Raw genomic sequence first — 114,582 nt, forward strand, 5'->3', positions numbered from 1 at the left:
CTGGGCGCCCTCGAACAGGACGCAGTCCGCGGCCTGGATGGCCGAGGACACGTCGCCGAGGTACGGCACCAGCCGCTCGGCCACGGGCATGACCTTGTCGAAGACGGCTTGGGCGTCCACGGGCTCGGCCCCGTACAGGTGCTGGAAAAGCACGTTCTTTTCTTCCAGGGCCTTGGCGATCTTGTCCTTGAGCAATTCCGGATCGGCGAAATCGCCGGCGCGGATGCCGCAGCGGTTCATCTTGTCCTCGTAGCACGGGCCGATGCCGCGCCCGGTGGTGCCGATCTTGCCGTCGGCGGACTTGGCGGACTCGCGGGCCGCGTCCATGAGACAGTGGTACGGCATGATCACGTGGGTTTTCTTGCTGATCATCACCCGGGAGGGGGCCACGTCCACGCCCTTGGCGGCGAGCTTGTCCAGCTCCTCGCAGAACACGAACGGGTCCAGGACCACGCCGTTGCCGATGAGGCACTGCTTTCCGGGGTGCAGGATGCCGGAGGGAATCAGGTGCAGGATGCACTGCTCGCCGTCGACCACCAGGGTATGCCCCGCGTTGTTGCCACCCTGGAAACGGACGATGGCGTCCGCCTTCTCGGCCAGCATATCGACGACCTTGCCTTTACCTTCGTCTCCCCACTGGGAACCGAAAACCACCATATTGGACATTGTTAGCTCCTTGAAATACCGGAATTGCGGCCCCCGGCCGGGGATGCGCGCACAAACGGTTATGTTCCGTAAATATAAACGGGTGCCTATGTCAACCGGCCGGTGCGGCGGCTACTTGCCGTTCTTGGGCGTCAGGGTGAGCAATTTGCCGCGGCGGTCTTTCTTGTCCGGCCCGGCCCCGTGATCCGCATCCCGGTCGGCGAGGTCTCCGTTCACCGGCCCGGAAGGCTTCTCCGGCGCGGTCAGGGCGGCCAGGTCGATCTCCACCGGCCCGTCGCCGGGCTGGCGGGACTGCGCCCAGTTGTAGTTGAAAAGCTGGTTCTTGAGGCGGGTGGACTGGATGAGATTGAACACCAGGACCGATTCCTCCCACCGTTTGGTGGGCTCGAAATGACGGACCTTTTCCGCGTATTTTTCCCAAAGGCTCATGAGCGAGGCCTCGTCGTAGGCATTGATCTGACGGGCGAGCTTCAAGAGCGCCTTTTCCATGTAGCTTTCTGACATCGGTGTTCCTTGATTGATGAAAAAACGCACGCCGGGATTCTTTGCATAGCAAATATTGAGCGCCCCCGCCAAGGCAAAATCGCGGTCCGTCCCGGACAAAAAAGGCCGCCCGGAAAACCGGGCGGCCGTATCGTTCGCCTGGGGCGTCGTTACCGTCAGAAGCGTTCGAAGTCGCCGTCGTCCATGTCGCCCATTTCCAGGTCCATCCCGCCGGACGGAGGCCCGGCCACCGGCTTGAGCGCGCCCCCGCCGATCGCCTTGGCCTTGGGCTTGGACACCTTGACCTTGTTGGCGGCCGGGACATAGGCCCTCCCGCCGAGCTTGAAGAAGCTGACGATCTTCTGCAACTGCACGGCCTGGGACGAGAGTTCCTCCGCCGTGGAGGCCACTTCCTCGGAAGCGGCCGCGTTCTGCTGGATGACCTTGTCCATGTCCTGGATGGCCGCGTTGACCTGGGAGCCGCCCGCGTTCTGCTCGTTGGTGGCGGCGGATATCTCCTGGACCAGCTCGGCCGTCTTCTGGATGTCCGGCACGATCTGGGCCAGCAGGGTCCCGGCCTCTTCGGCCACCTCGACGCTGGACGAAGACAATTCGCTGATCTCGGCCGCGGACGCGCCGCTGCGTTCGGCCAGCTTGCGGACCTCGGCGGCGACCACGGCAAAGCCCTTGCCGTGCTCGCCGGCGCGGGCCGCCTCGATGGCCGCGTTGAGCGCCAGCAGGTTGGTCTGGCGGGCGATCTCCTCAATGATCGAGATCTTCTCGGCTATCTGCTTCATGGCCCCCACGGTCTTGGTCACGGCCTTGCCGCCGGACTCGGTGTCGCGGGCCGCCTTGTTGGTCATGGTGTTGGTGGTCTGGGCGTTCTCCGCGTTCTGGCCGATGGACGAGGTCATCTCCTCCATGGCGGCCGAGACCTCCTCCACGGCCGAGGCCTGCTCGGTGGCGCCGTGGGACAGGTCGATGGCCGAGGAGGCCAGCTCCTCGCTGCCCGAGGTGACCTGTTCCGAGGCCAGGCTGACCTCGGAGACCACGTTGCGCAGGGCCTGCAGCATGTTGGACATGGCCTCGGTCAACTGGCCGACCTCGTCCCTGCTCCGGGACACGATGTCCACGGTCAGGTCGCCCTCGGCCATGGCGTTGGACACGGCCACGGCCTCGCGCAAAGGCCGGATGATGCCGCGCAGCACCCAGAAGACAATGAGGATCATGAGTCCCATGCCGACCACGGTGGGAATGAGAATCTGCCAGCGCAGGGAGGAGACCTGGGCTTGCACGTCATCCACGTAGATGCCCGAGCCCACGACCCAGCCCCAGGGCTTGTACAACTTGACGAAGGAGACCTTGGGCACGGGCTGGTCCGAGCCGGGCTTGGGCCACATGTAGTTGACGAATCCCTGGTCCTTGGTCTTGGCCACCTTGACCATTTCCTGGAATATATAGACGCCGTGGGGATCCTTCATGTCCGTCAGGTCCTTGCCGTTGAGTTCCGGCTTGACCCCGTGGACCACGATGACCTGGTGGAGGTCGTTGACCCAGAAATATTCCCCGCCCTTGTAGCGCAGGGTCGCGAGTTCCGCCTTGGCGGCCTCCTGCGCCGCCTCCGTGGTCATGCTCCCGGCTCCGGCCTTGGCGGCCCAGGACTCGATCACCCCGTAGGCCACCTCGACCACGCTCTGGGTGGCCACGCGCTTTTCCTGCATGAGGGAATTACCTACGACAGGCAGGAAGTATCCGAGCAGACCGGCCAGAATCAGGACAACGATGGCCAGGAAAAAACTGAGGATCTTGGTCTGCAGACCCCAGTCCTTGAAGTTGAATGCATGCATAATTCCTCCCGTACGCTGGAAATTTCAAATGCAACCGCAACAGCGGGCGGCGAACCCGATTCCTTCTGAGAGGTTCCACCTGATCCAACAATACGCCGGAATCGCGTTAGAACAATTATTATTCATCGGATATTTCAAACGAATGCTTGAATACCGGGCCGGGCCGGGCCCCAATCATTGCCCGCCTGTGGAAGGTGTGTTATGACCGCCACCTCACACGGCAACAACACGGAGTCCAAGCGATGAGCGATTTGAAGAAGATGTACCACACCTTGCAGCAGGACCCGTTCCCTGCGGACATGAAGCTGACCCTGGGCGACCAGGAACTGGTCTTCAGGAAACGGACCTGGGAGATCGACGGCGAGACCAAGGGGTTGCGCTACGGCGAGAACCCGGACCAGCCCGCCGCGCTCTACGAGCTGGCCGAGGGGCAGCTCGAAGTCGGCGGCGTGAAGTTCATCGGCGCGGGCCAGGGGCTCGTCTCCGCCCTGACCGAGGAGCATATGCTCCAGGCGGGCAAGCACCCCGGCAAGACCAACCTGACCGACGTGGACAACGCCCTGAACATCTTGCAGTACCTGTCCGCCAAACCGGCCGCGCTCATCCTCAAGCACAACAACCCCTGCGGGGCCGCCTGGACCGACAAAGGCGTGGCCGTGGCCCTGAAGCGGGCCTTCGAGGCCGACCGCATCGCCGCCTTCGGCGGGGCCGTGGTGGTCAACCGCAAGCTTGACCTGGCCACCGCCGAACTGATCAACTCCGTGTATTTCGAGGTCGTGGCCGCGCCGGAGTTCGATGCCGACGCCCTGGCCGTGCTGAAAAAGAAAAAGAACCTGCGCATCCTGGAGATTCCCGGCATCACCGAGCTGGAATCGCTGTCCCGGACGCCGTTCCTGGACATCAAGTCCCTATCCGACGGCGGCATGGTCGTGCAGTTTTCCTTCCGCAACGCCATCCTCTCCACCGAGGACTTCATCGCGGCCGAAGCCGAGAAGGACGGCAACGCCTTCGTGGCCCGCGCGCCCTCCAAGCAGGAGGCGGACGATTTGCTCTTCGCCTGGGCCGTCGAGGCCGGCGTGACCTCCAACTCCGTGATCTTTGCCCGCGACGGCGTGACCACCGCCATCGGCACCGGCGAACAGGACCGCGTGGGCTGCGTGCTCCTGGCCGTGACCAAGGCGTACATCAAGTACGCGGACCTGCTGTCCTCCAAGGAACTGGGCAAGTCCCTGTTCGAGCTCAAGCTGGCGGCCATCAAGGACCCGGAGATGAAGGAGAAGCTGGCCGACATCGAGAAGCGCACCGAAGCGGCGCGCGGCGGCCTGCCCGGCTCCGTGGTCGTCTCGGACGGCTTCTTCCCGTTCCGCGACGGCGTGGACCTGTGCATCGACCAGGGCGTGACCGCCATCGCCCAGCCCGGCGGCTCCATCCGCGATTTCGAGGTCATCCAGGCGGTCAACGAGGCCGAGCCGCAGGTGGCCATGGTCTTCACCGGCCAGCGCTCCTTCAAGCACTAGTCCGGGACGAACGAAGGAAAGTGGGCTTCGCCGGGCAGGAGTTCGGCGAGCCCTTTTATTTGGAACGGCGGCCGCTCCCCTTGCGGGGGGACTTGTCGTAGACGAGTTTCATGACCAGAATGGACGCGGCCAGGACCAGCGTGACGGCGTTGGCCAGGGTCACGGCCAGGGAACCGATACGGATGCCGTAGACCAGCCAGAGCACGACCCCCAGGGTGAACAGCAGGTACATGCGCAGGGACAGGTCCGCCACGGAGCGGGTCCGCCAGGTGTGCAGGACCTGCGGAAAAAACGCCGCCGTGGTGCAGCAACCGGCCGCAAGGCCGATGAGTTCCAGAAAATCCATCTGCATGCATCTCCCATACGCGCACGGACTTACACTGACAACCGTTTCATGCTAACCGAACCCTTAGCGCAACGAAAAAGAATCGACTGATACATGGCTAAAACAACCCCGCTCGGCCCCACGGTCCGCCCCGGAACGGTGGTGGAATTCATGCACGGCGACCAGCCGCAGCTCGCCTGGGTGCTTGAGGAATCGTCCGGCAAGCTCCGCCTGCTGACCATCAACAAGCGCGAGATGAAGCTGCCCGCCGCCCGGCTGCTGCCGTGGCACGGCCCGGTGCTGTCCGCCGACGCCTCGCGACAGGACATCCAGAACATCCTCAACGAACGCCAGGAAGCGCGCGGCGAAATCCAGGCCGGACTGGACGTCATGGAACTTTGGGAACTGTCCCAGGGCGAGGTGGAATCCGCGCCCCTGAACTGGTTCGCCGACCTGCTCTGGGAGGAGTGGGACGAGGACCGGCTGGCCGCGCTGGGCCGGGCCATGCTCCAGGCCAAGACCCACTTCAAGTTCCGCCCGCCGGTCTTCGAAATATGGCCGGCCGAAAAGGTCGAGCAAAAGCTCCGGCAACAGGCCGAGGAAAAGGAGCGGGAGGCCATCACCAGTGCCGGCCAGATCCTGCTCAAGGACCTCTGGGACGCCCACAATCAGGGACGCAAGCCGCGCCTGCCCGATCTGGACCCGGAACTGGCCGACGGGCTGGAGCGCATTCTCAAGGGCAAGGTCGGCGAGACCCTGGACGAAACCGACCGCAAGATATGGACGGCCATCTCCAAGGGGCTGCCCGACGTTCCGCACCTGGCCCTGCTCCTGGCCCAGGCCTGGGGGGTGTTGCCGGCCCACCACAACTACCGCCTGGATGAGGCCGAATACGCCTGGGACGACGCATGGTCCCAATCCTTTTCCAGTGAAATAAAAGAGATAGAAAAGGGCTTTTCCAATCAGGCTCAGACGCCGGAGATCGAGGATGCGGTTTCCATAGACGCCAGCACCACCCGGGACATCGACGACGCCTTCCGCATCGAAAAACACGGCACGGGGTATCGGCTCTCCATCGTCCTGGCCCGGCCCGAGGCCCACTGGACCTTCGGATCGGCCCTGGACAAGGCGGTCCTGCACCGGGCCACCAGCCTGTACCTGCCCGAGGGCACCAGCCACATGATGCCCGAGCGGCTCGGCACCGGGCTGTACTCCCTGCTTGCCGGGGAGGCGCGCCCGGCCCTGGTCACGGACTTTTTCCTGGCGGCCGACGGCGCCCTGGAGAAGGTCGAACCGCGCACGGCCTGGGTCCGGGTCAAGGCCAACACCACCTACGAGGACGCGGACCGGGCCATCCGGGAGCGGAGCGACGAATCCCTGATGCTGGCCCACGACCTGGCCACCCACCTCCTGGAACGGCGGCTGGCCTCGGGCGCCTGCGTCATCCGCAAGCCCGAGCCCGTCGTCACCCTCACCGGGAGCGGCGCGCAGACATCGGTCAACATAGATCTGAAGACGCCCAGCCCGCTCTCGGAGCTGATCATCAGCGAATTCATGATCCTGGCCAACTCGGGTCTGGCCCTGTGGGCGCGGGACAACGGCGTGCCCCTGCTCCACCGCACCCAGGACATCGCCCTGCCCCAGGAGGCCGCCGGCATTTTCACCGAGCCTGCCGAGATCCTGCGCTCGGTCAAATTGCTCCTGCCCCCGACCCTGGAGACCGCGCCCAAGCGGCACGCGGCCCTGGGCGTTTCGGCCTACGCGCCCATCACCTCGCCGCTTCGGCGCTACACCGATTTCATCAACATGGCCCAGGTCTGCGCCTTCCTGGCATCGGGCGAGCCGAGGCTCGACCGCGATGAGCTGGACCAGCTCATCACCCACCTGAACATGCGCATCCAGGCGGTCGGTGCGGTGCAGCGGTTCCGGCCCCGGTACTGGAAGCTGGTCTATCTCGCCAAGCGGCGGCGCGAGTTCCAGCCCGCCGTGCTGGTGGACGAGGCCGGGCCCATGGCCACCCTGGCCATGCCCCACCTCCAGGTCAACGTGCGCGCCCCCAAAAAAATGCTCGGCGACAAGCTCTATCCGGGCCAGCGCTTCCAGATCAACTTCTCGCGTATCGACCCGCTGACCAACGAAATACGCCTCGGCGAAGCCCTGGAAGAATAAGCGTACTTTTCAACATGCCGCAAAATCTGTAGTATCACGCAGCAATCGCGATTTATCAGGAGAAATCACAATGAGTTTCATTTTCTGGGCCCTGCTCGCCTATGTCCTCGGCTCCATCCCCTTCGGGCTGGTCATCGCCAAATCCGCATGCGGCATCGACCCGAGGAAGGACGGCAGCAGGAACACCGGCGCCACCAACGTGGCCCGGCTGTGCGGCATGAAGTACGGCATCGCCACCCTGGTCTGCGACGTGCTCAAAGGCCTGCTGCCCGTGATCTTCGCCGCCTCCTGGCTCGAATCCCCTTTCGCCCTGTCCCTGGTCGCCCTGGCGGCCATCCTGGGCCACGTCTTTTCCTGCTTCATGGGCTTCAAGGGCGGCAAGGCCGTGGCCACCACCGTGGGCGCGTTCCTGGGGCTGGCCTTCTGGCCCGCGCTGATCTGCATCATCCTGTGCCTGCTCATGGTCTGGCTCACCGGGCACGTGTCCATGGGCTCCCTGACCTTCGCCCTGTCCCTGCCGGTGCTCATGCTCCTGTCCGGCAACTTCGCCTTCATCCCCGTGGCCGTCGTGGTCATGCTCGTCCTGTTCTGGCGGCACAAGGAGAACATCCGTCGCCTGGCACGCGGCGAGGAAAACCCCTGGCTCAAAAAGGACTAGTCCCGTGCAGAAGGCCTCCCCCAAGCGCTACGCCGTCTACTCCATCGGGGCGTCCATCCTGACCCTGGTGCTGAAGTTCGGCGCCTGGGGGATGACCGGCTCGGTCGGCCTGCTCTCCGACGCCACCGAATCCCTGGTCAACCTGACCGCGGGCGTGCTCGCCCTGACCGCCATCACCATCGCCCTGCGCCCGGCCGACGCGGACCATGCGTACGGCCACGGCAAGGCCGAATACTTTTCGAGCGGTATCGAGGGCGTACTGATCATCGTAGCCGCCTTCGGCATCGGCTACGCGGCCATCGACCGCTTCCTCTCGCCCCAGGAACTGCATCACCTCGGCCCCGGCCTGCTCCTGGCGCTGGTCTCCTCGGTGATCAACTTCCTGGTCGCCCGGATCATGCTCCGTGCGGCCGACCGGTTCGACTCCATCACGCTCGAGGCCGACGCCAAACACCTGCTTACCGACGTCTGGACCTCGGTGGGACTGGTGGCCGGGCTGGCCGTGATCATCGTCATGCCCCAGTGGAAGCTCCTGGACCCGATCATCGCCGTGATCATGGCCGTGAACATCGTCTTCACCGGGGTCGGGCTGCTCAAGCGGTCCGTGGGCGGGCTCATGGATGACTCCCTGCCCGAAGACGAACTGCAACTCATCGCCAACGCCATTCACAGCTACACGGGCACGGAATCGTCCTTCCACGGCCTGCGCACTCGCAAGTCCGGGCCCAAGCGATTCATCGACTTTCATCTGGTGGTGCCCGGTTCCATGACCGTGCACGATTCCCATGAGCTCTGTGAACTCATCGAAGAACTCATCCACTCCAAGTTGCCACGCGCCGAGGTGACCATCCACGTGGAGCCGCTGGAAAGCGACACTTCCTATGACGGGAAGCATGTGGGCGGAGCCTGCGCGGCCAGTCTTGGCGGAGAATGTCCCATGATATCGCCTCCTCCGACGGACAAATCGGGCGAGTAGACCCTGCTCCCCCACCTCTTTCGAGGTCCATGGGCCCAGGCCCATTCTTTTGTCACGTCCTTAACCGGCCCTGCGCCGGACATGAGGTTACACATGGATATTCTGCTTCAGATATGGGGCGGGTCTTCGTACCTGCTCAACAAGATATGCTTTTCCCGGGCCGAGCGCAGCGCCACCCCGGAATCCAACAAAGCCTGGCGGCTGTGGTCATGGGGCATCTTCCTGGCCGGGCTGCCCGCCTGGGTCGCCGTCTTCATCATGGAACACAACTGGATCGCGGCCGCCGTGGAGGCGGGCGGCGCCCCGGCCATGCTCATCGGCTTCATCATCGCCCTGCACGGCCACGGCCGGGAGCCGAGATGGCTCGACTGCCTGGCCCGTTTCTCGGTGGTCTTCGGCCTGGCCGCAAGCCTCTATGATTTCGGCGGGATAACGACCCTGACCCAGGTCTTCGAACTGTGCGTGGCCGCGGGTTTCCTGATCGGCACCTACCTGTCGGCCAAGAACGACGTGCGGGGCTACTTCGGGTTCATGCTCGGCAACCTGAGCTGCGCGGCCCTGATGGGTAATCAGGGATATTACATCCTCATGGCCCAGCAGTTGGTCTCGCTAATCTTTGTGGCCGACGCCTATCGCGCCCGCCGCAGGGCGGGCCGAAAGTAATGGGCCGGGAAGGCGTCAGGCGCCCTGCTTCTCCCAGGGGAGGTTGCCGAGGATGGCCTCGACCACCGGCTCCAGGGAGGCCCGGTCCACGGCCACGGCCGGGATGCCTTCGGGGAAGACGCGGGCCATGGCTTCGCGCCCTTCCTCGTCGAGCCTGTCCCACTTGTTCAGGACCAGGATGGACGGAATCTCGTTCAGTTCCATTTCTTCGAGGATGGCGCGGACTGCCTCCACCTGCTCCTCCACCTCCGGGTGGGAGGCATCGCAGACGAGCACCAGCAGGTCGGCGGAGTCCAGCTCCTCCAGGGTGGCCCGGAAGGCCTCCTTGAGGTCCGGCGGCAACCGGCGGATGAAGCCGACCGTGTCGGTCAGGACCACCTCGCGCTCCTCGGGGAAGCGGATGCGGCGGCTGGTCGGGTCCAGGGTGGCGAAGAGCTTGTCCTCGGCCAGGACCTTGGAGCTGGTCAGGGTGTTCAACAGCGTGGACTTGCCCGCGTTGGTGTAGCCGACCAGCGAGACGATGGGCAACCCTGCCTTGGCGCGGCGCTCGCGGGTCTGGGTGCGATGCCTGCGGACCTGCTTGAGTTCGGCCTTGAGCCGGGTCAGCCGGTCGTTGGCGCGGCGGCGGTCGATCTCGAGCTTGGTCTCGCCGGGCCCGCGCCCGCCGATGCCGCCCATGAGCCGGGACATGGCCCGGTTCTTCCCCACCAACCGGGGCAGGGTGTACTTGAGCTGGGCCATCTCCACCTGGAGCTTGCCCGACTTGCTGGTGGCGTGCTGGGCGAAGATGTCCAGGATGAGCTGGGTGCGGTCCAGAATCTTGCGCTCGGTGACCTCGGCCAGGTTGCGCATCTGGGTGGGCGAAAGTTCCTGATCGAAGATGATGATCGAGGCGTTGGCCTGGAGCGCCCGGACCTCGAGGTCGGCCAACTTGCCCTTGCCCATGATGAACTTGGGGTTGCGTTTGCGCACCCGCTGAATCATGGTCCCGGCCGCAACCAGCCCGGCGGTGTCGGCCAGTTCGGCCAGCTCCTCCAGGGAAAGCTCCTGCACCGGGCGCGGGGTCTCGTCCACGCTGACCAAAAGCGCCCGGTCCTCGTCCGAGCCCAGTCCCTGGCCGTCGGCCTGACGGCCGAACTCGTCCTCGACGGCCGTGGTGACGGCTCCCAGGTCGTGCTCGAACCGGTCCCAGCGCACGGGCGGGAACAACTCGTAGCTCTTCTCGTCCGGATTGGGCGGCAGCAGGTGGGCGGCCTCCACGGCCACCGGGAACCCCTCGCGCACGGTCAGGGCGGCCACGGAATCGAGCCGCAGGAAGACCATGTCCATAAGGTCCTCCTGGCTCAGGCTCTCCTCGGCCAGGTGGGTGTGCAACAGCCGCAGGCCGCGAAGACGGCCCGAGCTCATGCGCGCCCGCGGCAGCTCCGGGATGTAGATGGACCGGTTGTCGCCGACCAGGACCATGGCCACCTTGCCCTGGCGGTCGATGAGCAGGCCGAGCTGACGGCCGGTGTCCTCTGAGAGTTCGGCCAACTCGCGGGCCTGCTCGTTGGTGTAGGCCCCGTCGGTAGGGAACTGACGCTGGTACAGGCGGGATAACCGCTTGATCTGGCTGGGCTTCAACCCTTGCAGGTTGCCCTTGGGCTTCTGGGCGATGATGACGCTCCTGGATAAGAGATGCCTGCGGCGGCCCCGAGGCCGATCACCGCAGCCGGTAAGATTCGGAAATTCCATTGTCGATCGGGGAGTTGGGACCAGTGGCCCCAACTCCCCGATCGGAGTGATTCGACTATGCACCCTCTTGCGCCGCGCGGCAATCCCCCCGGACGCCGCGCGGCGAACCCCTGCCTCCGAGGACTGAGCGAAGTCGAAAGAATGTGCAGACGGCCCGCCATCGCAGGCCGCCGTGTGTGCTAGACGTCGTTTTCGCTGAGGTATTTCGTGATCATCGCGTCGTATTCACTGGTCAGCCTGAAGGTCAGGGTGGCCATCTCCTTGCGGAATTCCAGGGTCAGACCGCCGTGCTCCTCGATCTCCTTTTGCACGGTCTCGTAGTACTTCGGATCGGGGACCACGCAGATGGAGTGGAAGTTCTTGGCCGTGGCCCGCAGCATGGTCGGGCCGCCGATGTCGATCTGCTCCACCGCCGCCTTGAGGTCCAACCCCTTGGCCACCGCGTCGGCGAAATTATACAGATTGACGCAGACCAGGTCGAAGGGTTCGATGCCGAAATCGCGCAGGGTCTCCATGTGCGCCTCGTCATCCTTGTCGGCCAGGATGCCGCCATGGATGTGCGGGTGCAGGGTCTTGACCCGGCCGCCCAGGATTTCGGGAAAATCGGTGACGTCGGACACCGAGGTGACGGGCAGCCCCGCTTCCTTCAGCATCTTCTTGGTCCCACCGGTGGACACCAGCTCGCACCCCTGATCAACCAGGAATTTGCCGAACTCGGCCAAGCCGGTTTTGTCGGTAACGGATAGTATGGCTCTCTTAACAGGCAACAGATTCATCGCAACCTCACTTGATGTTTTGAGTGCCTGTGCCAGATTTGAGGCGCAAACGCAAGGCGCGGAAGACCACGGTTTCCGGCGAAAAGAGGGCCGATTGCCCCTACTTTTTCCACAGTTGTGCATAACGCCGGCAAAGCCGGAATCAAAAACCTCCGAAAAACCGGGAACTAGTCGGACCGCCCGCCGGGCGGGGAAACGCGACGCGGCGCCCGGCCCTCGCTGCGGGGGGCTTTGGAAAACCTGCGGGGAAAACCGATTGGAGAGTGGGGAAGTAACGGACCCGACCGGGACGCGGGGAGCCCGGCACGGAAAAACGGCAAGACCGCGCAGCCTGCCGCGCGAGGGGATGGTCACGTTCGCGGCGGCCGCTCCGCCGGGCGGTCTCAAGGCTGATTTCCCGCCCCACCGCCGCAAGGGCCGCGGGACGGGAAATCAACGGGGAGGGGAGACCGTTGTCAGGACCGGAACTGGTCGAGCATTTCCTTGGCCGGGCCGTTCTCGGGATCCTTTTCCAGGATCGTCTCGAGTTCCTTGACGGCCGCGTCCTTCTGCCCGACGCAGGCGAGGCAACCGGCCAGAGAGTAGCGCACTTCGTGCTTGGCCGGATCGATTTCGAGATAATTCTCGAGGTGCGGAATGATTTCGCCGATGCGTTCCAGTTCATGACCGAGCCTGATCAGGCTGAACAGGGCGACCATGTTTTCGGGATTCATCTCGATGGCCTCGACGAACAGGGAAAAAGCGTGGTCCCTGTCGCCGTTCTCCATGCGGATGAGCGCAATCCCGGAAAGACTCTTGTCCGAAGGCTCGATCTTGTGGGCCTTCCGGTACATCAGTTCGGCGTCTTCCAGATCGCCGCGCTGGACGGCGACCGTGGCCAGCCCGAGGTACGGGTCCGGATGGACGCCGTTGGAGCTGACAGCCTTCTTGTAGTACTCCTCGGCCTTGTCCAGCTCACCCATGAACAGGTAGCATTCGCCGAGTTCCTTGTTGATTTCGTAATCCAGATGACCACTCATAGTTCCCCTCCATTTCTCCTTTGCCCGAGGGCCGGGCTGAAAAGATCTCCATGGCCGATTCGGCCGCTACCGATCTAGCAATCAATGTGCCAAGGGGTGGAATGCCCGCTTTCAGCGTCCGGCCGACAGACTTCCAACATATTGGTAAAACAACCAATTCATGCCCAGCAACCGATGGACGGCAGCCCGTGCCGCCGGGCTCCGAACCGCTTCGGGTGGAAGAAACTACCCTGTTTTTTGGCCTGGTTCGACCCGCCCCGTAGCGGGGTGACTGGCCGGGAGTCTGACGCCCGAAGGGTTGCTTTTCATGAATTCTCTTCGATTTCAAGTAGTTATTTATTTGGAACGGGAGTTGCTAAGTTTCCTGCGGACCCGGCGGAAAATCATGCCCCGCCGGCCCCCCAACCGCCACGCGAACGAAGGAGGAGCAAGGAATGCGAGGACTTTTCGAGCATCACCTCAACATAACGGAAAAGGTCATGGACCTTCGCCTGCAACGTCAAAATATCGTCACGGGCAACATCGCCAACGTGAATACGCCCGGCTTCAAGGCCCGGCGCCTGGAATTCGAAAACCAGCTCCAGGCGGCCCTGAACCAGGACTCCCTGGGCAAGCTCACCCGCACCAAGCAGGACCACCTGCCCGCCACTTTCGACGTCGACGGGTTCAAGGGCCAGGGACTGCAAGAGTTCCGCGGCCGCGAGATCTACGGCCAGGACGAGGTCAATCTGGACAAGGAAATGGCCACCAACGCCAAGAACACCATGATGTACAACGCCCTGGCCTCGGTCATCAAAAAGAGCTTCGACGGCATGACCAAGGTGATTCAGGAAGGGAGCAAGTAAATGGATCTCATGACCGCACTCGACATCGGCGCGTCCGGGCTCACGGCCCAGCGGGCGCAGTTGAACGTCATTTCCATGAACATGGCCAACATCCGGACCACCAAGACCGAGACGGGCGGCCCGTACCAGCGCAAGTCGGTCTCCTTCGAGGCCACCCCGGTCTATTCGCCCTTCGACCAGGCCATGCAGGACCAGCTCAACCGCAACCTGGAGGGGGTCAAGGTGCTGGGCGTCACCCAGGACCAGCGCCCGTTCAAACAGGTCTACGAGCCCAACCATCCGGACGCCAACGACCAGGGATACGTGTTCTACCCGGACATCAACGTGGTCGAGGAGATGGCCAACATGATGCAGACCATGCGCGGCTACGAGGCCAACGTCCAGACCATCGAGAGCGTCAAGCGGATGTTCCAGAAGGCCCTGATCATCGGTCAATAGGAAAAGGAGAAGAGTAAATGGTCGTCAAAAGCGTCGCCTTCAATGCCTATCAAAACGCCATGGACCTCCGCCGCCGCACGGTGGACTCCACGGTCGCCGAGAGCCTTAAGAAACCCCAGGCGCCCGTCACGAGCTTCCAGGACACCCTCAAGTCCTCCCTGGTCAAGGTCAACGACCTCCAGGAGACCAAGGAGACGATGATCGAGGAGTTCGCCTCCGGCAAGACCCAGAACGTGCACGAATTGATGATCTCGATGCAGAAGGCGGGCATGGCCATGCAGATGACCGGCGCCGTCCGCTCCAAGATCATGTCCGCGTACAAGGAAATCATGCAGATGCCCTTCTAGGCGTCATTGCATACGGAACACACCGCCAACGCAAGCTGGAGAAATAGAAGATGCCGCCGTTCGTCGCCGAATACTGGTCCAAAATGCAAGGGCTCTGGGCCGACCGCACCGTGTCCCAGCGTATCCTCATCGGGGGGCTGGCCGCCGCCGTGATCATCTCCTTCGCGCTGATGATCTACTGGATGAACAAGCCGGACTACCGGGTCCTGATGACCAACCTCTATCCCGAGGACGCGTCCAGGGTCGTGGCCATGCTCCAGGGCCAGAAAGAGGACTACAAGCTCGAAAACAACGGCACGACCATCCTGGTCCCGGCCGACCGCGTCTACGAGCTGCGCCTCAAGGTGGCGGGCGAAGGCAACCTGCACGGCCAGGGCATCGGCTTCGAGATTTTCGACGAGGTCCAGATCGGCCAGACCGACTTTGTCCAGCACATCAACTACCAGCGGGCGCTCCAGGGCGAACTGGCCCGCACCATCACGGAATTTCCCATCGTGGACAAGGCCAGGGTGCATCTGGTCATCCCGCAGAAGTCTCTGTTCATCGAGGACCAGATCGCGCCGTCCGCGTCCATCGTCCTCCAGCTCAAGGGCGACGGCAAGCTTGAGCCCGACGAGGTCAAGGGCATCGTCAACCTGGTGTCCATGGCCGTGGAGGGGCTCGAACCCAAGAACATCACGGTCACGGACATGAAGGGGCATCCCCTGTACACCCCGGAGGACGCGTCCACCGGCCTGGCCATGTCCAACGCCCAGCTTGAGCACAAGGCGGACGTGGAGAACAAGCTGCAACGCCGCATCCTCGAACTGCTCGGCCCGGCCGTGGGCCCGGAGAAGGTCATCGCCCGCGTCAACGCGGACCTCGATTTCAGCCAGCGCACCGTGCGCAAGGAGACCTACGATCCCAACAGCGCGGTCGTCCGCTCCGAAACCCGCAACGAGGAAACCACCAACGGCGCGGCCAATCTGGGCGCCAGCAACTCGCCCGATACCAACTTCCGCGGCGACGGCTTCACCGGCACCCAGACCACCCAGGACTCCACCCGCAACTCCCGGACCACCAACTTCGAGATCGACAAACAGGAAGAAAATATCGTAGCCCCCGTCGGGGAATTGAAACGTCTGACCGTTGCGGTTATCGTGGATGGGACGTGGCAGACGGACGCCAACGGCCAACAGGTGTACGTGCCCCGCACCACCCAGGAGATCGACCGCATCCGCACCCTGATCGAGAACGCGGTCGGCTTCGACGCGGCGCGCGGCGACACCATCGAGGTCAGCAACATCTCGTTCGGCGAACCGCAGTTGGCCAGCGGCGATTCCCTGATGCGGACCATGCTGGAATACGCCCAGCGGCTGGGCAAGCCGTTCCTGAACGGGCTGCTGATCTTCCTCTTCCTGATCCTGGTCGTCCGCCCGGTGGTCATGGCCCTGATCCGGCCGCGTGTCGCGGAGCAGGAGATCGAGGAGATGGCCGGACTGCCCGGTTCCGAGCGGCTGGCGCTGGAGGAGGAAGACATGGACGAGGAGGCCCTGGACGCATCCCGGCGGCTCGAGAACGCCAAGAACCACGCCATCCAGCTGTCCGACGAGAACCTCGACCAGGCGGTCCACCTGCTCAAAACCTGGCTTACCCAGGAGGCGTAAGACATGGCAGACTTCACCGGCCCCCAGAAAACGGCCATCGTGCTCCTCGCCCTGGGCGAGAAGTTCACGGCGGAGGTGTTCAAGCGCATGGAGCGCAACGAGATCGCCGCCGTGTCCAAGGCCATGCTCGAAACCGACTCCGTGCCCAAGGAGGAAGTCCTGGAAGTGCTCAAGGAGTACAACGAGGCCCTGGCCTACGGTGCGGAACTCCTGGTGGGCGGACCGGAACAGGTCAAGCGGCTGCTGACCCAGTCCCTGGACGCGGAGACCGCCAAGTACATCATGGATTCCCTGGACCTGGACACCGGCCCCACGCCGTTCCAGGAATTGGAGAACGTCAGCCCGCGCATCCTGGCCCAGATCCTGCGCAACGAGCACCCCCAGACCCTGGCCCTCATCCTGGGCCACCTGCACCCGGACCAGGCCGCGGAGCTCATCCAGAACCTGCCCGCGGGCGTGCGCGCCGAGGTGCTCATGCGCCTGGCCAAGCTCGAAGCCGTGGCCGAGGAGATGCTCATGGAAGTGGACAAGGTCCTGCAGAGCCAGCTCATCGCCATGGGCGGCAAGGAAGGCAAGAAGGTCGGCGGCGTCAATTCCGTGGCCGAAATCCTCAACGCCGTGGACCGCAACACCGAGGAAGAGGTCCTGTCCGAGATCGAGGAGGAGTCCACCCAGATGGCCGAGGACATCCGCAACCTCATGTTCGTGTTCGAGGACGTCAAGGGCATCGACGACATCGCCATCCGCGAACTGCTCAAGGAGGTCTCCAACGAGGACCTCACCGTGGCCCTCAAGGGCGCCAGCGAGGACCTGCGCGAAAAATTCTTCAAGAACCTGTCCGAGCGCGCCTCGGCCATGATCAAGGAAGACCTGGAAATCATGCCGCCCAAGAAACTCTCCGAGGTGGAGGCCGCCCAGCAGTCCATCGTCAAGACCGTCCGCCGCCTGGAGGACGAGGGCAAGATCGTCATCAGCCGAGGTGGCAGCGATGTCTTTATCTAAGTCCATGGGCCGCCGCCCGCGCATGACGGGCAAGGTCGTGGTCGGCATGGATACGCCAGGCCCGGACGAAATGACCATCCAGGAGCTGGAGGGCAAGCGCCAGCTCATCTGGGACGACTCGACCAACGAGGAGTACCTGGCCCGCGTGCGCGAAAAGGCCCGCGAGGCGGCCAAGGAGATCAAGATGCTGGCCGAGCTTGAGGCCGAGGCGTTGCGCGCCACGGCCCGGCACGAGGGATTCGCCCAGGGCATGGCCGAGGCCCAGGAGTTCGTGGACCAGCAGATCAAGGACGTCTCGACAAAGGCCGAGGCCCTGTTCGCCCAAATCGGGGCCCAGGGCAAAGACATTTACGAGACCAGGCGGGAGGACGTGGTCCGGCTTATCCGCCTGGCCCTGAAAAAGACCCTCAAGGTGGAGCTGGACGAGAAGCGCGGCGAAGCCCTGAAGGTCCTCATGACCGAGGCTCTGGAACGCATCGAGTCCCAACGGCGGATCGAGATCCGCTGCCACCCCGAGGAGGCCGCCGAACTGGACGAGTTCGTCAAGATCATCCAGGACCGCAACCCGACCCTCAAGTACTGGACCGTCAAGGGCGACGCCTCCATAGAAATGGGCGGCGTGGTCATCGAGGCCGAGGGCGGCAAGGTGGACAACACCATCGACACCCGCTGGAAGCTGGTGGAGCCCATCTTCGATCAACTGGCGGAACAGGTCACTACCGGGGACGAGGAGTAGGCATGGACCCGAAGCTCGGACTGCTGGAAGAGCTCGATCCCTGCCAGACCTTCGGCAAGGTCACCAAGGTGGTCGGCCTGATCGCCGAGGGCCACGGCATCAAGGCACCGCTCGGCTCGGTCTGCTATCTCCTGCCCACGGGGCACGACCCCATCCCCGCCGAGGTGGTCGGCTTCCGCGACGGGGCGTGCCTGTTCATGCCCTACTCGGACATGCGCGGCATCGGCCCCGGCTCGCTCATCCAAAACGCGGCCACTCCGCCGCACGTCCCGGTGGGCAACGCCCTGCTCGGCCGGGCCGTGGACGCATTCGGCGCCCCGCTCGACGGCAAGGGCGCCATCCACGCCGAGACCTTCGCCCCGCTGCACCGCGAGCCGCCCAACCCGCTCGAACGGCCGCGCATCAACGAACCGCTCGACGTCGGCATCCGCTCGGTCAACGCACTTTTGACGCTCGGCAAGGGCCAGCGCGTCGGCATCATGGCCGGTTCCGGCGTGGGCAAGTCCACCACGCTGGGCATGATGGCCCGCTACACCAAGGCGGACATCAACGTCATCGCCCTGGTCGGGGAGCGCGGCAGGGAGGTGGTCGAATTCATGGAGCGCGACCTCGGCCCCGAAGGCTTGGCCCGCAGCGTGCTGGTGGTGGCCACCTCGGACAAGAGCCCGCTCATCCGCATGCGCGCGGCTTACGCGGCCACGGCCATCGCAGAATATTTCCGGGACCGGGGCAAGGACGTATTGCTGATGATGGACTCGGTCACCCGGTTCGCCATGGCGGGCCGCGAAGTCGGCCTGGCCGCGGGCGAACCGCCCACCCGCGGCGGCTACACCCCGTCCGTCTTCGCCCACCTGCCTCAACTGCTCGAACGCGCGGGCAAGAACCGCAAGGGATCCATCACCGGCATCTACACGGTCCTGGTGGACGGCGACGACTTCACCGAGCCCATCGCGGACTCCACCCGCTCCATCCTGGACGGGCACATCGTCCTGACCCGCGACCTGGCCGACATGGGCCATTATCCGGCCATCGACGTGCTCAAGTCCATCAGCCGCCTGCGCAGCGACATCACCACCAAGCAGGCCCAGGCGGATGGCCGCGCCCTGCTGCGGCACATGGCCACCTTCAAGCGCGTGGAGGACATGGTCAACATCGGGGCGTACCAGAAGGGCGCCAACGCCGAGGTGGACCGGGCCATCGCCATGGTCGGGCCGATCAACCGCTTCCTGCGGCAACTGGTCGAGGAAAATGAATCCTTGGAAGGGGCCTTCCAGGCCATGCACGAACTGGTGGGCGAGGACGCCGCACCGGTCGCGCCCCAACAGCCCGCCCCGCAGGCCAAGTCGAGACAGCAGCTCAAGAAGGTGCCCCGCAAGAACGGCCCGCCCCCGGCCAACATCAAGATGAAGGCCCGCTAGAATATTCCGAGGAACTTCTTCCGCCCGGGCCCGGCGGACTCCGTCCCGCCCTCCCCGGACGACCTCTCCAGGGCCGAGCCCACGCCTTTGACCACGCTCTTCACCCCGCCGAGCACCGTGCCCACGGTATCGACCACCACGCCGCCCAGCGCCTTGACGTACTCCCGGACCGAGACCCAGTAGTGGGGCTTGTCGAGGGTCCCGGTCACATGGATGGGGACCATGACACCGATGAGGTCCTTGGACGCCTTGCCGCCCTGCCCCACGCCGGTGGGCACCAGCTTGGCCCGGACCATGTAGTCGATCTGGCGGTTGACCAGGGAGACCACGCCGTGGCCTTCGGCGCGCAGCCCCGGCGCCTTGACCTCCAAATCCTTGTTGGTCACCACGCCGTCCCGGATGGTCCCGGTGCCCTCGATGGAGCCGAACCGGGTGGAGCCGGTCCCGGCACCCTCCACCGTGCCCTGCCTGTCCCTGGCCGAGTGGGTTGACCGGGCCAGGCCGATCAGGTCCACGCCGGGAAACACGCCGTCGGACAATTTGAAGGAGAACTCGCCGCCCAGTGTGCCCAGGAGATCGCGCAGGCGCTCGCCCCGCGCTTGCAAAGAGGAATTGCAGTCCGCAATCCCGGCATATTCGGACTTGCCGGTCACGTCCCTGGCCAGCCCGGCCACGTCCAGGTGGACCGCCTCGGTGCGCACCGCGGCCACGGGCAGGCCCTGCCGGGCGTCCACCGTGCCGGTCAGCCTGAGGGTGCCGCCGTAGGCCTCGGCCGCAAGGGAATCGACGGTCACCAACCCGTCCGCACCCTTGGCCGACACGGCCACGTTGCTGAAATGCGCCCCGCCGAACGTCAGCCCGGCAACCTTCGCGTCCAGGCCGAAATCGAGCCGCCGGAGTACCCTGCCGGGCAGAACCGTGTCGTCCAGCATGCCGGACTTGGCCTGTACTCCGGACCCGCTCCCGTTTGCCGCGTGCTCCGGGGGCAGGTACCGGTCCATGTCCAGGTCGCCCACGTCCAGGTGCGCCGAGAACCGTGGCCACGCGCCGCCGCGTTCCACCGCCCCCCGGCCCACGATGCGCGTCCCGTCCACGGACAGCTCCACATCCTCCACGGACAACCGGCCGGGCTTGAAACGCACCCTGGCCGTGCCGCCCACTCCGGTCAGCGCCTTGGCGTCGCCGGTCTCCGGGACCACGGCCCCCAGGGCGCCGAGCACCGCGCGCAGGTCGGCCTGTTGCAGGGTCACGTCGGCCGAGGCCGCTTCGAGCCCGTCGGTCAGGCCCCGGATGGTGCCGTCCGCGAGCAGTGTGGCCCCGTAGGCCGAGCACTCGAACCCCGTGACCTGTGCCGTCTCCTTGTTGAAATCCAGGGCCAGGGATTGAAAGGACAGGGTCCCGTCCAGCTTGCCGCCGGGAACGGACGCGCCCTCGGCCCGGATGGCGGCACGCATGTTCATGTGGCCGTACTGGCGTTCCGTCAGGTCCAGGGAGGACTGCCCCTCCATGGTCACCGTGCCCCGGACGTCCGGGTGGCGGCAGTCGAAATGCATGGACAACCTGACTGGAAAAAGCCCGCCCTTGCTGATCGCGCCCGTGGTCACGTCCAGGCTGCCCACAACGAAGCGGACATCCGCCTTGCGGTCATCCCAGGTCAGCTCGCCGCCGGTCACGGCCACGCCGGCCACGTCCAGGTCGAAGGACGTGCCGCCGCCCGCCTTGTCCGGCTCGCCCGATTTGCCGCCCACCAGGTCGTCCCAGTTGGCCCGGCCCTGTGCGTCGCGGCCCAGGTTCAGGACCGGCCCGTCCAGCTCCAGTTGCCCGAACCGGACCTTGCCCATAAGCAACGGCAAAAGGCGCACGGAAACCCGGGCCGAACGCACCGAAACCATGGGTTCGGGCCCGAACCCGTCCGCATTGCTCAGGGAGAGCCCGCCCAGCGTCACGGCCAGGCCCGGGAAAAACGACACCCCGATGTCGCCGTCGAAGGTCAGGGTCCTGCCCGTCTCGTCGCGCACGGCCCGGCTGATCCGTTCCTTGTAGTCGTTGGGATCGAAAACGGCCATGAAGACCACGGCCGCGACCACGAACAGGACCAGGCAGACGCCCAGGCCGATCAGCCCGAATTTCAGGAAGTTGCCCATGGTCCGCCCCTTTGCGGATGGTCCCGCTATCGTCTCAGGAGGTTTCGGATGGCCAGCAGCTCGTCATGCACCTCGGACAGGATGTCGCTGTGCTCGCGGCTGCGCAGTTTTTTCTTGGCCCCGTCGATGGTCAGCCCCTCGTCATACAGGAGCCGCTTTATCTCGCGGATGATTTCCAGGTGTTCTTCGGTGTACAGCCGCTGGCCGCTCTCCGTGCGGATGGGGTCGATCTCGTCGAACTCGCCCTCCCAAAAGCGGAGCACGTAGGTCTTGACCCCGATGGCCTTGGCCGCCTGCCCGATCTTGTACCGCTTGAATTCCTGTAAATCTTCCATCCCCTACGTCTATCAAATACCCCCGCCGCCTTCAACAACGTTTGGGGGAAAGATGCCTCCGGCGGCCGGGAAGGGAAAGGGAACCCTTGAAAAGGGCTTCCCTTTCCCCTTCCCCCGGACTCTCATCCCCTATCCCTCCTGAAGCTTTTATTACCGCTTCGCGGATGGGCATGGCCCGAGAAAGCTCCCTCTTGAACTCCCGTACCAAAACGCCGCGAGACCGGCTCTACGAGTTCGGCGCCCACCATCCACATTCCCAGCAATATAGGCCCACATCCCGCCACCCACGCCCCTGCCGAAGGCACACAAAAAGTTTGGGAGGGTCCAGGGCAGCGCCCCGGCCGCCGGAGACATCTGCGCACGCAAAAAGGCCCCGTTCCTTTCGGAGCGGGGCCTTGGCATTGTCGTATTCGCGACTAGAAACGGATGGGCAGGTTCTTTTCCAGTCCGTCCAGGATCTTTTTGTGTTCCTTGTCCACCTGCTTGTCCTTGAGGGTCTTGGTCGGCGAGCGGTAGGTCAGGCGGAAGGACAGGTTGCGTTCCTCCTCCTGGCCTTCGGGCACGAACTCGGCCACCAGTTCCACGGACTCCAGGATATCCACGCCCGCGGACAGGATGGTCTCGCGGATGGCGTCGGCATGCAGGGTGACGGGGCCGATGACGGTCACGTCGCGGCGGCTGGGCGGGAAGACCGGCAGGGGCCGGAAGTCGATCTTGTGTGCGTCGACCATGTCGCGCAGGCCATCCAGGTTGAAATCGCCGAGCCAGACGTCCTTGCGGGCGTGGTAGTAGTCGGCCATTTCCTCACGGATCCGGCCGATGACGCCCACGGCCTCGCCGGACACGCTCACCTGCACGCAGGGCGTGAGGTAGGGATGCTCGCCTTCGGCCACGGTAAAGACCGGTTCTTCGAGCTTGAGGGTGTCGGTCAGCAGGTGCTCCACGTGGCCCTTGATATCCAGGTAGTCCACGTCGCCGTGGGCCCAGGGCCATTCCTCGGCGTGGCGCGGACCGTAGAGCAGGAGGCCCAGGCGGGTCTGTTCGCGGGTCTCGGTCTCGGAAGTCTCGTCGAAGACGAACTGCTTGGCCACCTCGAACAGGCGGATGTGGTTGTTGCCCTTGGCCAGATTATTCTTGAGCGTGTTGAGCAGGCCGGGGGCCAGCTCGGTGCGCATGACGTTCTGCTCTTCGGACAGGGGGTTGGCGATGAACACGCGGCCCGCTTCGGGCAGGTTGAGACGGTCGAGGTCGTCGGACCCGGTGAAGCTGTAGTTGATCGCCTCGTTCAGGCCCACGCCGCGGCCCCACAGCTTGATCCGCTTGTTGAAATCATAAACCGGGGTTCCGGCCACGCCTTCCAGGGACTTGGCCACCTTGGGCAGCACCGCCGGGATGCGGTCCAGGCCGTAGACGCGGCCCACTTCCTCATAGAGGTCCACCTCACGCTCGAGGTCGAGGCGGTGGGACGGGGTGTCCACGGTCCAGTTGTCCGGATTGGAATCGTCCACGGTGCAGCCTTCGAGCTCGAAGACCTTCTTGGCGAAGGCCGGTTCCAGGTCCAGGCCGAGCAGGGACATGCAGCGTTTATGGCGGTAGCCGTGGGTGCGGTCCTGCCAGGGCCGGGGCTCGTTGGAGACCACGCCCTTCAGGACGGTGCCGCCGGAGGTCTCGGCCATGAGCTGGGCGGCGCGGTCGATGCAGAAGCGGTTGAGCTGCTGGTCCACGCCGCGCTCGAAGCGGTAGGACGCCTCGGACGGCAGGGCCAGGCGGCGGGCCGTCTTGCGGATGGTGCCGGGCCGGAACACGGCGGCCTCCAGGAGGACGTTGGTGGAACCGGCGTGCATTTCGGTATTGGAACCGCCCATGACGCCGGCCAGGCCCACGGCGCGCTTGCCGTCGCGGATGAGCAGGTCGTTGGCCGTGAGCGTGCGTTCCACGTCGTCCAGGGTGGTGAACTTCATGCCCTCTTCGGCCAGGGCCACGCGCAGGGTGGCGTCCTCGACCAGGTCGAGGTCGTAGGAGTGCATGGGCTGGCCCAGTTCGAACATGATGTAGTTGGTCACGTCCACGATGTTGGAGATGGGGCGCTGGCCCAAGGCGAGCAGCTTGAAGCGCATCCAGTCCGGGGCCTTGCGGGTCTCCACGCCCTTGATGACGCGGCCGTTGAAAAGCGGGCAGTACTCGGGGTCGTCGATCAGGATCGTGATCTCGTCGGCAGCGTTTCCGCCGCCTTCGACCAGGTTCAGTTCGGGCATGGTCAGGGGCAGGTCGAAGGCCAGAGCGGTCTCACGGGCGAAACCGAGGATGGAAAGACAGTCGGCGCGGTTGGGGGTGATGTCGAAGTCGAAGACCACCCGCTCCAGATTCAGGGCGTCGACCAGCTTGTCGCCGACCTTGAGCGAATCGTCGAGAACCCAGATGCCCTCGTGGTCCTCGGAAAAGCCCAACTCGCGCTCGGAGCAGATCATGCCCATGGACTTGACGCCCCTGAGCTTGGCCTTCTTGATCTTCATGCCATCGGGCATGGTCGTGCCGACCATGGCCACGGGCACTTTCTGGCCCTTGTCCACGTTGGGCGCGCCGCACACGATGGTCAGGGTCTCGGGACCGCCCACGTCCACAGTGCAGACCGACAGGTGGTCCGACTCGGGATGCGGCTCGCGCTCGGCCACAAAACCGACCACGATATCCTTGACGGCCTCGAAGGGATCGGTGATGCCGTCCAGCTCGAGGCCGAGCATGGTCAACTTGTCCCCCAGGACCTGGATGTCCCCCTCATAGGGGACGAATTCACGCAACCAATTCAAGCTAACTAACATGAGTGCCTCCGGCGGCCGGGGAGGGAGAGGGAACCCTTGCAAAGGGCTTCCCTCTCCTTCCCCGGACCTCATCCCTTCTCCCTCCTGAACTTTTTGGTGCGCTTCGCGCAAGTCGGAAGGGAGTGGAAAAGTTGTCTTCGTAAGGGGTGAACTCGGTGGAGTTCAGTATGTCAACGGGGCACGCGGGAAGGCTCGCGCCCTCCCGTGGCGCCACAAAATCTAGGCGAACTGTTCCAGGAAACGGACGTCGTTCTCGAAGAACATGCGCAAGTCGTCGATGCCGTACTTGAGCATGGCCATGCGCTCGACGCCGAGCCCGAAGGCAAAGCCCGTGTAGACCTCGGGGTCGTAGCCCACCGACTTGAACACGTTGGGATCGACCATGCCGCAGCCCAGAATCTCCACCCAGCCGGTGCCCTTGCAGACACGGCAGGTCTTGCCGTCCATCTCGCCCTTGCCGCCGCACACGGCGCAGGAGATGTCCACCTCGGCGCTGGGTTCGGTGAACGGGAAGAAGCTCGGGCGGAAGCGGACCTCGGTCCTGGGACCGAAAACCTTACGCACGAACACGGTCAGGGTTCCGCGCAGGTCGCCCATGGACACGTTTTTGTCGACCAGCAGCCCCTCGATCTGGTGGAACATGGGGGTGTGGGTCAGGTCCGAGTCGCGGCGGTAGACCTTGCCCGGCGCGATGATCGCCACCGGCGGCTTCTGCTTGAGCATGGTCCGGATCTGCATGCCGGAGGTATGGGTCCGCAGAACGATGTTGTCCGACATGTACAGGGTGTCCTGCATGTCCCGGGCCGGGTGGTCCGGGGGCATGTTCAGGGCCTCGAAGTTATGCCAGTCGTTCTCGACCTCGGGTCCGGCGGCGTGCTCGAAGCCGAGTCCGACCAGAACAGAGGCGATTTCGTCCATGACCAGGGTCACGGGGTGCAGGGAACCGGCCCACGGCTTGCGGCCCGGCATGGAGGGATCAAAGCGCGACAGGGCCTGCCCCGCCTCGGCGGCGTGCAGCGCGGCCTCCCAACCGTCGATCAGGCCGGTGATGGCCTGCTTGACCTCGTTGGCCTTCTTGCCCGCGGCGGGCTTGTCGGCGTTGTCGAGCTTGCCGAGCCTGCCCATGATCTGGGCGAGCTTGCCCTTCCGGCCCAGGAACTCGATGCGGAGTTCCTCCAGTTCCTTTAACGAACAAGCCTGGCCCTTGCGCGATGCGCAATCCTGGGCCAGGCTGTCGAGTCCTTCCAGGAAGGACTTCAATTCACTACTCACGATCTAGCTCACTTTGGCCTTGGCTGCCTCTGCGATCTTGGCGAACACCTGCGGGTCGCGCACTGCCATATCCGCCAGAACCTTGCGGTTCAGCTCGATGCCGGCCTTCTTCAGGCCGTCCATCAGACGGCTGTAGGACATGCCGTTGATGCGGGCGGCGGCGTTGATGCGCATGATCCACAGCTTGCGGAACTCGCGCTTCTTGCGTTTGCGGTCCTTGTAGGAATGGCACAGGGCCTTTTCGACGCGCTCACGGGCGGTGCGGTACAGGCGGGAACCCGCTCCGCGGTAGCCCTTGGCCATTTTCAGATATTTGTTGTGACGCCGCTTGGCGGCAACTCCACGCTTTACTCTCATGGTAAAACCTCCATCGCTTTTACCTCCCGGGCCGGACGGACTCCCCCGGCGAGGTGGATTGCTTTATAGGTTGAAAGGGATCAACGGGCATCTCGTCTGGGCGCAACCGGCGTACGTGCGAGTCGGGGCCGTTCCCCGCCTCTCTTGTGACGCCGCCGGATGGCCGTATCAGGCGGATTGCTAGCCGTTGGGCAACTGACGACGGACAGCCTTCATGTTCGCGCCGTCCACGGTGGTGGACTGGCCGAGCCGACGCTTTCTCTTGGCATTCTTCTTGGTCAGAATGTGCCGGAGATTCTTGCGGCGGCGCTTGAACTTGCCGGTCGCGGTCTTGGAAAACCGCTTGGCGGCTGCGCGGCGGGTTTTGATCTTGGGCATAGTATCCTCCTAGAATGGGACCAAAGGCCCCTTCTCAAGTCTCTATTTTTTCACCGGAGCGAGCATCATCGTCATGGTCCGTCCTTCCGACATGGGCTTGCTCTCGACTTTGGCTAAATCCTGCGTGTCCACGACGACCCGTTCGAGCATGGCCAGCCCGCGGTCCTTGTGGACGATCTCGCGTCCCCGGAAGAAGATGGTCACCTTGCAGCGGTCGCCGCCTTCCAGGAACTTTACAATTTGTTTGAGCTTGGTCTGGTAATCGTGCTCGTCGGTCTTGGGCCGGAATTTGACTTCCTTGATCTTGATTACGGTCTGCTTCTTCTTCGCTTCCTGCAGCTTCTTCTGCTGCTGGTACTTGAATTTGCCGTAATCCATGATCTTGCAGACAGGCGGGTCGGCGTTGGGCGCGACCTCCACAAGATCGAGGCCCTTCTCCCGGGCGCGATCAAGCGCGTCACGGGTTGCCATTACACCGAGCTGCTCACCGTCGTCGTCCACGACCCGCACCTTGGGGATGCGGATTCTCTCGTTCCGCCGGACCAGGTCTTCCCTCTTCTGGTCCCGGCGCATGTTACCCCGAAAAGCTATAGCTCATTCCTCCTGCTTTGAAGGGCGCCTTTGCAGCATCAAGAATCAACTGCGCGGCTTCCTCCAGTGTCACCATCCCGGGGTCTTCTCCGTCTCGTGAACGGATATTGACGCACCCGGCCTCAACCTCTTTGTCACCGATTACCAACATGTACGGGATCTTCTCGACCTGAGCTTCCCGTATCTTGTAGCCGAGCTTCTCGTTGCGGGTATCCGCTTCGACGCGGATCCCCTTGGAAACGAGGAAGTCCTCGGCTTTCTTTACGAAATCTGCTTGTGCATCGGTCACGTTCAGCAAACGTGCCTGCACGGGCGCCAGCCAGACAGGATACGCACCAGCGCAGTGCTCCGTCAAGACGCCGATGAAGCGTTCGATGGAGCCGAGCATGGCGCGATGGATCATCACGGGCCTGTGCCTCTCACCGTCCTCGCCCACATATACTATGTCAAAGCGCTCTGGCAAGGTGAAATCCACTTGAATTGTGCCGCATTGCCAGCTCCGACCGATGGAGTCGCGCAGGTGGAAATCGATCTTCGGGCCGTAGAACGCGCCGTCGCCTTCGTTGATGGCGTACGGCATGCCCGATTTGTCGAGGGCCTGACGCAGCCCCTCGGTGGCCAGCTCCCAGTCCGCGTCCGAGCCGATGGACTTCTCCGGACGGGTGGACAGCTCCACGTCGAACTCGTAGTCGAACAGGGCGTAGATGTCCTGGTAGAACTTGATCAGGTTGAGGATTTCCTCCTCCACCTGATCCGGGCGGCAGATGAGGTGCGCATCGTCCTGGGTGAAGGTGCGCACGCGCATGAGCCCGTGGAGCACACCGGACTTCTCGTGGCGGTGGACCACGCCCAGCTCGAAGTAGCGCTGGGGCAGGTCGCGGTAGCTCATGATCTTCCGCTTATAGATGATCATGTGCGCCAGGCAGTTCATGGGCTTGATGCCGTAGGCCTGCTCGTCGATCTCCGTGAAATACATGTTCTCGCGGTAGTTGTCGTAGTGGCCGGACTTCTCCCACAACTCCCGCTTGAGGATGATCGGGCCCTGGACCAACTGGTAGCCGCGCTTGAGGTGCTCCTTGCGCTCGAAATCCTCAAGGATGGCGCGCAGGAGCATACCGCGCGGGTGCCACAGGGACATGCCCGGACCGACCTCGTCGCTGAACGAGAACAGGTCGAGTTGCTTGCCGAGCTTACGGTGGTCGCGCTTCTTGGCCTCTTCCAGGCGGGCCAGGTGCTTCTTCAGGGCCTTGGGGTCCTGCCAGGCGGTGCCGTAGATGCGCTGCAACTGCTTGTTCTTCTCGTCACCGCGCCAGTAGGCCCCGGCCACGGAGAGCAGCTTGAAGGCCTTGATCTGGCCGGTGCGGGCCACGTGCGGCCCCCGGCACAGGTCGGCGAAGTCGCCGTGCGTGTAGATGGAAAATTCGTCGCCGCCCAGGTCGTCCATGATCTCGGACTTGTAGGTCTCGCCCTTGGCCTCGAACAGTTTCTTGGCCTCGGCCTTGGACATGACCGTGCGCGTGAACTCCTTGTTCGCGCCCACCGAGGAGAGCATCTCCTTCTCGATGGCCTCCAGGTCCTCGGGCGTGAACGGGCGCTCGTAGTCGAAGTCGTAGTAGAACCCGTCGGTGATGGACGGGCCGATGGTCACCTTGGCGGTGGGAAACAGCTTCTTGACGGCCTCGGCCATGACGTGGGCCGCGGAATGGCGGATGATGCCGAGCCCCTCCTCGCTGTCCGCGAAGACGGGCTCGATGGTAGTGCAGGTCTCGGTAACGGGAGTGGAAAGGTCCACGATCGCATCGCCGCACCGGGCGGCCACGACGTTCTTGAACTGTTTCTTGGACAGCCCTTCCTGGAGGACGTCGGCGCAGGAGGCGCCGTCGGCCGCTTCAACCTGTTTACCGGAGATTTCTACCAACACTTCATCTCTCCCTTGTCCGACCATGGCCGGAACCTTTAGGCGCGCCGTATCATTGCGCCGTGAAACACCTGATCCGATCCGCCGGAGCGGTTCGCGTTCGACTCCGTACAAGGTAGGAACGGAACCGTGGGCCGTCAATGCGGAGACTGCCCGGACCGGCGTTTTCGCTTCAACCAAAAAATGGAAGGGAGGCCACTAGGCCTCCCTTCCGGGGATGTTCTGGTAGGCGCGGAGGGATTTGAACCCACGACCCTTTGCACGTCAAGCAAATGCTCTCCCCCTGAGCTACGCGCCTTCTCGTCGAAGCGGAGTGAATAACTATATGGAGGCCGGTTGGTTGTCAAGCACGTTGTGCGAATTTTTTCATTTTTTCGCCTCCCGTTTTCGCGGCCCCCGGCCGGACCCTTTTCCCGCGCCGGATTCCGACGTCGGGATGGCGCAAGAGCCCGATTTGCCGTACAGGATGAAAAACCCGATCCAAGGAGACAACCATGCGCCCCATCGACATATCCGCCACCATCGTCGTGGAGGACTTGGCCCCGGCCCGGACCTTCTACACCAAGCACCTGGACGGTCGCCTGATCTTCGACTGCGGCTGGTACATCGGCTTCCAATTCGGCCAGGACGGCCCCACCCTGCACTTCATGCAGCCGCAGTCCCCTGCCCACCAACCCTACCGGGGCGGCCTGACCTACAACCTCAAGCTGGCGGACGCGGCCAAGGTCGAGGAGGCCCACCGCGAGGCCGTTGCGGCGGGCCTGCCCCTGCTCATGCCCTTGGAGGACCACCCCTGGGGCGACCGGGGCTTCTGCACGCTCGATCCCTACGGCGTGTCCCTGTACGTCTACGTGGACATCGAGCCGAGCGAGGAGTTCAAGCAGTACTATCTGTAATTGGGTGCGGAAAGCTCCTGAAGCGCATGGGGCACTGCGAACAGGACACCGCCCCATTACTCACCCAGGAAAAGCCCAAAAAAGCCGCCCTTGCGGGCGGCTTTATTTTGTTCAGGGGACGACAACTACCCCAGATCATCCAGGGCCACCCGCGCCAGTTCGCCCACGGTGGTGTCGATGAGCTCGCGGTGGTGGAAGGTGCGGATTTCGGCGGGGTCGTCCTTGAGGGCCTCCAGCTTGCTCCGCGCCCCTTCGGCCTTGATCAGGCCGAGCACACGGGCCGCGTAGGCCCGGTTGTAGGCGTCGGGGTCGTCCAGGCCGACCATCAGGAAACGCTCGCCGTGGGCCACCAGCTCGGGACGGTACTCGGCCAGGCGAACCAGGCCCCAGTAAACGTCGCGCCTCAACTCCGGGTGGTCCAGAAAGTTGCCGTCGCACTCCTCGTCGCAGAAGATGTAGGAAACCAGAATCTTGTGAAATTCCTTGGCAATGCGCCCGTTGTTGACCATGGCCTCGGCCATGAAGAGCGGGATGCCCCAGCCGAGGTTGCCGGACTCCTCGTTCATGTACCACATCAGGGTACGCATGATCACCCGCGCCTTTTCCATGGACGCCTCGGCCATGCGCGCGGCGGTCAGGCCGAAAGCCGTGGCCGAGCGCCAGCGGACGGTCTCCAGACGGTCCAGGCGCAGGTTGAGCAACGGCGGAACAAGGTCCACGGGGCGGAACTCGTCCAGCTCGGCGAGCCGAGCCTGCCAATCGTCATCGGCCAGGATGTCTCGGACGGTCTTCTTGACGCTGCGGAATCGGGACATGACACTCCTCCAAGAAAAAAAGGGAGCCGTCAACGGACAGCCCCCTTATTGTAATCATCTTTTCGGGATGGGCAACAGAAGCGGGGCTTAGTTCCCGGCCTTCTCCTCCACTTCCTTCTTGAAATCGGCGGGCACCTCGAAACCGGACTCCTCGGCTTTCGCGATGCACACGGCGGCCTCGGACCAGTTGCCGCGCTCGGCCTCGATGATCGCCTTGTTGTTCCAGCCCGGACCGAAGTGGGCTTGTTTCTCGAGCAGGGTCTTGAGCAGCTTGTCCGCCTCCTCGAAATCGCCCATGGCGATGAGCACGCTGGACATGGTCGCCTGGGCCTGTGCGAACTCGGGGTCGAGCTTGAGGGCCTTCTTCAGGGACTTGTGGGCCTTGTCGTTGTCGCCCTGCTGCATGTAGACGAAGCCGATGTTGCCCCAGGGCACGGCGAAGAACGGGCGCTGCTGGGTGGCCTGGACGTTGTAGCTCAGGCAGGAGTCCATGTCCCCGCGCTGCAGGGCGATGCCGCCGAGCTGCACGTAGGCCTCGGCCATGCGCGGGGAATGGGCCACGGCGTCCAGGAACTCGCGCTCGGCCTCCATGAAATCGCGGCGGGAAAGATAGGCCACGCCCAGGTTGTAGTGGGTGTTGCCGCAGGAGGGATTGTCGCGCAGCTTGGACTTGAGATCGGCAATGTAATCTTCAATATTGTCGAATTGTTCCATTTGGTTATCCTTGCTTTATGGCTGGACGCCGTGTTTCTTGCAATGCTCCGCGTACCAGAGGCAGAAATCGTAGACCGGCCGGATCTTTTCGAAGTTCATGACCAGCATCACGTTGAATTCGTTGATCTGGTCGATGTATTCCTGATTCATGTGCTTCCCCGACTCCCGAATGAACAGTTGCGTCAACTGGGTCTGGGTCAGCCCGGTCTTCTCCACGCGGATGTCGATGGGGTCGAACGGCGCCTGGAACGGGTCCCAGTTCTCGTAGCCCATGCGGTCCACGAACTTGCGCCGCCGGGGCGACATCTTTTCGTACATGAACCGCTTGCGGGCCTCGACCTCGTGGTCGGGCATTTCCTCATAGTTCACCGTCTTGGTCATGGGCTATTCCTTGCCGCCCAGGACGATGGACTCGCCGCAGGACTCGCAGGAGGACTTGGACTCGGTGCAGGAGGCGCAGACCGCGGACTTGGCCGGGCCCTTGGCCGCCGCCGGGGCGACAATCTCCTGCGGCTTCACCTCTTCCTCGGGGCTCTTTTCCCTGAGCGCGGTCTTCTCGCCCACGCCGAGATAGGCCTCGTCGTAGTCCGTGACGATGGCCATGGACACGGGCAGGAGCATCTCTCCCAGTTCGCTGAACCGGGAGCCGATGCCGGACTGGAGTTCCTTGCCGATGGCCAGCAGCCTGTCCAGGACGATGTCCATGTTCACGGTGGGGTACTTCTCCCCGCCCTTGAAGCCCGCCTTGTTGCAGGTATGGGCCTCGCCGCCGATGGAGGTGGGTACGCCGTACAACCGGCAGGTGATGGGCCGGTGCTCGTAGATGGAGCACAGGTCGTCGTCGCCCAGCATGGGACAGCGCACCCGGGCCTTGGCCACCTCAAGCAGAATGTCGTTGACCGGACGGCCTTCCTGGCTCGCCTTGTAGACCTTGCGCTTGAGCTTGTGGATCTCGCGGTCGGCTTTGTCGGCGCGGTCCAGGATGGCCGAGCGCTCCAGGCCGGAAAATTTCTCGTTGAACTTGGCGTTGATGTACATGGCCTCGACCAGGGTCACGTCGAACAGGGCGTAACAGCAGTCGCTGCACCCCTTGCCGCACTTGACCAGGTCCGGCATCTCGGTCTCGAATTTCTTGAAAACCGCGTCGACCTCGGCCACGATGGCTTCGTATTTTTTGAAATACTCCGTAAAATCAAGGGCCATTATCTGCTCCTGGGCCGGTCCGGCAAAGAAGCCGGCCATGGCTGGTGTTTCGCTTGGGACCAAGTAAGTCGTGATCCGGCGCCGTCAACCGCGCCGCCGTAAAAAAGGAGGGGCTTACCCTGGAAAATAGAGGCCTTCGGACGACGGCTTCGGCGGTGAAAGGAGGCGGTCCGGAACGTTTCCCCGTGGCCGCGGCCCGCTGCGCGCCCACCGTCCGGCGGCCTCAAAATGGAACGGGAGCGGCGGATATCCGCCGCTCCCGTAACCATATCAAATCGTAAAGACTAGTTTTCTTCGACAGTGATGGCGTCGTTTTCGCAAACTTCGACGCAGGACTCACAACCGAGACATTCATCTTCGTTGACCGCAACGGCTTTGCCGTCCTGAAGTTCGTAAACTTCAACGGGGCAAACGTCCACGCATTCGCCGTCGCCGGTGCACTTGTCAGTGTCGATAGTGATAGTGTAGCCCATTTTTCCCTCCAGAAAATAATTTGGGATGCCCACCGAATGGGGGCTGGTTTTCGCGCTGCCCGTTCGTCCTGCGAGCGGGGCGAGACACGACATTTCAAAGTACGATTCCGGCCACGCGGGACCGGGCACGAACTTGCTGATATATTCATGCCAGCCCTGTGTCAAGCCATGAAAGCGCTTTTCAAAAGTCCTACAAAATCGTGATCTGCGATGGCGGCTTGTGGTGCGGCCCGGAGTCGTTTACCTTACGGGCTGAAATCACGAGACCAACCAAACGAGGTACCCATATGTTTACCACAGATGAACTGAAAAAATATGCTGAAACCCTGTGGTGGGGACTGTCCACCGCCCGCACCAAACCCTTTGAACCCGGAGACTTCGTGCTCCTGCGCTTCGACCCCGATGCCCTGCCCCTGGCCGAGGCCATGTTCGACCTGCTCATGGAAAAGGGCCTCAACCCGATCCCGCGGCAGAACCTGTCCGCAGGCATGGAGGTTTCCTTCTACGGCAAGGGCAACGACAGCCAGTTGACCGCCGTTCCCTCCGGCGACCGCGAGTTCATCGGCGGCCTGAACGGGCTCATCTCGCTCATCGCCCCCGCCTCGCTGACCCACCTGCAAAACATCGACTCCAAGCGCATCGGCCAGGCCGCCGTGGCCCGCAAGTTCATGCGCGACATCATGGAGAAGCGCGAGCAGACCGGCGAGTTCGGCTGGACCCTGTGCATCTACCCCACCGCGGCCCTGGCCGAGGCGGCAAAGCTGTCCATGGCCGACTTCAAGGCCCAGGTGGTCAAGGCCTGCTACCTCGACGACGACAACCCGCCCGCCCGCTGGAACGATATTTTCAAGGAGGCCGAAAAGGTCAAGGCGTGGCTGAACGGCCTGGCCATCGAGCACCTGCGCATCCAGTCCAAGGACACGGATCTCACCGTGGTCCCCGGCGAACAGCGCCGCTGGCTCGGCGTGTCCGGCCACAACATCCCGTCCTTCGAGATCTTCCTTTCCCCGGACTGGCGCGGCACCGAAGGCGTCTACTACGCCGACCAGCCCTCCTTCCGCTCCGGCAACTTCGTGGAGGGCGTGCGCCTGACCTTCGAAAAAGGCGTGGCCGTCAAGACCGAAGCCAAGATCGGCGGCGATTTCGTGGCCAAACAACTGACCCTGGACGAGGGCGCCAACCGGCTGGGCGAGTTCTCCCTGACCGACCGCCGCTTCTCCAAGATCAACGCCTTCATGGCCAACACCCTGTTCGACGAGAACTTCGGCGGCCCCCAGGGCAACTGCCACGTGGCCGTGGGCGCGTCCTACGCCGACACCTTCTCCGGCGACCAGTCCACCCTGGACGAGAGCCTGAAAAAGGAGCTCGGCTTCAACGACTCCGCCCTGCACTGGGACCTGGTCAACACCCAACAGAAAACCGTCACCGCCACCCTCAAGGGCGGCGAGGAACTCGTCATCTACACCGACGGCGAATTCCAGTACGAATAGGAAATGCCTCCGGCGGCGAGAGGAAGGAGAGAGGAACCCTTTGAAAAGGGCTTCCCTCTCTCCTCTCCCGGACTCCATCCCTCTCTCCCTCCTGAGCTTTCTGTGCCGCTTCGCGGAGGGAGATGTCGTAGAATGGAAAATTCGGAAAGGGTTGCCTTTTTTCCCGCCGGAACGATACATCTACATATGTTTGAGTACGACGCGAAGCGCGCCAAAAAGTTTTGAAGAGGAGTCCAGAGGGGAAACTTTTATAAAAGTTTCCCCTCTGGCCGCCGGAGGCAACCTCACCATGAGCACACGCAATATCTATCTGAAGACCGTTCCGCCCGAAGAGGCGGTGGCCCTGGCCAAGGCGAATCTCGACCGAGACGCCCTGTTCGGCACCGAGCGCGTGCCCACGCACGAAGCGGCCGGACGGGTCACGGCCGGGCCGATCTACGCCCGGTATTCCTCGCCCACCTTCCACGCGGCGGCCATGGACGGCGTGGCCGTGATGGCCGAATCCACCTTCGCGGCCCGCGAGGACGAGCCCGTGGCCTTGGAGCAGGGGGAAGGATTCCTGTTCGTCAACACCGGCAATCCCCTGCCCGAAGGCAAAAACGCGGTGGTCATGATCGAGAACGTGGTCCAGAAGGACGAGTCGACCGTGCTTATCGACGGGCCCGCCTTCCCCTGGCAGCACGTCCGCCGCATCGGCGAGGATATCGTGGCCACGGAACTGCTCATCCCCCAGAACAGGGAGTTGACGCCGTCGGACATCGGCGCGCTCATCTCGGCGGGCATCTACGAGGTGGAGGTCCGCGACCGGGTCCGAACCATCTTCCTGCCCACGGGCGACGAGGTGCTGAATTTCCTGGACAAGCCCGAGCCGCGCGCCGGGCAGGTCATCGAATCCAACTCCCAGGTCTTCCGGGCCTATGCCAAAAGCTGGGGCATCGACGCCCAGTGGTCCGCCCCGGTGCCGGACGACGAGGACGCCCTGCGCCAGGCGGTCGTGGACGGGCTGCGCAAGGGCTGCCACATGGTCGTGGTCGGCGCCGGATCGAGCGCCGGGAGCAAGGATTACTCCAAGAAGGTTTTCGAATCCATCGGCACGGTCCTGGTCCACGGCATCTCGGTCATGCCGGGCAAGCCGAGCCTGCTGGCCGTGACCGACGAGCGCAGCGGATATCCGGGGAGGCTCCTGGTGGGCGCGCCGGGCTATCCGGTGTCGGCCATCGTCTGCCACGAAAAGATCCTCGCGCCCGTGGTCCACTGGCTCATGGGCAAATCCGCGCCCGAGCGCCGCGAGGCGGACATCGTCCTGGCCCGCAAGACGCCGTCCAGGCCGGGCATGCGCGAGGCCATCAGACTGGCCGCCGGACGCATCGGCGAAAACATCGTGGGCGCGCCGCTGGCCCGGGGCGCGGGCATGATCTCGACCATGACCAAGGCCCAGGCCGTGACCTACATCCCCGAGGATGTGGAGGGCGTGGAACAGGGCGAGACGGTCAAAGCCGAGTTGCTGGTCCCCAAGAGCGATCTGGACCGGGTGCTGGTCCACGTGGGCAGCCACGACAACACCCTGGACCTGCTGGCCAACGAATTGATGGGGCTGCCCGACCCCCTGCGCCTGGTCTCCAGCCACGCCGGGTCCATGGGCGGCCTGACCGCGCTCAAGGCGGGCTCGGCCCTGTTCGCCGGGGCGCACCTGTTCGACCCCGAGACCGGGGACTTCAACTTCCCGTTCATCGAGCGTTACCTGAAGGGCATCCCGGTCACCGTGGTCAACCTGGCCATCCGCCACCAGGGGCTGATCGTGGCCAAGGGCAACCCCTTGTCCATCCGGGGCGTGAACGACCTGACCCGCGACGACGTGACCTTCATCAACCGCCAGCGCGGGGCCGGGACGCGCATCCTGCTCGACCATCATTTAAAAAAGGCGGGCATCGACCCGCGCGCGGTGGCCGGGTACGAAAACGAGGAGTTCACCCACATGGCCGTGGCCGTGAACGTGCTCACCGGCGCGGCCTCCTGCGGGCTGGGCATCTATGCGGCGGCCAAGGCGCTGGGCCTGGACTTCGCGCCCCTGGCCCACGAGCGCTACGACCTGGTCATCCCGGACAAATACATGGACGACCCGCGCATCAAGACCCTGATAGAGATCATCGGCAGGAACTCCGTCCAGACCAAGATCAAGGCCCAGGGCGGATACGAGACGGACATGACCGGCCAAATCATGCGGCCGGGCATGGGACTGGGGCAGGATTAAAGCAGGGAAGCGGTCTTGACCTCGTCGGCCGGGCGGACCTCGACGGCCTTGGGGCCGGTCTCCTCGTCGGTCAGGCCGAAGGTGACCTTTTCGCCGGGCTCCAATGTCTGGAACCCGTCGCGGACGATCTCGGTGTAGTGGACGAAGACGTCACTGCCGTCCTCGTCGGTGATGAAACCGAACCCCTTCTGTTCGTTGAACCAGGTCACTTCGCCCTTGTGTCGCATGGCTTCCTCCGCATGCTCACGCATGGAATTTGCCTGATATTACCCGTTGGCCGGGGTCTTGGCAATGCGCCAACCGCCCCGGCCCGACAAAGAAATCAGGACGCCTCGTCCCGGTCGCCGTCCGCATCCGCGTCGTCGTCCGAATCAAAGTCATCCTGCTTCTTCAATTGCTTGCGCTTCAGTTTTTCTTCTTTCTTCTTTTTCTTCGCCAACTCTTTCTGCCGCTTTGCGAATTTATAATTCGGTTTGGCCAAAACAACTCCCGGTTATGGGTGACCGGCCGGACGCCGGAAAATAAAAAGCCCGTCCCTCCCTCGAGAGAGACGGGCATCGATTGCCTTTAATGGCGCGCGCCGACTACCAGCGGGGACGCTCCACACGGGGCTTGGCCTCGTTGACCTTCAGGTTACGGCCGCCGAAGTCCTTGCCGTCCAGCGCCTCGATGGCGTCCAGAGCGGCGGAGTCGTCGTCCATTTCCACGAAACCGAAACCACGGGGGCGGCCGGTCTCACGGTCTTCGATCAGTTTGACGGAGGAAACCTGGCCGTGAGCTTCGAAAGCAGCACGGACTTCGTCTTCGGTGGCGGACCAGGGCAGATTGCCGACATAGATATTCTTGGACATAATATTCACTCCTGGTGAATGCAATTTGATGCTCTCGCATCGATGAAATAATAAGAGAAGCAGCGTACACGATGCGCACACTGCTTCTCGATATACCTGTTTCCTTTCCCCAGTCAGCGTCGGCCGGAAATGAGACCGTCCCCTAAGGGTCCCGCTGACACACTAGTGGGCACAGTTCTCTAAAAAACAGAATAAGTCAAGGGGTTTTTTTAAATTTAAACGGAATTAAATGGCAGGGTTCCACTTTCAGCCCTTTGACCGGGCCGCTTCAAACGCGCTCCGATCGCCGCAAAACCGTTGCCGTCCGCCCGCAAGTTCCATAATTCGGTTGACCGCGGGAACGCGATCCTCGGCGTAATGGGAGACCATGACCAGCGGGATTCCGGACTCGGCCAGCCGCTCGATGAGACCGACCATTAACGCCCTGGAGGCAGGGTCCAGGCCGGACAGCGGCTCGTCCAGGAGAAGCAGCCGCGGCCCCGGCGCCATGGCCCGTGCCAGAAAAACCCTCCGCTGCTGGCCGTAGGACATGTGCCGCAGCCGCCGCGCGCCCAGCCCGTTCAGGCCGACGATGTCCAGCCACTGTTCGGCCCCGAGCCGCTCCCGGCTGGTGGGCTCGTCGAGCATGCCCACCGAGCCGCGGAACCCGGACATGACCGTCTCCTCGGCGGTCACCTCCCAGCCCAACTCGCGGGCGTACCCGGCCTGGAGATCCGGGGAGACCACGCCGATGAGCGGCCGGGCCTCGTCCATGGTCATGCCGCCGAAGCGCTCCACCGTGCCCGTACCCCGCTCGCCGTCGGCATAAGGGGCGATGTGGCTCAGGATCAGCTTGAGCAGCGTGGACTTGCCCGCCCCGTTCTCGCCGAGCACGAGCCAGTTCTCGCCGGGCAGGACCTCCCAGTTGATATCGTGGAGAATGCGCTTGCCGTCGGCCACCACGGACACGTCGGTCATGCGCAGGAGGAATTCGAAGGACTCGGGCGCGGGCACGGAGGGCAGGTCGCAGGCGACCACGTCCGGGGCGGCCTCGCTCAGAGCTCGTTCGGCCTGTGCGCGCTCCCCTTCGGCCAGGACCTCGCCCTGGCCCAGGGCCAGGGCATGGCGTACGCAGTCGGGCAGGTCTCCGGCCCGGTGTGCGGCGCAGACCAGGGTGGTCCGTTCCCCGGCCAGATCAAGCAGTGCGACCACCTCGCCCCGCGAGGCCGCGTCCAGCCCGTCCAGGGCCTCGTCCAGGAGCAGGATGTCCGGCTCCGGGGCCAGGGCGCGGGCCACCAGGAGCTTGCGCACCTGGCCTGTGGAAAGTGTGCGCAACTCGCTCTCGGCCAGATCGCGGATGTCCAGCCGGTCGATGACCGTGTCGGCTGCGGCCTCCTCCCCGGGCTCGGCCCGGTCGTAGAGGATGGGGGTGTCGTAAAACCCGGCCAGGACCACGTCGCGGCCCTTCACCCTCGGGGTGTGCAGAAAGTAGAAGTCCTGCATGTCCGCCGAGACCAGGCCGATGCGCTGCCTGAGGCCGAGCACGGTCCGCTGCGGACCTTCGCCGAAATCGTAGACGCGCTCACCGCCGATGTCCGGGGTGATCTCGCCGCGCAGCAAGCGCAGCAGGGTGGTCTTGCCCGAGCCGTTGCGCCCGGTCACGGCGGTGTGGCGGCCGCGCGCCAGTTGCCAGGTCACGGGCCCGAGCAGCCGCCTGCCGTTTCGGGTCACGGACACGTCTTTCAGAGAAACGAGTGGATTCATTCGGCTATTGTCTCCTTTCCCGACCCGGCTGGCAAGCCCCGACTTGTCAATGTCCGGGACCGGGCCTATGCTCACCCGCATGCCTGAAACCGTCGCCATTCTCCACGTCCCGGAATACCGGCCCGAACGGCTCGGCCCGGCCGTTGCCCGGCTCCTGGAGACCATCGGATTCACGCCCACGCCGGGCGACCGGGTTCTGGTCAAGCCGAACCTGGTCAACGGCAGCAACGCGGCCCACTGCACCACCCACCCGCTGGTGGTCCGGGCGGCCTGCGCCTGGCTCCTGGACCACGGCGCGCGGGTCACCGTGGCCGACTCCCCGGCCTTCGGCCCGGCCTCCTACGTAGCCGGCGCCTCGGGGCTTGCGGCCTCCCTCGCGGACCTCGGCCTCAAGGCCGAAAGCCTGGCCCGGCCCGCGCCCCTCAACCTGACCCTGGGCGGGACCATCGGCCTGTCCCGTGACGCCCTGGAGGCGGACCGCATCCTCAACCTGCCCAAGCTCAAGGTCCATTGCCAGATGACCGTGTCCGGCGCGGTCAAGAACCTGTTCGGCTGCGTGGTCGGGTTTCGCAAGGCCTATGCCCACCACCGGCTGGGACACAGCCACGCGGTCTTCCGGTCCATGATCATGGACGTGTACCGGGCACTGCCCCAAGCGGTACATCTCATGGACGCGGTCCGGCCCATGCATCGCGACGGGCCCATCAAGGGCGAGCCGTTCCCGCTCGGCATGCTCGCCGCGTCGAACAACGGCGTGGCCCTGGACACCATGGCCTGCGCCCTGCTCGGGCTCGCCCCGGAGCAGGTCCCCCTGTGGGAGGAGGCCCGGACCCGTGGCATGGACGGCGCGGATCCGGCCCGACTGGCGTATCCGCTGGAATCATTAGAAGGGTTTGACACCACTGGTTTTATGCTCTCCGAGACCCGCGAACTATCCTTCGCGCCCATGCGGCTGATCCGGGGACGTATGCGCAGCCTGTTGAAACATCTTGCAAAAAATTGATTCCCCTTGCGTAAAATGGGCTTGAACGGTATGGACAACCATGCGGATGCGCCAGCGTTTCACCATCACCGGCCAAGTGCAGGGAGTGGGCTTCAGGCCCTTCGTCTACCGCATCGCCCTTGACCACGGCGTCACCGGCTCGGTGAACAATTCCTCGGCCGGAGTGCTCATCGAGGTGCAGGGCGACGCCGGGCAGGTCAACGGGTTCGCCGAGGATCTGACCGGCAAACTGCCGCCACTGGCGCGCATCGTCACCCTGGACTTCGAGGAACTGGACGCGGTGGACGGCGAGGACGCCTTCATCATCCTGGAATCCACCCGGGGCGAAGGACACTCCGTGCTCATCAGCCCGGACGTGGCCACCTGCCAGGACTGCCTGGACGACATGCGCGACCCGGACAACCGGCGCTACCGCTATCCGTTCACCAACTGCACCAACTGCGGGCCGCGCTACACCATCACGCGGTCCATTCCCTACGACCGTCCCCAGACCTCCATGGCCAAGTTCACCCTGTGCCCGGAGTGCGGGGCCGAGTACACCGATCCGCTGGACCGGCGTTTCCACGCCCAGCCCAACGCCTGCCCGCGCTGCGGCCCGCGCACCTGGATGACCGACCGCGACGGCCTGGTCATCGCCCAGGGCGACGAGTCCCTGCGCCGCCTGGCGGTCGAACTGGCCGCGGGCAGAATCGCGGCGGTCAAGGGGCTCGGCGGCTTCCACCTCGTCTGCGATGCGGGCTCGAACAAGGTTGTGGACGAACTCAGGCGGCGCAAGCACCGCCCGGACAAACCCCTGGCCGTGATGGTCACGGACATGGGCACGGCCCGGCGGCTGGCCCTGGTCTCTCCGGCCGAAGAGGAATGGCTGACCGGCATCCGCAGGCCCATCGTCCTGGCGGCCAAGAAGCGCCCGTTCCCGCTGGCCCGGAGCGTGGCCCCGGACACGGATTTCGTCGGGCTGATGCTGCCCTACACCCCGCTGCACCACATCCTGCTCAGCGACTATGCCGAACTCAAGGGCCCCGAGGCCGCCCTGGTCATGACCTCGGGCAACATGAGCTCCGAGCCCATCTGCCTGGACAACGACGAGGCCCTGGAACGACTGACCGACATCGCGGACATCTTTCTCTTTCACAACCGGGACATCCTCATCCGTACGGACGATTCCGTGGTCCGGGTCAACCCGGATACGGGCGAACCGATCTTCATGCGCCGGGCGCGCGGCTTCGTGCCCTCCCCGGTCTTCCTCCCGGCCAAGGGCCCGACCGTGCTCGGCGTGGGCCCGGAGCTCAAGTGCACCCTGACCCTGACCAAGGGCGACCAGGCCTTCACCAGCCAGCACATCGGCAACATGTCCAACCTGGAGACGCTGGAGTTTCACAACGAGATCCGCGCCCACCTCGAAGACATCCTGCAGGTCACGCCCGAGCTCATCGTCCGCGACCTGCACCCGGACTACATGACCTCTTCCCTGGCCGAGGAGCTGGGCCGGAAACGGGGCGTGCCCGTGGCCGCGCTGCAACACCACTACGCGCATATCCACGCGGTCCTGGCCGAGAACAGGTTCGACGGGCCGGTCATCGGCCTGGCCCTGGACGGCACGGGCTACGGCGAGGACGGGACCATCTGGGGCGGCGAGTGCCTGCTGGTGGACCCGATACCCCTCGACCACCAGCGGCTGGCCCATTTCTCGCGCTTCCGGCTGCCCGGCGGCGAGGCCGCGGTCAGGGAGCCGTGGCGCATTGCCCAGGCCGCCCTGTGGGCGCTCGGCGTCAAGGAACCGGGCAAGTACGCCTGGCCGTGGCTCGACCGCTTCGAGGGGGAGAGCCGCTTCCTGCCGCAGATGCTCGAAAAGGGGCTCAACGCGCCTCTGACGTCGAGCTGCGGACGGTTGTTCGACGGTGTGGCCGCCCTGTGCGGACTGACCGACGCCATCACCTACGAGGGGCAGGCGGCCATCCTCCTGGAAAAAGCCCAGGACATGGACGAAACCGGGGCGTACCCCTGCCCGCTCAAGTCCGACGACCCGGTGGCCCTGGACACCCTGGCCATGGTGGCGGCGGCGCTCGAGGACCTGGAGAACGGCGTGCCCGTGGGCAGGATCGCCCGGCGCTTCCACCTGGGGCTGATCAACGGCCTGACCGAGATGGCCTTTTCCTTTTCCATGCTCCTGGATATCCACCACGTGGCCCTGTCCGGCGGGGTCATGCAGAACCTGACTCTGGCCCGCGAATTGCCCCTGGCCCTCCAGGGCGCGGGTCTGCTACCCTTGGTCCATACCCAGTTGCCGCCCAACGACGGGTGCATCTCCCTGGGCCAGGCGGCGTGGGGAGTGCGCAGGCTGCTCAACGAACCCTAGGAGGGACCATGCCCCGGACACTGACGCTGCTGATCACCCTTTTCCTGCTGCTCGGCCCGTCAACGCTCCGGGCCGCCCCGCCCTGCTCCCCGCCGGTCCTGGGCTCGGTAACGGTTGAGGAGCGGACGCCCGGCTTCAAGGTGGATGCCGAATACCCGGTGCTCTGCCGGGCCGAACCCACCCGTGCGCTCCGCGACTACGTGTCCGGGGCCATCCGCGAATTCAAGATGACCGACCCGGACCACGACCTGCGCCGGTTTCCCCATCCCTATGAGCTGCTCACCCGATATGCGGTCTGGCCCGCGCAGGACAACCGCTTCGTCTCGGTCAAGCTGCACGTCATGGCCTACACCGGCGGGGCCCATCCCAACAACTGGCCCATGACCTGGGTCTTCGATATGGCCGACGGCAGCGAGATCACCCTGGACCGTCTGTTCCCGGACCGCGAGGCCGCCCTGGCCAAGGTCTCAATCCTGTGCCGAGAGGTCTTGTCCCGCTCGCTGGGCGGCATGCTCGTGCCGGACATGCTCGACGCGGGACTCACGCCCACGGCCGACAACTTCGGCCGCTTCGTCCTGACAAGCGAGGGCGTGGCCTTCTTCTTCGGCCCGTACCAGGTGGCCCCCTACGCGGCGGGCGAACAGGTGGTGACCTTCCCCTACGATCACCTGGGCGGGCTCATCGCCCCGGACATCGCGGCAGGCGTCGGTTCGGAATAGACCGCCGTTGCCCGGGACCGCAAAAAAACGGTAAGAATATCCATCATCAAACCACGCACCAAGGAGCCACTATGGAAATCCTGCGCATCATCATCTCCATCCTCATCCCGCCGCTGGGCGCCTTTCTCAAGGTCGGCCTGGGGCTGCAATTCTGGATCAACCTGCTCCTGACCCTGCTGGGCTATTTCCCCGGCCTGGTCCACGTCATCTGGCTGCTGTCCAGACGATAGGCGGAAAAAAGGCCCGGTGCATGCCGGGCCTTTTTTGTGTCCTGTGATCAGAACCGTTCCAGGTCGTCATTGGGGCCGGAGTCCGTGCCGGAAGGCAGCCCGCGAGGCGGCTCGAAACCACCGTCGTCGCCCACGCCGCTCAGATCGAAAAAGCCGATCGTATGGTGCAGTTGCCGAGCCAGGGCGGACAGTTCCTCTGCTGTGGAAGCCAGTTCCTCCGAGGCCGAGGCGTTCTGCTGGATGGCTTGGTCAAGGCCCTGGATGCCGCTGTTGACCTGGGCCGCCCCCTCGGATTGCTCGCTGCTGGACGCGGATATCTCCTGGACCAGCTCCGAAGTCCGCTGGATGTCAGGGACCATCTTGGCCAGCATATCCCCGGCCTTTTCGGCCACGGCCACGGAGTTGGTGGACAGCTCGCTGATCTCGGCCGCGGCCTGTCCGCTGCGTTCGGCCAGCTTGCGCACCTCGGCCGCGACCACGGCGAACCCCTTGCCCTGCTCCCCGGCCCTGGCCGCCTCGATGGCCGCGTTCAGAGCCAGCAGGTTGGTCTGCCGGGCTATCTCCTCGATGACGGAGATTTTTTCCGCGATGTCGCGCATGGCCTGCAGGGTCTCGCCCACGGCCCGGCCGCCTTCTTCGGCATCGCCGCTGGCCTGCCGCGAGATGGACTCGGTCTTGGCCGCGTTCTCGGAGTTCTGCCGGATGGAGACCACGATCTGCTCCACGCTGGCCGACACCTCCTCCACGCCGGCCGCCTGCTGGTTGGCCCCGTGGGCCACGGCCTCGGCGGTGGCGTTCAGTTCCGCGGCCCCGGAAGTCACGTTGGAGGACGCCTGGGACACGTTGCTGACCACCCCCACCAGCTTCTCGACCATGGAGCGCATGGCCCCGTATACCGAACGGCCGTCCCGGCCCCCTTCAAACCGGACGCCGAGCTTGCCGTCCGCGATGAGCCGTGTGATGCGCACCAACTCCATGGGGTCGGTGCCCAACTGGCCGAGCACGCTGCGCACGATAAACACGGCGAAGACCAGACTCAGGATGATGGCCGCCAGGCCGATGATCATGGCTGCACGGGCCAGCCAGGCGGCCCGCACCTCCACTGCGGTGGCCCGTTCCCCGGCCAGGCGGGTGCCCTCGCTCGAAATCTTCTCCACCAGGGGCTCGATGGCGTGCACGGCGGTGCGCATGCGCTCGGTGACCTCTTTGATATGCGCGTCCTCGGCCACCAATGCGTCGAAGGCGGCCGAATACGAATTGATCATGTCCTCGGCCTCGCTCACGTACCGCTCGTCAGCTCCGGATTGCTCGAAAGCGCCGACCAGCTTCTCCAGGCTGGCGTGGGTCTTGTGCACGTACTTTTCCTGTCCGCGCAGGAGGTAGTCCTTCTCGCCGCGCCGGACCATCAGCAGAAGCCCTTCGACGTCCGGCACAAACACCGAGTCCAGGAGCTTCTCCAGATTCCCGGCGGCCTCGCGCAGGGTCTGGTAGTCGGAGTCGGCCCGGGTGGCCCGGAAACGACCGAAGGCCGCACGGTACGCCGCCAGCCCCTTGCCCGCTTCGTCGAGCAGCGGGCTCTTTTTCTTCAGGTCCAAGTCGTGCTCGAAACGGTCCATGGCGTCGAGCAGCCGGTTCAGGTAGCGGTCGGCACCGGTGCGGTGGAAGTCCTTTTCCCAGCGGCGCATGAAGAGCATGTCGATGTACAGGTCCTGAACCTCATGCCGCTTGAAGGCGGCTTCGGCAGCGTGGACCACGTCCCGGAAGGTGCCCTGGAGCCCCGTATCCGGTGTCAGGCCGCGCCGCTCCCAGGCCGCGACCAGCTCCAGAAAGGCGGCCCGGTACTCGGCGGCGGCGGCTTCCACCGACCGCGCCTGGGCCGCCAACCCTGGCTCGCCGATGGCCTTGGCCAGGGGAACGATGGCGGCCGCCTGCTCGTTCACGCGGCCCAGGTTGGACTCGAAGGTCGAGAGGTATTTCTTGTCCAGCCTGAGAAGAAAATCCTTCTCGTTGCGACGGCATTGCAGCATGGCGATCTCGGCCTGCCGGGCGCGTGCGCTGATCGCCACCTGCTCATTGAGCAGGCTGGCGAAATCCCGCACCGAGGCGGTGTTGGCATATTCGTAGAGGCCGACCACGACAAGCAGCAGCAGGCTGGCAATGCCGAACCCGGTCAGCAGTTTGGTCCTGAGTTTCAAGGCATGAAACATTCGATTCTCCCCCTTGGCCAATGGCTTTGCTATCTGCCATATATCCGGCATAGGCTCATCAACATCCATTATTTTAATGTCACAATACGGTTACACAATGTGCGGACACAAAAAACGGGCCGGGGAAAATCCCCGGCCCGCTTGATTTCGGATGCGCGTCGGCGATCAGATGCTGACGCGGTTCACGCCCTCGATGGCAGCCAGGGCCTCGCGGACGGCTTCGGTGGGTCTGGCGTGGACCATGTACACGGTCTGGACCTGCTCGCCGAGCTTGCGGGAGTTGTTCTCGCGGATGTTCACGCCCATCTCGCCCATCAGGGTGCCGAACTTGCCGAACATGCCGGGCTTGTCCTCGTGGGTTATGAAGATGGTGTAGATGTCGGCGCCTTCCTCTTCCACGGTCTCCCCCACGTTCACGGAGTTGCCGTACTCGCCGCGCTTGAGATAGCCGGTGACCACCTCGGCGATTTCGATCCCGGTGCGGACGCCCGCGTTGTTGGTGGACGCGCCCAGATGCGCGGACATGACGATGTTGTCCAGTTCCTGGAGCTTGTTCACGAAGGGCAGCCCCTCGCGCTTGGGCTCGGTCTCGTAGCAGTCCAGCGCCGCGCCCGCTATCTGCCCGGTCTTGAGCGCGTGGTACAGGGCGTCCTCGGACACGTTCCTGCCGCGCGAGGCGTTGATCAGGAAGGCGGTGTCCTTCATCTGCTCGAACTCTTCGGCGTTGATGACCGGGTCCGCGCCGCCGCAGTGCAGGGACACGAAATCCGCCTTGCCGAGCAGTTCCGGGATGGAGTCCATATAGGTCAGGGGCGCGTCGATGGACCGGTAGAGGTCGTAGCCGATGACCTTCATGCCGATGGCGGAGGCCTTGCCCGCCAGGGCCTGGCCGATGCGCCCGCAGCCGATGATGCCGAGCGTCTTGCCGAACAACTCCACGCCCTTGAAGCGCTTCTTGTGCCAGGTGCCGCCCATCAGGGTGCGGTGGGCGAACGGCACCTTGCGGGCAATGGCGAACATCAGCCCCAGGGCGTGCTCGGCCGTGGCGTTGGTGTTGCCGTTGGGCGCGAACTTGACGATCACGCCCAGTTCCTTGGCCGCCTCCAGGTCGATGTTGTCCGTGCCCACGCCGCCCCGGCCGACGATCTTGAGCCTGCCTCCGTCCTTCACCCCGGCCTCGAGCAGAGCCCGGGTGACCTTGGTGGCCGACCGCACGAGCAGGGCGTCGAAGGAGCCGATCTCGCTTGCGAGGTCGTCCTCGTCGCGCTTCTCGGTCTCCACGGTGAAGCCCTGCTGTTTCAAGTACTTCTGCGCCTCCTCCACGAGGCCGTCATTGGCAAGAATCCGCATACTCTCCTCCCCTTCATATGCTTTGAGTTGTCAGACGGTTACAACTTCTTCAACTCCTTTTCGAGCTTGTCCAGGTACGCCGCGAGCATGTCGGGCGTGATGTCGCCCATGTGCCCCACACGGAAGACCAGACGGCGGCCTGCTCCCTCCAGGGCGGCGTTCAGCTTCCCATAGCCCGGGTCCATGAGGTAGCCCTCGTCGCGCAGGGCCTCTTTCACGCCCTTCTTGAGCTGGGCCGAGGTCACGCCCGCGGGGCAGAGCACGGTGGACACGGTGGGCGAACGGTAGCCCTCGGGGGCGAACATCTCGAACCCGTCGAGCCCGGCGACCCATTTCTCGACCTGGCCGCGCATCTCTACGTGGCGGGCGAACCGGTTTCCGATGCCCTCGTCATTGACGATGCGGTCGAGCTGGTACCACATCTGGTTGGCCAGGCAGGTGTTCGGGGTGGTCAGGGTCTGGTTCTTGCGGGCCCGGCCCAGGTGCTTGGTGATGTCGTGGTGGTGGCCCTTGTTGGTCACCCTCTCGGCCTTCTCCTCGGCCTCCCCGGAGACGAAGCCGATGCCGAACCCGGCGGGCAGGCCGAGCGACTTCTGGGTGGCCGTGGAGTACATGGCGGCCCCGGACTCGGACAGGTCCAACGGAGCGCCGCCGTAGATGGACACGCCGTCCACCAGGGGCATGGCCCCGTACTTGCGGATGAGCCCGCACACGGTCTTCATGTCGTTGACCACGCCGGTGGAGGTCTCATTGTGGGTGAAGGAGACCACCTCGGGCCTGAGCTCCTTCAGCTTGTCCTCAAGCACGTTCAGGTCGATGGGCTTGCCGTAGTCGAACTTGAGGTTCTCGCACTTTTTGCCGTTGGACGCGGCCAGGTTGTAGTAAAGGTCGCCGAACGCGCCCACGGACACGTTCAGGATGGTCTCGCCGTCGGCCACCAGGGAGCGGACCGAGGCCTCCATGGCCGTGGAACCGGACCCCAGGCACAGGATCGGCTCATAGTCGTCGCCGCACCCGGCGAGCTTGCGCAGGTTCTCGCGGATAGGCGCGAAACGCAGGTCGTTCTCCGCATCGCGATGCCCGAACTCGGGCAGCAGGGCCGCCTCCTTGACATCCTGCCGGATGTAGGTCGGTCCGGTGATGAACAGTTTCAAAGGCGCAAAATTCGGCTTGCTCATAGTCTCTACCCTTCAGTGATTGTGACGAAAAAGAAAAGTCTGCCCCATACCATAAAAAATGTTTTCGATCAGTATAACGGGCGGAGCGGAAAGGCAAGACGGACGGGGGCGGAGGGTCTCGGCCCGGCCATTTTCACCCCCGAGCACGATAGGGAGGACTCCGCCGCCGCGTTCCGGCGGAAAAAACGGCCGCCACCCTTGCCACGCCCTGCGGAGTGGGCGATCCGCAGCACTTGCCATCCATCAAAAAAGGTCTTACTCCTCTCCCTTCACCGACCACCCATGGAGTAATAAGACATGGCCCAGCTTGGACCCCATATATCGATTTCGGACGAACAGCTCATCACCCGCGCCTTCGGGGTGGTGGACATGGAGCAGTTTCAGCACTGGCCCGAAAAGGTCAAGAAACTCGCCTCGAACCTGGCCGCCGAGCTCTTCCTGGTGCGCTACAACCCGTTCATCGACCCCGAACTGGTCAAGACCGCCGTGGAACGGCGGCTGAACATGTCCCGGCCCATGCTGGACCGCGAGTTCGCCACCATCCTGACCAAGGGCATCGAACTGTTCTGGGAGCGCCACGAAAACGAGCTGGCCTTCCGCGACGACATCGTCTCCCGGCTCAAGAAGTTCATGCCCGAGGACGCCATCGGCCATGAGCCGCACGCGCGCATCGAGTCGGCCACGGACGCCACCGACCTGCGCATGGAACTGCCCATGCTCGTGCTCTTCCCCGAGAACGAGGCCCAAATCCAGGGCATCGTCCGGCTGGCCAACGAGATGCGCTTCGGGGTCATCCCGCGCGGCGGCGGCACGGGCGCGACCGGCGGGGCCATCCCGGCCGAGGCGCGCTGCGTGATCCTCTCGCTCTCCCGCTTCAAGAAGATTCTCGACATCGACCCGGCCGAGCGAACCATGACCGCCCAGTCCGGGGTGATCACCCTGAACGCCATCCAAGCCGCGGCCAAGAAGGGGCTGCTCTTCACCGTGGACCCGGCCTCCAAGGCGGGCTCGTCGCTGGGCGGCAACATTTCGGAAAACGCGGGCGGACCGTTCGCCTTCGAATACGGCACGACCATCGACAACATCCTGAGCTACCGCATGGTCCGACCCGACGGCTCGCTCATCGAGGTCCGGCGCAAGGACCACCCGCGCCACAAGATCTACCCCATGGACGTGGCCGTGTTCGAAGTCCTCGATGAGCGCGGCAAGCTCCTGGACACCGTGACGCTGAACGGCGACGAGATCCGGGGCCCCGGCCTGGGCAAGGACGTGTCCAACAAATACCTGGGTGGACTGCCCGGCGTACAGAAGGAAGGCACGGACGGGATCATCACCACGGCCACCTTCGTCTGCTACCCCACCCTGGCCCACTCCCGCGTGCTCTGCCTGGAGTTCTTCGGCCGGTCCATGGGCAACGCCATGCTGGTCATCAAGGACGTGGTCAGGATGCGCGACACCATCCGCGAGGAGGGTGACCTGGTCAAGATTTCGGCCCTTGAGGAGTTCGGGCCCAAGTACGTCCAGGCCATCGAATACCAGACCAAGTCCACCCAGTACGAGGGCGACCCCATCTCGGTCATCATCATGCAGCTCGACTCGGACGACAAGGCGGCCCTGGACGCGGCCTGCCAGACCGTGCTCGCCCTGGCCCAGCCCTATGACGGCGTGGACGTCTTCGCGGCCCGTGACGAGCGCGAGGCCGAAGTTTTCTGGGAGGACCGCCACAAGCTGTCGGCCATCGCCCGGCGCACCTCGGGATTCAAGATCAACGAGGACGTGGTCATCCCCATGGAGGTCATCCCGCAGTTCTCGGAATTCCTCGAGGACCTGAACCTCGTCTACCTGGCCAACATCTACGCGGCCTCCCTGGACAAGGTCGAGGACCTGGAGGGCGTCAACCCGGACGACAAGGACATCAAGGAGGCGCGCGAGCGCATCCGGGCCATCCTAGACCGCGAGATCACCTCCAACGACTTCTCGGACGTGGAACAGGAGGCCCAGTGCCGGTTCCTGTTCCTCAAGCTGCGCGACACCTACCCGAAGCTCGACCGCGAGATCAAGGCGCTGTGGCAGGAGCTGCAACTCAAGCGCATCGTCATCGCCAACCACATGCACGCGGGCGACGGCAACTGCCACGTAAACCTGCCGGTCAACTCCAACGACGCCGAGATGCTGGCCGCCGCCCACGAGGCCGCGGACACGGTCATGAGCAAGGTGCTGGAGATGGGCGGCCAGGTGTCCGGCGAGCACGGCATCGGCATCACCAAGATCGGCTTTTTGAGCGACGAAAAGATCAAGGCGCTCGGCGAGTACCGCAAGCTGGTGGACCCGAACGGGGTGTTCAACCCCGGCAAGCTGACCGCCAAGGTCCTGCCGAGCACGCCCTTCACCTTCTCCTTCAACCGGCTCATCCACGACCTGGACGATACGGCGCTCAAGGACAAGGAAGCCCTCATGGGGCTCCTCAAAAACATCCAGACCTGCACCCGCTGCGGCAAGTGCAAGCAGGTCTGCCCCATGTACCAGCCCGCGCGCGGGCTGATGTACCACCCGCGCAACAAGAACATCGCGCTCGGCGCGCTCATCGAGGGCATCTATTATTCGCAGATCCAGACCGGCGAACCCGCCCACAAGCTGATGAAGGAGCTGCGCGACCTCATGGACCACTGCACGGCCTGCGGCAAGTGCCAGGCCGCCTGCCCGGTCAAGATAGACTCGGCCGGAGCCGCTCTGTCCATGCGCTCGTTCCTCGACTCCAAGGGCAAGTCCGGCCATCCGCTCAAGCAGATCGTGCTGCGCAACCTGGCCAAGAACCCGGCCCAGACCCTGCCCGTGGTGGCCAAGGCCCTGTCGGTTGGCCAGTCCATCCAGGACAAGACGCTCGGCATGGTCCCGGCCCGCTGGCTGTCGAAAATCCAGTCGCCCGTGGTCAAGCACCACACGCCGGGCATGGACTACCGCAACCTGGCCGAGAAGCTGCATCTCGAAGCGGGGTCGGTCTTCAAGAACCCCGGCGCGGACCGTGACCAGACCGTGCTCTATTTCCCGGGCTGCGGGGCCTCGCTCTTCTCCCGGTCCATCGGTTTGGCCTCGGTCTACCTGCTGCTCAAGAGCGGGGTGAACGTGGTCCTGCCCGACCACCATATGTGCTGCGGCTATCCCCTGCTCGCCTCGGGCTGCGAAGAGGCCTACAAGACCAACCGGCACCGCAACGTTCAGGAATTCCTGGACCTGCTGGTCAAGACCGGCAAGGCGGGCCTGAAGGCGACCACCCTGCTCACGGCCTGCGGCACCTGCCGCGAGTCGCTGGAGACCTACGACTTCTCCTCGGAGCTGGCCGACCCGCTCAAGCACATGGACGTTGTCCAGTTCCTCATGGAGCGGCTGCCCGCCGTGCGCCAGACCGAACCGGTCCTGTACCATGCGGCCTGCCACATGGAGTGGACCGACGTACCCAAGCTCAAGGCCCCGGAGATGTACCGCGCCGCCCTGGCGAAGCTGACCGGCACCGACGTGGATCTCTCCCCCGGCTGCTGCGGCGAGTCCGGCCTGGGGGCCATGACCAGCCCGGCCATCTACAACCTGCTGCGCGAGCGCAAGCAGGAACAGTTGCGCGAGGACCTCGGCTTCGACCGCAGCCGCCCCATCGTGGTCGGCTGCCCGTCCTGCAAGATCGGCATCAAGCGGTCCATGCTCCAGATGAAGCGGCCCAACCGGGTCCTGCACGCCGTGGAGTACCTGGCCGAATGCGTGGGCGGGCCCAAATGGGAGAAGGAACTCAAACACCTCCTCGCCACAGTGGAGCGCAAGGGGGCCTAGGTCCCTTTCCGGAACGCCCTGTTGACCCGGGACGCGCCGCCGTGCTTTCCTGGGCCCCGAACCAACCCACGGAGGAAACCATGGACTGCGACGGCGTGAAGGAACTGCTCGGCCAAAGAAACCGCTTCGGCGCCCTCGTCGGGGTGGATATCGTGGAGGTCGCCCCCGGCGCGGCCACCTGCCGCATGGACGTGCGCGACGAGCACATGAACCCCTTCGGCACGGTCAACGCGGGGGCCATCTATGCCCTGGCCGAGACCGCCTTCGGCGCGGCCGCCAACGCGCACGGCAACGTCGCCGTGGCCGTGAACCTGTCCATAGCCTACCTCAAGCCCGCCACCGGCGGGCGGCTCACTGCCACGGCCACGGAGTTGTCCGCCGGAGGCCGCATGGCCACCTACTCGGTCCGGGTGACGGACGAGGCCGGCGCGCTCATCGCCGACGTCCAGGCCATGGGCTACCGGACCAAGCTCCCGCTTGAGGAGGCCTAAGTGCGGCTGCTCGGCATCGATTTCGGGCTCAAGCGCGTGGGGCTGGCCGTCAGCGACCGCACCGGCACCCTGGTCTCGCCGCTGAAGACCATCGAGCGGACCACGCGCCAGGCACTCTTTGACGAACTGACCGAAATCATTCATGATGAGGCCATCGAGGCCGTGGTGGTCGGCCTGCCGCTCGCCTTGAACGGCGAGGACACCCTGGCCACCCGGCAGGCCCGCAATTTCGCGCAAAGCCTGGAGAGGAGGATCGAGGCGCCCGTCCATCTCATGGACGAGCGGCTGACCTCGGCCCAGGCCGAAGAGGAACTCAACGACGCCGGACTCCACGGCGCCAAACGCAAGGCCGCCCTGGACAGCCAGGCCGCAGTCGTCATCCTTCGCTCATGGCTCGACTCCGTTACTTCCTGATTGCCTCGGTCCTGCTGGCGGTTCTCGCCGGGCTCGGCGCGGGCGGCTACAAGTGGTACAAAGCGTGGCAGGAGGAGCAGTTCCTGTCCACACCGCCCGAGACGCCCGGCCGCGACGTCCTGTTCCGCGTGGAGCCGGGCCAGATATTCACCACCATCGCCGCCAACCTCAAGAGCGAGGGGCTGATCACCGACACCCGCCGCTTCTACCGGCTGGCCGTGCGCACGGGCAAGGGCTCGGCCGTGCGCGCGGGCGTGTTCAGGCTGTCCACGGGCTGGGTGCCGGAGCGCGTCCTGACCGAGTTGACCTCGTCCTCAGGGGTCATGCGCCGGGTCTCCGTGCGCGAGGGGCTGACCTGGTGGCAGACGGCCAAGATCATCGAAGCGGCCGGCCTGGGCGACGCGGACGGCTTCGCCAAAGCCGCGGCCGACCCCGCGCTGCTGGCCGAATTCGGCATCAAGGCCGGGGACGCCGAGGGCTACCTCTTCCCCGAGACCTACCTGCTCACCCCGCCCAAGGACCATCCGGCCCGACACATGGCCGAGATCATGATCCGCGAATTCTTCAAGAACGCGCACAAGGTCTGGCCCGAGGGGCTCCCGCCCTCCGAAGATATGCACCGGGCCGTGATCCTGGCCTCGCTGGTCGAGAAGGAGACCGGCGACGAAACCGAGCGGGCGCGCATCGCCGGGGTCTTCCGCAACCGGCTGAAAAGGCACATGCTCATCCAGTGCGACCCGACCATCATTTACGGCCTGGGTCCGGACTTCGACGGGAACCTTAAAAAGAGCGACCTGACGGACCGGGACAACCCGTACAACACCTACGTCCACCCCGGCCTGCCGCCCGGCCCGATCTGCTCGCCCGGCCTGGACTCCCTCATGGCCGCGGTACATCCCGAGAAACACGACTTCCTCTACTTCGTGGCCAAGGGCGACGGTTCGCATCATTTCAGCCGGACCCTGGAGGAGCACAACCGGGCCGTGCGCCGCTACCAGCTCAAGCGCAACCGGGCCACCTATCGCTCCACCAGACAATGACATGTCGCGTCTCGGCGTTGCAGGGCCACCCGTTTTTCTATACGTTACACCAGTGAGCGCGAGAGGTTATACGGGGGAGGAAATATGCGTCCGAAACTGAACATGGCACTGCTGGCCGGGGTGATCCTGTGCCTCTGCATGATTGCGCCGTCTCTTGCGCAGGACGCCACCGTGGTCCGACGCGCGGCCTTCGACGTCGGCGCCGCCAACATCAAATGCATCATCGCGGACGTGGACATCTCCACCGGACTCATCGTCAACCCCGTGGCCACCCTGTCCGAAAAGGTCGACTTCGCCGAGGACCTGGCCCGCTCCTATGACGGCAACCTGAGCAAGGACATCATGGCCCAAGGGATCCAGACCTTGGAAAGGCTCAAGTCCGTGGCCGTGGAGAAGAACGCCCTGGAATACTCGGCCGTGGGCGGCCGCATCTTCCAGAAGGCCCAGAACGGACGGGCGTATTTCGTGCGCATCCGCCAGGAGACGGGCATCCCCTCGCGGGTCATCTCCGAGCAACAGGCGGCCATGCTCTGCTACCACGCCGTGCGCCAGGAACTGGGCGACAAGGCCCACGATCTCCTGGTCTGGGACATCGGCGGCAACTCCATGCAGATGACCATCCGCAAGCCGGACGGCGGCCTGCTCTTCTACATCGACCCCATGGCCTCGGTGGCCTTCAAGAACGTGGTCATCCAGACCATCCAGCGCAAGGACATCAACACCACGGTCAGCCCCAACCCGGTCAGCCCGGACGAAGTGGAGCAGGCCCTGGCCTACATTCAGGCCCACGCGGCCATGACCGTGCCCCTGTATATCGCCAACCGGGTCGCCCGTCCGGGCCTGACCGTGGCCGGCATCGGCGGGGTGCACTACTACTCCGTGCCCGAGGTGCTGGGCGGGCGCAAGGAAACCTACACCCGCGACGAGGTGGCCGAGGCCCTCAAAAAGTGGACCGGCAGGCCGGACAAGGACTTCAAGAGCGAATACGCCGAGAGCCGCCTGACCAACCTCATCCTGGTCCTGGGCTACATGGACGCCCTGGGCATCGAGGAAGTCCGCCCGCTCAAGATCAACCAGGCCGACGGGCTGTTCGCGGCCCGCGAGTTCTGGTAGGCCGTCCGCCTAGCGCAGGGGCGATCCCAGCCTGTCCGTCCAGTCGGGCGCGTTCATGTCGCCGGGGAAATAGATGTACCCGGCCCTCCCGGTTATCCTCTTCCTGGGCACCGGCCCAAGCCAGCGCGAATCGAAGCTGTCCTCGCGGTTGTCGCCCATGAGAAAATATTCGTCCGGCCCCAGGGTGACCGGCCCGCAGGCGTCGCGCACCGGCCGGATGCCCGCCTTGGAATGGCGCACGTAGGGCTCGTCCAGGGGCGCGCCGTCGATGAACACCTGCCGCGCCCTGATCTCCACGGTTTCGCCGGGCAAGCCGACGATCCGCTTGACGAAATCGCGCCGCCGAGTCTCGGGCGTGGAAAAGATGACGATCTCGCCGCGTTTCAGTGCGTCCCCCGGCTCCAGGACCTCGACCATGAAATGGTCGCCCACCCGGATGGTCGGGAGCATGGAGGCCGACGGCACCTTGTAGGCCCTGAAGAACCAGCCCTTGACCACCCGCTCGTAGGCCGCGCCCGAACCGAGGCTGACGGCCAGGCAGATGAGGTAGACCCACCACCGGTTGCACGGCTTGAGCGTGTATCCCGAGGATTTACGCGCCGTGACAAAGGCCTCCCCGGCCACAAACAGGTTGTAGCCGAGCAGGATGGACACACAGAGGAGCATGGCCGCGAAATCGGCCCAGAACAGGATCATGAACAGGGCCACGAGCAGTTCGGTCAGGTAGAGGCCCACGCCCTTTTTCCACTGGCCGTTGTAGACCTGGCCCAAGCCCACGGCCACCAGGGAGAAGATCAGGGCCAGCCACGGGTTGCGGGGCTTGGGGATATGCGTCGTCGGAGCGTCGATGTCGGCCATGGGATGCGTCCTCCCGGTCAGTCGCTGACCAGCTTGTGCAGTTTGTCGCCCACCTTGAGTCCGTGGCCCGTGAACATGGTCACGATAACCTCGCCCGGCGCGGCGGACCTGGCGTACTCGGCGGCCCCTGCCGCCACGGCCGCCGAAGTCGGCTCGATGCAGAACCCCTTGCGGCCCGCGTCCCGGAAGGCGGCCAGGATGGCCTCCTCGGACACGGCCAGGCAGGTCCCGCCGGTGTTGCGCACGGCCTCAAGCATCTGGGTGCCGCGCATGGGCAGCCCGATGGCGATGCCCTCGGCCAGGGTCGGTTCGGACACGGCGGCGGTCACGGCGTCCTCGCCCGCGGCAAAGGCCGCGCACAGCGGCGCGCACCGGGCGGACTGCACGGCCACCAGCCGGGGCACGCGCTCGACGAGCCCCATGTCCCTGAGTTCGGTGAAGCCGATGTGGGCCCCGAGAAGCAGGGTGCCGTTGCCCGCGGGCAGGACCACGGTGTCGGGCCCCTTCCAGCCGAGCTGCTCGGCCACCTCGTAGGCGAAGGTCTTGGTGCCGTGGAAGAAGAACGGATTGTACACGTGGCTGGCGTAGTAGCGGTCCCGCGCCGCGGCCATGCACGCCGCGGCCGTGTCCTCGCGCGAGCCGGGCACGGGTTCGAGCTCGGCCCCGTAGAGTTCGATCTGGCCGAGCTTGCCCGGCGAGTTGTCGGCGGGCACGAAAATCCTGCAACGGATGCCCGCCTTGGCCGCAAAGGCCGACACGGCGCAGCCCGCGTTGCCGGACGAGTCCTCGACCACGTCGGTCACGCCCATATGCGCGGCCATGGCCATCATGACCGCCGCGCCCCGGTCCTTGTACGAGCCGGTGGGGAAGAGCTGCTCCTGCTTGACCAGCACCGGCCGGCCGCCCAGTTCCACCTCGACCATGGGGGTGAACCCCTCGCCCAGGGTCAGTTCCGCGCCCTCGGGCACGGGCAGGGCCTCGCGGTAGCGCCACAGGGTGGCGGGCCGCCCGGCCACCTCGGCCGGGTCGAGGCTCGGAGTGAAGTCCAGGTCCAGCAGCCCGCCGCAGTCGCAGCGCCAGCGCGGGACCATGACGTCGAAATCCAGACCGCAGTCGCGGCAGACGAACCGGGTCATGCGCCCTCCCCTTCGGCCTCGTTCACGGCGGCCACGCACTCGATCTCCACCAGGAAGCCGTAGTGCAGCTCACGGGTCGGAACCACGGCGCGGGCAGGCTTGTGGGCACCGAAAAACTCGGCGTAGACCGCGTTGACCCGGCCCCACAGTTCGATGTCGGCGATATAGCAGGTACACTTGAGCACCCGGTCGCGGCTCGAACCGGCGGCGCGCAGGACCGCTTCCACGTTGGCAAGCGCCTGCCGGGTCTGTTCCTCGACGGACCCGAGCCTGCGCTCTCCCGTGGCCGGGTCCACGGCGAGCATGCCCGAGACCCAGACCAGGCCGCCGTGCACGACGCCCTGTGAATAATGCCCCGCCGGGGGGGCGCAATCCGGGGTGGATACGAAGTTCATGAACGCTCCTTGTCTTGAGCGAACCGTGCCAGATTCCGGGAGGAATGGCTAGGCCGAGAGAAAAATCAGGCGGCCGGAATGTAGTCGCGCCCAAGCCGGCCGCCGCGCCCTTCGAGGAACGCGGCGATCTCCTCGCGCGCGCCCCGGCTGGCCACGTACGGGATGCAGAACCCCTCGCCCGGCCTCGGAGCTTCGGCGCGGTCGCGGACCGGCAGGCCGTGGACCACGTGGCCGATCTTGTTCGGGTCCACGTCGTAGTAGGCCGCAAACTTGATGCCGTGCCCGAGAAGCAGGTCGGCCCGCTTGCGGGTGGTCCGCCCCGAACCGAGGATGTGGACCACCGGGTGGTGCGGGTTGTTGCGCGCAAGCCAGCGGGCCAGGTACTCGGTCTTGACGCGATAGAAGGCGTCCACGTCGTAGCGCGGGTGGGTGCGCGACAACCGGTCCGGCGGATCGTTCCAGACCAGCAGCTCGGCGTCCGCCTTGAGCATCCTGACCCCGCCCTCCAGCCAGCGCAGGAGCAGGTCGTAGTCCTCGGGGAAGTCGCCCTCGCGGTACGGACCGTGCTTTTCCAGGCAGTCGCGCCGGAACATGATGGACGGGTTGGGCACTGGGAACTCCACGAACCGGTTCAGGCTGATGGCCTCGTGGTCCAGGAGCGTGTTGGTCCAGTCCACGTAGCGGGCATACCCACGGCATTTCCGGCGGCAGCCGCCGAAGCGGACGCGGCAGCCGACCAGGCCGACGTCCGGGTGGTCGTCGAGCAGCCCGGCCTGGGCCGCGAGCCTGCCCGGCAGCGCCTCGTCGTCGGCGTCCATGCGGGCGATGTATTGCCCACGCGAGGCTTCGATGGCCGCGTTGGCCGCCCGGATGACCCCGCCATGGGAAATGGAGAAGGTGCGGACGCGCCCGTCCCGGCACGCATATTCGGCCAGGACGGACGCGGTTTCGTCGGTCGATCCGTCGTCCACGGCCACCACCTCGAAATCTGCGCCCTCCTGGGCCAGGAGCGAATCGAGCGCTCCGGCCACGGTGGCCCCGCAATTATAGCAGGGCATGGTCACGGAGATTCGAGGTCCGGCCACGGGCTACTCCGCCTGGGCCTTGCTCTCGCGCACCGCCGCCCTGATGCGGCAGACCGAGCAGACCTCGGCGCTGGTGGGCGAGCCGCACTCGGTGCACGGTTTCAGTTCCGCCCCGGTCTCTTTCTCCACCTGGGCGAAAGCCGGTTTGCCCTTCTTGAGAAAGGACTGGTAGAATTGGAATTTCTGGCCGGGGCTGCGGTGTTCCAGCTCGCCCCACAGCTCCTTGTGGCCGGTGAAGCTGGCCCCGCCCGCATACGGGCAGGGATCGGAGTGGATCTCGATGCCCTTGAGGAAGGCGTAGTTGGCGGTCTCGAACTCGCTTAAACGGAACAGGGGCTTGACCTTGCGCACGAACCCCTCCGACGCGGGCAGGACCGGGCCCTGGTCGGACAGGTAGGCCGTGTCCCAGCGCAGGGTGTTGGCGAACAGCCGGGCCACCTCGTCATCGAGGTTGTGGCCGGTGGCCAGGACGTCGAATCCCTCCTCCACCGCGATGCGGTTGAAGTGGTGGCGCTTCATCTTGCCGCACACGGCGCAGACCGGGCGCTTGACATGCTCCTTGACGTCCGGAATGGGCAGGCCCCAGGCGGCCATCTCGAAGACGCGCAGGGGCAGTTCGTTCTTTTCGCAGAAGTTCTCGACCTTCCTTCGGGCCTTGTCCGACGAGTTCGGGATGCCCAGGTCGATGTGCAGGCCGGTCACGTCGTACCCCTGCAATTTGAGTTCAAGCATCAACGCCAGGGAGTCCTTGCCCCCGGACAGGGCCACCAGGACCCGGTCGTCATGGGTGAACATCTTCTCCCGGCGGATGGCCGTCTCCACCTGCCGGGTGAAGAAGAGCGGGTAGCAGTCGGCGCAGAACCCGGAATGGTGGCTCGGCAGGGCCACGTGGGCCGTCTTGCGGCAGCGGGTGCATTTCATATGGATATCCCCCTCAGCCGGCCGAGGTGACTTTGCGGACCATCAGTTCGTCGCCGTTGGCGAGCATGCGGTCCGCGGTGAGCAGTTCGCCGTCGCGGACGACGATGGCCATGGTGGGACGGAGCCGCAATTTGTTCAGCACGGCCAGCACCGAGCGCGTGTCGTTCAGTTCGATGCGCTTTCCGTCCGGTTCCAGATTGACAATGATCATTCGGTATCTCCTTTGCCGCAGGCCATTTTGAGGGCCAACGGCTGCGGCGGACAGTACGCAGATTGGCGAACGAGTTCAAGTTCCGCCCGGCCCGCTGCCCGGAACGGAGAGGGAAAATGAGAGAATATGCCATTAATTTCAAAACCGCTGTTGACCCTAAAGTGCTATATCGCCTATGCTCGTATTAAGGGCTAATTCCAAGGAGGAAGCCATGAGCCAACCCAAAATTCTCGTAGTGGACGATGAAAAACACATCCGCATGCTCTACCGGGAAGAGCTGGAAGCCGACGATTACGTCGTCGCCACCTCCGACGGGGAAGAGGACATCCTCGACGTCATCGCCAGGGAAAATCCGACCATAGTCATTCTGGATATCAAGCTCGGCGTCAACCGCTCGGGGCTCGACCTGTTGCAGGAAATCCGCACCAAGGATCAGCAGATCCCGGTCATTCTCTCGACGGCCTACGACTCCTTTCAGCATGATCTCAAGTCCATTGCGGCCGACTACTACGTGGTCAAGTCCGTGGATCTGACCGAGTTGAAGGACAAGGTCAGGATGGCCCTGAACAAGGCCGGCGCCTAACTTTTCTCCTACCCACTCACTCCCGAAACGGACGCCCTCCCAGCGTGGAGGGCGTCCTGCTTTCCGGGCTCCCGAAAGGACATCCGGCTATCATTGACAACCGACAAGTTTCATGGATACCTGGAATGATTCCGGTAGTGGATGGCCGGTCCAAAGAACCCCGGAAAAATCGGAAGTCCCCCATGGCGCAACTGACCAAGGCAGAATATTTCCCCATATCGCCGCTCATCCTGAGGCCGGATTTCAAGGTGCCCTTCGACATCTTCCTGCGCCACGACGACAGCTATGTCCTGTTCAACGCCAGCGGCCGGATGCTGACCAAGGCCAAGCGCAAGGAGCTGGCCCTGGCGGGCATCGTGACCATCTACGTGGACAAGCGCGCCCGCAAGCTCTACCATAGCTATATCCAGGCCAACCTCATCGAACTGCTCGAGGACGAGTCCATCTCCCTGGCCGAACGCGCCCAGGCCTGGACCAACGCGGCCTCCGCCCTGTCCAAGGAGCTGTTCGAGACCAACCTACCCGGCCCGGCCTTCAAGAAGCGCTACATTCGCTTCCAGGAGCTCGTCCGCAGCAGCACCTCCTTCCTCAAGTCCCCGGCGCCGCTCAAGAAACTGACCCGGTTCATCGGCAAGGGGTACGGGACCTACCACCACGGCATCTCCACCATGGTCTACGCCGTGAACCTGATGCTGGAGTACCGGTTCGAGGACGAGGACGTCCTGGCCTGCGGCATGGGCGCCCTGCTCCACGACATAGGCCAGGTCGGCATGGAGGAGAGCCTGCTCAACGCCGACCCCGAGACCATGGGACCGGCACAGCACCAGGCCTATGCCATGCACCCGCTCATCGGGGTACGCGTCTGCGCCAACTTCGACCTGCCGGTCAGCGCCACCAACTGCATCCTGTTCCACCATGAACGCATCGACGGCAAGGGCTACCCCACCCAGGCGGCCAACGATGAGATTCCCCTGCCCACCCGCGTGGTCGCCCTGTGCAACCGCTACGACGACCTGACCCGCAACCGCCCGTACAGGCGGGCCATCAAGCCGTTCGACGCCCTCAAGGCCCTGACCGACGACAAGGGGCTGGTGGAACCGGACATGCTCAAGCGGTTCATCAAGCTGCTGTCCCGCGCGGAGATCGTGTAACAACCGCCGGGCCGGGCGGGGCAGCGGGTTGAAATACCTTGCCGCCCAACCCCGTTGCATGATAGCCGCACCTGATGTTCAACATCACCGCACAGGACATCCAGGTCTACCTGACCCTGGCGCCGGGCCTGCTCATCGCCCTGGTCTTCCACGAGGTGGCCCACGGCTACGTGGCCTACCTGCTGGGCGACCCCACGGCCAAGTCCGCCGGACGGCTGACCCTGAACCCCCTCAAGCACCTGGACCCCATAGGCACCCTGGCCTTCTTCTTCGTCCATTTCGGCTGGGCACGGCCCGTGCCGGTCAACGCCCGCTACTTCAAGAACCCGCGCAAGGGCATGATGTTCACGGCCATGGCCGGGCCGGGCATCAACTTCATCCTGGCCGCCCTGTTTGCCGGGGCGTTCCACCTCATGGCCCTGTTCGGCCTGAGCCCGCGCAACGCCCTGTACGCCGTGGCCTACTACGGGGTCTTCGTCAATCTCATCCTGGCCGCCTTCAATCTCCTGCCCATTCCGCCGCTGGACGGCAGCAACGTCCTTGCGTACTTTCTTTCCCCGCGCGCCGCCTACAGATACATGTCCATGAGCCGCTACGGGTTCATCATCCTCATCGCCATCATCCTGCTCGGACGCTACACCGGGCTCGACATCGTCGGCCGGGTGATCGTCCCCCTGGTCCAGGGCCTGGGTTCCCTGCTGGGCGTCCCCCTCTAACCCTCTCACCCTCTAACCGCAGACCACTTCATCATGAGCGAAAAACAACGAATCCTCTCCGGCATGCGCCCCACGGGCCCCCTGCACCTCGGTCACTACTTCGGCGTCATCGCCAACTGGCTGAAGCTCCAGGAGGAATACGACTGCTATTTCTTCGTCGCCGACTGGCACGCCCTGACCAGCGAATACGCCGACCCGACCCGCATCAAGGGGTTCGTCCCCGGCCTGGTCAAGGACTGGGTGGCCGCCGGACTGGACCCGGAAAAGTGCTCCATCTTCCAGCAGTCCCAGATCAAGGAGCACGCCGAGCTCAACCTGATCCTGTCCATGTACACCCCGCTCGGCTGGCTCGAACGCTGCCCGACCTACAAGGACCAGAAGGAACAGCTCGCCCAGAAGGACCTGAACACCCACGGCTTCCTCGGCTACCCGGTGCTCATGTCCGTGGACATCCTCATGTACAAGCCCCTGGCCGTGCCCGTGGGCAAGGACCAGTTGCCGCACCTGGAACTGACCCGCGAGATCGCGCGCCGCTTCAACCACCTGAACAACACCGACCTGTTCCCGGAACCGGCGGACATGCTCACCGAGGAGCCGGTCCTGCCCGGCCTGGACGGACGCAAGATGTCCAAGAGCTACGGCAACTCCATCATGCTCTCCGAACCGCTGGACGAGATCATGCCCAAGGTCCGCGGCATGAAGACCGACGAGAACCGGCTGCGCAAATCCGATCCGGGCGACCCGGACGTCTGCAACCTCTTCCCCTACCACCGGCTCATGACCGACCCGGAAAGGCTTCCCGAGATCATCAAGGGCTGCAAGGACGCGTCCTGGGGCTGCGTGGATTGCAAGAAGCTGCTCATGGAGTCCCTGGAGCGGTTCCTCACGCCTCTGCACGAACGCCGCGCCGCCTGCACCGACGAGCGGGTGCGGGAGATTCTGGAGGCCGGCAACGCCAAGGCCCGTTCCTACGCCGTGAAGACCATGGAAGAGGTCCGCAAGGTCATCAACTTCGACTTCTAGGCGAAAACGCGCTAGGATGTCCCCATCCCCCCGGACACGACCGGGCCAAACAACCATCCAGGAGATTCTATGACTGCGCAGAATGGCAGCACCGTCAAGGTACACTACACCGGCACCCTCAAGGAGGACGGCAGCCAGTTTGATTCCAGCGAAGGCCGCGAGCCGCTGGAGTTCAAACTGGGTGAAGGCATGGTCATCGCCGGGTTCGAGAAGGCCGTCATCGGCAAGTCCGTTGGCGACACCGTGACCGTGGAAATCCCGCCCGAGGAGGGCTACGGCTCCCCCAGCGAGGAACTGGTCTTCCAGGTCCGCCGCGAGCAGCTCCCGCCCACCGTGGAGCTGGAAGAGGGCATCATGCTGGAGATCCGCACCGAGGACGGCCAGCCCGCCTACGTCCGCGTGACCGAATTCGACGACGAACTGGTCACCCTTGACGGCAACCATCCCCTGTCCGGCCAGACCTTGGTGTTCGACATCGAAATCGTCGAAGTAGCGTAACCAACGACACTGTAAACAACTTTCCCCGCCTCTTGCTGCACCGGCGAGGGGCGGGGTTTTCTTTTTGCGAGAAACGTCATGAGCATATCCGATCGTTGCTGCGGCATCACCCCGTTCCTGGTCATGGAAATCAACGAAAAGGCCGAGGCCATGGAGCGCGCCGGTCAGTCCGTCATCCGCATGTGCGTGGGCGAACCGGACTTCGACACGCCCGAATGCGCCAAGAAGGCCGCCTGCAAGGCGCTCGACGACAACCTGACCCACTACACCCACTCGCTCGGCATCCGCGAACTGCGCGAGGCCATTTGCGAGGACTACGCAAAGCGCTACGGCGTGGACATCGCCCCGGACAACATGGTCGTCACCCAGGGCACCAGCCCGGCCATGCTCGTGCTCTTCTCCACCATCCTGGAGCAGGGCGACAAGGTCATCACCTCGGACCCGTGCTACGCCTGCTACGACAATTTCATCACCTTTGCCGGGGCCGAGCCGGTCAAGGTCCCGGTCTTCGAGGACGACGGCTTCCAGTACCGCGTGTCCGCCATCCGCAAGGCGCTCAAGGAGAACGACCGGATCAAGGCCATCCTGATCAACTCCCCGGCCAACCCCACCGGCACCCTGCTCTCCGAGGAACGGCTCAAGGCCATCGCCGAGATCGCCGAGGAGCACAACCTGTGGATCGTATCCGACGAGATCTACCACGGCCTGGTCTACGAGGGGAAGGAACACTCCATCCTCGAATACACGGACCGCGCCTTCGTGTTCAACGGCTTCTCCAAGCTCTACGCCATGACCGGCTGGCGGCTGGGCTACCTCATCGCCCCGCCCAACTTCATGCGCACCCTCCAGAACCTCTGCCAGAACTTCTTCATCTCGGCCAATACCATGGCCCAGTGGGGCGGCTTGGCCGCGCTCAAGGAGGCCGGGCCGGACGTGGAACGCATGAAGGCCACCTACAACAAGCGCCGCATCTCCATGCTCGGCCGCCTCAAGAACATGGGCCTGCCCGTCAAGCACGAACCCACCGGCGCGTTCTACGTGCTCGTCAACATGCGCCCCTACGCCGAAAAATTCGGCGGCTCCTCCCTGGCGCTGGCCTACGACATCCTCGAAAAGGCCCACATCGCCGTCACGCCCGGCATCGACTTCGGCCAGGGCGCTGAAGGCTACATCCGCTTCTCCTACGCCACCTCCATGGCCAACATCGAGGAAGGCATGAACCGGTTGGAGAAGTATCTGAAGGACTTCGCCTAGAAACGAGTCATGGCGCGACGGGAGGCGGCTTCCGAGAGCGGGCCATCTGCACATTTTTTCCGGCCGGGCCAATCCTCACGTAGACGGCTACGCTGCGGTTGCCCCGGCCGAAAGAAAATGCACAGCTGCCCCACTCTCGACAAATCCGCAGGACATCGGATTTGGACGTTGCGGTCTTTCCGCAATACCCCGAAGGGGAGAGCCCCAGGACGGGGCGAATCAAAGCCTATTCCGAGCGCGGGGGACTGAGCCGCTGTCGGGTGCTGCGCACCCGAATCGCTCCAAGAAAGGTAGGCAACGCGGGGAGATGCTCCCCCACCCACTACACTCTGATGTCCAATCCTTTATAGGGGGCGGCACCCGCTCCCACCACAACGCCGCCGGGGGCGAACAACGAGTGGGAGGTCATGTTGGTGGAGTACCACCAGGCCATGGCGTCGGTGGACAGGGGGCGGGTCATGTCCCGTTCGGACAGGTTGTTTCGGGCCGCAGCGGCGAGCTTGCCGAACTGGAGGGCCCGGCCGAGCTGCCGGACCCGGTCGGGGTTGGCTGTGAAGTAGGCGTTGATCATGTCCTTGTCCGGGTGCTCGCCGGCGACCGCGACCGAGCCCGCCGGGTCGTAGAGCAGGCGGAAGACCGTAGCGGTGTCCGCGCCCAAGGATTCGAGGTCGTCCTTGACCTCGTCGTTCCAGGTTTCGAGCAGTTCGCCGTGGCGGACCTCGACGTCGGCAAAGGTCAGTTGCGCGGTCTCGTCGGGAAAGGCGGCGGAAAGCAGGTCGCGGAGATAGCCGCGCAGGACCGAACCCGAGGGCGCGTCTTCCCGACGGTTTTTTGACTGCTCCGGGCCCAGGGGAAATTCACTGTCCGAAGCGGCTTTCCCCGGACGTCGATACGTGTACCCTTGTACAGCCTGTTCAATAGGTTGCGTTGCCATGATGTCTTCCCGCGCAGGCGTTGTAACGAATGGCCGCAGACGCTCACCCTATATTCTTAGCATGAAATGTACCATTCGATTGCCAAATAACGGCGATCAAGGTTAGTATGCGGCAACTCCTGACGAAACCGCCAACCACCGGGGGGAAGGCTGATGATGCTCAAAAAGACCATGAAGATCAATGGGGTGGACGTATCCAAGATCGTAAACCGCAACGAGCGGCGCGTGGCCGAACTGGTCCCGCAGATCATCGAGGAATATTACGAAGACTATATTTTCGAGGACCTGGACATACAGGATATCTACGCCCTGACCCTGAACCTGCTCCCGGCGGCCTATGCCCAGGCCGGGTCCATCGTGCTCTCGGACCGCATCTCGGACTACGAGTTGCGCTCCCAGATCCGCAACGCGGTGGAACGGGTCCTGGACAATCCCACCAGGACGAACGACTAGCTGCAAAACGGGACAACGGCAAAACGAACGGCCCGCCATGGCGAACATGGCGGGCCGTTTTGCTTTCCGGTCGGTGGGGCTAGTCCTCTTCCCGTCGGCTGCCCACCTGTTCCATGGGGATGACGAACATGAGCAGGGCCGGGATGACGAACACGGTGAACACCGTGGACAGGGCCAGGCCGCCCAGGACCACCGCGCCCAGGCCGCGATAGAGCTCCGATCCGGGGCCGGGGGCCAGGGCCAGGGGAAGCATGCCGAAGACCGAAGTGGTCGCGGACATGTAGATGGGCCGCAACCGCGTTCGGGTAGCGTCGAGCACGGCCTCCTTGTAGTCCATGGCCCGTTCGCGCACGTTGTTCAGCGACTGGTGGACGATGAGGATGGCGTTGTTCACGACCACGCCGATGAGGATGACGAACCCGAGCATGGTCAGAATGTCGAGCGGTTGCGGGGCGATGAGCAGATTTTCGAGCCTGAGCCCCATGAAGCCGCCCGCGCCGGCCAGGGGCACGGTGAACATGATGATCAACGGGTAGATGAAATTTTCGAACAGGGCGGCCATGAGCAAATAAGTGATGAGCATGGCCAGGATGAAGTTCCACTTGAGCGCGTCGCGGGTCACGGTCAGCTTGTCGGCCGCACCGGACAGCCGCACGGACACGCCGTGCATGAGCCCGGATTGCTCCACCTTGGGGAGGAGCTGCTGCTGGATGACTTCCATGGCGGACTGCAACGGCATGTCCACGGGCGGGGTGACCTGCAAGGTGATGGTCCGCCTGCGCTCCAGGTGGCGGATCTGGGTCACGCCGTAGGTGTTCTCCATGTCGGCCAGGGAGGAGAGCGGCACGGCCCAACCGTTGGGGGTGGCCACGAGCTGCGAGTAGAGCTCCTCGGGCGTGGCCACATCCTCTGCGGAGGCCTTGAGCACCAGATCGATCTTCTTTTTGCCCTCCTCCTTGAAGTCGCCGATGGTGCGGCCGTCCATGATCACGTCGATGGCCGTACCCAGGTCGTTGGAACTCAGGCCGACGGCCTTGAGCCGATCGCGGTAGGGGTGGAACCGGACCTCGGGATAGAGGAGCTCCAGCGACGGGATGGGCCGGATCTGCGCGCCGTGGATGGCCTGCATGGTCATGCCGAACATGGTCCCTGCCGCGGCCACGAGCTGGTTCAGGTCATCGCCCGAGAAGTCCACGTTGATGACGCGGCCCTCGCCGATGCCCTGCTCGAAGATCGACGCCTGGAGCGACACGCCGAACATGCCGGGAATGGAATTGATGATCCGCATGAACATGGGGATGAGCGCACCCGCGTTCTGCTCCTGAGTGGAGATGGCCCCGAACAGGTTGATGGTCGGCGCGGACACGTAGAAAAGCTCCTCCACGCCGGGCTGGCCGTTCTCTTCCTTGTGGAACCTCGGCCTGACCTGGTCGAAGACATATTTGCCGATGTCGTCACGCTCCTCGAAGGACAGGCCCGGGGGCGGGATGAGGATGTTGATGATCAGGTTGCGGTTGCCCTGGGGCAGGTATTCCATCTTCGGGAACATGCTGACGACCATGAGCACGGACACGGCGGTCAACCCCAGGACGGTGATCAGCCGTGTCCTCCAGTTGTCGATGGCCCAGGAAAGCAGGCCGATGATCCAGTCGGCCAGCTTCCCGCCCAGACGGTTCAGGGGCCGGAGCGCCCGCTTGGCCAGGGACAGCCCGGCCGGGGTGCGCGGCCCGTCGGATGCGGCCGCACGCTGTTTCTTGTTGTCCGCGATGCGGTAGAACTGGTTGGCCAGCATGGGGATGACCAGGACAGACACGAGCATGGACAGGGCGATGGCGCAGGTCACGGCGATGGCGATGTCCTTGAACAACTGCCCGGCCTCCTGCTCCATGAAGACCACGGGCAGGAACACGGCCACGGTGGTCAGGGTGGAGGCCAGGACCGCGCCCCAGACCTCGCTGGCCCCGTCATAGGCGGCCTTGAACGGCGGCTTGCCCATCTGCCGGTGCCGGTCCACGTTCTCAAGGACCACGATGGCGTTGTCCACGAGCATGCCCACGGCGAACGAGATGCCCGCCATGGAGACGATGTTCAGGGACCGACCGGCGGCCGCGAACATGATGAACGCGCCCACGATGGACACCGGGATGCTGACGGCCACGATGATGGTCGAGCTGAAGGATTGGAGAAAGACGAACAGGACCACGACGGCCAGGACGGAGCCGATGAGGATGTTGCGCTGGACCAGGTCGATGGCGCCGTTGATGTACGGACGCTGGTCGTAGACCCAGTTGAAGCGCACGCCCTGCTGGGCAAGGGGCCCGTCGTTGAGGTCCATGACGACCTGGTGGACCTGGTCGGTCATGGTCAGGATGTTGGTCCCCGGCTCGGGCCGCACGCCCACGACCATGCCGGTCTTGCCGTTATAGCGCATGGCCACCGTGGGCTTCTCGTTGCCGCGCGCCACCGTGGCCACGTCGCCCAGGGTGACGCGGTACTGGCCGGACGAGGAGATGACCACGGACTCGATGTCCTCCGGGGTCTTGAAATCGGCCGGGGTGCGGATGCGGTAGTCGCGGCGCCCCACGCCCAGCGTGCCCGCGGACACGGACACGTTCTCGCTCTCGAGCACACGGATCAGTTCGGTGGCGGTCAGGTTGTAGGAGGCCAGCTTCACGGGATCGATGATGATGTCCATCTCGTCCTCGCGGCCGCCGCCGATGAACAATTCGGCCACGCCCTCCACGCGCTCGATGTACTGGCGGATGTCGTTCTCGAAAAACGTCCGGTAGGTGGTCACGTCCCTGTCGTTGCCGGGCAGGGTCTCGAGGACCAGCCAGATGACCGGGGAGGTGGACGCGCCGGTGGCCGAGATGATCGGCCGGTCCACGCCGTCGGGGTATTCCGGGACCTCGTCAAGCTTGTTGGACACGCGCAACAGCGCGCTGTCGATCTCGGTGCCGATCTCGAACTTGAGGGTCAGCTCGGTCCGGGCGTTATAGTTGGCGCTCTCCATCTGGGTCAGGGCGGGGATGCCCTTGAGCACCTTTTCCTGCTCCTCGGCCACGTCCCGCTCCATCTCGTAGGGCGTGGCCCCGGTCCAGGTGGTGGTCACGGTGATGACCGGCTCGGTCACGTTGGGCGAGAGCTGGTACGGCAGGCCGAGCAGGGCCACCGTGCCGAACATGACCACGAGGATAACGCCCACCAGGACGGCGACGGGCTTGCGGATGGCGGTTCCGACGATATCCATTGGCCCCCCCTACTGTCCTTTCATGGGTTGGGCGGCCACGGGCTGCTGCGGCTGGAGCCGCTCGTTGCCCTTGACGACCACGTCCATGCCCTCCTTGAGGGTCTTGGACTTGACCCCGGCCTCCATGCCCCGATAGCCGACCACGAACACGGGCATGGGCTGCGCCTTGCCGTCGACCACGGCCCAGACCACGGTCTGGCCGCGAGAGGAGATGATCGCATCGCGGGGCACGATCATGGTCATACCGCCCAAGCCCTTGGGCAGGACCACCCTGGCCTCCATGCCCTCGGCCAGGAAGCCGTCGTTGTGCACGCGGATCTTGACCGGGAAGGTCCGGGTGGCCACGTCACCCTTGGGGATGGCCGCGAAGACCGTGCCCGGCACGTCCCGGCCGGCGACCCTGACGCTCACCTCCAGACCGGGCTTGACCACGCCGAAGGCCTCGCGCGGGGCATTGACGACCACGTCGAAGTCCCTGTCCGCGGCCATGACCGCCACGGTCGCGCCGACCGAAATCCAGTCGCCGCGAAAGGCCTTGCGCTCCAGGACCACGCCGTCGTACGGGGCGCGGATGGTCTTCTTGCCGCGCTCGGTGAGCAGCCGGTTGAGGATCGCCCGGGCGGCGATCATCTGCTTTTCGGCGGACAGGGCGGTCAACCTCTTGGAGTCGTATTCGCCCTCGGCCACGGTGCGGCTCTTGAACAGCTTGGTGGTCCGCTCGTTCTCGAGCTTGGCCAGCTCGTAGTTGGCCTTCGCCTGTTCCACGAGAGCCCGGGCGTTGGCGATGCTGCTGTCCAGGATGTCCGAGGACAGGGTCACCAGGGGATCGCCCTTCTTGACGCGCTGGCCGTCCACCACGTCCAGGGACACGACCTTGCCCTCGACCTCGGCGGCCACGTTGGAAATTTCCGTGAAATAGACCGTGCCGATGAACTCGGTCTCGGGGGCCATGTCGCCGGTGGTCACCTTGGCCGTGACCACCGGGGACGGCGGGCGTTCCCCCCCCTGGGCAAAGGCCGGGACGGCCAGCAGGACCGCCAGGAAACAAAGTGCCGCACCCTCAAGGAATCTCTGCATCACGCGCTCTTTTTCAGTAGGTTTTTCCATGGCTTGAATACGGACACAAAGACCGTGGCCGCCAGGACCGCAACCTGGACCAGCCCCCATATGAAATTCATCCGCTCATTGTGCAGGTACGCGGCGTCGCTCAGGGCGCCGGCACCGAGCCGGCCCGAGATATCCATCATGGCCCGCTCCCAGGGACCGAGGCAGACCGTACCGAAGGCTATGGCCGAGACGGTGACCGCCCACTTGAGGATCACCCAGCCGTGCTTGACGAAACCGAAACCGGTGAACAGGGAGTAGGCCAGGCCGGTGAGCAGGCAGCCGAAGGCTCCGGGGATGACCACCACGTAGCTGTCCACGTGGTGGATGGCCCGGTTCATGCCGTAGAGCACGCCCCCGTCGGTCACCCCGGATTTGAGGAAGTAGAGCAGGATCAGGGCGACGCCGCCGCCGACCCAGCAGGCGACCGTGCACAGATGCAATCCCTTCAACCACTTCCGTCCTCCCGGTCCCAGCTTCAGCATGGTTCTTCCTTGAGGCAACAGGTTGCGTCCAGATGGGGCTCGATAAGCTGCCACAGGACCCGCTTGCACACGGCAAACTCCTCGGGGTCCACGTGCCTGACAATCTCCGCCCGGCTTTCCAGGACAATGTCGATGGTCAAGTCCACCAGTTCGCGGCCCTTGTCCGTGATGTAGATGTACTTTACCCGCCGGTCGTCGTCGCCGGATTCGCGGCGCAACAGGCCGTGCTTTTCCAGGGCCGCCACAAGGCGGCTGACCCCGGTTTTCTCCTGGGAAAGCATGTCGCACAGCCTTCCCTGGGTCAGCCCGTCGGCCTTGTAGGCCGGCAACAGGGCGCGCCACTGCTCCACCGTGATCGAAACCCCGGCCTCGGCGAAGCGGGCGGCCAGATCGTTGGCGAAGACTCGGGCGACCTTCCAAGAGAGAAAGCCGATGGACTCCCTCGGGTTCATTCTGTCAAGATTCATGGCAAAAGTTGTATCTGCAACAAAACCCGCAGTCAACCCATTTTGGCCAGGGCCACGGGTTGCAATAATAGGAGTATGCCTATACTGTTCCCTCCATGGAAAGATTCACCGCCGACCTGCACATCCACTCCCGTTTTTCGCGTGCCACCAGCAAGAAACTGACCATCCGGAACCTGGCCGCCTGGGGCCGCCTGAAGGGCCTTTCGGTGCTGGGTACGGGCGATTTCACCCACCCCGAATGGCTGGCCGAGATCGAGGAGCAACTGGAGGACAACGGCAAGGGGCTGTTCACCCTGCGGGAACCCGGCGGGCTGGAAAAGGAAGTCCCGGCCTTTGACGGCGAAATCCCCGGCCGCACCCGGTTCATGCTCCAGACGGAGATCAGTTCCATCTACAAGCGCGGCGGCAAGGTCCGCAAGGTCCACAACCTGGTCTACATGCCCAACCTGGACGCGGTGAGAAGATTCAACGAGAAGCTCGGCCAGGTGGGCAACCTGGCCTCGGATGGCCGCCCCATCCTCGGCCTGGATTCCCGCGACCTCATGGACCTGGTCCTGGAGACCCACCCCCAGGCGTTCCTGGTCCCGGCGCACATCTGGACCCCCTGGTTCTCCCTGTTCGGCTCCAAGTCCGGCTTCGACTCCATCCGCGAGTGCTTCGGAGACTACGCGGACGAGATCTTCGCCATGGAGACCGGGCTTTCGTCCGACCCGGAGATGAACTGGACCTGGTCCGAGCTGGACCGCATCCGGCTGATCTCCAACTCCGACGCCCATTCCGGCGAAAAGCTCGGCCGCGAGGCCAACCTGTTCCGGGGCGAAATTTCCTTTGAAGGCATCTACCGGGCCCTGCGCGGCGAGGGGCTGGGCCACAAATTTCTCGGCACCGTGGAGTTCTTCCCCGAGGAGGGCAAGTACCACATGGACGGGCACCGCAAGTGCGGCGTGTCCATGGACCCCCACGAGACCATCGCCCGGGACGGCATCTGCCCGGTCTGCGGCAAGCCCGTGACCGTGGGCGTGTACAACCGCGTCCTGGAGCTGGCCGACCGCGAGGAGCCTGTCCAGCCCGCGGGCGCGCCTGGCTTCGTCTCGCTCATCCCGCTCAAGGAAATCCTCTCCGAGGTGCTTGGCGTGGGCGCGGGCTCCAAGAAGGTCGACCACCTGTACATGCAGCTCATCCGCGAGTTCGGCAACGAACTGGACATACTCCAGCGGGCGCCTGCGGAGGACCTGAGCCGCTTCTCCTGCCACCTGGCCGAGGGCATCACCCGCATGCGCGACGGCCAGGTCATCCGCAAGGCCGGGTTCGACGGCGAGTACGGGGTCATCTCGGTCTTTTCGGAAAAGGAGCGCACCCAGATCAAGAACGGGGCCACGCTCATCCACATCCCCCGGCCCGAGGTCCGGCCCGATCCCGCCCTGACCGCGTCCTGCAAGGCCGTGTCCCGGCCCAAGACCGAGGCCGTGCCCCTGGCCTACAACGACGCCCAGCAGGCGGCCATCGACGCGGGCCCCGGCCCGGTGCTCGTCCTGGCCGGTCCGGGCACGGGCAAGACCCAGACCCTCATGGGCCGGGTGGAGCGGCTCATGGACGAGGGGGTCCCTCCCAAACGCATCCTGGCCCTGACCTTCACCCGGCGGGCCGCCCAGGAGATGCGCGACCGGCTGCACGCCCTGCGGGGCGAGAACGCGGACATGCCCCAGGCCGGGACGCTCCACTCCCTGTGCTTCGACTACTGGAAACACGCCTACTCCGAGACGCCCATCGTGGTGCCCGAGGGAGCGGCCAAGAAGCTGTTCGCCGAGGTCAACCCGGAGTTCGCGGGCAAGAACCTCGACCACTACTGGAATAAATACATCCTGGCCCGCGAGCAATTGACCGAACTGCCCGACGACCTGAGCGAAGCGCACATCAGCTACGGCAACCAGAAGAATCACTGGGACCTGGTGGACTACACCGACCTGTTGGAATTCATGCTCGAACAGTCCGGCGCGCCGACCTTCCACATGCCCTACACCCACGTGCTGGTGGACGAGGTCCAGGACCTCACACCCCTGCAACTGGCCGTTGTCCGGGGCATCGCCGGGCAGTCCGGCGAGGGGCTGTTCTGCATCGGCGACCCCAAGCAGTCCATCTACGGATTCCGCGGGGCCGTGAGCGACGTGGAGGCCCACCTCAAGGGGATCTGGCCGGACATCGAACTGGTCACCCTGATCGACAACTACCGCTCGGGCCAGACCATCTTGGACGGAGCGGGCAATCTTTTCCCCGAGGCCCCGCGCCTGATCGCGCGCAAGGACGTGACCGCGACCATGCACATGTTCGAGGCCCCGGACGCCATGCGCGAGGCCACCTGGATCAGCGACAAGATCAAGGGGCTCATCGGAGCCACCAGCCACTCCATCGTGGACAACGAGGGGAGCGGGGACCTGGCGCCCGGCGACATCGCCGTGCTGGTCCGCTTCAAGGCGCTCATCCCGGTCATCGAAAAGGCGCTCAAACGCGCGGGCGTGCCGGTGAGCACCCCGGAGCTGGAGGGATTCTGGCAGGAGCCGCGCGTGGCCGCCATCCTCAAGGCCGCCGAGCAGTTCCTGGGCATGACCCTGTCCGGCGTCGAGGACACCATCGAGATCCCGGACCACATCCTGGCCAAGGGCCCGGTCGGGCTGGCCGCCTACCTGAGCGAAACCCCGCCTTTCGACCAGTTCTTCTGGGAGAGCCGCCAGTTCAAGGAGCTCAGGCGCGAGTTCGACCGGCGCGGCGGCTGGCAGGGGCTGGTCAACTGGGTGTCCCTCCAAACCGAGCTCGAACTGGTCCGCCGGACCGCCGAAAAGGTCCAGATCATGACCCTCCACGCCTCCAAGGGGCTGGAGTTCGAGGCCGTGTTCATGCCCGCCTGCGAGGAAGGCATCCTCCCCTTCGCGGGCATGGACCTGCTCACCGCCAAAGTCACCCTGACCCCCGGCAGGGGCCAGCGGTTCTCCGAGGAACGCCGGCTGATGTTCGTGGGCATGACCCGCGCCCGGCGGAACCTCTACCTCAGCTATGCCCGGAGCCGGCAGCTCTACGGCAAGACCCTGGCCCTGCCGCGGTCGCGCTATCTGAGGGAAATCCCCGAGGAGCTCCTGACCAAGTCCACCCTGGCCGCCCGCAAGGTGACCAAGGAAAGGCAACTCGGCCTGCTCGACTAGAGAAGAAAGCGGTAAAGCCCGCGTTCGTAGACCCAGCAGACGTTGCGGGCCGCGGACCGGGGCAGGCCGATTCGACGCAACCGGCAGAAGACATGCAGGGGGTTGAACTTATGTTGGAAATATTCGCGAAGCGTGGTCATATCCGAAACCTCGGCAAATCGTTCATCGTGCTGAACGATTTGCTGCAATAGCCATGCCCCGAGACTCTATGTCAACGAAACCGGCGGGTTCCCCGGACCGATACGGCCGCGACCGGGAAAATAGTGCGCAATCCGCCCCCCTTTCCGTGCGCGAGGTGGAGCAAAAATGGGACGTGCGCTTTCCTTTTCCCCTGGCCGCGCCCTCGGCCGTGCTGCCCGCGGGCCTGGCCGAAAACAGCGCGTACCTGGCCGACTATTTCCCGGAAATCGCGGTTCTTTTCTTCGAGACCGAGGCCTGCCTGGCCTATACGGATGAGGACCTGCCCGCCCACCTCGCGGACCTGCCCTGCTCCTGGCACGTGCACATGCCGCTGGACCTGCCGTGGCATGCCGGGTTCGAGACCGCCTGGCAAAAGATTGACGGGCTGCTGGACAAGATCGCCCCGGTCTCGCCCGGAGCCTACGTGCTCCACCCGCCGGACGCGCCGGACATGCTCCTGCCCCTGGCCGCGCGGCTGCGCGACAACGGCGTGGACCCGGCCCTGTTCCTGGTCGAGAACATCGGCTCGTGCAGCCTGACCCCGGTCTGGGACGAGGTCGTGGAAGGCGGCTTCTCGGCCTGCCTGGACATCGGGCACATCCAGGCCTACGACCAGCGCGATGTCCTGCGACTGCCCGGCCTGTGGGAGCGCGTGCGCATGCTCCACGTGTACGGGGCCGAGCGGGACATGCGCCACTGGCCCCTGCGCGAACTGGACCCTGTGGGCCAGGTCCTGCTCAAGACCATGCTTGAGCGGGCATCAAACTTCACCGTGACCCTGGAGGTCTTCGGCCGGGCGGAGTTATTCGACTCCCTGGACCTCTTCGGCCAGTTGTTCGCCCGGTGGGAGGATGAAAAATGATCACATTGGTGCTCGGCGGCAACAAATCCGGAAAATCCGATTTCGCGCTGGATTTGCTGGCCGAATCGGCCGGTCCGGGGTTGTTTGTGGCCACGGGCAAGGCCCGCGACATGGAATTCCGCGAGCAGATTCGGCGCCATCGCCAAAGCCGGGGCCCGGGCATTGAAGTCGCGGAAGTGGCCGAGGACTTGCCTCAAGGGCTTCAAAAGGCTAAATTGTCGTTTCCGGCCGTACTGGTGGATAGCCTGGATTACTGGTTGTTCGCCTGTCGAGAGGCCGGATGTGAGCCGGTTAAGATCGAGGAATTCTTGGAAGTTCTCGACAACTGGGGCTCCACGGATTTGATACTTGTCTCCTGTGAGACAGGGCTTGGGCCGCTGCCGGCAGGCAGCGGGGTCCGGGCCTTCGTGCGGAGCCTCGGCGCGCTCAACCAAGCTGTCGCCGTGCGGGCCGACCAGGCGTTCCTGGTGGCGGCCGGGCTGCCGTTAACCCTGAAACAGGGATAGTACGTGGCACTATTTCGACAACTTGACGAACAGGTTGAGCAACTTCTCAGCCTGTTCAAAAAGGAAGACAACTGGCTGATCCTCATCAACGCCGACCCGGACGCACTGGGCTCGGCGCTGGCCCTGAAACGGATCATGACCCGGCGCGTGAACGCCGCGGCCATCGCGCAGATCAACGAAATCAAGCGGCCGGACAACCTGTCCATGATCCGCTACTGCCGGATCCCCACCCAGAAGCTCATCCCAAACCTCGCGGCCCAATACGACAAATTCGCCCTGGTGGACTCCCAGCCGCACCACAACCCGGAGTTCAAGCAATTCGACTTTTCGGTGGTCATCGACCACCATCCGATCATGCAGGACAACCTGGTCCAGGCCGACTATGTGGATATCCGGCCCAAGTACGGCGCGGTCTGCACCATGATGACCGAGTACCTGTACAACATGAAGATCCGCCCGGCCAAACTGTTGGCCACGGCGCTCATGTACGGCATCCGCTGCGACACCAAGACCTTCGAGCGTGAATTCATCGACGCGGACATGGCCGCCTTCAAGTATTTGAGCAAGTTCGCGGACTCCAAGCTGATGAACCGCATCAGCCGCAGCGAGTTCCACCTGGACTGGATGCGCTACTTCTCCCGCGCCTTCTACAACCTGCGGCGCATCGGCCACGGGCTGTTCGCCCACTGCGGCAACGTGGACAACCCGGACATCCTGGTCATCGTGGCCGACTTCTTCACCCGGGTGCACAACGTGGCCTGGGTGGTGGTCTCGGGCACGGCGGACGACAAGCTGGTCTGCATCTTCCGGGGCGACGGCCTGCGCCGCGACATGGGCACCATGGCCCAGAAGATCATGAACGGGCTCGGCTCGGCCGGCGGGCATAAACAGGCCGCCCGGGCCGAGGTGGAGCTGACCGAACTGGACGGCGTGGACCCGGAAATCTTCATGCTCAAACGCCTCGGACACGGCCGAAAATCCTCCATCCACAGAATCTAAACCCCCACCCCCATATCTATGTCGTTAAAAGAACGCCTCAATTTCGATAAGGACCCGGTGTACCTCATCGACGGAACCGCCCTGCTCTATCGCGCTTTCTACGCCCGCGCCGACCTGTCCCGCTCGGACGGGTTCCCGACCAACGCCATCAACACGGTCATGCGCGTGCTCATGAACCTGCTCAAGGACGAGAACCCGAACCACATGGGCTTTCTCATGGACGGCAAGGGGCCGACTTTCCGCAACGCGCTGTACGACGAGTACAAGGCCAACCGCCCGGCCATGCCCGAGCCGCTTCGCGACCAGGTGGAGCCCGTACGCCGGGGCGTGGAGCTGCTCGGCATCAAGCTGCTGGTCTCCGAGGGCGTTGAGGCGGACGACTGCATCTGCTCCCTGGCGGGCCGCTACAAGGCGGACAGGCCGGTGATCATCCTGGCCACGGACAAGGACATCAAGCAGTGCCTGGACGACCGGGTGGTCATGGTCAGCCAGATCGGGCGCAAGGAGACCATCCACACGCTGGACTCCTTCCGCGAGGCCGAGAACATGGAGCCCGCCACCTGGCCGGATTTCCAGGCCGTGATCGGCGACTCGGCGGACAATATCCCCGGCATCCCCGGCATCGGCCCGGTGACCGCACGCAAGATCTTCGCCGCCACCGGCCCCACCCTGGAGGAGGTGCGCGACAACCTGGGCAGGCTGCCCGACAAGCTGCGCGCCAAGGTCGAGCCCGAGCTGGACCAGGTCTTCACCTTCCGCGAGCTGACGCGGATGAAGACCGACAGCTGCGACCAGGACCTGGACTTCTTCCGGGTGCAAACGCCTGACCTGGCCGCGTTGAACGACTTTTTCGAGGAATACGAACTGCGCGGGTTGCAGCGGCTGCTGCCCAAGGACGCGGACACGGCCAAAGCCGCACCGGCCCCGCTGGCCGAGACGGTCAAGAAGGCGGCCAAGACCGCTCCGGCCGGAGAGAGCAAGCAGTTCTCCCTGTTCGGCGAGGCCGCCCCGGCCAACGAGAAGGCCGAGGAGCCCCTGGACGTGAACGAGGCCGCCACTGTGGACGATCTGCCCGACCTGGGCGGCGAGGACGTGGGGTTGACCTTCGAGGAAGAGGCCTTCTTCGTGGGTGTGAACGGCCAGGAGTACCGTTACACCGGCCCGGCCAAGGACCTGGTGCGCAAGATCGAGCACGCCTCGGTCATCGCCACGCCGAGCGTGCAGGACCTGCTGCGCGCGGACGAGGCGTGGGGGCACATCCTGTCGAGCCAGTGGTTCGACCTCAGCCTGGCCGCCTACCTGCTGGACCCCGAGGCGCGCAACTACACCTGGGCGCGACTGCGGCAGTCCATGTTCCAGGACGGCCGGGCCGAGTTCTCGGACGCGGCGCGCGAGCTGCACCCGCAGTCCCAGGGCCTGGCCGCGCTGGCCTACATGGCGTCCGTCCGGGGCCAGGTGGAAACCGCGCACCTGAACAAGCTGATGCGCGAGCTGGAAATCCCGCTCATCCCGGTGCTGGTGGGCATGGAGCGGGCGGGCATCGCTATCGACAACGGGGCGTTCCAGGAATTTCTGGACGAGGTCAACGGGCAGTTGGAAGAGCTGACCCGGACGATCATCGGCCACGCGGGCGAGGAGTTCAACATCCGCTCCAGCCAGCAACTGGCCGTGGTCCTGTTCGACCAGCTCGGCATCAAGGCCGGGTCCAAGACCTCCACCGGGCTGCGCTCCACGGCCAACCAGGTGTTGGAGAAAATCCGCGACCAGCATCCCATCGTGGACGCGGTGCTGGAATTCCGCATGCTCGAAAAGCTGCGCTCCACCTACCTGGAGCCGTTGCCCAAGATGGTCGGGGACGACGGCCGCCTGCACACGCATTTCAACCAGCTGGCCACGGCCACGGGCCGACTGTCCAGCTCGCAGCCGAACCTGCAGAACATCCCCATCCGGGGGGTGCACGGTCCGAGGATGCGCGCCTGTTTTACGGCGGCGGACGGCAACCGGCTGGCCGCGGCGGACTACTCGCAGGTCGAGCTGCGCGTCCTGGCCCACTTCTCCAAGGACCCGGCGCTGATCGACGCCTTCAAGCACGACGAGGACATCCACGCGCGCACGGCGGCGCTGATCCATGAAAAGGACATCGCGGACGTGACCGACACCGAGCGGCGCGGGGCCAAGACCATCAACTTCGGCCTGATCTACGGCATGGGCGTGCAGAAGCTGGCCCGCGAGTTGAAGATCAAACAGACCGAAGCCCAGGAGTTCACGGAAAAATACTTCGAGAAGATGGCCACGCTCAAGGCGTACTACGACACCATTGTCGAGGACGCGCTCGAACACGGCTTCGTGACCACCCTGGCCGGACGCCGCCGCCTCCTGCCCGAGCTCCACTCCCGCAACAACCAGCTCTCGTCCCAGGCCCGCCGCCAGGCGGTCAACACGGTCATCCAGGGCTCTGCCGCCGACATCATCAAGATGGCCATGGTCCAGGCCCACAAGGACAAACCCCTCAAGGAACTGGAAGCCCGCCTCATCCTCCAGGTCCACGACGAACTGATCATCGAGGCCCCCGAAGCCAACATCGAAAAGGCGGGCGCGCGCTTAATGGAGATCATGCAGAACGTCGCCAAACTGGACGTCCCGCTGAAGGTTGATATGGGTGTGGGGAAGAATTGGGCGGAAGCGCATTAAAGATTAATTATTAGGTTAAGGATTTTTCCACCAATGGTATATAAAAGACAAAAATTGCTGCTCGCTATTCTTTTAGAAGCGACTTCAAAAATAACAATAGATGAATTAGCCGGAGCAGTTGCTGTCCTTAATTCAAATTCCAGCACAATTGCCCATCAACATTTATTTGATTTTGTTGACACATCCAAGCCACGGTCTCTTCAGCTTGAAAAAGATGTTACCACATTAGTATCCAATAATCTTATCACGACAGATGGTGACCGTCTTGACAACAAGCTGTCAAAAGAAGCTAGAGCCATTGCGTTCGAAATACCATTAGACGAGCTTGCTGAAATTAAGAAACAGTTACATGTATTCTGGGAACTAACCCCAAACGAAAGAATCAAAAAAGCGCAAGATGTATTAGCTCTCAAACCCTCCACACCTGCGTCTGTTGAGACAATTTCAATTTTTACAATAGGTTATGAGGGTGACAGCATAGATAGTTTTTTCAAAAAAGTATTAAATGCGGGCTTGAAAGCTATTATTGACATTCGCAAAAACCCCATTTCTCGAAAGTATGGATTTTCGAAGAAAGCTTTAAAGGCTCTATGTTCTGATATTGGGTTAGATTATTATCACTTTCCTGAAGTCGGTATTGCAACCGACTTGAGGAAAAATCTAAAATCAAATACAGATTACGAAACACTTTTCGAAAAGTATGAAGAAACTACGCTAGAGACAACCACAGAAAGTCAAAAAGAAATTATTATTGCACTTCAAAAAAAGCCATCGGTCTTGCTGTGTTTTGAAGCTGATTCTCACTTATGCCATCGTTCCAGGCTGGCTTCTCGCTTAGCGAAAGAGACTCACTTACAAGTACGTCATCTGTAGCGCAGCAATAATGGAGGGGTAATGAGAGAACGCATTAAAGTTTTAATCACTGTAAAAACTTACCCCACTCCTTCATGGAAGCATTTTGAGACTGTCTGTACGGCTGGGGTCCGTGAAGACGGTTCTTTTATTCGTTTATATCCAATTGATTTCCGCTATCGAGATGTTGTTGATCAGTTTCAAAAATACCAGTGGATTGAAGTCGATGTAGCTCCCGCTGAGAATGACCCCAGACCCGAATCATTTAAACCCTATATGAGTACAATCGAAACGATTGGCCCAGTTCTTTCCACCAAAGACTATTGGGCGGAAAGAAAAAAGATCATTTTTCAAAAACCAATTAAATCCATGTGTGAGTTAAACTTAAGCCATGTGAAAGACTGTTCTCTTGGTTTAATCAAGGCATCAAGCATTGTCGATTTTCAAGCAATTCCTGTTGAGCGCGATTGGGTAGGAAAAGCGAAAGCCGCGCAAATGCAAATCCCCCTTCACGGCGAGCGCAAAGATTTAGAAAAAATTCCTTACAACTTTCGTTACATATATCGATGTACCGATCCAAACTGTAATGGGCACGAACAAATAATAACAGATTGGGAAGTTGGCCAACTTTTTAGGAAGATGCGAGACAGCTATGGAGAAGATAATGCTTTAACTAAGGTGAAGGAGCGTTTCTTCGACTTTATTTGTGGACCTGGTAAGGATACCCATTTTTACGTAGGCAGGGTCAACCAACACTGGACATGGATTATTATCGGCTGTTTCTATCCCAAAATAGAACCCCCAAAACCCCCAAAGCAACTTAGCTTATTCTAGTACCCAGCCATCTCCTCGTCAGCCCTAGAAGCTGACGGAGCGGCGGAGCGGCTCTTCGATCCTGGGAGGGAGCGGAGCGGACGACTGGATCGGGAGCGGAGCCGGTCCGATCAGATTCTTGGGCCGACGAGGAAGGCGGCGGCGCTACCTCCGGCCCTTTTCTTTGGTTCTTTCTTTTGGGCCAAGCACAAATCCGCAGGACAGCGGATTTGGACGTTGGCTTTGCCAACGCCCCGAAGGGTGAGCCCCAGGACGGGGCGAATCAAAAGAAAGAACCCCGCCGGGAGGGCTGCAAAAAACATGGAGGAGCGCCAGCGACGGCTCTCCTCCCCTTGTCTTTTTGCCCTTTTGTCTTTTTGCCCTTTTGCCTTTCAATCTTCCAATCACCGATCGCAAAGAGGCCCGCTCATGCGGGCCTTTTCCTTCTCCCCCCTCATCGGTTGTGGCACTCCCGGCAGCAGAAATAACAGCCGTCCACCTCTTCATAATACTCCCGGGCCTTGGCGATGGCCGCGTGACAGGACGGGTACTGGCCGAGGTAGATGCTGTTTTCGGGCAGCGGCTTGTTCGAGCACAGGCTCGTGTGGACCTCATGCTCGCCCGTGGCCTGAGCCTTCTTGTTGACGTAATACCTATACATGGAGCCTCCCTTTTGATGGTGTCGGCCTTCCATATATAAAAATTATAATCAAATGTATATATTTTATAGTAGATTCTGTTGAGTAGAATAAAAAAAAGGCACTCCGTCCGCTATTGCTTGGTGACGTACTTTCCTACGATGGCCTCGATCTGCCCCTCGGCCTTCATCTGTTTGATCACCTCGTTGAACTCCGGCAGCCGCTCGGCATAGGGACAGTCCCGGTTGATGAGCAGATGGAACGGCATGGCCTCAAGCGAGACGTCCGTTTCCACGATGCGGTTCGCCACCCCGCCCTCCTCGATCAGGGGCCAGGCGGCCATGGGCCACTCGATGGCGATGTCGCCCCGGCGGTTTGCCAGCATGAGCCAGACGTTCTTGAGCAACGGCGACTCGTAGGTCTTGATGCCCCGCGAGCGGATGAACTTATCGTTCCAGCCGTTGCCGTGGTAGGTGACCACCACCAGGCCCAGCCGGTCGATGTCGTCGATGGAGCGGATATTCCTGATCTCGGCCAGCCTGGGGTTGTCCACGGTGGTGAAGACCTTGAGCCGTTTCAGATAAAACGGGTCCTCGTGCGTGGCCGCGTAGGCCAGCCGCTCGGCCGTGGCCACGGTGATCATGGCGTCGGCATCGCCCGACCGGACCAGGGCCTGGCACCGGCTCCAGGGATAGGCCCGCCATGTGGACCGGATGCCCATGCGCCCGAGGGCCTCACTGACGATCTCGTAGAAGAAACCGGTCATGCGCCCTTCCACGGTCCGGGTGAAGAAGGGCCAGTAGTCCGGATAGACCACACGCAGAGGGTCGGCCGCGAACGATGCCGGAACCAGGGTGACCAGGAGCACGGCGGCAAGGCACAGGCCCGACAACCACCTTCCGGCCCTGCCGAATATCATTCCCGTCTCAAATCCTCTCATGCTCCGACGGTAGCAGATTCTTTTTTTCAGTCAACAGGATACGGACTGTTTCAACGATAAAGAGCAAAGACACGAAAAAAGCCGCCCGAAAGCAGCCTTTTTCTTATATTATATTGTATATATTGTACTATTTTTCTTTCTTGTTGGCTATGCCCTCTTTCCGCAGGAACCGGCCGATCCACGAGCCCGCGCCCTGGATGGCGGTGTACAGGGAGGGGACCACGAGCACGCCGAGGACGGTGGCCGCGATCATGCCGCCGAAGACCGAGGTGCCCAGGGCGTGGCGGCTGGCCGAGCCCGCGCCCGAGGCCCGGACCAGGGGGATGACGCCCAGGATGAAGGCGAACGAGGTCATCAGGATGGGCCGGAAGCGCAGGGACGCCGCCGCCTTGGCCGCCTCAAGTATGGACATGCCCGCGTCGTGCTTGTCCTTGGCGTACTCCACGATCATGATCGCGTTCTTGGCCGCCAGGCCGATGAGCATGACCAGGCCGACCTGGGCGTAGACGTTGTTGTCCAGCCCGCGCAGCCACTGGGCCGACATGGCCCCGAAGATGCCGAGCGGCACGCACAGGATGACCGCGAAGGGCGTGGTCCAGCTCTCGTACTGCGCGGCCAGGACCAGGAAGACCATGACGATGGCCAGGCCGAAGATGACCCCGACCTGTCCGCCCGCGCTCTTCTCCTGGTAGGCGATGGCCGTCCAGTCGTAGCCGTACCCGTCGGGCAGGTTCTGCTTGGCCACGTCCTCCATGGCGGCGATGGTCTGGCCCGAACTGTACCCGGCCGGGGTGGCCGCGTTGATCTCCACCGAGCGGAACACGTTGTAGCGCTGGATGTACTCCGGGCCGGTGATCCGCTTGGCGTGGCTCAGGGTGGACAGCGGGACCATCTGGCCGGTGTTGGAGCGCATGTAGAAGCGGTTCAGGTCCTCAAGCCGGGTGCGGAACTGGGACTCGGCCTGAGCCATGACCCGGTAGGTGCGCCCATACTTGTTGAAGTCGTTGATGTAGTAGCCGCCGAGATAGGTCTGGAGCGTCTTGAACACGTCGGAGATGGGCACCCCGAGCTTCTTGACCTTGTCGCGGTCGATCTCCACGAAGTACTGCGGCACGTTGTCGCTGAAGGTCGTGAACAGGTTGGCTATCTCCGGGCGCTTGGACGCCGCGGCGATGTACTGCTTGGTCACGGCGGCCAACTCGGACACGGTGTTGCCGGAGCGGTCCTGCAACTCGAACTGCAATCCGCCGGTGGAGGACAGGCCCGGGATGGGCGGCGGCGAGAAGGCCATGACCACCGCCTCCTGGATACCCCAGAACGCCTTCTGCGCCTTGCCCATGATGGTCTTGAGCGACAGGTCCGGCGTGGTCCGCTTGGCCCAGTCGTCCAGGACCACGAAGACCGCCGAGGTGTACGAGGAGTAGGCCCCGGTCAGCAGGTTGAACCCGCCGAGCACGACGTAGTTGTGCACGCCCGGCGCGTCCTTGAGATAGGCCTCGACCTTCTTCATGACCCCATCGGACCGCTCCAGGGACGCGCCCTCGGGCAGGGAGACGTTGACGATGAAATACCCCTGGTCCTCGTCCGGCACGAAGCTGGACGGCAGGATGGAGAACAGCCCGCCGCAGGCCCCGATGAGCACAGCCACCACCAGCACGCCCATGAAGGCGCGCCTGACCATGGCCGCCACGGCCTTGTTGTACCGCTGGGTGACCCAGTCGAAGATGGTGTTGAACTTGCCGAAGAACCAGCCGAGCGGCCCGCGGATGGGCGAGTACGGCCGCAGTATCAGAGCCGACAGAGCGGGCGACAGGGTCAGGGCGTTGACCGACGAGATGGCCACGGACACGGACAGGGTCAGGGCGAACTGCTTGTAGAGCTGGCCGGTGATGCCGCCCATGAAGGCCACCGGGATGAACACCGCGATGAGCACCAGTGTACTGGCGATGACCGGGCCGGTGACCTCGCTCATGGCCTTCTTGGTGGCGTCCTTGGGCGACATGCCCTCCTCGTCGATGTTGCGCTGGGTCGCCTCCACCACCACGATGGCGTCGTCGACCACGATGCCGATGGCCAGAACCAGGCCGAACAGGGTCAGGGTGTTGATGGAGAACCCGAGCAAGGGGAACAGGGCGAAGGTACCGATCAGGGAGACCGGCACACAGACCATGGGGATGATGGTCGTGCGCCAGTTCTGCAGGAAGATGAAGACCACCAGGAAGACGAGGATCAACGCTTCGTACAGGGTGGACATGACCTCGTCGATGGACGAGTTCACGAACCGGGTGGTGTCGTACGGAATGGAATAGTGAACGCCCTCCGGGAAGTACCGGGACAGGTCCGCCATGGTCGCCCGCACCTGCTTGGCCACGTCCAGGGCGTTGGAGCCGGGCAACTGGTAGATGAGCATGGAAGCGTTGGGCTGGCCGTTCAGGCGGGCGAAGGTGAAGTAGTTCTTGGCGCCCAGTTCCACGCGGGCCACATCCTTGATGCGCACCACGGACCCGTCAGGCTCGGCCTTGAGGATGATGTTGCCGAACTCGTCGGGGTCGGCCAGCCGCCCTTTGACGCGCAGGGTCATCTGAAACTGCTGATCCTTGGGCGAGGGCGGCATGCCGAGCTGGCCTGCCGGGGCCTGGGTGTTCTGCTCCTCCACGGCGTTGATCACGTCGCTGACCGTCAGGTCGTAGGAGGCCAGGCGGTCCGGGTCGAGCCACAGGCGCATGCCGTAGTCCAGGTCGCCGAACATGTTCACGTCGCCGACGCCCTCGATGCGGCGGAGCGCGTCGTAAAGGTTGATCTTGCCGTAGTTGTTCAGGAAGAGCGTGTCGTACTCGGGTTTGTCCGAGGTCAGGGAGACGATGAGCACGAACTCCGGCGACTGCTTGCGCACGGAGATGCCGGTGTTCCGAACCTCCTGGGGCAACTGGGGCGTGGCCAGGTTGACGCGGTTCTGCACGTCCACGGTGGCCAGCTCCAGGTCGCGGCCCAGTTGGAAGGTCACGGTCAGGTTCAGGGAGCCGTCGTTGGCCGAGATGGACTTCATGTACATCATGTCCTGCGCGCCGTTGACCTGCTCCTCGATGGGCGCGGCCACGGACTGCTCCACGGTGGCGGCGTCGGCGCCGGTATACGTGGCCTTGACGCTGACCGAAGGCGGCGAGATCTGCGGGTACTGGGCGATGGGCAGGGCGAACAGGGAAAGCACGCCCACCAGCAGGATGATGATGGCCACCACCGAGGCGAAAATGGGCCGGTCGATGAAAAAGCGAACGAACATGGGTTACTCCGCTCCGGTTTTCGCGCCGTCGCCCGAAGCGCCCTGCGTGTTGTCGCCGGATGCACCCTGCGCGTTGTCGCCGGAGACCGGCGCGGGCATGGTCCCGGCGTCGTCCGCCGAGGCGGGCTGCTGCCCGGCACCGGTGTCCATGGGGACCACCACCGGCTTGATCTTCATGCCCGGCTTGACCCGGTTTATGCCTTCGGCCAGGATCATGTCCCCGGCCTTGACGCCCTCGGTGACCACGGCCAGATTCATGGACTCGGTGCCGAGCGTGACCGGCTGGTTCCTGATGGTCCCGTCAGGGTCGACCAGATACACGGACTTCATGCCCTGAACGTCCATGATCGCCGTGACCGGGATAACCACCGCGTTCTGATGGTTGGAGACGCGCACCCGGACCTTGGCGTACTGGCCCGGCTTGAGCAGGTTGTCGGGGTTGGGGAAGAGCACGCGGATACCGAGCGTGCCGGTCTGCGGGTCCACGGTCGGATTGATCATGTCGAAACTGCCGGGCTGGCTGTACTCGCTGCCGTCGGCCAGGACCAGGCGGATGGGCCGCTCGCCCGACTCGCGGGCCTTCTTGTCGCGCATGGCCCGAATGTAATCGTTCTCGCTGACGTTGAAACTGACGTAGACCGGATCCATGGTGGAAATGGTCGCCAGCAGGGTATTCTCGCCCTGGCCCACCAGGTTGCCCACATCCACCTGCACCCGGCCGATGACGCCGTCGATGGGCGAATATATCTTGGTGTAGCCGAGCTGGATCTTGGCGTTCTCCACCTTGGCCCGGTTGTCGGCCAGTTGGGCCTTGTAGGTGGCCGCCTGGGTCTCGTAACTCTCATACTCGTCGCGGCTGACCACGCCCTCTTCAAAGAGCTTCTTGAACCGCTTCAGGTCCTTGGCCGCCTTGTTGTACAGGGCCTGATTGTACTCCAGCCCGGACTGGGCCTGCTTCAGGTCCTCCTCGAACGGCTTGGGATCGATGACGAAGAGCAGATCGCCCTTCTTCACCATCCGGCCCTCCTCGAAATTCCGTTTGATCAGAAAACCGGCCACCCTGGCCCGGACCTCGACGGTCTCGTGGGCACTGATCTGGCCGACCCACTCGCCCCAGTTGGGCACGTCGCGGGTCTCGGCCTTGACCACCTTCATGGGGACCGCCTGGGGAGCCGCCTGCTCCGCCTTTTTGTCATTGCCGGAACAACCGGCCACGGCGAGAGTAAGAAACAGGACGACACCACAGACCGACGCAGCACGCAAAACAGAGTTAACCATCTTGAAAACCTTGCATTGTGTTGTTGTGAAAAAACCCCTCATCATCATACGCAATTGTGCACACCTTACAGGCATCAGGCAAGTATGTATATTAGTTATTTCACATAATGCACGTACTTGCGTCACCCCGTCGTGGGCAAAACGGCACCCCCCGTATTGACTATGGCCCGGCCAGACCGTACTTATCGGTCAGTTGCAACCGCACTTAATCAGCACGGAGAGGAAAATGGGCCAGAACAACTGCAGAGAAAACCCCATGAAGGGCATCCCCATGGGCATCAACTTCACCACCTTCATCTACTCCCTGTCGTCCTCGGCCATGGTCGCTCTGGGCGAGGCCGCCGATCCGGGCACGGGCAACGTCGCCTTCAACAAGGACCTGGCCAAGCACACCATCGACGTGCTCGGCATGCTCAAGCAGAAGTTCGACAACGGCCTGGAAGAGGACGAAAAAAAGCTGTTGTGCGACATCGTGTACAATCTGCGGATGGCCTACGTTAACAAGACAAAATAACGGGAACGACAATGTCTCAGATCATCAAGGCCGGGCTGGTGGGCGTCACCGGCTATACCGGCATGGAACTGGCCCGGCTCATGGTCCACCACTCCTCCATGGAGTTGGTCAGGGCCACCTCCCGGTCCGAGGCGGGCAAGAAGCTCGCCGATATCTATCCCTTCCTCAACCGGCTGCCCCTGGGCGAATTGGTCATCACCCGGCCCGACGCCGCCGACCTGGCGGACTGCGACGTGGTCTTCCTGGCCGTGCCGCACAAGACCGCCATGGAGATCGCGGCCGATCTGGTCGAGGCGGGCGTCAAGGTGGTGGACCTATCCGCCGACTTCCGCATCAACGACAAGGCCACCTACGAGGCCTGGTACCAGGTGGAGCACACCCGCGCCGACCTGCTCAAGGAGGCGGTCTACGGACTGCCCGAGCTGTATCTGGACAAGATCATGGGCGCGCGGCTCATCGCCAACCCCGGCTGCTACCCGACGTCGAGCATTCTCGGCCTGGCTCCGGCCCTGTCCGCCGGACTGGTGGAGACGGACGGCATCGTCATCGACGCCAAGTCCGGGGCCTCGGGCGCCGGACGCGGGGCCAAGGTGGGCAACCTGTTCTGCGAGGTGGCCGACTCCTTCCGGGCCTACGGCCTGCCCACCCACCGGCACACCCCCGAGATCGAACAGGAAATTTCCAAGCTGGCCGGGACCGGAATCACGGTCTCGTTCAACACCCACCTACTGCCCATCGACCGGGGCATCCTGTCGACCATCTACACCCGGCTCAAGGATGCGACCGACCTGGACGCGGTGCACCAAACCTACACCGACTTCTACGCGGACAAGCCTCTGGTGCGCGTGCTGCCCAAGGGCCAGTTGCCCGAGACCCGGTTCGTGCGCGGCACGGTCTTCTGCGACATCGGCCTGGTGGTCGACCCGCGGACCAACCGGCTGGTCATCCTGTCGGCCATCGACAACCTCTGCCGGGGCGCTTCGGGACAGGCATTGATGAATGCCAACCTGATCTGCGGCCTGGACATCGACGAAGGGTTGCCCATGGCTCCGATGATGCCCTAGTAGGCTGTTGAAAGCCCCACGATCGCGACGTTGAGCGCATCGCCGGCGGGCCCTCGCAGGCTGTTGAACAGCGTGTCAGGCACAAAACGGATTCATAAACTTTCAATGAATTGAAGGCCGTCGTCCAGACGGCCTTTTCTTTTCTGCGCCAATGTATATATTGATGGGAGGTGAGTGTACCCCGACACCGAATACGGAGGATATCGACATGGAATTCCAAGAAATATTGGAAAGGCGTAGGGCCATCAACTTTTTCGACCCCGAGCAGGACGTGTCCGATGACATGCTGCGCACCTTGTTGGCCGAGGCCGCCATGGCCCCGTCGAGTTTCAACCTGCAGCCGTGGAAGGTGAAGGTGGTCCGCGCCCCGCAGCGCAAGGCCGCCCTGCGCGCCGTGGCCTGGGACCAGCCCAAGATCACCGAGGCCCCGGTGGTGCTCATCGTCTTGGGCGACCGCGACGGCTGGAAGGAAGGCAATCCGACCTTCGAAGGCCATTTCAAGCACAACATGCAACCGGAACAACGCGATTATCTGGTCAACGCCGCCAAGGCCCTATACGGCGACACCTCGGACGCTTCCCTGGCCTTTGCCGCCAAAAACGCCGGGCTGTTCGCCATGTCCTTCATGTTCGCGGCCGCCGCACACGGCCTGGACACCCACCCCATGGACGGGTTCGACCGCGAGGCCGTGCGTAAGGAGTTCAACATCCCGGACAACTACTGGATTCCCATGTTGATCGCCGTGGGCCACCGCAAGCCCGACCTTCAGGTCCACCCCAAAGCCTGGCGCCAATCCGTGGATGATATGATCTTGCCGTAGGCGGCTTCCGATAGCGGCGCATCCGCACTTTTTTTCCAGGAGGCTTTCACCCTCACGTAGACAGCTACGCTGCGGTGAAAGCCCTTCGGGAGAAAATGCACGGCTGCACCACTCTTGAAAGCCTTGTGCGAGTGCGGCAAAAGAGCCGCTGTCGCGTGCTGGCGCACCCGAATCGCTCCAGAAGAATCAAGAATAAAGACCTCCGACTCATTGCCGAGCCGGAGGTCTTTTTGTTCCGTCTACCGCCCTGCGAGAGGTCTAACCCCGCGAAGCCGTATAGATTCCGGGAAATTTCATTGTACCATATTTCAATTTCGCGACTAGCTTGAAACGTCGATTATCAATTGCAGTTGGGGAAAAAAGCGACACTCATTTATAATAGCCTCCTTCAATTGCCTATGTGATAAGATATGAACCCAATTAATCAGGAGGCTCCATGACTAAAAGAAAATTCGTTATCATTTCAGTCATATTGTCTATCCTCTTTTGTGCTTCAGTTGCAGAAGCGCAGTACCTCCTCACAAGTGGATCAATTGAAATATTCACTTCAATAGCCATAATATTGACTTCATTCCTGCTGGTTACTGGCTACATGGCCTACTATTTTCTCGAAACTCACAGCTGGTTCAGCCAAATTCTTGATTTGATGGAGCAGCCGCTTTCCATTACCGACCTCAATATGAACTGGACGTTCATCAACAAGCCCGTTGAAGGCATGCTCAACGTTAGAAGAGCTAGCATGTTAGGGAAGCACTGTTCGACTTGGGGTGCCAAGATTTGCAATACTGAAGATTGCGGCGTGAATTGCCTGAGAAAAGACCAGGGCGAAACGTTCTTCGACCAATTCGGAATGAATTTTCGAGTCAACACTAATTACTTATACAGCCTACGCGGCAAGAAGATGGGGCACATCGAAGTCGTTACCGACATCACGGATAAGGTACAGTTTCGCGAACTGAAGACCAAAATGAGCACCGATGTGAACAGATTGCTCCGCGAGTTGAATGAAGGATCGACCAGCTTGGCTGCTTCCACAGAGGAAGTGAGCGCATCAGTCGAAGAAATCTTCGCCTCAATTGAAACAAGCTTTCAAAATTCTCAAAAGACTGAAACGAAAACAAATGGAGTAGCTGACCAAGCTGATGAAACTCGAGCAAACCTTGAAAACTCCATCAGTGCCGTTCAGGACATTGTCAATAAAGTTGGACTGATACAGGAAATAGCCCGTCAAACCAATTTATTGGCTTTGAACGCGGCAATCGAAGCCGCCAGAGCAGGAGAAAGTGGAAAGGGCTTTGCTGTCGTAGCGGGAGAAGTTAGATCCCTTGCTGAGAAAAGCCAAGTTGCTGCAAATGAGATAGAAGAACTCACCAAGTCAACCAAAAACGTATCTGAAGAAGCTGGTAATAACTTGAGAGAACTTGTCCCCAACATCCAGGAGACAGTCGAGCTCGTTAGCGAGATCAACGCATCAATTCTGGAACAAAAGACCGGGATTGAGCAGATTAACCAAGCCATTCAAACGGTTAGCGAAGTCGCCCAAGAGTCAAATGCCATTGCTGAAAACTTATCGAGAGCATTTAGGGAACTCGAGAATTTTGGGCAAGCCAAAGAGGAAGAAGGCACGAACGACCCTGAGGTTGTCACGGCTGAACCATCCGCTTTACCCGGGGCCAGTGATTTTGAACGATACTAAACACTGAGGCAGCAGGGCACCCCGTTTCAAGCTAACAACTCAGGTTAATTGGATATTACGGGATACCACACCTGACTATCCTCCTAAAAACCGGCATCTAATCCAAGACACCATCTCCATATTCCACGGGAAAAGGCTTAGAAGGAAAACCTTCTAAGCCTTTTTTTTATCATAAATACTCCTTCAAAACCTGCTTAAGCATTTTGCGGCGGTTGCGCGGCAGATGAAAGACGAAGGCAAGGGTGACGGACGCATGGCCGAAATCTGTTCGGCAGCCCGTCACCTGTGCGAAGCATGCGGCAACACCCGCATCAGCCCGACCAATGATGTGTTCGGCGTGAAGCGCGTGACCATTGCCAACAACAAGGCGATTGCCCCTGAATTCGTTTTGGGGGCAATCGCCAAACTGGAAACCGAATCGCCATACTTGCCCGGCCCCCGTTGCGCCGCCCAGATCCGGCTTCAATACGAAGGGGGGGCTCCGACGCGAAGACTCGGCCAAAGTCGATCTGATCAACGATCGGGACAAGGAAGGCCGCGCGGGAAGCCGAGTTTGCGGGCGGTGTTGCGGTCGTCCGATGGGGACCGAAGACAATCCGGAAGGCTCATGACTTTTGACTCAGATCGGGAGCCGCGCGGATTATGCGCGAAGGATGTTGCCGCGCTTTTGGGAAAAAGCTGGGTCTGGGACCATGCCGAGGCCGTCGGCGGCGTCAAACGTGGTGGGCCATGGTTCTTTCCGAGCGAGGAAGACATCTGAGACCGTCTACTTCATGGCCGGGAAAGGGTACCGGTACGATCACATGGTAAGGAGCAAGCGCTACACCAAGGCGTGGTTCTAGACGAACCAGGTCGCAAAAACGGCCGAAGTCAAAAGAAGGGAGGACGTCGAAAAGAAACCGGAAACGGAAGCAACGGGCGATGGCCTTGCTTGATCTCCTGAACCTGCGGCTGGATTACCTGCAGGGCCACTAGAAACGCGGCCGGTACTCCATGCTCCTAAAGGTCTGCCGGAATGCGGGGGTGGAGACTACACCTTCCATCGCTTCCGGGCATCGGGTGCATCCGCGATGGACTACAGCGGGGCCCTGCCCCTGGCATCCAGCGAATCCTTGACCATGCGGACCGGCGGAGCACGGAAATCTATCTGGAAAAGCTCCGCGACGTGGGACGCGACGCCATGGACATCTCCGAACGGGAAAGCCGCAAGAATGATGATAACGTCGCCTGACAATTTCACACATGCGGTTCACACACAACGACAAGACAACTTGCTGGGTGCCCGCCTGCAACCCATTGAAAACCTAAGTGAAAGTGGATACCACTAAGGCTGTCACTATTTCAAAGGGTTTTCCCTTCCCCTTCCCCCGACCGATCGCTGCCGTCCTCATCCGTAGGCATTCTTATCCCAACTTGAGGCCGTTGGGGCAGGGTTTGTCGGGGGTGGCGAGGACGACGCCTTCGGGGCTGTAGAAACCGGTGACCAGGCATTCGGAGCGCACGGGGCCGATCTGTTTGGGCGGAAAGTTGACCACGCCGACGACCTGTTTCCCGACGAGTTCGTCGGGGTTGTAGAGATCGGTGATCTGGGCGCTGGATTTACGGCTGCCGACGTCGTCACCGAAGTCGACCACGAGTTTGTAGGCCGGGACCCGGGCCTCGGGAAAGGGTTCGGCCTTGACGATGGTGCCCACGCGCAGCTCCACCTTCTCGAAATCGTTCCAGGATATGGTTTCCATGGGGCTCTCCGTTTGGTTGTATTCAGGGGGAGGTACCACGTTTGCAGGGCACAAGAAAGGGGACCCGAGGGCCCCCTTCCCGGCTATGGAATGGAGTGTGACGGGAACTATTTGCGCACGGCGTAAGCCGAGGCCCTGCGGGCCAGGGCGACCAGGGCGAGCACGCCCAGGACCATGACCAGGATCAGATGCGTCCATTCGATGGTCAGGATCCAGGTCGGGTCCAGGGTCACGCCGGGCAGGTTGCGGTAGACGCGCAGCAGGCCGGAGACGACCAGTCCACCGACGACCACGGCGCGGGCCAGGCCCAGGCCTGTCAGGGCCAGCCAGTTCCTCCAGGACTTGAGCCAGTTGACCGCGACCAAGGCGACCAGGAAGAGGAGGACGGTCCCGAGGACGTAGTGAATCCTGTGGACCAGGAAAAAGTCGCCGGTCCAGGCCATTCCCGGCAGGGTGGTCAGGGCATAGCGCTTGGCCAGGGGCATCTGCATGAACCCGGTGCAGGTCAGGGCCGCCACCAGGAGGATGAACAGCCGGGAAATCCAGGCCGGATAGGGTCTAGTCTTCATGATCGCCCTCCCCCTTGTTCAGCAGCTTGGAGCCCAGGCCGAGCACGCCCGCGGCGATGCCCGCCACCGGGGCGATGAACGCGGCCGTGGCCAGGTTGGCCTCGTCGGCCATGACGTCCTTGACCGGGCCCATGTGCGGCTTGCCGGGTCCGAGCGGGCTGCGCTTCCTCTTGCCTTGTCCGGACTTTTTGCCCGCCCGCCTGTTCGCACCGGGGCCGGAGTCCTTGTCGATGGCCTGGTTGATGAGCTCGAACGGGACCGGGGAGACGTACAGGGTGTTGGTCCCGCCGTTCTCCTCCAGGCCGTAGATGAAGCCGTCCATCTCCTTGGCCAGTGCCTGGGCGCGGGCCACGATTTCATGGCGCGGTCCGATGGTCTGGACGTCCTCCGGGCAGGCTGCGATGCAGGCGGGCAACTCGCCCTTGTCCAGGAGCTGGTAGCAGCGGTCGCACTTGTACATGACGCCGTTGCCCGCCAGGCGCGGCAGGACGTGGCGGTAGGGCCCCACGCCGGACTGGCGCTGGGGGATGTGCCACGGACAGACGGTTCGGCACTTGGCCCCGCCGAAGCACAGGTTCGGGCTGATCCGGGTCAGGCCGTTGACCTGCTTGTTGGCCGCGCCGAAAGGGCACATGTTGGCGCAGGGCGGATTCTGGCAGTGCATGCACCGCCTGGGGATGTTGATGTCGTAGGATTCGCCCCGGTACTCGACCTCGGCGTTTTGCAGGAAGAGCCAGTTGTAGGGGGTCAACCGGTCGTCCACGTCGCGCAGGTCCGACCAGTCCTCGGGCTTGGCCCGGCGGGACGGGAGCATGGCCGGGAACGGCTTGACCGGTTCCGGGAACTTGGCGGCGTTGGATTCGCGGCAGGCCTCCACGCAGGCGCCGCAGCCGATACATTTGGACAGATCGAGCAGGGTGGCCAGTTCGCCGTCCGACGGAGCGGGCACCCGCTCCTGTGCGGCCAGTGCGGGCGCGGCCGGGACCAACGCGCCGGCGGAGCCCACGCCGAGGGCCTTGAGAAACCCGCGTCGGCTGATGGCCCCTGTCCGATGTTTCTTCTCTGACATGTAGGTTTGCAACCTCGTCTTGGTGGTGTTTGTGGACCGGACATCCTTCCGGTGTGCGAGATATACCCTATAGGGGTATAATTCGAAAAGTCAACCCCGAGGGGCTCCTTTACCGCAAATCCGGAAAAACGGTCCTGGCGCGGCTTGGAAAGCACCCCTATTTTTTGCGATCAACATATTGTTATATTTACACTTATGCCAAAATACTCCAACACGGTGTTTGACACGGCAACCATTTCATTATATGTATCCGATTCGGATTGTTAGTCCACTCTTGATCGGAAGCTTCCATCGCATGGTACGGCCTGACCCCCAAGGCCGACCGGAACCAGGCCAGACGACCGAATTTCCTTCGAAACCCGACAACGGTTGGGAGGCTTGACGTATGATTTCCAGAGGTAACGAGATGCTCAAAGAAGACAAATGCGCCGGCGGCAAGACCGCCAAACTCATCATCGACGATAAGACTTTCGAGCTGCCCGTGATCATCGGCAGCGAGAACGAACATGCCATCGACATCACCTGCCTGCGAAACGACACCGGGTACATCACCTACGACCCCGGCTACGCCAACACCGGCTCCTGCAAGAGCGACGTGACCTTCGTGGACGGCGAAAACGGCATCCTGCGCTACCGCGGCTACCCCATCGAGGACCTGGCCGAACACGGCACCTTCATCGAGACCGCCTACCTGCTCATCTTCGGCGACCTGCCCACGCGCGGCCAGCGCCAGAAATTCCGCGATCTCCTGAGCGAACAGGAACTGCTGCACGAGGGGCTCCGGCACCACTTCGAAGGATTCCCGTCCACCGGGCACCCCATGGCCATCCTGTCCGCCGTGATCAACGCGCTCGGCTGCTACCACCCGGACCTCCTGGAGATCGACTCCAAGGCGGACTTCCTGCGGGCCGCGGCCAAGATCATCTCCAAGGTGCGCACCATCGCGGCCTGGTCCTACCGCAAGGCCCAGGGACTGCCGTTCATGTACCCGGACCCGAAGCTGTCCTACTGCCGGAACTTCCTGCACATGATGCACTCCATCCCGCACCGCCAGTTCGAGCCCACGGACGCCCAGGTGCGCGCCCTGACCCTGTTCTTCCTGCTCCATGCGGACCACGAGCAGAACTGCTCCTGCTCCACCGTGCGCATGGTCCAATCCACCGAGGCCAACCTGTTCGCCTCGGTCTCGGCCGGTATCTGCGCCCTGTGGGGCCGCCTGCATGGCGGAGCCAACGCGGGCGTCATCGAGATGCTCGAACACATCCACGAGGGCGGCACGTCCATCTCCGAGTACCTCGAAAAGGTCAAGCGGAAGGAGTGCAAGCTCATGGGCTTCGGCCACCGCATCTACAAGTCCTTCGACCCGAGGGCCAAAATTCTGCGCAAGGCCGCACACGACATGCTCGAATCCACGGGCAACGACGACCCGCTGCTGGACATCGCCCTGGAGATGGCCGACGCGGCCATGAGCGACGACTACTTCATCGAGCGCAGGCTCTACCCCAACGTGGACTTTTACTCCGGCATCATCCTGCGCGCCCTGAACATCCCGGTGAACATGTTCACGGTGATGTTCGCCATCGGCCGCATGCCCGGCTGGATCGCCCATTGGTACGAGGCCTACGCCGACGGCTCCACCAAGATCCACCGCCCGCGCCAGATATACACCGGCCGCAAGCCCAGAGTGTACATTCCCCTGGATTCCAGAATCTGACGGCGAGAACCGGAGGCCCTTGGCGGGGCCTCCGGTCTTTCCGGACCGCCCGGAGTGGATCCCCCGCATGACCGCCCCCTACGAAACAATCAAGAAAATCGCCTGCGTGGCCTCGGACTCGCCCAAGGCGCGCGACGGTCTCAAGCAACTGGCCGAACGCTACGACCTGGTTCCGGTGAAGGAGGCGGACGCCCTGGTGGCGCTGGGCGGCGACGGGTTCATGCTCCAGACCGTGCACGACTACCTGGACGCGGGCATCCCCATCTACGGCATGAACCGGGGGACCATCGGCTTCCTGCTCAACCGCTTCAAGGCCGACGGGCTCATGGAGCGGCTCAACCGGGCCCACCGCGTGGTCCTCAACCCCCTGGTCATGACCGCGGAAACCATCGGCGGGCGGACCAGTTCGGCCCTGGCCTTCAACGAGGTCGCCCTGCACCGATACTCCCAGCAGTCGGCCAACATCCGGGTGCGCATCAACGGGCGCGAACGGCTGGAACGGCTCGTCTGCGACGGCGTCATGGTGGCCACCCCGGCCGGGAGCACGGCCTACAACCTGTCGGCCCACGGGCCGATCATCCCCATCGGGTCCAACGTCCTGGCCCTGACCCCGGTCAGCCCGTTCCGGCCCCGGCGCTGGAACGGCGCGCTCCTGCCCCACTCCGCCGAGGTGGAGTTCGAGATCCTCGACCCCGAGCACCGGCCCGTGGGCGCGGCCGCCGATTCCTTCGAGGTCCGCGGCGTGGTCAAGGTACGCGTGGTCGAAGACCACTCCCGGCCCGCCCTGGTCCTGTTCGACCCCGACCACTCCCTGGAGGAGCGCATCTTCAACGAACAGTTCGTGCACTGACCCCGGGCCCCCCTATGGGGCGTATTGTACAACCGGGCAAATACGGTATAGTGTTCTCCGCAACGAACGAATTTCCCATTCCGGCCCACTCATACATCGTAATCAATGGCCGGAATCCACATCACACAGTAGGTAGAAATGGAAAACGACACAATGCATCCCGACAACGGGACCGAAACAACGGAAACCGGCCCCGCGCCGATCACCTTCGACGCCCTGCCCGAGAACCTGCGGCAGGCCTGCGAACGCGCCGGATGGGACAAGCTCATGCCCGTCCAGGAACGCGCCATACCCTTCCTCCTCGAGAACCAGGACGTCATGGTCCAGGCCCGCACCGGGTCCGGCAAGACCGGCGCCTTCGTGCTCCCGCTGGTGCACAAGCTCGACTCCTCCCGGCACACCTGCCAGGCCCTGGTCATGGTGCCCACCCGCGAGCTCGCCAAGCAGGTCGCCCAAGACGCGCGCATGCTGGCCGGCGACGACTTCAAGGTGGTGGCCGTGTACGGCGGCGTGGGCTACAAGGAACAGCTCGACGCCTTCCGCGAGGGCGCGAACCTGGTGGTCGGCACCCCCGGCCGCATCCTGGACCACCTCATGCGCCGCAACCTGACGCTGGACGACCTCAAGGTCGTCATCTTCGACGAGGCGGACCGCATGCTCTCCGTGGGCTTTTACCCGGACATGGTTGAGGTCAAGCGGTATCTGCCGCGCAACATCGACGGCGCCTTCATGTTTTCGGCCACCTTCCCGCCCAGCGTGCTGCGCCTGGCCGAGGAGTTCATGGTCAAGCCGCAGTTCCTGAGCCTCTCCTCGGACGAGGAGAACGTCTCGGCCATCTCCCATCAGTTCGTGGAGGTCCCGGCCATGGGCAAGGAGCGCAAGCTCATCAAGCTCATCGAGCTGGAGAACCCCTCCTCGGCGATCATCTTCTCCAACACCAAGCGGAACGTGGAATTCACCGCCGCCCTGCTCTCCCAGTTCGGGTTCGACGCCGAAGGACTGACCTCGGACCTGACTCAGGGCAAACGCGAACAGCTCATGACCCGCATCAAGGCGGGCCAGTTGCGGTTCCTGGTGGCCACGGACGTGGCCGCGCGAGGCATCGACATCCCGGAGCTGTCCCACGTGTTCATGATGGAGCCGCCCGAGGACCCGGAGTCCTACGTGCACCGCGCGGGCCGCACCGGCCGGGCCGGGGCCACGGGCACGGCCATCACCATGGTGGACGTCATCCAGAAGATGGAGCTTGAACGCATCGCCGCCCGGTTCAAGATCCACTTCGAGGAGATCAAGGATCCCACCGACGAGGACGTGACCGCCATCATCGAGGAGCGGCTGACCGCCATTCTGGAAAAGAAATACCGCAAGCTGACCAACCTGCAGCGCGAGCGGGTCTCCCGCTTCCTGCCCCTGGCCAAAAAATACGCCGAGGACGAGGAATCCCTGGCCCTGCTGGCCATGCTCCTGGACGAGCTGTACCAGCCCACCCTGCACGGCAAGCCCGCCGTGCCCGAGACTTCCCCCGAGCCCCAGCGCGAACGGCCGCCTCGCGAACGCGGCGGCAGGAACCGCCGGTCCGCCGAGCCGCCCAGGGAACGGCGCCCCGAACGGCCCGCCCGGCCCGAAAAGCCTGTTCAGTCGGAAAAGCCGGCCCAAAGCGACGAGCCCCGCGAACCGCGCGAGCCCCAAGAACCGCGCGAGCCCCAAGAACCGCGCGAGCCCCAAGAACCGCGTGAGCCGCGTGAGCCGCAGGCGGCCAAGGAACAGCCCCGCCCGCCCAGGGCCCGGGGGAGACGGACGGCCAAGCCGCAAAACGACCGGCCCGCGCCCGAACCCCGCACTGCCCCCGCCCCCGACGAACCGCGCGACAGCGCCCCAACCGGCGGCGAGGACGATCCCAAGCCCAAAGCCAAGCGGCGTCGGCGCAGAAGGCGGCGCAAGCCCTCCGGCAGCTAGGCCGTGGACGGCCGGACCCTGATCCTCGGCCTGGCCGCAGGCTATCACTACGGCGATGTTCGCCCGTTTCTCGCCTCCCTGGACCGGGCGGCGTACGCGGGCGATCTCGTTTTTTTCGTCTCGGAAACCACCCGCGACCTCGAACGCATGCGCGCCCACGGGGCCGAACTCCTGCCCATGGACCGGGCCCCCGGCCTGGAGGGCGTGCCCTGCAACGCGCTGCGCTATTTCCTGTACCTGGACTATCTGCGGACCTGCGGCCGGACCTATGACCGCATCCTGATCAGCGACGTGCGCGACGTGATCTTCCAGCGCGCCCCCTTCGCCTTCCCCTGGCCGGAGGGGATCTGCTGCACCCTGGAGGCGCCCTCGGCCACCGTGGGGTCCTGCCCGTTCAACGCCCGCTGGGTCCGCGAGCACCTGGGCGAAGACGCCCTGGCCGCCATCGCGGACCGGCCCGTGTCCTGTTCCGGGACCACCGTGGCCGACCACGGCTCCATGCTCGCCTATCTCGAACGCATGACCGGGCTGCTCCTGCCGCCGTCCGGCGGCGAGTGCATGGCCGGATACGACCAGGGTGTGCACAACCACCTCGTCCACGCGGGCGGGCTCGACGGCCTGACCCTGTTCGACAACGATGGACCGATCCTGACCCTGGCCCAGACCCGGGACGAACCGGCGGTCGACGGACGCGGCGACGTCCTGAACCGGGCCGGGCGCGTGCCCCACCTGGTCCATCAATACGACCGCAAGCCGTCGCTTTTCAAAATGATCCGAAAACGGTTCGCCTGATCCGGCGGCCGCCTACCTGGCGAGGGCGTCCTCGCCGACGCTCGCCCTGATCTCGCGCAGGGTCTCCATGTTCCCCAGAAAGAGTTCCGTGAGATGGGGGTCGAAGTGCCTGCCCCGCTGCTCGCGGATGTGCGCGCACGCCTCTTCCTCGGTCCAGGCCTCCTTGTAGGGCCGCCTGGAGGTCAGGGCGTCGAACACGTCGGCCAGGGCCACTATCCGCCCTTCCAGGGGGATATCCTCCCCGGACAGTCCCACGGGATAGCCCGTGCCGTCCCACCGCTCGTGGTGGGTCATGGCGATGCGCCGAGCCATGACCATGAGTCGGTTGTCGTGCTCGCCGATGATCTTCGCACCGATGGTGGTGTGGGTTTTCATGATCTCCCACTCGTCGGGGGCGAGCTTGGCCGGCTTGCTCAGGATGTGGTCCGGGATGCCGATCTTGCCCACGTCGTGCATGGGAGCGGCGCTGTGAATGAGGTCCACGGCCTCCTCGTCCAGACCGGCGGCCAGAGCCAGGGCCCGGCAATAGCCGCTCATGCGGACGATGTGCAGGCCGGTCTCGTTGTCCTTGTACTCGGCGGCCACGCTGAGTCGGCGGATGATCTGCAACCGGGTCTCGTACAGATCGCGGGAGCGCTCGGCCACCTTGCGTTCCAAGGCCATGTTCTGGTTGTGCAGGGCCAGATGGGTGCGCACCCGGGCCAGGACCACGGCCGGACTGACGGGCTTGGTGATGTAGTCCACGCCGCCGACCTCGAATCCCCTGGTCTGATCCTGCTCCTGGTCGCGGGCCGTGACGAAGATGACCGGGATGTTCCGGGAGCGAAGGTCCGCCTTGATCCTCTCGCAGACGGTGTATCCGTCCATGTGGGGCATCATGACATCCAGGAGGACAATGTCCGGCGGCGTCTTCGAATGGACGATGTCCAGCGCCTCTTGGCCGCTGAGCGCCGCCAGGACACGGTATTCGTCCTTCAACGTCTCCACGAGCAGGTCAAGGTTCGTGGGGATGTCGTCCACAACCAGCACGGTCTGCTTTTCCCTGTCCGCCATGGGACCTCCGATATTTTCCGACATGCTGACCTGCAAAATCATCCCCACAGGGCTGTGCGCGGGCAATTATAATTGGAGTTATTCCTGTCAATACGCCGCAATCAGGCGTAAAAGGGAAAGTAGTCAGCCATTGTTCCAGGACGATTACCGTGAAATAGAATTAATTATCCAATTATAATACTTCGGTTGTTGGTTTTGCTGGTATCCTCTCCTCAAACCCGCGAAACCGGACGGCACCGCCCCTCGAGAACGCCATGTTGAAGCACTACTCCGATATCTCCCTGCCCCTTCGCAGCTTTCTCGGGACCGTCATCTTCCTGACCGCGCTCGCCGCCCTGGGCGTCTTTTTCCTGTACGCCCAGGCAGCGAACTCCATCGAAAAATCCATCAGACTGAATGAATCCATCCACAACAGGATGGTTACCCAGAGCATCGACCTGGACCTCAAGACCCTGTTCATGGACCTCCTCCTGGTGGCCAACCATGTGGAGACCCGGTATTTCCTACAGGACCGGACCGAACGTAACCGCCGGGACCTCACCAAGGAGCTCATGGCCCTAAGCTCCCTCAGCGGGGCCTACGACCAAATCCGCATCCTGGGCAACGACGGCCTGGAGCTGCTCCGGATCAACGAAAACAACGGCCATCCAGCGCCGGTTCCCGCCGACAAGCTCCAGAACAAGGCGAGCCGATACTACTTCCAGGACTCCCTGCCCTTGACCAACGGTGAGATATACGTTTCCCCGTTTGATCTGAACATCGAGAACAAAAAGATCGAGCTGCCCCTGAAGCCCATGATCCGGGTGTCCACTCCCATATATGACGACGCGGGGTGCCGCATCGGCTTCGCCGTTCTCAACTACCTGGGCCAACGGATCATCGACCGCCTCGACGGCGGCGGGCAAAAGGCGGGCGACCAGACCATACTCCTCAACGAAAACGGCTACTGGCTCGCCTCTCCTCATCCGGAAAAGAACTGGGCCTTCATGTACCCCGGCCGCGAGAACCTGCGCTTCAGCGTGGCCCATCCCGAAACCTGGGCCCGGATCAAGGCCATGGACAAGGGCCAGTTTTCCACCTCGGAGGGCCTCTATACGGTCGGCACCATCCGCGTCACGCCCATGGAGACCGTCAAGGTCAAGGTGGCCCAATCCCACGAATGGAAGGTGGTCTGCTTCACCTCGAAGAAGGACCTCCAGGCCTACGTCACCCCGGTGCGCGCCCGCTACCTGACCATATTCGGGGTCATCGTCCTGCTGTCGGTCCTGATCGGCCTGACCAGGGCCCGGTTCACCGCCGCCAGGGAGCGCAACGCCAGGGAACTTGAAACAGCCCGGCAGGCCGCCGAGGAAGCCAACCAGGCCAAGAGCGACTTCCTGGCCCGCATGAGCCACGAAATCCGCACGCCCATGAACGCCATCATCGGCCTGACCCACCTGGCGCTCAAGACCGAGTTGACGCCCAAGCAGACGGACTATCTGTCCAAGGTCGCCCTGTCGGCCAATTCCCTGCTCGGGATCATCAACGACATCCTGGACTTCTCCAAGATCGAGGCGGGCAGGCTGATCGTGGACGAGGCGGACTTCCTCCTGGACGACGTGCTCAACAACATCATCAACATGCTCGGCCTGACCGCGGAACAAAAGGGCATCGAATTCCTGCTCATGGTCCGCAGCACCGTGCCCAACCGGCTCCGGGGCGACGCGCTCAGGCTGGGGCAGGTGCTGCTCAACCTGACCAACAACGCCGTCAAGTTCACCGAAAAAGGCGAGGTCATCCTCCAGGCCGATCTCCTCGAACAGGACGGGGCCACGGCCGTCATCCGGTTCAGCGTCCGGGACACCGGCGTCGGCATCAGCCGGGAGCACCTGGCCAGGCTGTTCCAGCCCTTCAGCCAGGCCGACGGCTCCATCACCCGCCGGTTCGGCGGAACCGGGCTGGGACTGTCCATCTCCAAAAGGCTGGTGGAGATGATGGGCGGCGAAATGAACGTGACCAGCGAACAGGGCAAGGGCAGCGAATTCTCCTTCACCATCCCCCTGAAGCTCCAGCCCGACCACACAGGCGAGACCTTCGAATATCCGAAGGAGATCAAGGGGCTGCACGTCCTGGTGGTGGATGACAGTCGAATGTCCCGCATGGTCCTGTGCAAGGTGCTCGAATCCTTCACCTTCAGGGTAGAGGAAGCGAGCTGCGCCGTGGACGCCCTGGCCCTGCTCGAGGAACGGGACGAAACCGACCCGTTCCGGCTGATCATCACGGACTGGAACATGCCGGACACCGACGGCATCCAGCTGGTCTTGCGCATCAACAAGAGCCAGGCCATCGGGCACAAGCCCAAGATCATCATGCTCACGGCCTACGGCCAGGAGTCCATCCGCCACAGGGCGCGGGAAGTCGGCATCGACGGGTACATGCTCAAGCCCTTCAACCGCTCCATCCTGTTCGACACCATCATGGACACCTTAAGCGGCAACGCCGACCACAGGCCCAGGCTGTCCGCTCGCACAGATCAGACCGGGGTGCCGCCCAACCTGCCGGGCGCGCACATCCTCCTGGCCGAGGACAACGAGATCAACCAGCAGGTGGCCCGTGAAATCCTCGAAGGCGCGGACATTCGCGTATCCATTGCGAACAACGGCCGGGAGGCCATGGAGATGGCCCTTACCGGGGACTTCGACGCCGTGCTCATGGACATCCAGATGCCGATCATGGACGGATTCAAGGCGGTCAAGGCCATCCGGGAGGGGGGGAAGACCTCCCTGCCGATCATCGCCATGACCGCGCACGCCCTGGTGGGTGACCGGGAGAAGAGCCTCCAGGCGGGCATGAACGACCACGTGACCAAACCCATCGACCCCGATGAATTGATGAGGACCCTGGCCCACTGGCTGCCGGACCGCGAAGGCGTGGCGCCGCTACGGACGGCGGAGCCCGCCGCTCCCGACGGGGAACCGGACCCCATGCCCCATCTCCCCGGCGTGAATACGGCTCAGGGGGTCGCCAGGCTGCGCGGCAACAAGAAGCTCTACCGAAAATTGCTCAAGGACTTCGCCCAGGACAGCCCCATGCTCCTTGAAAAACTCAAGGCCGATGCCTCGGCGGAACGGTTCGAGGCGTGCCAGGGAGTGGTCCACAACCTCAAGGGCGTGGCGGGCAACATCGGAGCCGACCGGCTGCGCGAGACCTTCGCCCGGCTCGAACAGGCGCTTCTCGGCGGACAGGGAGATTTGCACACCCGCCTGGACCAGGCCGTCCGCGAGGCCCGGCGGGTGACCGACGGCATCTTGAAGGCGTACCCGCCCGAGGACGAGCCCGAGATTCCGGCCGCGGACCTGGACCGGGTCGAGAGCCGGGGCGTCCTGGACATGCGGCACCAGCTCGAAGCGCTGCTCGGCCTGCTCGAACGCCACGACATCGACGCCCAGAAGCTCTTCCGCTCCCTCCGGGAGGAGTTGGAGAGAAACGCCCCATCCCGGACCCGGGAACTGGCCCGGCTCATCGACCAGTTCGATTTCACCTCGGCCGGGGACACCCTCCGCGCGCTTCTGAAGCAGTGCCGGGACAACGAGTGCCCGGACGAAAAATCCGATCCCGGGGAATGACCCCGGCTCAGTCCGAACGCACTGCCCAGACGTGGAATTCGGCGCGCGCCTTGAAGCCGACGCCGACCGCGCCCTTGTGCAGATAGTAGCAGAACGACCACGTGGGATCGTAGCCGCTGTCCGTGGCCGACCAGTAAGCCTCTCGCACGGCCGTGAAGGGATGCCCTTCGGGCAGGGCCGGGTCGGCCCGCGAGCAGTCGGTCAGGGATTCCAGTTCCATGATGGCGGGCAGCCGCCAGGCGAGCCCGGACTCGGTGGCCAGCGCCTCCACGGCCCGGCCCGCCGCCTCCCGGTCGACCATGCCCCCGGCCAGGTCTGTCTCCCTGCGCCAGATCAGGCCGGTCATGCGATCCTCGACCTCGCCGCCGTTTTCCCGAAACCTCGGCTCGGGCCATGGGCGGCCCCTGCGCAGCGCCCCGTCCTGGCCGCTCCCGGCACAGTCCTCGGGGCCGCCGTCCGCGCCGAAACAGCCGGTCTGACCGGTGGCCCACAAGACCTCGGATTCACCGCGCACGGGCCAGACCACCGCGTCGTCCACCTTGCGCCCGAAGAACATGCGCCCGCCGCTGAACTGCACCCACCAGGCGTAGGCATGGTCCCGGGCCGAGGTGGTCGAGGTCCAGCACTTGCCCGCCCAGACGTGCTCGAAGGGATGACCGGGCGGCAGGGCCGGTTCGCGCCCGCCGTGGTCGACCAGGGAATAGAGCTCGCGCCGGTTGGGCAGCCGCCAATCCGCGAAGCCGAAACGCTTTTCGCGGTTCATGGCCTCGATGGCCTGGAACGCTTCGGGCCAGGACAGCCCGGTCTCGAATGGCTGGGCCAGCCGGGGCCAGGACAACCCGGTCAGGCAGTCCTCGACGATATCCCCCCTGACCGTGAATCGGGGCGCCTGCGTATCGTCGGTCATCCCAGCATGTACCTCACGGTATACCCGAAGGACGGATAGGCCCACGGCTGGGCCAGGAGATCCTCGCGGGTCAGTGAATGGCGGATGGCCATGCCGAAGATATTGACGACCTCCTCGGCGTGCGCGCCCAGGTAGTGCGCCCCGAGAATGCGGCCCGTGCCCCGCTCCACCAGAACCCGGTAGCCCGCGTGGGCCATGCCGAGCCGGTGGTGCTCGGACCACTTGGCCGCGTCGCCTTCAAAAACCTTGAAATCGTATCCCTGCTCGCTGGCCTGCTCTTCCAGGAGTCCGGCGCAGGCCAGTGTCGGGTGGGTGAAGACCGCGCCCGCCGTGCCCGAGAGGTCGGACCGGGCCGAACCCTCGTCGAGAATGTTGCGGACCACGGTGTCGGCCTGCAGGGCGGCCACCGGCGTCAGGGGATGGCCCGGCTCCACGCAGTCGCCCGCGCCGAAGACCACGGGATTGGACACGCTGCGCATGTACTCGTCCACCTTGATGCCGCGCTCGCCGCTTTCCACGCCCGCCTTGCCCAGGTCCAGGCCGTCCAGGTCGGGCACGCGGCCCGTGCCGCTCACCGCGGCGGCGGCCACGAACTCCATCTCCACATCGTCCGGTCCTGACACGATGACGCGCACGCCGTCCTCGAACGGCTCCACCGCCTTGACCGGGTGGTCGGTATGCACGGCCACGCCCTGGTCCCGCATGGCCTGGACCAGCTTGCGGCCGAGGCTCTCGTCGAACCCCTTGAGCACGCGGTGACTACGGTGCAGGATGGTCGCCCTGGCCCCGGCCGCGGCCGCGATGCAGGCGAACTCGAAAGAGATGAACCCGCCGCCGATGAAAAGCATGGACTCGGGCAGATTTTCCAGGTCGAGGAAGCGGTCGCTGCTCAGCAGAAGGCTTTCGCCGGGGATGCCGAGCTTGCGCGGCACGGCCCCGGAGGCCACGACGATGTGCCGGGCCGTGAGGGGCCCGAGCTCCTCCACCTCCACCGTATCCGGGCCGGTGAACCGGGCCTCGCCCTGGATGGTGGTGATGCCCCGGCCGTGGAAGGAGTCGAAGACCCGGCCCGAGATGGGGTCGATGACCGAATGCTTGAAGCGCATAAGCGAAGCCCAGTCCACACGCACGTTCCCGGCCACGCCGTGGGCGGCCGTGTCGCGTACCCGCAGGATCTCGTGACTCATGTCGGCCAGGGTCTTCTTGGGCTCGCACCCGCGCAGCGGGCACACCCCGCCCCAGCCGTCCTTCTCCACCACGGCCACGTCCAGCCCGGCCTCGCCGAGCCTGCGGGCGACAATGCCGCCCGCAGGGCCGGAACCTATCACGATCACGTCATATGCCTGTCGGGTCACTTGTCTGCTCCAGGTATGGTTTTCCAGGTTGACGGCCCGCCCGAAGCGGACCCTTTCCGTCCATCCTCGCACATTCACGCGGAAAGTAAAGGGCGGGACGCTTCCGTGAGGAAACGTCCCGCCCCGGTGGGAAAAATCGAACCGGCCCCAAACTATCCGCAGACCGGCTCGGCCAGCCACTTGAGGTTGCGCACCGACGAATAGCCCGCCCTGCCCGCCAGGAAATCCTCCAGCCGGACGCGCGCCTCCCCCGGGAGCAGGGGCAGCAGGGGCTGGCCGACCGACGGGACGCGCCTGAGACTCTCCTGGACGCGCTCATCCCAATCGTGGCCGTAGACGTCGATGTCGTCCAGCCGCAGGTGCTCGCGGCAGTCCACGCAGCCGCAGCAGATGGCGTAGGGCTCCTGGATGTTGAGCAGCCCGTACTCGGTGGTCAGTTCCTCACCGGCCGCGATGTCGCGCACCGCGATTTCGAGTCCGTAATCGGTCATCATGGTGGTCGGGTGGCAGTTGTGATTCATGTACCGGGCATGGTCCCAGCTCAGGACCAGGTTGCCGCATTTGTCATGGTACATGTAGGTCTCCATGGCCGCGCGCTGGGGTTCGGGCAGGGCGAAGAAGGCCTCGCGGCTCATGGTCACGTCGAACCGGTCCCGGACCACCACGATGGTCCCTCTGGGGATGGGGGCGGTGGCGAACACGCCGACGCCGATGGCCGGGTCCCCGGACAGGACCCTGGTGTTGGGATGGATCATCTGCGGCCTCGTCTAATAGATGTAGCGCACCTGGTGCCGCTCGGCCTCGATGCGGTTGTAGATGGAACGCATGATGCGCTCGTAGAGTTCGTCCCCCAGGACCAGGTCCTCGATGCCCGCGTCCACGTTGGGGTTGTCGTTGACCTCGATGACGTAGGCCTTGCCGCCCATGTCCTTGAGGTCCACCCCGTAGAAGCCGTTGCCGATGAGGGACGAGGCCTGGATGGCCGCCTTGAGGATGTGGGGCGGGACCCTGTCCACGGACATGGTCTCGGACCGGCCGCTGAAGCCGTCGCCGTCCTGGTCCTCGCTCTCCTGCCAGTTGTAGATCTGCCAGTGGTTATTGGCCATGTAGTACTTGCAGGCGAAGAGCGGCTCGTTGTCGAGAAGCCCCACCCGCCAGTCGAAGGCCGAGACCAGAAACTCCTGGGCGATGACCAGGTCCGTATGCTTGAACATGTCGACCAGCTTGTCGCCCAACTCCTCCACCGAGGAGACCCGGAACACGCCCAGGGAAAAGGAGCTCTCGGGCAGCTTCAGGACCAGGGGCAGGGGCAGGGTGCTCAGGAACTTGGGCGTGCACTCCTTGCGCGTCAGGTGCCAGCCGCGCGGCTGGTTGACACCGGCGTGGGCCAGCCGCTCCTGGAGATAGACCTTGTTGGAGCACAACATGATGGACCACGGGTCGTCCACGACCACCAGTCCTTCGGTGTAGGCGTGCCGGGACATGGCGTAGGTGTGGTTGTCCATGGCCGTGGTCTCGCGGATGAACAGGGCGTCGAACTCACAGATGCGCCGGTGGTCCGCCTTGGTGATGAACTCCACGAAGAAGCCCACCTTTTCCGCGGCCTTGCGAAATTTCTCCAGGGCCATGGGGCTGGACGGCGGCGTGGGTTCGGCCGCGTCGGCCAGGATGGCCAGGTCGTACTGGTAGCTTTTGAGCCTGGGCCGGTTGTAGCGCTTCTTCAGGCAGAAGGCCTCCAGGGCGGTGCGCAGCAGTTCGGGCCACTGCCTGGCCACCTGCCGAAGGTGCAGGAGCTTGACCTTGCGGAACTTCCAGCCGTCCTCCTGGCGTTCCATGGTGATGGTGAAGAACGGAATGGCGAACAGGGAAAAAAGCTTGCGGGCCAGTTCCGCCCGGCACGGGTCCGGGGTGCGCCCGAGGATAATGGTCAGCTCCAGGAGCGCGCCCTTGCCCGGCATCGACCGAGGGTGGAGGGCGTCCTTGATCTCGTCGAGCAGGCTCTGGGCCACCAGCGGCGTGGTCACGTCCTTCACGGTCATGACCGACGGGGTCACGCGGTGGTTCCGGGCCGTGGCCAGCAGGGAGACGTAGTAGCCCATGGAATGCGTCTTGTAGGAGGTGCACAGGTTCAGGACGTGGAACCGGTTGGACCCGGCGTAGTTGGTGTCCGCCAGGTAGTCCGTGGCCGAGCAGAACTGGACGCCGGGGCAGCAGTCCCTGACCCGGCCCGGCTCGTCCACCACGATGACCACGCTCTCGGGCGACCCGTCGCGGCTCGCGGGCGACAGGACCATGCGCACGGCGGGCTCGGCCGGGCCGTAGTAGTCCGGCAGGGAACGCACCGGCTCGAAGCCGAACTTGCGGTACCAGTTGACCAGCTTGGGATTGTTCATGTCCGCTTCGAGGGTGACGCGCTCGTACCCGTGGCTGGCGGCAAACTCCACGATATGCCGGACCAGGGCCTCGCCCAGGCCGAGCATGCGGTATTCCTTGAGGATGGCCAGGGAATAGACCCGCAGGGACCGCTTGTACTGGAAGACCACGGCGCACCCGGCCGGAACCGGTTTCCGGCGCCTGGGCCTGCCCTCGATGACCAGTGCCAGTTGGGACGGGCTGGTGAGGCTGTGGCGCAGGCTGGCTTTGGAGGCGCGCCGGTTCTCGCTGAATCCGGTCCGTTCGCAGGCCTCGAACAGGGGCAGGTCGTCCAGGGTCGCCGGGCGGACGGAAGAGGAAGGAAAGGAGACGGCTGGCGTCTCGCACGCAAGGCTCATGAAGCCTCCCGAAGTTGCAGGCCACCCGGGCCGCGATCACGCGCCCGAGAATGGCACTCCCATATACCCGGTTTTCAGGGAGGTAAACAGAAATCGCGGGGGTGCCGCGCACCTTTTTCGCCTCGCGTTATTCCGCGCCGGACGCCGCTCCCCCGGCACGCAGGGCGGCCAGAAACGCTCCGGGCGTGAACCGCGCCGGACGGACCGCGAAACGGGCGCAGAGCCGGGCCACCTGGCACGGCAGCAGGCCGCAGGATTCAAGCAGCTCTCCGCGGGTGAACAGCTCGGCCACGGGGCCGTCGAAGCGCAGCCGCCCGGACTCCAGGCAGACCGCGCGGTCGCAGTTCTCGGCCACGAAGTCCATGTCGTGGCTGATGAGCACCACCGCCCTGCCCCGCTCGCCGAGCCGGTCCAGGGCCGAGGCCAGCAGCCCGGTCTCGAAGGAGTCCAGCCCAGCCGTGGGCTCGTCCAGGACCAGCAGGGGCGTGTCCATGGCCACCACCGAGGCCAGCGCCAGCCGTTTGCGCTCGGACAGTCCCAGGTCGTAGGGGTTGGCCGCCTCCCGCCCGTCCAGGCCGAACAGGGCCAGGGCATCGGCCGCGAGCGTGGCGGTGTGCTCGGGCGAAAAACCGAGGTTGCGCGGGCCGAAGGCGACCTCGTCGGCCACCCGCCCCTTGCAGATCTGATCGTCAGGATTCTGGAAAAGCAAAGCCGCCTTGCCTGCCAGCGCGGCCACCGGCAGGCCCGCCGTGGGCTGCCCGTCGAGCAGCACCTCGCCCGATGACGGCCGGAGCAGGCCGTTCAGGTGCCGGGCCAGGGTGGACTTGCCCGAGCCGTTGTGGCCCACCAGGGCGATGCGCTCCCCGGCCCCGATGGACAGGGACACGTCGCACAGGGCCTCCACGCCGCCGGGATAGGCGAAGGTCACGCCGCGCAGTTCCGCCAACATCAGCGCGTGCCCTTCCGCCCGGCCTCAAGTCCGGCCACGGTGTGTTCCAGGGTGACCGCCGGGGGGCGGTCCGCGTCCCACATGTCGAGTTCACGAGCCAGCCTGGCCACCTCGGTGTAGCGGTTGCCGGACAACCCGGTGCGGGCCAGTGCGGCCGAGACCAGGACCTCGGCGGGCGGGCCGTCCAGGACGACGCGTCCGCCCTCCAGGACCAGGACCCGGTCCGCGAACCGGGCGATCCACTCCAGCCGGTGCTCGGCCAGGACCACGGTGCGCCCCTCGCGGCACAGGCCGTCCAGGGTCTCGAAGATCCCGGCCGTGCCGCACGGATCGAGAAAAGTGGTCGGCTCGTCCAGGACCAGGACCTCGGGGTCGCCGACCAGGACCGAGGCCAGGGCGACCTTCTGCTGCTGGCCGCCCGATAGCCGCGCGGGCGAACGCTGGGCCAGGTCCTCTATCCCGGCCAGCCGCAGGGCCCGCTCCACGTGTTCGGCCATGAGGTCGCGCGCCACGCCCCGGTTCTCCAGGCCGAAGGCGACCTCCTCGAACACGGTGAAGCGCGCGCCCGAGAACTGGCTGGCCGGGTTCTGCATGACCAGCCCCACGCGCAGGGCCAGATCGGCCACGTCGGACTCCCGCGTGTCCAGGCCGCCCACCAGGACCCGCCCGGCCATGTCCCCGCCGTAGAGGTGCGGGATGACCCCGGCCAGGGCGTAGCACAGGGAGGTCTTGCCCGCGTTGTTGCGGCCCACAATCGCCGTGAACGAGCCTTCCTCGATGTCGAGGGTGATGCCGTCCAGGGCGGGGCTGTCCGCCGCCGGGTAGGTGTAGGCGAGATTGTCGAGGGAGATGTCCGGGACCATGGCTCAGCTCAGGAAAAAGGTCTTGATCTCGCGCACCAGGGCGTCCGGCCGCTCCTCGATGACCAGGTGCCCGGTCCCGGGCAGCTCCACCAGGGTCGAGCCGGGAATCATCCGGTTGAGCAGACGGCCCTTTTCCGCCGGGATCCAGGCGTCCTGCCTGCCCCACAGGATGAGCACCGGCCGTTCGATGGACGGGTACAGGTCCTGGACCTCGTCGGTGTACCGGCTGTCGGCCTGGGCCATCTGCCGGTAGAAGGCGGCCTGGCCCTCCGCGCCCGTCCAGGGGGCCACGATTCCGGCCAGGGTCTCTTCGGAGAGGGGCGAAACCGCGGCGGATCCCACATAGGCCCTGACCACCGCCTCATGGATGTAGCCGGGCAGCCCGGCAAAGGCCGCCTCATGCTCCCGGACATGACGGAAGAACGGCGACCCCCACGGCGAGACGGCCACCGGGTCGATGAGCGCGATTTTCCGGAAGTCGACCTTGTCCAGCAGATGGGTGCGCAGAACGGTCGTGCCCCCGAAATCGTGCCCGACGATGACCGGGCGCTCCAGCCCCCAGAACCGGATCAGGGCGGCCAGGAGCCGATTCTGCACCCCGAGGGAGACGTCGTTGTCCGACTTGTCCGACTGCCCGTAGCCGAGCAGGTCGAACAGGTGGACCCGGAAGGAGTCGGCCAGGCCTCGGGCCAGATGGCGCAGGTTGAACGAGGACCAGGGCGTGCCGTGGACCAGGACCAGGGGCTCTCCCTGCCCCAGGACGTCGCAGGCCACCTCCCGTCCCTGGAAGGTGAAGGTCTGTCGCAGGTTCCAATCGGTGTCGGACATGGGACTCCTTTTGTCTTCTGGCGGGCGCTAACACCGCACCGCGCAGGCGTTTCCGGCCAGCCTATGCGCCGAGGCCCGTTTTTACAACAATCCAGTACACGGCCACACCCAGGCAGGCGGCCAGCATGACCCGGCGGGCCCATCGCTGGGCCGTGGAATCGGGCACCTCCCGCCAGGCGGTGCGGGGGGAGCGCGAGTTGAAGCCGCGTACCTCAAGGGCCACGGCGCGCTGCTCGATGTCCATGATCGCGCCGAGCAGGAACGGCTTGACCAGGGGGACCAACCCCTTCGCGCGCCTGAATATCCTGCCCTCGGAGTCCAGGCCGCGCGCCCGCTGGGCCGCCTGGACCGTGGCCGCGCGGGCCCGCATGGCCGGGAGCAGGAGCAGCGGGCTGCCCACCAGGAAGGCCAGCTTGGGCGACCACCCGGCCTGAGTCACGGCCGTGACCATGTCCGCCGGGTGGGTGCACAGAACGAAGAGCAGGGAGGCGGACAGGACCACGGCCACCTGGAGCAGCACGGTTCCGGCGAAGACGAGCCCCTCGCGGTACAGGGCGATCCCGTGCCAGGCGGCGATCGCGGTGCGGTTGCCGGGGTAGAGCAGCCCGTGGATGGGAAGCATGAAGAGCATGAGCGGGAGCATGATCCGCCAGAACACCCTCCACGCCCTGGTCCCGGCCCCGGCCGTGAACAGCAGGCAGCCATTCAGGGCCAGGAGCGCGGCGCAGACGAGCCACTCACCGGCGAAGGTGGGCGACGGCACGCCGTAGGCCAGGGCCCCGGCGAGCAGGACCCAGGCCAGCTTGGTCAGCGGGTTGAGCGCGTGGACGAAGGAGCGGCCCTCGACGAAGAGGGTCGTGCCGGACGGGGATCTCTTCATGGCCGAAGCGGTCCCGCTAGGAGACCGCCTCCACGCCGGGGAACCGGGCCATGGTCCGTGCGGGCATGCTCTTGATCACGCCCCAGACGATCAGGGCCGTGACCACCTTGTCCAGCAGATTCGAGGTAAAGATCGTGACCACCACCGAGCCGAACAGGTCGTTGCCCAGGGCGAGCATGTAGGCGGTGAAGAAGTCCGCGCCCGAGCCGGAGATGCCGCCGAACATGTACAGCTTGATGGGCACGGCCACGATGGCGTTGAACACGGTGATGATCACGCCGCTGACAATGACCAGCCCCCAAGTGCGGAACAGCCCCCAGCGGGCGCACAGACCGGCCACGATGCCGATGACCATGGCCACGGGCGCGAACGCGGCGGCCACGGGCGAGGTGA

At 63.9% G+C, this 114,582-nt stretch carries 103 protein-coding genes and 1 tRNA gene (2 of these 104 cut by a window edge); 48 read left to right on the forward strand and 56 right to left on the reverse strand.

The features are described 5' to 3' along the window. The 3 genes from V8V93_RS15475 to V8V93_RS15485 form a co-directional block, all read right to left on the reverse strand. Positions 1-666 carry the 5' portion of an adenylosuccinate synthase gene (locus tag V8V93_RS15475; protein WP_338667502.1) on the reverse strand. It extends 597 nt beyond the left edge of the window, so only the first 666 of its 1,263 coding nucleotides appear in the window; the start codon lies at positions 664-666; its stop codon lies beyond the left edge, outside the window. Positions 667-777: 111 nt separating this feature from the next. Then, positions 778-1,170 carry a hypothetical protein gene (locus V8V93_RS15480; protein ID WP_338667503.1) on the reverse strand — a complete coding sequence of 131 codons (393 nt, stop codon included), beginning with the start codon at positions 1,168-1,170 and terminating at the stop codon, positions 778-780. A gap of 155 nt (positions 1,171-1,325) precedes the next feature. Continuing rightward, complete coding sequence (locus V8V93_RS15485; protein WP_338667504.1) at positions 1,326-2,996, reverse strand: methyl-accepting chemotaxis protein; 1,671 nt, start codon at positions 2,994-2,996, stop codon at positions 1,326-1,328. A gap of 242 nt (positions 2,997-3,238) precedes the next feature. Here V8V93_RS15485 and V8V93_RS15490 point away from each other — a divergent pair, with 242 nt between their 5' ends. Further along, positions 3,239-4,513, forward strand: coding sequence for an IMP cyclohydrolase (locus tag V8V93_RS15490; protein ID WP_338667505.1), 1,275 nt, complete (start codon positions 3,239-3,241; stop codon positions 4,511-4,513). A 55-nt stretch (positions 4,514-4,568) separates the two neighbouring features. Here V8V93_RS15490 and V8V93_RS15495 read toward each other — a convergent pair whose 3' ends face one another. Further along, the gene (locus V8V93_RS15495) at positions 4,569-4,865 is read right to left on the reverse strand and encodes a SemiSWEET family sugar transporter (protein WP_338667506.1); all 297 of its coding nucleotides are present in this window, start codon (positions 4,863-4,865) and stop codon (positions 4,569-4,571) included. Between the two features lie 87 nt (positions 4,866-4,952). Here V8V93_RS15495 and V8V93_RS15500 point away from each other — a divergent pair, with 87 nt between their 5' ends. The 4 genes from V8V93_RS15500 (at position 4,953) to V8V93_RS15515 (ending at position 9,304) form a co-directional block, all read left to right on the forward strand. Next, a complete protein-coding gene (locus V8V93_RS15500) occupies positions 4,953-7,007 on the forward strand; it encodes a ribonuclease catalytic domain-containing protein (RefSeq protein WP_338667507.1) in 2,055 nt (684 codons plus the stop codon). 70 nt (positions 7,008-7,077) lie between these two features. Further along, positions 7,078-7,665, forward strand: a complete 588-nt coding sequence (gene plsY, locus V8V93_RS15505) for a glycerol-3-phosphate 1-O-acyltransferase PlsY (RefSeq protein ID WP_338667508.1) — start codon at positions 7,078-7,080, stop codon at positions 7,663-7,665. Positions 7,666-7,669: 4 nt separating this feature from the next. Continuing rightward, a complete protein-coding gene (locus V8V93_RS15510) occupies positions 7,670-8,641 on the forward strand; it encodes a cation diffusion facilitator family transporter (protein ID WP_338667509.1) in 972 nt (323 codons plus the stop codon). Positions 8,642-8,734: 93 nt separating this feature from the next. Beyond that, positions 8,735-9,304 carry a hypothetical protein gene (locus V8V93_RS15515; protein ID WP_338667510.1) on the forward strand — a complete coding sequence of 190 codons (570 nt, stop codon included), beginning with the start codon at positions 8,735-8,737 and terminating at the stop codon, positions 9,302-9,304. Between the two features lie 15 nt (positions 9,305-9,319). On the opposite strand, the gene hflX is transcribed toward V8V93_RS15515, so the two are convergent. From hflX to V8V93_RS15530, 3 genes are all read right to left on the reverse strand, one after another. Beyond that, on the reverse strand, positions 9,320-11,038 hold the full coding sequence (hflX, locus tag V8V93_RS15520) for a GTPase HflX (protein ID WP_338667511.1): 1,719 nt from the start codon (positions 11,036-11,038) through the stop codon (positions 9,320-9,322). A 179-nt stretch (positions 11,039-11,217) separates the two neighbouring features. Then, positions 11,218-11,814, reverse strand: a complete 597-nt coding sequence (locus tag V8V93_RS15525) for an IMP cyclohydrolase (protein ID WP_338667512.1) — start codon at positions 11,812-11,814, stop codon at positions 11,218-11,220. 455 nt (positions 11,815-12,269) lie between these two features. Beyond that, entirely contained in the window at positions 12,270-12,833 is a 564-nt protein-coding gene (locus V8V93_RS15530; RefSeq protein WP_338667513.1) for a tetratricopeptide repeat protein, read from the reverse strand. A gap of 434 nt (positions 12,834-13,267) precedes the next feature. Here V8V93_RS15530 and flgB point away from each other — a divergent pair, with 434 nt between their 5' ends. Genes flgB through V8V93_RS15565 form a run of 7 tightly spaced genes read left to right on the forward strand, consistent with a single transcriptional unit; the run spans position 13,268 to position 19,265 of the window. Continuing rightward, entirely contained in the window at positions 13,268-13,678 is a 411-nt protein-coding gene (flgB, locus tag V8V93_RS15535) for a flagellar basal body rod protein FlgB (RefSeq protein ID WP_338667514.1), read from the forward strand. Continuing rightward, positions 13,679-14,116, forward strand: a complete 438-nt coding sequence (flgC, locus tag V8V93_RS15540) for a flagellar basal body rod protein FlgC (RefSeq protein WP_338667515.1) — start codon at positions 13,679-13,681, stop codon at positions 14,114-14,116. Between the two features lie 17 nt (positions 14,117-14,133). Further along, positions 14,134-14,463, forward strand: coding sequence for a flagellar hook-basal body complex protein FliE (gene fliE / locus V8V93_RS15545; protein ID WP_338667516.1), 330 nt, complete (start codon positions 14,134-14,136; stop codon positions 14,461-14,463). Between the two features lie 50 nt (positions 14,464-14,513). Beyond that, complete coding sequence (gene fliF, locus V8V93_RS15550) at positions 14,514-16,109, forward strand: flagellar basal-body MS-ring/collar protein FliF (protein ID WP_338667517.1); 1,596 nt, start codon at positions 14,514-14,516, stop codon at positions 16,107-16,109. Positions 16,110-16,112: 3 nt separating this feature from the next. Continuing rightward, positions 16,113-17,111: a flagellar motor switch protein FliG gene (fliG, locus tag V8V93_RS15555; RefSeq protein ID WP_338667518.1), complete on the forward strand. Its 999-nt coding sequence runs from the start codon at positions 16,113-16,115 to the stop codon at positions 17,109-17,111. Continuing rightward, a complete protein-coding gene (locus tag V8V93_RS15560; protein ID WP_338667519.1) occupies positions 17,098-17,847 on the forward strand; it encodes a FliH/SctL family protein in 750 nt (249 codons plus the stop codon). The genes fliG and V8V93_RS15560 overlap by 14 nt, the downstream gene beginning before the upstream one ends. A 2-nt stretch (positions 17,848-17,849) precedes the next feature. Beyond that, positions 17,850-19,265, forward strand: coding sequence for a FliI/YscN family ATPase (locus V8V93_RS15565; protein ID WP_338667520.1), 1,416 nt, complete (start codon positions 17,850-17,852; stop codon positions 19,263-19,265). Here V8V93_RS15565 and V8V93_RS15570 read toward each other — a convergent pair. The 9 genes from V8V93_RS15570 to V8V93_RS15610 all read right to left on the reverse strand — a co-directional run bounded on the left by V8V93_RS15570 (position 19,262) and on the right by V8V93_RS15610 (position 29,377). Then, entirely contained in the window at positions 19,262-21,409 is a 2,148-nt protein-coding gene (locus V8V93_RS15570; protein WP_338667521.1) for an AsmA family protein, read from the reverse strand. The two genes, V8V93_RS15565 and V8V93_RS15570, sit on opposite strands and share 4 nt — an antisense overlap. A 26-nt stretch (positions 21,410-21,435) precedes the next feature. Beyond that, a complete protein-coding gene (locus V8V93_RS15575) occupies positions 21,436-21,744 on the reverse strand; it encodes a MerR family transcriptional regulator (RefSeq protein ID WP_338667522.1) in 309 nt (102 codons plus the stop codon). 416 nt (positions 21,745-22,160) lie between these two features. Next, positions 22,161-24,563, reverse strand: a complete 2,403-nt coding sequence (gene pheT, locus V8V93_RS15580; RefSeq protein ID WP_338667523.1) for a phenylalanine--tRNA ligase subunit beta — start codon at positions 24,561-24,563, stop codon at positions 22,161-22,163. 219 nt (positions 24,564-24,782) lie between these two features. After that, the gene (pheS, locus tag V8V93_RS15585; RefSeq protein ID WP_422394375.1) at positions 24,783-25,835 is read right to left on the reverse strand and encodes a phenylalanine--tRNA ligase subunit alpha; all 1,053 of its coding nucleotides are present in this window, start codon (positions 25,833-25,835) and stop codon (positions 24,783-24,785) included. Positions 25,836-25,838: 3 nt separating this feature from the next. Further along, positions 25,839-26,192, reverse strand: a complete 354-nt coding sequence (gene rplT / locus V8V93_RS15590) for a 50S ribosomal protein L20 (protein WP_269942161.1) — start codon at positions 26,190-26,192, stop codon at positions 25,839-25,841. A 180-nt stretch (positions 26,193-26,372) separates the two neighbouring features. After that, positions 26,373-26,570, reverse strand: coding sequence for a 50S ribosomal protein L35 (rpmI, locus tag V8V93_RS15595; RefSeq protein ID WP_158950329.1), 198 nt, complete (start codon positions 26,568-26,570; stop codon positions 26,373-26,375). A gap of 42 nt (positions 26,571-26,612) precedes the next feature. Next, entirely contained in the window at positions 26,613-27,143 is a 531-nt protein-coding gene (gene infC, locus V8V93_RS15600; RefSeq protein ID WP_071544262.1) for a translation initiation factor IF-3, read from the reverse strand. 1 nt (position 27,144) lies between these two features. Further along, positions 27,145-29,082 (reverse strand): threonine--tRNA ligase, encoded by a 1,938-nt coding sequence (thrS, locus tag V8V93_RS15605; RefSeq protein ID WP_338667525.1) that lies wholly within the window; start codon positions 29,080-29,082, stop codon positions 27,145-27,147. A gap of 220 nt (positions 29,083-29,302) precedes the next feature. Continuing rightward, positions 29,303-29,377 (reverse strand) — tRNA-Val (locus tag V8V93_RS15610). 196 nt (positions 29,378-29,573) lie between these two features. Here V8V93_RS15610 and V8V93_RS15615 point away from each other — a divergent pair. After that, a complete protein-coding gene (locus tag V8V93_RS15615) occupies positions 29,574-29,975 on the forward strand; it encodes a VOC family protein (protein ID WP_338667526.1) in 402 nt (133 codons plus the stop codon). Positions 29,976-30,100: 125 nt separating this feature from the next. On the opposite strand, the gene V8V93_RS15620 is transcribed toward V8V93_RS15615, so the two are convergent. The 5 genes from V8V93_RS15620 to V8V93_RS15640 all read right to left on the reverse strand — a co-directional run bounded on the left by V8V93_RS15620 (position 30,101) and on the right by V8V93_RS15640 (position 33,180). Beyond that, a complete protein-coding gene (locus V8V93_RS15620; RefSeq protein WP_338667527.1) occupies positions 30,101-30,790 on the reverse strand; it encodes a DVU0298 family protein in 690 nt (229 codons plus the stop codon). Between the two features lie 87 nt (positions 30,791-30,877). Beyond that, complete coding sequence (locus V8V93_RS15625; RefSeq protein ID WP_338667528.1) at positions 30,878-31,504, reverse strand: tetratricopeptide repeat protein; 627 nt, start codon at positions 31,502-31,504, stop codon at positions 30,878-30,880. 15 nt (positions 31,505-31,519) lie between these two features. Continuing rightward, on the reverse strand, positions 31,520-31,885 hold the full coding sequence (locus tag V8V93_RS15630) for a hypothetical protein (protein WP_338667529.1): 366 nt from the start codon (positions 31,883-31,885) through the stop codon (positions 31,520-31,522). Positions 31,886-31,888: 3 nt separating this feature from the next. Further along, positions 31,889-32,707 (reverse strand): YkgJ family cysteine cluster protein, encoded by an 819-nt coding sequence (locus V8V93_RS15635; protein ID WP_338667530.1) that lies wholly within the window; start codon positions 32,705-32,707, stop codon positions 31,889-31,891. Between the two features lie 284 nt (positions 32,708-32,991). Continuing rightward, the gene (locus V8V93_RS15640) at positions 32,992-33,180 is read right to left on the reverse strand and encodes a ferredoxin (protein WP_066802455.1); all 189 of its coding nucleotides are present in this window, start codon (positions 33,178-33,180) and stop codon (positions 32,992-32,994) included. A gap of 287 nt (positions 33,181-33,467) precedes the next feature. Between V8V93_RS15640 and V8V93_RS15645 the strand changes: the two genes are divergently transcribed. Both V8V93_RS15645 and V8V93_RS15650 read left to right on the forward strand, forming a co-directional pair. Then, complete coding sequence (locus V8V93_RS15645) at positions 33,468-34,670, forward strand: aminopeptidase (protein WP_338667531.1); 1,203 nt, start codon at positions 33,468-33,470, stop codon at positions 34,668-34,670. 289 nt (positions 34,671-34,959) lie between these two features. Continuing rightward, positions 34,960-36,921 carry a molybdopterin biosynthesis protein gene (locus V8V93_RS15650; RefSeq protein ID WP_338667532.1) on the forward strand — a complete coding sequence of 654 codons (1,962 nt, stop codon included), beginning with the start codon at positions 34,960-34,962 and terminating at the stop codon, positions 36,919-36,921. On the opposite strand, the gene V8V93_RS15655 is transcribed toward V8V93_RS15650, so the two are convergent. The 3 genes from V8V93_RS15655 to V8V93_RS15665 all read right to left on the reverse strand — a co-directional run bounded on the left by V8V93_RS15655 (position 36,918) and on the right by V8V93_RS15665 (position 39,515). After that, entirely contained in the window at positions 36,918-37,148 is a 231-nt protein-coding gene (locus tag V8V93_RS15655; RefSeq protein WP_338667533.1) for a cold-shock protein, read from the reverse strand. The two genes, V8V93_RS15650 and V8V93_RS15655, sit on opposite strands and share 4 nt — an antisense overlap. A gap of 357 nt (positions 37,149-37,505) precedes the next feature. Next, positions 37,506-37,772, reverse strand: coding sequence for an RNA recognition motif domain-containing protein (locus tag V8V93_RS15660; protein ID WP_319584285.1), 267 nt, complete (start codon positions 37,770-37,772; stop codon positions 37,506-37,508). A gap of 246 nt (positions 37,773-38,018) precedes the next feature. After that, entirely contained in the window at positions 38,019-39,515 is a 1,497-nt protein-coding gene (locus V8V93_RS15665; protein ID WP_338667535.1) for an ATP-binding cassette domain-containing protein, read from the reverse strand. 79 nt (positions 39,516-39,594) lie between these two features. On the opposite strand from V8V93_RS15665, the gene V8V93_RS15670 reads away from it, so the two are divergent. The 4 genes from V8V93_RS15670 to V8V93_RS15685 all read left to right on the forward strand — a co-directional run bounded on the left by V8V93_RS15670 (position 39,595) and on the right by V8V93_RS15685 (position 43,826). Then, complete coding sequence (locus V8V93_RS15670) at positions 39,595-40,518, forward strand: DUF362 domain-containing protein (protein WP_338667536.1); 924 nt, start codon at positions 39,595-39,597, stop codon at positions 40,516-40,518. Between the two features lie 40 nt (positions 40,519-40,558). Beyond that, on the forward strand, positions 40,559-42,877 hold the full coding sequence (hypF, locus tag V8V93_RS15675) for a carbamoyltransferase HypF (RefSeq protein WP_338667538.1): 2,319 nt from the start codon (positions 40,559-40,561) through the stop codon (positions 42,875-42,877). 8 nt (positions 42,878-42,885) lie between these two features. Beyond that, positions 42,886-43,596, forward strand: coding sequence for a DUF3298 and DUF4163 domain-containing protein (locus tag V8V93_RS15680; protein ID WP_338667539.1), 711 nt, complete (start codon positions 42,886-42,888; stop codon positions 43,594-43,596). A 71-nt stretch (positions 43,597-43,667) separates the two neighbouring features. Next, the gene (locus V8V93_RS15685; RefSeq protein ID WP_338667540.1) at positions 43,668-43,826 is read left to right on the forward strand and encodes a YqaE/Pmp3 family membrane protein; all 159 of its coding nucleotides are present in this window, start codon (positions 43,668-43,670) and stop codon (positions 43,824-43,826) included. A 47-nt stretch (positions 43,827-43,873) separates the two neighbouring features. On the opposite strand, the gene V8V93_RS15690 is transcribed toward V8V93_RS15685, so the two are convergent. From V8V93_RS15690 to V8V93_RS15700, 3 genes are all read right to left on the reverse strand, one after another. Further along, positions 43,874-46,033, reverse strand: a complete 2,160-nt coding sequence (locus V8V93_RS15690; RefSeq protein WP_338667541.1) for a methyl-accepting chemotaxis protein — start codon at positions 46,031-46,033, stop codon at positions 43,874-43,876. A gap of 165 nt (positions 46,034-46,198) precedes the next feature. Then, complete coding sequence (locus V8V93_RS15695) at positions 46,199-47,383, reverse strand: phosphoglycerate dehydrogenase (RefSeq protein ID WP_338667542.1); 1,185 nt, start codon at positions 47,381-47,383, stop codon at positions 46,199-46,201. 38 nt (positions 47,384-47,421) lie between these two features. Further along, complete coding sequence (locus tag V8V93_RS15700; RefSeq protein WP_338667543.1) at positions 47,422-48,561, reverse strand: pyridoxal-phosphate-dependent aminotransferase family protein; 1,140 nt, start codon at positions 48,559-48,561, stop codon at positions 47,422-47,424. A gap of 297 nt (positions 48,562-48,858) precedes the next feature. Between V8V93_RS15700 and V8V93_RS15705 the strand changes: the two genes are divergently transcribed. The 5 genes from V8V93_RS15705 to V8V93_RS15725 all read left to right on the forward strand — a co-directional run bounded on the left by V8V93_RS15705 (position 48,859) and on the right by V8V93_RS15725 (position 55,438). Continuing rightward, positions 48,859-52,380, forward strand: coding sequence for an FAD-binding and (Fe-S)-binding domain-containing protein (locus V8V93_RS15705; RefSeq protein ID WP_338667544.1), 3,522 nt, complete (start codon positions 48,859-48,861; stop codon positions 52,378-52,380). A gap of 80 nt (positions 52,381-52,460) precedes the next feature. After that, entirely contained in the window at positions 52,461-52,871 is a 411-nt protein-coding gene (locus tag V8V93_RS15710) for a PaaI family thioesterase (RefSeq protein ID WP_338667545.1), read from the forward strand. Beyond that, complete coding sequence (ruvX, locus tag V8V93_RS15715; RefSeq protein ID WP_338667546.1) at positions 52,872-53,285, forward strand: Holliday junction resolvase RuvX; 414 nt, start codon at positions 52,872-52,874, stop codon at positions 53,283-53,285. Continuing rightward, complete coding sequence (gene mltG / locus V8V93_RS15720) at positions 53,261-54,325, forward strand: endolytic transglycosylase MltG (RefSeq protein WP_338667547.1); 1,065 nt, start codon at positions 53,261-53,263, stop codon at positions 54,323-54,325. Before ruvX ends, mltG begins: the two co-directional genes overlap by 25 nt. An 84-nt stretch (positions 54,326-54,409) precedes the next feature. Then, entirely contained in the window at positions 54,410-55,438 is a 1,029-nt protein-coding gene (locus tag V8V93_RS15725; RefSeq protein WP_338667548.1) for a Ppx/GppA phosphatase family protein, read from the forward strand. A gap of 9 nt (positions 55,439-55,447) precedes the next feature. Here the strand turns inward: V8V93_RS15725 and lepB are convergent, their stop codons facing one another. The 6 genes from lepB to V8V93_RS15755 all read right to left on the reverse strand — a co-directional run bounded on the left by lepB (position 55,448) and on the right by V8V93_RS15755 (position 60,044). Continuing rightward, positions 55,448-56,296 carry a signal peptidase I gene (lepB, locus tag V8V93_RS15730; protein ID WP_338667549.1) on the reverse strand — a complete coding sequence of 283 codons (849 nt, stop codon included), beginning with the start codon at positions 56,294-56,296 and terminating at the stop codon, positions 55,448-55,450. Positions 56,297-56,313: 17 nt separating this feature from the next. Beyond that, positions 56,314-57,432: a threonine synthase gene (locus V8V93_RS15735; protein ID WP_338667550.1), complete on the reverse strand. Its 1,119-nt coding sequence runs from the start codon at positions 57,430-57,432 to the stop codon at positions 56,314-56,316. After that, positions 57,429-57,827, reverse strand: a complete 399-nt coding sequence (locus V8V93_RS15740) for a RidA family protein (RefSeq protein WP_338667551.1) — start codon at positions 57,825-57,827, stop codon at positions 57,429-57,431. The genes V8V93_RS15735 and V8V93_RS15740 overlap by 4 nt, the downstream gene beginning before the upstream one ends. A 65-nt stretch (positions 57,828-57,892) precedes the next feature. Next, entirely contained in the window at positions 57,893-58,912 is a 1,020-nt protein-coding gene (locus V8V93_RS15745) for a glycosyltransferase (protein ID WP_338667552.1), read from the reverse strand. 3 nt (positions 58,913-58,915) lie between these two features. Next, positions 58,916-59,833: a TIGR00269 family protein gene (locus V8V93_RS15750; protein ID WP_338667553.1), complete on the reverse strand. Its 918-nt coding sequence runs from the start codon at positions 59,831-59,833 to the stop codon at positions 58,916-58,918. A 13-nt stretch (positions 59,834-59,846) separates the two neighbouring features. Beyond that, on the reverse strand, positions 59,847-60,044 hold the full coding sequence (locus V8V93_RS15755) for a hypothetical protein (RefSeq protein ID WP_338667554.1): 198 nt from the start codon (positions 60,042-60,044) through the stop codon (positions 59,847-59,849). Positions 60,045-60,255: 211 nt separating this feature from the next. On the opposite strand from V8V93_RS15755, the gene V8V93_RS15760 reads away from it, so the two are divergent. The 6 genes from V8V93_RS15760 (at position 60,256) to V8V93_RS15785 (ending at position 65,269) form a co-directional block, all read left to right on the forward strand. Then, positions 60,256-60,627, forward strand: coding sequence for a response regulator (locus V8V93_RS15760; protein WP_338667555.1), 372 nt, complete (start codon positions 60,256-60,258; stop codon positions 60,625-60,627). Positions 60,628-60,809: 182 nt separating this feature from the next. Beyond that, on the forward strand, positions 60,810-61,778 hold the full coding sequence (locus V8V93_RS15765) for an HD-GYP domain-containing protein (RefSeq protein ID WP_338667556.1): 969 nt from the start codon (positions 60,810-60,812) through the stop codon (positions 61,776-61,778). Positions 61,779-61,852: 74 nt separating this feature from the next. Next, positions 61,853-62,494 carry a site-2 protease family protein gene (locus tag V8V93_RS15770; RefSeq protein ID WP_338667557.1) on the forward strand — a complete coding sequence of 214 codons (642 nt, stop codon included), beginning with the start codon at positions 61,853-61,855 and terminating at the stop codon, positions 62,492-62,494. A gap of 33 nt (positions 62,495-62,527) precedes the next feature. After that, positions 62,528-63,517, forward strand: a complete 990-nt coding sequence (gene trpS, locus V8V93_RS15775) for a tryptophan--tRNA ligase (protein ID WP_338667558.1) — start codon at positions 62,528-62,530, stop codon at positions 63,515-63,517. 69 nt (positions 63,518-63,586) lie between these two features. Further along, a complete protein-coding gene (locus V8V93_RS15780) occupies positions 63,587-64,015 on the forward strand; it encodes an FKBP-type peptidyl-prolyl cis-trans isomerase (protein ID WP_338667559.1) in 429 nt (142 codons plus the stop codon). Positions 64,016-64,093: 78 nt separating this feature from the next. Beyond that, a complete protein-coding gene (locus tag V8V93_RS15785; RefSeq protein ID WP_338667560.1) occupies positions 64,094-65,269 on the forward strand; it encodes a pyridoxal phosphate-dependent aminotransferase in 1,176 nt (391 codons plus the stop codon). A gap of 322 nt (positions 65,270-65,591) precedes the next feature. Here V8V93_RS15785 and V8V93_RS15790 read toward each other — a convergent pair whose 3' ends face one another. Further along, positions 65,592-66,203, reverse strand: coding sequence for a hypothetical protein (locus V8V93_RS15790; RefSeq protein WP_338667561.1), 612 nt, complete (start codon positions 66,201-66,203; stop codon positions 65,592-65,594). 153 nt (positions 66,204-66,356) lie between these two features. Between V8V93_RS15790 and V8V93_RS15795 the strand changes: the two genes are divergently transcribed. Beyond that, positions 66,357-66,656 (forward strand): late competence development ComFB family protein, encoded by a 300-nt coding sequence (locus V8V93_RS15795; protein WP_338667562.1) that lies wholly within the window; start codon positions 66,357-66,359, stop codon positions 66,654-66,656. 79 nt (positions 66,657-66,735) lie between these two features. On the opposite strand, the gene V8V93_RS15800 is transcribed toward V8V93_RS15795, so the two are convergent. Genes V8V93_RS15800 through V8V93_RS15815 form a run of 4 tightly spaced genes read right to left on the reverse strand, consistent with a single transcriptional unit; the run spans position 66,736 to position 71,962 of the window. Next, a complete protein-coding gene (locus V8V93_RS15800) occupies positions 66,736-69,906 on the reverse strand; it encodes an efflux RND transporter permease subunit (RefSeq protein ID WP_338667563.1) in 3,171 nt (1,056 codons plus the stop codon). A 9-nt stretch (positions 69,907-69,915) separates the two neighbouring features. Then, positions 69,916-70,983 carry an efflux RND transporter periplasmic adaptor subunit gene (locus V8V93_RS15805; protein WP_338667564.1) on the reverse strand — a complete coding sequence of 356 codons (1,068 nt, stop codon included), beginning with the start codon at positions 70,981-70,983 and terminating at the stop codon, positions 69,916-69,918. Further along, positions 70,983-71,495, reverse strand: coding sequence for a hypothetical protein (locus tag V8V93_RS15810; RefSeq protein ID WP_338667565.1), 513 nt, complete (start codon positions 71,493-71,495; stop codon positions 70,983-70,985). Before V8V93_RS15810 ends, V8V93_RS15805 begins: the two co-directional genes overlap by 1 nt. Next, positions 71,489-71,962 (reverse strand): MarR family winged helix-turn-helix transcriptional regulator, encoded by a 474-nt coding sequence (locus V8V93_RS15815; RefSeq protein WP_338667566.1) that lies wholly within the window; start codon positions 71,960-71,962, stop codon positions 71,489-71,491. Before V8V93_RS15815 ends, V8V93_RS15810 begins: the two co-directional genes overlap by 7 nt. Before the next feature lie 95 nt (positions 71,963-72,057). On the opposite strand from V8V93_RS15815, the gene V8V93_RS15820 reads away from it, so the two are divergent. Then, positions 72,058-75,156, forward strand: coding sequence for a UvrD-helicase domain-containing protein (locus V8V93_RS15820; RefSeq protein WP_338667567.1), 3,099 nt, complete (start codon positions 72,058-72,060; stop codon positions 75,154-75,156). Here the strand turns inward: V8V93_RS15820 and V8V93_RS15825 are convergent. Beyond that, on the reverse strand, positions 75,153-75,296 hold the full coding sequence (locus V8V93_RS15825) for a hypothetical protein (RefSeq protein ID WP_338667568.1): 144 nt from the start codon (positions 75,294-75,296) through the stop codon (positions 75,153-75,155). The genes V8V93_RS15820 and V8V93_RS15825 overlap by 4 nt on opposite strands. Positions 75,297-75,364: 68 nt before the next feature. Between V8V93_RS15825 and cbiR the strand changes: the two genes are divergently transcribed. Genes cbiR through V8V93_RS15855 form a run of 6 tightly spaced genes read left to right on the forward strand, consistent with a single transcriptional unit; the run spans position 75,365 to position 82,080 of the window. Further along, positions 75,365-76,198 (forward strand): cobamide remodeling phosphodiesterase CbiR, encoded by an 834-nt coding sequence (gene cbiR, locus V8V93_RS15830; protein ID WP_338667569.1) that lies wholly within the window; start codon positions 75,365-75,367, stop codon positions 76,196-76,198. Then, positions 76,195-76,704: a bifunctional adenosylcobinamide kinase/adenosylcobinamide-phosphate guanylyltransferase gene (locus V8V93_RS15835; RefSeq protein WP_338667570.1), complete on the forward strand. Its 510-nt coding sequence runs from the start codon at positions 76,195-76,197 to the stop codon at positions 76,702-76,704. Before cbiR ends, V8V93_RS15835 begins: the two co-directional genes overlap by 4 nt. A gap of 3 nt (positions 76,705-76,707) precedes the next feature. Further along, positions 76,708-77,703, forward strand: coding sequence for a DHH family phosphoesterase (locus V8V93_RS15840; RefSeq protein ID WP_338667571.1), 996 nt, complete (start codon positions 76,708-76,710; stop codon positions 77,701-77,703). Between the two features lie 18 nt (positions 77,704-77,721). Next, entirely contained in the window at positions 77,722-80,394 is a 2,673-nt protein-coding gene (polA, locus tag V8V93_RS15845; protein WP_338667572.1) for a DNA polymerase I, read from the forward strand. Between the two features lie 33 nt (positions 80,395-80,427). After that, positions 80,428-81,267, forward strand: coding sequence for a DUF488 family protein (locus V8V93_RS15850; RefSeq protein WP_338667573.1), 840 nt, complete (start codon positions 80,428-80,430; stop codon positions 81,265-81,267). 21 nt (positions 81,268-81,288) lie between these two features. After that, entirely contained in the window at positions 81,289-82,080 is a 792-nt protein-coding gene (locus V8V93_RS15855; protein WP_338667574.1) for a hypothetical protein, read from the forward strand. A 433-nt stretch (positions 82,081-82,513) separates the two neighbouring features. On the opposite strand, the gene V8V93_RS15860 is transcribed toward V8V93_RS15855, so the two are convergent. From V8V93_RS15860 to V8V93_RS15875, 4 genes are all read right to left on the reverse strand, one after another. Beyond that, positions 82,514-82,720 (reverse strand): hypothetical protein, encoded by a 207-nt coding sequence (locus tag V8V93_RS15860; protein ID WP_338667575.1) that lies wholly within the window; start codon positions 82,718-82,720, stop codon positions 82,514-82,516. 110 nt (positions 82,721-82,830) lie between these two features. Then, positions 82,831-83,616, reverse strand: a complete 786-nt coding sequence (locus V8V93_RS15865; protein ID WP_338667577.1) for a substrate-binding periplasmic protein — start codon at positions 83,614-83,616, stop codon at positions 82,831-82,833. A gap of 148 nt (positions 83,617-83,764) precedes the next feature. Then, positions 83,765-86,917, reverse strand: coding sequence for an efflux RND transporter permease subunit (locus V8V93_RS15870; RefSeq protein ID WP_338667578.1), 3,153 nt, complete (start codon positions 86,915-86,917; stop codon positions 83,765-83,767). Positions 86,918-86,920: 3 nt separating this feature from the next. Next, a complete protein-coding gene (locus V8V93_RS15875; protein WP_338667579.1) occupies positions 86,921-88,072 on the reverse strand; it encodes an efflux RND transporter periplasmic adaptor subunit in 1,152 nt (383 codons plus the stop codon). Positions 88,073-88,421: 349 nt separating this feature from the next. On the opposite strand from V8V93_RS15875, the gene V8V93_RS15880 reads away from it, so the two are divergent. From V8V93_RS15880 to V8V93_RS15900, 5 genes are all read left to right on the forward strand, one after another. After that, positions 88,422-88,709, forward strand: a complete 288-nt coding sequence (locus V8V93_RS15880) for a DUF1844 domain-containing protein (protein ID WP_338667580.1) — start codon at positions 88,422-88,424, stop codon at positions 88,707-88,709. An 11-nt stretch (positions 88,710-88,720) separates the two neighbouring features. Further along, positions 88,721-89,773 carry an N-acetyl-gamma-glutamyl-phosphate reductase gene (argC, locus tag V8V93_RS15885; protein WP_338667581.1) on the forward strand — a complete coding sequence of 351 codons (1,053 nt, stop codon included), beginning with the start codon at positions 88,721-88,723 and terminating at the stop codon, positions 89,771-89,773. A 208-nt stretch (positions 89,774-89,981) separates the two neighbouring features. Continuing rightward, on the forward strand, positions 89,982-90,593 hold the full coding sequence (locus tag V8V93_RS15890) for a nitroreductase family protein (RefSeq protein ID WP_338667582.1): 612 nt from the start codon (positions 89,982-89,984) through the stop codon (positions 90,591-90,593). Between the two features lie 967 nt (positions 90,594-91,560). Beyond that, positions 91,561-92,289 carry a methyl-accepting chemotaxis protein gene (locus V8V93_RS19505; RefSeq protein ID WP_422394421.1) on the forward strand — a complete coding sequence of 243 codons (729 nt, stop codon included), beginning with the start codon at positions 91,561-91,563 and terminating at the stop codon, positions 92,287-92,289. 223 nt (positions 92,290-92,512) lie between these two features. After that, entirely contained in the window at positions 92,513-93,049 is a 537-nt protein-coding gene (locus V8V93_RS15900; RefSeq protein WP_338667584.1) for a hypothetical protein, read from the forward strand. Positions 93,050-93,692: 643 nt separating this feature from the next. Here the strand turns inward: V8V93_RS15900 and V8V93_RS15905 are convergent. From V8V93_RS15905 to V8V93_RS15915, 3 genes are all read right to left on the reverse strand, one after another. Further along, positions 93,693-94,028 carry a tRNA-binding protein gene (locus tag V8V93_RS15905; RefSeq protein ID WP_338667585.1) on the reverse strand — a complete coding sequence of 112 codons (336 nt, stop codon included), beginning with the start codon at positions 94,026-94,028 and terminating at the stop codon, positions 93,693-93,695. A 107-nt stretch (positions 94,029-94,135) separates the two neighbouring features. Then, a complete protein-coding gene (locus tag V8V93_RS15910; protein ID WP_338667586.1) occupies positions 94,136-94,597 on the reverse strand; it encodes a 4Fe-4S ferredoxin in 462 nt (153 codons plus the stop codon). Beyond that, positions 94,587-95,666, reverse strand: a complete 1,080-nt coding sequence (locus tag V8V93_RS15915; protein WP_338667587.1) for a 4Fe-4S dicluster domain-containing protein — start codon at positions 95,664-95,666, stop codon at positions 94,587-94,589. The genes V8V93_RS15910 and V8V93_RS15915 overlap by 11 nt, the downstream gene beginning before the upstream one ends. Positions 95,667-96,051: 385 nt before the next feature. On the opposite strand from V8V93_RS15915, the gene V8V93_RS15920 reads away from it, so the two are divergent. The 4 genes from V8V93_RS15920 (at position 96,052) to V8V93_RS15935 (ending at position 100,978) form a co-directional block, all read left to right on the forward strand. After that, entirely contained in the window at positions 96,052-97,380 is a 1,329-nt protein-coding gene (locus V8V93_RS15920) for a citrate synthase (RefSeq protein ID WP_338667588.1), read from the forward strand. A 67-nt stretch (positions 97,381-97,447) separates the two neighbouring features. Further along, positions 97,448-98,230 (forward strand): NAD kinase, encoded by a 783-nt coding sequence (locus V8V93_RS15925; protein ID WP_338667590.1) that lies wholly within the window; start codon positions 97,448-97,450, stop codon positions 98,228-98,230. Positions 98,231-98,368: 138 nt separating this feature from the next. Beyond that, positions 98,369-100,186, forward strand: coding sequence for a DEAD/DEAH box helicase (locus V8V93_RS15930; protein WP_338667591.1), 1,818 nt, complete (start codon positions 98,369-98,371; stop codon positions 100,184-100,186). Between the two features lie 3 nt (positions 100,187-100,189). Next, complete coding sequence (locus V8V93_RS15935; protein ID WP_338667592.1) at positions 100,190-100,978, forward strand: hypothetical protein; 789 nt, start codon at positions 100,190-100,192, stop codon at positions 100,976-100,978. 12 nt (positions 100,979-100,990) lie between these two features. Here the strand turns inward: V8V93_RS15935 and V8V93_RS15940 are convergent, their stop codons facing one another. After that, the gene (locus tag V8V93_RS15940) at positions 100,991-102,031 is read right to left on the reverse strand and encodes an HD-GYP domain-containing protein (protein WP_338667593.1); all 1,041 of its coding nucleotides are present in this window, start codon (positions 102,029-102,031) and stop codon (positions 100,991-100,993) included. 254 nt (positions 102,032-102,285) lie between these two features. Between V8V93_RS15940 and V8V93_RS15945 the strand changes: the two genes are divergently transcribed. Beyond that, positions 102,286-105,636 carry a response regulator gene (locus tag V8V93_RS15945; RefSeq protein WP_338667594.1) on the forward strand — a complete coding sequence of 1,117 codons (3,351 nt, stop codon included), beginning with the start codon at positions 102,286-102,288 and terminating at the stop codon, positions 105,634-105,636. Positions 105,637-105,643: 7 nt separating this feature from the next. Here V8V93_RS15945 and V8V93_RS15950 read toward each other — a convergent pair whose 3' ends face one another. From V8V93_RS15950 to V8V93_RS15990, 9 genes are all read right to left on the reverse strand, one after another. Then, positions 105,644-106,543: a DUF1566 domain-containing protein gene (locus tag V8V93_RS15950; protein ID WP_338667595.1), complete on the reverse strand. Its 900-nt coding sequence runs from the start codon at positions 106,541-106,543 to the stop codon at positions 105,644-105,646. Further along, complete coding sequence (locus V8V93_RS15955) at positions 106,540-107,898, reverse strand: dihydrolipoyl dehydrogenase family protein (protein WP_338667596.1); 1,359 nt, start codon at positions 107,896-107,898, stop codon at positions 106,540-106,542. The genes V8V93_RS15950 and V8V93_RS15955 overlap by 4 nt, the downstream gene beginning before the upstream one ends. Positions 107,899-108,050: 152 nt before the next feature. Continuing rightward, on the reverse strand, positions 108,051-108,653 hold the full coding sequence (locus V8V93_RS15960) for an SET domain-containing protein (protein ID WP_338667597.1): 603 nt from the start codon (positions 108,651-108,653) through the stop codon (positions 108,051-108,053). A gap of 12 nt (positions 108,654-108,665) precedes the next feature. Beyond that, positions 108,666-110,669, reverse strand: a complete 2,004-nt coding sequence (locus V8V93_RS15965; protein ID WP_338667598.1) for a GNAT family N-acetyltransferase — start codon at positions 110,667-110,669, stop codon at positions 108,666-108,668. Positions 110,670-110,796: 127 nt separating this feature from the next. Beyond that, positions 110,797-111,618, reverse strand: coding sequence for an energy-coupling factor ABC transporter ATP-binding protein (locus V8V93_RS15970; RefSeq protein WP_338667599.1), 822 nt, complete (start codon positions 111,616-111,618; stop codon positions 110,797-110,799). After that, on the reverse strand, positions 111,618-112,481 hold the full coding sequence (locus V8V93_RS15975; protein WP_338667600.1) for an energy-coupling factor ABC transporter ATP-binding protein: 864 nt from the start codon (positions 112,479-112,481) through the stop codon (positions 111,618-111,620). The genes V8V93_RS15970 and V8V93_RS15975 overlap by 1 nt, the downstream gene beginning before the upstream one ends. Before the next feature lie 3 nt (positions 112,482-112,484). Next, positions 112,485-113,309, reverse strand: coding sequence for an alpha/beta fold hydrolase (locus tag V8V93_RS15980; RefSeq protein WP_338667601.1), 825 nt, complete (start codon positions 113,307-113,309; stop codon positions 112,485-112,487). A 61-nt stretch (positions 113,310-113,370) separates the two neighbouring features. Then, positions 113,371-114,189: an energy-coupling factor transporter transmembrane component T family protein gene (locus V8V93_RS15985; RefSeq protein WP_338667602.1), complete on the reverse strand. Its 819-nt coding sequence runs from the start codon at positions 114,187-114,189 to the stop codon at positions 113,371-113,373. A gap of 16 nt (positions 114,190-114,205) precedes the next feature. Further along, positions 114,206-114,582: the 3' portion of an ECF transporter S component gene (locus V8V93_RS15990; RefSeq protein ID WP_338667603.1), read on the reverse strand. The gene runs 217 nt beyond the window's last position; 377 of the gene's 594 nt are visible here — the last part of the coding sequence; the start codon falls outside the window, past its right edge; it ends in the stop codon at positions 114,206-114,208.

The sequence above is a fragment of the Pseudodesulfovibrio sp. 5S69 genome (assembly GCF_037094465.1).
GTDB lineage: Bacteria > Desulfobacterota > Desulfovibrionia > Desulfovibrionales > Desulfovibrionaceae > Pseudodesulfovibrio > Pseudodesulfovibrio methanolicus.

What these genes read in the sequence shown, in the direction of transcription:
- V8V93_RS15480 (WP_338667503.1), bottom strand. Translation starts at nt 1,170, where the DNA reads ATGTCAGAAAGCTACATGGAAAAGGCGCTCTTGAAGCTCGCCCGTCAG.
- V8V93_RS15485 (WP_338667504.1), bottom strand. Translation starts at nt 2,996, where the DNA reads ATGCATGCATTCAACTTCAAGGACTGGGGTCTGCAGACCAAGATCCTC.
- V8V93_RS15490 (WP_338667505.1), top strand. Translation starts at nt 3,239, where the DNA reads ATGAGCGATTTGAAGAAGATGTACCACACCTTGCAGCAGGACCCGTTC.
- V8V93_RS15495 (WP_338667506.1), bottom strand. Translation starts at nt 4,865, where the DNA reads ATGCAGATGGATTTTCTGGAACTCATCGGCCTTGCGGCCGGTTGCTGC.
- V8V93_RS15500 (WP_338667507.1), top strand. Translation starts at nt 4,953, where the DNA reads ATGGCTAAAACAACCCCGCTCGGCCCCACGGTCCGCCCCGGAACGGTG.
- plsY (WP_338667508.1), top strand. Translation starts at nt 7,078, where the DNA reads ATGAGTTTCATTTTCTGGGCCCTGCTCGCCTATGTCCTCGGCTCCATC.
- V8V93_RS15515 (WP_338667510.1), top strand. Translation starts at nt 8,735, where the DNA reads ATGGATATTCTGCTTCAGATATGGGGCGGGTCTTCGTACCTGCTCAAC.
- hflX (WP_338667511.1), bottom strand. Translation starts at nt 11,038, where the DNA reads ATGGAATTTCCGAATCTTACCGGCTGCGGTGATCGGCCTCGGGGCCGC.
- V8V93_RS15525 (WP_338667512.1), bottom strand. Translation starts at nt 11,814, where the DNA reads ATGAATCTGTTGCCTGTTAAGAGAGCCATACTATCCGTTACCGACAAA.
- V8V93_RS15530 (WP_338667513.1), bottom strand. Translation starts at nt 12,833, where the DNA reads ATGAGTGGTCATCTGGATTACGAAATCAACAAGGAACTCGGCGAATGC.
- flgB (WP_338667514.1), top strand. Translation starts at nt 13,268, where the DNA reads ATGCGAGGACTTTTCGAGCATCACCTCAACATAACGGAAAAGGTCATG.
- flgC (WP_338667515.1), top strand. Translation starts at nt 13,679, where the DNA reads ATGGATCTCATGACCGCACTCGACATCGGCGCGTCCGGGCTCACGGCC.
- fliE (WP_338667516.1), top strand. Translation starts at nt 14,134, where the DNA reads ATGGTCGTCAAAAGCGTCGCCTTCAATGCCTATCAAAACGCCATGGAC.
- fliF (WP_338667517.1), top strand. Translation starts at nt 14,514, where the DNA reads ATGCCGCCGTTCGTCGCCGAATACTGGTCCAAAATGCAAGGGCTCTGG.
- fliG (WP_338667518.1), top strand. Translation starts at nt 16,113, where the DNA reads ATGGCAGACTTCACCGGCCCCCAGAAAACGGCCATCGTGCTCCTCGCC.
- V8V93_RS15560 (WP_338667519.1), top strand. Translation starts at nt 17,098, where the DNA reads ATGTCTTTATCTAAGTCCATGGGCCGCCGCCCGCGCATGACGGGCAAG.
- V8V93_RS15565 (WP_338667520.1), top strand. Translation starts at nt 17,850, where the DNA reads ATGGACCCGAAGCTCGGACTGCTGGAAGAGCTCGATCCCTGCCAGACC.
- V8V93_RS15570 (WP_338667521.1), bottom strand. Translation starts at nt 21,409, where the DNA reads ATGGGCAACTTCCTGAAATTCGGGCTGATCGGCCTGGGCGTCTGCCTG.
- V8V93_RS15575 (WP_338667522.1), bottom strand. Translation starts at nt 21,744, where the DNA reads ATGGAAGATTTACAGGAATTCAAGCGGTACAAGATCGGGCAGGCGGCC.
- pheT (WP_338667523.1), bottom strand. Translation starts at nt 24,563, where the DNA reads ATGTTAGTTAGCTTGAATTGGTTGCGTGAATTCGTCCCCTATGAGGGG.
- rplT (WP_269942161.1), bottom strand. Translation starts at nt 26,192, where the DNA reads ATGAGAGTAAAGCGTGGAGTTGCCGCCAAGCGGCGTCACAACAAATAT.
- rpmI (WP_158950329.1), bottom strand. Translation starts at nt 26,570, where the DNA reads ATGCCCAAGATCAAAACCCGCCGCGCAGCCGCCAAGCGGTTTTCCAAG.
- infC (WP_071544262.1), bottom strand. Translation starts at nt 27,143, where the DNA reads ATGCGCCGGGACCAGAAGAGGGAAGACCTGGTCCGGCGGAACGAGAGA.
- V8V93_RS15615 (WP_338667526.1), top strand. Translation starts at nt 29,574, where the DNA reads ATGCGCCCCATCGACATATCCGCCACCATCGTCGTGGAGGACTTGGCC.
- V8V93_RS15620 (WP_338667527.1), bottom strand. Translation starts at nt 30,790, where the DNA reads ATGTCCCGATTCCGCAGCGTCAAGAAGACCGTCCGAGACATCCTGGCC.
- V8V93_RS15625 (WP_338667528.1), bottom strand. Translation starts at nt 31,504, where the DNA reads ATGGAACAATTCGACAATATTGAAGATTACATTGCCGATCTCAAGTCC.
- V8V93_RS15630 (WP_338667529.1), bottom strand. Translation starts at nt 31,885, where the DNA reads ATGACCAAGACGGTGAACTATGAGGAAATGCCCGACCACGAGGTCGAG.
- V8V93_RS15635 (WP_338667530.1), bottom strand. Translation starts at nt 32,707, where the DNA reads ATGGCCCTTGATTTTACGGAGTATTTCAAAAAATACGAAGCCATCGTG.
- V8V93_RS15640 (WP_066802455.1), bottom strand. Translation starts at nt 33,180, where the DNA reads ATGGGCTACACTATCACTATCGACACTGACAAGTGCACCGGCGACGGC.
- V8V93_RS15645 (WP_338667531.1), top strand. Translation starts at nt 33,468, where the DNA reads ATGTTTACCACAGATGAACTGAAAAAATATGCTGAAACCCTGTGGTGG.
- V8V93_RS15650 (WP_338667532.1), top strand. Translation starts at nt 34,960, where the DNA reads ATGAGCACACGCAATATCTATCTGAAGACCGTTCCGCCCGAAGAGGCG.
- V8V93_RS15655 (WP_338667533.1), bottom strand. Translation starts at nt 37,148, where the DNA reads ATGCGACACAAGGGCGAAGTGACCTGGTTCAACGAACAGAAGGGGTTC.
- V8V93_RS15660 (WP_319584285.1), bottom strand. Translation starts at nt 37,772, where the DNA reads ATGTCCAAGAATATCTATGTCGGCAATCTGCCCTGGTCCGCCACCGAA.
- V8V93_RS15665 (WP_338667535.1), bottom strand. Translation starts at nt 39,515, where the DNA reads ATGAATCCACTCGTTTCTCTGAAAGACGTGTCCGTGACCCGAAACGGC.
- V8V93_RS15670 (WP_338667536.1), top strand. Translation starts at nt 39,595, where the DNA reads ATGCCTGAAACCGTCGCCATTCTCCACGTCCCGGAATACCGGCCCGAA.
- hypF (WP_338667538.1), top strand. Translation starts at nt 40,559, where the DNA reads ATGCGGATGCGCCAGCGTTTCACCATCACCGGCCAAGTGCAGGGAGTG.
- V8V93_RS15680 (WP_338667539.1), top strand. Translation starts at nt 42,886, where the DNA reads ATGCCCCGGACACTGACGCTGCTGATCACCCTTTTCCTGCTGCTCGGC.
- V8V93_RS15685 (WP_338667540.1), top strand. Translation starts at nt 43,668, where the DNA reads ATGGAAATCCTGCGCATCATCATCTCCATCCTCATCCCGCCGCTGGGC.
- V8V93_RS15690 (WP_338667541.1), bottom strand. Translation starts at nt 46,033, where the DNA reads ATGTTTCATGCCTTGAAACTCAGGACCAAACTGCTGACCGGGTTCGGC.
- V8V93_RS15695 (WP_338667542.1), bottom strand. Translation starts at nt 47,383, where the DNA reads ATGCGGATTCTTGCCAATGACGGCCTCGTGGAGGAGGCGCAGAAGTAC.
- V8V93_RS15700 (WP_338667543.1), bottom strand. Translation starts at nt 48,561, where the DNA reads ATGAGCAAGCCGAATTTTGCGCCTTTGAAACTGTTCATCACCGGACCG.
- V8V93_RS15705 (WP_338667544.1), top strand. Translation starts at nt 48,859, where the DNA reads ATGGCCCAGCTTGGACCCCATATATCGATTTCGGACGAACAGCTCATC.
- V8V93_RS15710 (WP_338667545.1), top strand. Translation starts at nt 52,461, where the DNA reads ATGGACTGCGACGGCGTGAAGGAACTGCTCGGCCAAAGAAACCGCTTC.
- mltG (WP_338667547.1), top strand. Translation starts at nt 53,261, where the DNA reads ATGGCTCGACTCCGTTACTTCCTGATTGCCTCGGTCCTGCTGGCGGTT.
- V8V93_RS15725 (WP_338667548.1), top strand. Translation starts at nt 54,410, where the DNA reads ATGCGTCCGAAACTGAACATGGCACTGCTGGCCGGGGTGATCCTGTGC.
- lepB (WP_338667549.1), bottom strand. Translation starts at nt 56,296, where the DNA reads ATGGCCGACATCGACGCTCCGACGACGCATATCCCCAAGCCCCGCAAC.
- V8V93_RS15735 (WP_338667550.1), bottom strand. Translation starts at nt 57,432, where the DNA reads ATGACCCGGTTCGTCTGCCGCGACTGCGGTCTGGATTTCGACGTCATG.
- V8V93_RS15740 (WP_338667551.1), bottom strand. Translation starts at nt 57,827, where the DNA reads ATGAACTTCGTATCCACCCCGGATTGCGCCCCCCCGGCGGGGCATTAT.
- V8V93_RS15750 (WP_338667553.1), bottom strand. Translation starts at nt 59,833, where the DNA reads ATGAAATGCACCCGCTGCCGCAAGACGGCCCACGTGGCCCTGCCGAGC.
- V8V93_RS15755 (WP_338667554.1), bottom strand. Translation starts at nt 60,044, where the DNA reads ATGATCATTGTCAATCTGGAACCGGACGGAAAGCGCATCGAACTGAAC.
- V8V93_RS15760 (WP_338667555.1), top strand. Translation starts at nt 60,256, where the DNA reads ATGAGCCAACCCAAAATTCTCGTAGTGGACGATGAAAAACACATCCGC.
- V8V93_RS15765 (WP_338667556.1), top strand. Translation starts at nt 60,810, where the DNA reads ATGGCGCAACTGACCAAGGCAGAATATTTCCCCATATCGCCGCTCATC.
- V8V93_RS15770 (WP_338667557.1), top strand. Translation starts at nt 61,853, where the DNA reads ATGTTCAACATCACCGCACAGGACATCCAGGTCTACCTGACCCTGGCG.
- trpS (WP_338667558.1), top strand. Translation starts at nt 62,528, where the DNA reads ATGAGCGAAAAACAACGAATCCTCTCCGGCATGCGCCCCACGGGCCCC.
- V8V93_RS15780 (WP_338667559.1), top strand. Translation starts at nt 63,587, where the DNA reads ATGACTGCGCAGAATGGCAGCACCGTCAAGGTACACTACACCGGCACC.
- V8V93_RS15785 (WP_338667560.1), top strand. Translation starts at nt 64,094, where the DNA reads ATGAGCATATCCGATCGTTGCTGCGGCATCACCCCGTTCCTGGTCATG.
- V8V93_RS15790 (WP_338667561.1), bottom strand. Translation starts at nt 66,203, where the DNA reads ATGGCAACGCAACCTATTGAACAGGCTGTACAAGGGTACACGTATCGA.
- V8V93_RS15795 (WP_338667562.1), top strand. Translation starts at nt 66,357, where the DNA reads ATGATGCTCAAAAAGACCATGAAGATCAATGGGGTGGACGTATCCAAG.
- V8V93_RS15800 (WP_338667563.1), bottom strand. Translation starts at nt 69,906, where the DNA reads ATGGATATCGTCGGAACCGCCATCCGCAAGCCCGTCGCCGTCCTGGTG.
- V8V93_RS15805 (WP_338667564.1), bottom strand. Translation starts at nt 70,983, where the DNA reads ATGCAGAGATTCCTTGAGGGTGCGGCACTTTGTTTCCTGGCGGTCCTG.
- V8V93_RS15810 (WP_338667565.1), bottom strand. Translation starts at nt 71,495, where the DNA reads ATGCTGAAGCTGGGACCGGGAGGACGGAAGTGGTTGAAGGGATTGCAT.
- V8V93_RS15815 (WP_338667566.1), bottom strand. Translation starts at nt 71,962, where the DNA reads ATGAATCTTGACAGAATGAACCCGAGGGAGTCCATCGGCTTTCTCTCT.
- V8V93_RS15820 (WP_338667567.1), top strand. Translation starts at nt 72,058, where the DNA reads ATGGAAAGATTCACCGCCGACCTGCACATCCACTCCCGTTTTTCGCGT.
- V8V93_RS15825 (WP_338667568.1), bottom strand. Translation starts at nt 75,296, where the DNA reads ATGACCACGCTTCGCGAATATTTCCAACATAAGTTCAACCCCCTGCAT.
- cbiR (WP_338667569.1), top strand. Translation starts at nt 75,365, where the DNA reads ATGTCAACGAAACCGGCGGGTTCCCCGGACCGATACGGCCGCGACCGG.
- V8V93_RS15835 (WP_338667570.1), top strand. Translation starts at nt 76,195, where the DNA reads ATGATCACATTGGTGCTCGGCGGCAACAAATCCGGAAAATCCGATTTC.
- polA (WP_338667572.1), top strand. Translation starts at nt 77,722, where the DNA reads ATGTCGTTAAAAGAACGCCTCAATTTCGATAAGGACCCGGTGTACCTC.
- V8V93_RS15850 (WP_338667573.1), top strand. Translation starts at nt 80,428, where the DNA reads ATGGTATATAAAAGACAAAAATTGCTGCTCGCTATTCTTTTAGAAGCG.
- V8V93_RS15855 (WP_338667574.1), top strand. Translation starts at nt 81,289, where the DNA reads ATGAGAGAACGCATTAAAGTTTTAATCACTGTAAAAACTTACCCCACT.
- V8V93_RS15860 (WP_338667575.1), bottom strand. Translation starts at nt 82,720, where the DNA reads ATGTATAGGTATTACGTCAACAAGAAGGCTCAGGCCACGGGCGAGCAT.
- V8V93_RS15865 (WP_338667577.1), bottom strand. Translation starts at nt 83,616, where the DNA reads ATGATATTCGGCAGGGCCGGAAGGTGGTTGTCGGGCCTGTGCCTTGCC.
- V8V93_RS15870 (WP_338667578.1), bottom strand. Translation starts at nt 86,917, where the DNA reads ATGTTCGTTCGCTTTTTCATCGACCGGCCCATTTTCGCCTCGGTGGTG.
- V8V93_RS15875 (WP_338667579.1), bottom strand. Translation starts at nt 88,072, where the DNA reads ATGAAGGTGGTCAAGGCCGAGACCCGCGACGTGCCCAACTGGGGCGAG.
- V8V93_RS15880 (WP_338667580.1), top strand. Translation starts at nt 88,422, where the DNA reads ATGGGCCAGAACAACTGCAGAGAAAACCCCATGAAGGGCATCCCCATG.
- argC (WP_338667581.1), top strand. Translation starts at nt 88,721, where the DNA reads ATGTCTCAGATCATCAAGGCCGGGCTGGTGGGCGTCACCGGCTATACC.
- V8V93_RS15890 (WP_338667582.1), top strand. Translation starts at nt 89,982, where the DNA reads ATGGAATTCCAAGAAATATTGGAAAGGCGTAGGGCCATCAACTTTTTC.
- V8V93_RS19505 (WP_422394421.1), top strand. Translation starts at nt 91,561, where the DNA reads ATGAGCACCGATGTGAACAGATTGCTCCGCGAGTTGAATGAAGGATCG.
- V8V93_RS15900 (WP_338667584.1), top strand. Translation starts at nt 92,513, where the DNA reads ATGAAAGACGAAGGCAAGGGTGACGGACGCATGGCCGAAATCTGTTCG.
- V8V93_RS15905 (WP_338667585.1), bottom strand. Translation starts at nt 94,028, where the DNA reads ATGGAAACCATATCCTGGAACGATTTCGAGAAGGTGGAGCTGCGCGTG.
- V8V93_RS15910 (WP_338667586.1), bottom strand. Translation starts at nt 94,597, where the DNA reads ATGAAGACTAGACCCTATCCGGCCTGGATTTCCCGGCTGTTCATCCTC.
- V8V93_RS15915 (WP_338667587.1), bottom strand. Translation starts at nt 95,666, where the DNA reads ATGTCAGAGAAGAAACATCGGACAGGGGCCATCAGCCGACGCGGGTTT.
- V8V93_RS15920 (WP_338667588.1), top strand. Translation starts at nt 96,052, where the DNA reads ATGATTTCCAGAGGTAACGAGATGCTCAAAGAAGACAAATGCGCCGGC.
- V8V93_RS15925 (WP_338667590.1), top strand. Translation starts at nt 97,448, where the DNA reads ATGACCGCCCCCTACGAAACAATCAAGAAAATCGCCTGCGTGGCCTCG.
- V8V93_RS15930 (WP_338667591.1), top strand. Translation starts at nt 98,369, where the DNA reads ATGGAAAACGACACAATGCATCCCGACAACGGGACCGAAACAACGGAA.
- V8V93_RS15940 (WP_338667593.1), bottom strand. Translation starts at nt 102,031, where the DNA reads ATGGCGGACAGGGAAAAGCAGACCGTGCTGGTTGTGGACGACATCCCC.
- V8V93_RS15945 (WP_338667594.1), top strand. Translation starts at nt 102,286, where the DNA reads ATGTTGAAGCACTACTCCGATATCTCCCTGCCCCTTCGCAGCTTTCTC.
- V8V93_RS15950 (WP_338667595.1), bottom strand. Translation starts at nt 106,543, where the DNA reads ATGACCGACGATACGCAGGCGCCCCGATTCACGGTCAGGGGGGATATC.
- V8V93_RS15960 (WP_338667597.1), bottom strand. Translation starts at nt 108,653, where the DNA reads ATGATCCATCCCAACACCAGGGTCCTGTCCGGGGACCCGGCCATCGGC.
- V8V93_RS15965 (WP_338667598.1), bottom strand. Translation starts at nt 110,669, where the DNA reads ATGAGCCTTGCGTGCGAGACGCCAGCCGTCTCCTTTCCTTCCTCTTCC.
- V8V93_RS15970 (WP_338667599.1), bottom strand. Translation starts at nt 111,618, where the DNA reads ATGTTGGCGGAACTGCGCGGCGTGACCTTCGCCTATCCCGGCGGCGTG.
- V8V93_RS15975 (WP_338667600.1), bottom strand. Translation starts at nt 112,481, where the DNA reads ATGGTCCCGGACATCTCCCTCGACAATCTCGCCTACACCTACCCGGCG.
- V8V93_RS15980 (WP_338667601.1), bottom strand. Translation starts at nt 113,309, where the DNA reads ATGTCCGACACCGATTGGAACCTGCGACAGACCTTCACCTTCCAGGGA.
- V8V93_RS15985 (WP_338667602.1), bottom strand. Translation starts at nt 114,189, where the DNA reads ATGAAGAGATCCCCGTCCGGCACGACCCTCTTCGTCGAGGGCCGCTCC.